The organism is Saccharopolyspora sp. NPDC003752 (genome assembly GCF_053605825.1).
The window spans coordinates 115344-227765 of record NZ_JBSGJZ010000011.1 but is presented as its reverse complement, the minus strand read 5'-3'; the positions used below and the strand labels follow the sequence as shown (position 1 = coordinate 227765).

At 71.1% G+C, this 112422-nt stretch carries 109 protein-coding genes (2 of these 109 running past the window's edge); 56 read left to right on the top strand and 53 right to left on the bottom strand.

Annotation, left to right across the window (positions count from 1 at the left end; genetic code table 11):
- Together ACWEV3_RS17270 and tatB are read left to right on the top strand one after the other, a co-directional pair.
- A protein-coding gene (locus ACWEV3_RS17270; protein WP_452614807.1) for a trypsin-like peptidase domain-containing protein crosses the window boundary here: on the top strand, nt 1–1431 show its 3' portion. The gene continues 231 nt to the left of window position 1, outside the view; 1431 of the gene's 1662 nt are visible here — the last part of the coding sequence; the start codon falls outside the window, past its left edge; it ends in the stop codon at nt 1429–1431.
- 371 nt (nt 1432–1802) lie between these two features.
- Nucleotides 1803–2198, top strand: a complete 396-nt coding sequence (gene tatB, locus ACWEV3_RS17265) for a Sec-independent protein translocase protein TatB (protein WP_132483196.1) — start codon at nt 1803–1805, stop codon at nt 2196–2198.
- On the opposite strand, the gene ACWEV3_RS17260 is transcribed toward tatB, so the two are convergent.
- Nucleotides 2199–3395: an MFS transporter gene (locus ACWEV3_RS17260; RefSeq protein ID WP_452614806.1), complete on the bottom strand. Its 1197-nt coding sequence runs from the start codon at nt 3393–3395 to the stop codon at nt 2199–2201.
- Nucleotides 3396–3461: 66 nt separating this feature from the next.
- On the opposite strand from ACWEV3_RS17260, the gene ACWEV3_RS17255 reads away from it, so the two are divergent.
- Complete coding sequence (locus ACWEV3_RS17255; RefSeq protein WP_452614844.1) at nt 3462–4406, top strand: LysR substrate-binding domain-containing protein; 945 nt, start codon at nt 3462–3464, stop codon at nt 4404–4406.
- A 182-nt stretch (nt 4407–4588) separates the two neighbouring features.
- On the opposite strand, the gene ACWEV3_RS17250 is transcribed toward ACWEV3_RS17255, so the two are convergent.
- Together ACWEV3_RS17250 and ACWEV3_RS17245 are read right to left on the bottom strand one after the other, a co-directional pair.
- The gene (locus ACWEV3_RS17250) at nt 4589–6169 is read right to left on the bottom strand and encodes a leucyl aminopeptidase (protein ID WP_452614805.1); all 1581 of its coding nucleotides are present in this window, start codon (nt 6167–6169) and stop codon (nt 4589–4591) included.
- Between the two features lie 315 nt (nt 6170–6484).
- Nucleotides 6485–6652, bottom strand: coding sequence for a DUF3117 domain-containing protein (locus ACWEV3_RS17245; protein WP_009949794.1), 168 nt, complete (start codon nt 6650–6652; stop codon nt 6485–6487).
- Between the two features lie 382 nt (nt 6653–7034).
- Here ACWEV3_RS17245 and ACWEV3_RS17240 point away from each other — a divergent pair, with 382 nt between their 5' ends.
- Entirely contained in the window at nt 7035–7823 is a 789-nt protein-coding gene (locus ACWEV3_RS17240) for an enoyl-CoA hydratase (protein WP_452614804.1), read from the top strand.
- Between the two features lie 147 nt (nt 7824–7970).
- On the opposite strand, the gene ACWEV3_RS17235 is transcribed toward ACWEV3_RS17240, so the two are convergent.
- The 3 genes from ACWEV3_RS17235 to ACWEV3_RS17225 are packed head-to-tail and all read right to left on the bottom strand — an operon-like array spanning nt 7971 to nt 9159.
- Complete coding sequence (locus ACWEV3_RS17235; protein WP_358575056.1) at nt 7971–8429, bottom strand: SRPBCC family protein; 459 nt, start codon at nt 8427–8429, stop codon at nt 7971–7973.
- A 3-nt stretch (nt 8430–8432) separates the two neighbouring features.
- A complete protein-coding gene (locus ACWEV3_RS17230) occupies nt 8433–8783 on the bottom strand; it encodes a DivIVA domain-containing protein (protein WP_358575057.1) in 351 nt (116 codons plus the stop codon).
- A gap of 43 nt (nt 8784–8826) precedes the next feature.
- Nucleotides 8827–9159 (bottom strand): PadR family transcriptional regulator, encoded by a 333-nt coding sequence (locus ACWEV3_RS17225; RefSeq protein WP_093273407.1) that lies wholly within the window; start codon nt 9157–9159, stop codon nt 8827–8829.
- A gap of 204 nt (nt 9160–9363) precedes the next feature.
- Between ACWEV3_RS17225 and ACWEV3_RS17220 the strand changes: the two genes are divergently transcribed.
- The gene (locus ACWEV3_RS17220) at nt 9364–9696 is read left to right on the top strand and encodes a hypothetical protein (protein WP_452614803.1); all 333 of its coding nucleotides are present in this window, start codon (nt 9364–9366) and stop codon (nt 9694–9696) included.
- A 56-nt stretch (nt 9697–9752) separates the two neighbouring features.
- On the opposite strand, the gene folP is transcribed toward ACWEV3_RS17220, so the two are convergent.
- From folP to ACWEV3_RS17205, 3 genes are all read right to left on the bottom strand, one after another.
- Nucleotides 9753–10592 carry a dihydropteroate synthase gene (gene folP, locus ACWEV3_RS17215; protein WP_452614843.1) on the bottom strand — a complete coding sequence of 280 codons (840 nt, stop codon included), beginning with the start codon at nt 10590–10592 and terminating at the stop codon, nt 9753–9755.
- A 106-nt stretch (nt 10593–10698) separates the two neighbouring features.
- Nucleotides 10699–11283 (bottom strand): LOG family protein, encoded by a 585-nt coding sequence (locus tag ACWEV3_RS17210; protein ID WP_452614802.1) that lies wholly within the window; start codon nt 11281–11283, stop codon nt 10699–10701.
- A complete protein-coding gene (locus tag ACWEV3_RS17205; RefSeq protein ID WP_452614801.1) occupies nt 11280–12065 on the bottom strand; it encodes an LOG family protein in 786 nt (261 codons plus the stop codon). The genes ACWEV3_RS17210 and ACWEV3_RS17205 overlap by 4 nt, the downstream gene beginning before the upstream one ends.
- Nucleotides 12066–12300: 235 nt before the next feature.
- Here ACWEV3_RS17205 and ACWEV3_RS17200 point away from each other — a divergent pair, with 235 nt between their 5' ends.
- On the top strand, nt 12301–13278 hold the full coding sequence (locus tag ACWEV3_RS17200) for an SPFH domain-containing protein (protein ID WP_452614800.1): 978 nt from the start codon (nt 12301–12303) through the stop codon (nt 13276–13278).
- A gap of 18 nt (nt 13279–13296) precedes the next feature.
- Here the strand turns inward: ACWEV3_RS17200 and dapE are convergent, their stop codons facing one another.
- The gene (dapE, locus tag ACWEV3_RS17195; protein WP_452614799.1) at nt 13297–14373 is read right to left on the bottom strand and encodes a succinyl-diaminopimelate desuccinylase; all 1077 of its coding nucleotides are present in this window, start codon (nt 14371–14373) and stop codon (nt 13297–13299) included.
- 135 nt (nt 14374–14508) lie between these two features.
- Here dapE and ACWEV3_RS17190 point away from each other — a divergent pair, with 135 nt between their 5' ends.
- From ACWEV3_RS17190 to ACWEV3_RS17160, 7 genes are all read left to right on the top strand, one after another.
- A complete protein-coding gene (locus ACWEV3_RS17190) occupies nt 14509–14814 on the top strand; it encodes a hypothetical protein (RefSeq protein ID WP_452614798.1) in 306 nt (101 codons plus the stop codon).
- An 8-nt stretch (nt 14815–14822) separates the two neighbouring features.
- Nucleotides 14823–16598 carry an alpha/beta hydrolase gene (locus tag ACWEV3_RS17185; RefSeq protein WP_452614797.1) on the top strand — a complete coding sequence of 592 codons (1776 nt, stop codon included), beginning with the start codon at nt 14823–14825 and terminating at the stop codon, nt 16596–16598.
- Nucleotides 16595–17125 carry an LppA family lipoprotein gene (locus tag ACWEV3_RS17180; protein ID WP_452614796.1) on the top strand — a complete coding sequence of 177 codons (531 nt, stop codon included), beginning with the start codon at nt 16595–16597 and terminating at the stop codon, nt 17123–17125. The genes ACWEV3_RS17185 and ACWEV3_RS17180 overlap by 4 nt, the downstream gene beginning before the upstream one ends.
- Before the next feature lie 47 nt (nt 17126–17172).
- Nucleotides 17173–18792 carry an alpha/beta hydrolase gene (locus tag ACWEV3_RS17175; protein WP_452614795.1) on the top strand — a complete coding sequence of 540 codons (1620 nt, stop codon included), beginning with the start codon at nt 17173–17175 and terminating at the stop codon, nt 18790–18792.
- Between the two features lie 37 nt (nt 18793–18829).
- The gene (locus ACWEV3_RS17170) at nt 18830–19267 is read left to right on the top strand and encodes an LppA family lipoprotein (RefSeq protein ID WP_452614794.1); all 438 of its coding nucleotides are present in this window, start codon (nt 18830–18832) and stop codon (nt 19265–19267) included.
- Between the two features lie 99 nt (nt 19268–19366).
- Nucleotides 19367–20353, top strand: a complete 987-nt coding sequence (gene dapD, locus ACWEV3_RS17165; protein WP_452614793.1) for a 2,3,4,5-tetrahydropyridine-2,6-dicarboxylate N-succinyltransferase — start codon at nt 19367–19369, stop codon at nt 20351–20353.
- Between the two features lie 112 nt (nt 20354–20465).
- A complete protein-coding gene (locus ACWEV3_RS17160; RefSeq protein WP_452614792.1) occupies nt 20466–21407 on the top strand; it encodes a CHAD domain-containing protein in 942 nt (313 codons plus the stop codon).
- A 96-nt stretch (nt 21408–21503) separates the two neighbouring features.
- Here ACWEV3_RS17160 and dapC read toward each other — a convergent pair whose 3' ends face one another.
- From dapC to typA, 8 genes are all read right to left on the bottom strand, one after another.
- Nucleotides 21504–22628, bottom strand: a complete 1125-nt coding sequence (gene dapC, locus ACWEV3_RS17155; protein WP_452614791.1) for a succinyldiaminopimelate transaminase — start codon at nt 22626–22628, stop codon at nt 21504–21506.
- Complete coding sequence (gene fdxA, locus ACWEV3_RS17150; RefSeq protein ID WP_358490581.1) at nt 22625–22945, bottom strand: ferredoxin; 321 nt, start codon at nt 22943–22945, stop codon at nt 22625–22627. The genes dapC and fdxA overlap by 4 nt, the downstream gene beginning before the upstream one ends.
- 141 nt (nt 22946–23086) lie before the next feature.
- Entirely contained in the window at nt 23087–23845 is a 759-nt protein-coding gene (locus ACWEV3_RS17145) for a hypothetical protein (protein WP_452614790.1), read from the bottom strand.
- Complete coding sequence (locus tag ACWEV3_RS17140; RefSeq protein ID WP_452614789.1) at nt 23838–24206, bottom strand: hypothetical protein; 369 nt, start codon at nt 24204–24206, stop codon at nt 23838–23840. The genes ACWEV3_RS17145 and ACWEV3_RS17140 overlap by 8 nt, the downstream gene beginning before the upstream one ends.
- Nucleotides 24203–25114 carry an N-acetyl-1-D-myo-inositol-2-amino-2-deoxy-alpha-D-glucopyranoside deacetylase gene (gene mshB, locus ACWEV3_RS17135; RefSeq protein ID WP_132483154.1) on the bottom strand — a complete coding sequence of 304 codons (912 nt, stop codon included), beginning with the start codon at nt 25112–25114 and terminating at the stop codon, nt 24203–24205. The genes ACWEV3_RS17140 and mshB overlap by 4 nt, the downstream gene beginning before the upstream one ends.
- 9 nt (nt 25115–25123) lie before the next feature.
- Nucleotides 25124–25282 carry a hypothetical protein gene (locus ACWEV3_RS17130; RefSeq protein ID WP_452614788.1) on the bottom strand — a complete coding sequence of 53 codons (159 nt, stop codon included), beginning with the start codon at nt 25280–25282 and terminating at the stop codon, nt 25124–25126.
- 24 nt (nt 25283–25306) lie between these two features.
- The gene (locus ACWEV3_RS17125; RefSeq protein ID WP_452614787.1) at nt 25307–27058 is read right to left on the bottom strand and encodes an ABC transporter family substrate-binding protein; all 1752 of its coding nucleotides are present in this window, start codon (nt 27056–27058) and stop codon (nt 25307–25309) included.
- A gap of 442 nt (nt 27059–27500) precedes the next feature.
- Nucleotides 27501–29420 (bottom strand): translational GTPase TypA, encoded by a 1920-nt coding sequence (gene typA / locus ACWEV3_RS17120; RefSeq protein ID WP_452614786.1) that lies wholly within the window; start codon nt 29418–29420, stop codon nt 27501–27503.
- Between the two features lie 278 nt (nt 29421–29698).
- On the opposite strand from typA, the gene ACWEV3_RS17115 reads away from it, so the two are divergent.
- The gene (locus tag ACWEV3_RS17115; RefSeq protein WP_452614785.1) at nt 29699–29896 is read left to right on the top strand and encodes a hypothetical protein; all 198 of its coding nucleotides are present in this window, start codon (nt 29699–29701) and stop codon (nt 29894–29896) included.
- 52 nt (nt 29897–29948) lie between these two features.
- Here the strand turns inward: ACWEV3_RS17115 and ACWEV3_RS17110 are convergent, their stop codons facing one another.
- A complete protein-coding gene (locus ACWEV3_RS17110) occupies nt 29949–30260 on the bottom strand; it encodes a YciI family protein (protein WP_452614784.1) in 312 nt (103 codons plus the stop codon).
- A gap of 209 nt (nt 30261–30469) precedes the next feature.
- On the opposite strand from ACWEV3_RS17110, the gene trpS reads away from it, so the two are divergent.
- Together trpS and ACWEV3_RS17100 are read left to right on the top strand one after the other, a co-directional pair.
- A complete protein-coding gene (gene trpS / locus ACWEV3_RS17105) occupies nt 30470–31435 on the top strand; it encodes a tryptophan--tRNA ligase (RefSeq protein ID WP_452614783.1) in 966 nt (321 codons plus the stop codon).
- Nucleotides 31436–31564: 129 nt separating this feature from the next.
- Entirely contained in the window at nt 31565–32224 is a 660-nt protein-coding gene (locus tag ACWEV3_RS17100; RefSeq protein ID WP_452614782.1) for a Uma2 family endonuclease, read from the top strand.
- Here ACWEV3_RS17100 and ACWEV3_RS17095 read toward each other — a convergent pair whose 3' ends face one another.
- The 3 genes from ACWEV3_RS17095 to ACWEV3_RS17085 form a co-directional block, all read right to left on the bottom strand.
- The gene (locus tag ACWEV3_RS17095) at nt 32225–33073 is read right to left on the bottom strand and encodes an NUDIX domain-containing protein (RefSeq protein WP_452614781.1); all 849 of its coding nucleotides are present in this window, start codon (nt 33071–33073) and stop codon (nt 32225–32227) included.
- A gap of 150 nt (nt 33074–33223) precedes the next feature.
- On the bottom strand, nt 33224–34600 hold the full coding sequence (locus ACWEV3_RS17090; protein ID WP_452614780.1) for a sensor histidine kinase: 1377 nt from the start codon (nt 34598–34600) through the stop codon (nt 33224–33226).
- The gene (locus tag ACWEV3_RS17085) at nt 34597–35283 is read right to left on the bottom strand and encodes a response regulator transcription factor (protein ID WP_452614779.1); all 687 of its coding nucleotides are present in this window, start codon (nt 35281–35283) and stop codon (nt 34597–34599) included. Before ACWEV3_RS17085 ends, ACWEV3_RS17090 begins: the two co-directional genes overlap by 4 nt.
- Before the next feature lie 686 nt (nt 35284–35969).
- Between ACWEV3_RS17085 and ACWEV3_RS17080 the strand changes: the two genes are divergently transcribed.
- The 7 genes from ACWEV3_RS17080 (at nt 35970) to ACWEV3_RS17050 (ending at nt 43272) form a co-directional block, all read left to right on the top strand.
- The gene (locus ACWEV3_RS17080; RefSeq protein WP_452614778.1) at nt 35970–37559 is read left to right on the top strand and encodes an ABC transporter substrate-binding protein; all 1590 of its coding nucleotides are present in this window, start codon (nt 35970–35972) and stop codon (nt 37557–37559) included.
- A gap of 10 nt (nt 37560–37569) precedes the next feature.
- Nucleotides 37570–38523 (top strand): ABC transporter permease, encoded by a 954-nt coding sequence (locus ACWEV3_RS17075; protein ID WP_452614777.1) that lies wholly within the window; start codon nt 37570–37572, stop codon nt 38521–38523.
- The gene (locus ACWEV3_RS17070; RefSeq protein WP_452614776.1) at nt 38520–39422 is read left to right on the top strand and encodes an ABC transporter permease; all 903 of its coding nucleotides are present in this window, start codon (nt 38520–38522) and stop codon (nt 39420–39422) included. Before ACWEV3_RS17075 ends, ACWEV3_RS17070 begins: the two co-directional genes overlap by 4 nt.
- A gap of 112 nt (nt 39423–39534) precedes the next feature.
- The gene (locus tag ACWEV3_RS17065; protein ID WP_452614775.1) at nt 39535–41304 is read left to right on the top strand and encodes an ABC transporter ATP-binding protein; all 1770 of its coding nucleotides are present in this window, start codon (nt 39535–39537) and stop codon (nt 41302–41304) included.
- Nucleotides 41304–42413, top strand: a complete 1110-nt coding sequence (locus ACWEV3_RS17060) for a serine hydrolase domain-containing protein (RefSeq protein ID WP_452614774.1) — start codon at nt 41304–41306, stop codon at nt 42411–42413. The genes ACWEV3_RS17065 and ACWEV3_RS17060 overlap by 1 nt, the downstream gene beginning before the upstream one ends.
- Before the next feature lie 102 nt (nt 42414–42515).
- Nucleotides 42516–42929 (top strand): GNAT family N-acetyltransferase, encoded by a 414-nt coding sequence (locus ACWEV3_RS17055; protein WP_452614773.1) that lies wholly within the window; start codon nt 42516–42518, stop codon nt 42927–42929.
- Between the two features lie 46 nt (nt 42930–42975).
- Nucleotides 42976–43272, top strand: coding sequence for a 4a-hydroxytetrahydrobiopterin dehydratase (locus tag ACWEV3_RS17050; RefSeq protein ID WP_452614772.1), 297 nt, complete (start codon nt 42976–42978; stop codon nt 43270–43272).
- 5 nt (nt 43273–43277) lie between these two features.
- Here the strand turns inward: ACWEV3_RS17050 and ACWEV3_RS17045 are convergent, their stop codons facing one another.
- Nucleotides 43278–44237, bottom strand: coding sequence for an FAD-dependent oxidoreductase (locus tag ACWEV3_RS17045; RefSeq protein WP_452614771.1), 960 nt, complete (start codon nt 44235–44237; stop codon nt 43278–43280).
- Nucleotides 44238–44438: 201 nt separating this feature from the next.
- Nucleotides 44439–44834 (bottom strand): winged helix-turn-helix transcriptional regulator, encoded by a 396-nt coding sequence (locus ACWEV3_RS17040; RefSeq protein ID WP_452614770.1) that lies wholly within the window; start codon nt 44832–44834, stop codon nt 44439–44441.
- Nucleotides 44835–44940: 106 nt separating this feature from the next.
- Here ACWEV3_RS17040 and ACWEV3_RS17035 point away from each other — a divergent pair, with 106 nt between their 5' ends.
- The 3 genes from ACWEV3_RS17035 (at nt 44941) to ACWEV3_RS17025 (ending at nt 47012) form a co-directional block, all read left to right on the top strand.
- Nucleotides 44941–45876: an NADP-dependent oxidoreductase gene (locus ACWEV3_RS17035; protein ID WP_452614769.1), complete on the top strand. Its 936-nt coding sequence runs from the start codon at nt 44941–44943 to the stop codon at nt 45874–45876.
- A 43-nt stretch (nt 45877–45919) separates the two neighbouring features.
- Complete coding sequence (locus ACWEV3_RS17030; RefSeq protein ID WP_452614768.1) at nt 45920–46255, top strand: hypothetical protein; 336 nt, start codon at nt 45920–45922, stop codon at nt 46253–46255.
- Nucleotides 46256–46364: 109 nt separating this feature from the next.
- Nucleotides 46365–47012, top strand: a complete 648-nt coding sequence (locus ACWEV3_RS17025; protein WP_452614767.1) for a DUF6461 domain-containing protein — start codon at nt 46365–46367, stop codon at nt 47010–47012.
- 45 nt (nt 47013–47057) lie between these two features.
- Here the strand turns inward: ACWEV3_RS17025 and ACWEV3_RS17020 are convergent, their stop codons facing one another.
- Nucleotides 47058–47807 (bottom strand): alpha/beta fold hydrolase, encoded by a 750-nt coding sequence (locus ACWEV3_RS17020; RefSeq protein WP_452614766.1) that lies wholly within the window; start codon nt 47805–47807, stop codon nt 47058–47060.
- Nucleotides 47791–48972, bottom strand: coding sequence for an MFS transporter (locus ACWEV3_RS17015; protein ID WP_452614765.1), 1182 nt, complete (start codon nt 48970–48972; stop codon nt 47791–47793). Before ACWEV3_RS17015 ends, ACWEV3_RS17020 begins: the two co-directional genes overlap by 17 nt.
- Before the next feature lie 59 nt (nt 48973–49031).
- Here ACWEV3_RS17015 and ACWEV3_RS17010 point away from each other — a divergent pair, with 59 nt between their 5' ends.
- Nucleotides 49032–49382, top strand: coding sequence for a MerR family transcriptional regulator (locus tag ACWEV3_RS17010; protein WP_093273491.1), 351 nt, complete (start codon nt 49032–49034; stop codon nt 49380–49382).
- A 187-nt stretch (nt 49383–49569) separates the two neighbouring features.
- Here ACWEV3_RS17010 and ACWEV3_RS17005 read toward each other — a convergent pair whose 3' ends face one another.
- The 3 genes from ACWEV3_RS17005 to ACWEV3_RS16995 all read right to left on the bottom strand — a co-directional run bounded on the left by ACWEV3_RS17005 (nt 49570) and on the right by ACWEV3_RS16995 (nt 51527).
- The gene (locus tag ACWEV3_RS17005; RefSeq protein ID WP_452614764.1) at nt 49570–49923 is read right to left on the bottom strand and encodes a VOC family protein; all 354 of its coding nucleotides are present in this window, start codon (nt 49921–49923) and stop codon (nt 49570–49572) included.
- 236 nt (nt 49924–50159) lie between these two features.
- On the bottom strand, nt 50160–51239 hold the full coding sequence (gene ychF, locus ACWEV3_RS17000; RefSeq protein ID WP_452614763.1) for a redox-regulated ATPase YchF: 1080 nt from the start codon (nt 51237–51239) through the stop codon (nt 50160–50162).
- An 87-nt stretch (nt 51240–51326) separates the two neighbouring features.
- A complete protein-coding gene (locus tag ACWEV3_RS16995) occupies nt 51327–51527 on the bottom strand; it encodes a hypothetical protein (protein WP_452614762.1) in 201 nt (66 codons plus the stop codon).
- Between the two features lie 151 nt (nt 51528–51678).
- Between ACWEV3_RS16995 and ACWEV3_RS16990 the strand changes: the two genes are divergently transcribed.
- The 5 genes from ACWEV3_RS16990 to ACWEV3_RS16970 are packed head-to-tail and all read left to right on the top strand — an operon-like array spanning nt 51679 to nt 56562.
- On the top strand, nt 51679–52605 hold the full coding sequence (locus ACWEV3_RS16990) for a hypothetical protein (protein WP_452614761.1): 927 nt from the start codon (nt 51679–51681) through the stop codon (nt 52603–52605).
- A gap of 7 nt (nt 52606–52612) precedes the next feature.
- On the top strand, nt 52613–53812 hold the full coding sequence (locus ACWEV3_RS16985) for a histidine kinase (protein ID WP_452614760.1): 1200 nt from the start codon (nt 52613–52615) through the stop codon (nt 53810–53812).
- Nucleotides 53813–53870: 58 nt separating this feature from the next.
- Nucleotides 53871–54521 carry a response regulator gene (locus ACWEV3_RS16980; protein WP_452614759.1) on the top strand — a complete coding sequence of 217 codons (651 nt, stop codon included), beginning with the start codon at nt 53871–53873 and terminating at the stop codon, nt 54519–54521.
- A 33-nt stretch (nt 54522–54554) separates the two neighbouring features.
- Nucleotides 54555–56033, top strand: a complete 1479-nt coding sequence (locus ACWEV3_RS16975) for an AlkA N-terminal domain-containing protein (RefSeq protein WP_452614758.1) — start codon at nt 54555–54557, stop codon at nt 56031–56033.
- 31 nt (nt 56034–56064) lie between these two features.
- Nucleotides 56065–56562 (top strand): methylated-DNA--[protein]-cysteine S-methyltransferase, encoded by a 498-nt coding sequence (locus ACWEV3_RS16970; protein WP_358575119.1) that lies wholly within the window; start codon nt 56065–56067, stop codon nt 56560–56562.
- Between the two features lie 275 nt (nt 56563–56837).
- On the opposite strand, the gene ACWEV3_RS16965 is transcribed toward ACWEV3_RS16970, so the two are convergent.
- Both ACWEV3_RS16965 and ACWEV3_RS16960 read right to left on the bottom strand, forming a co-directional pair.
- Nucleotides 56838–59789, bottom strand: a complete 2952-nt coding sequence (locus ACWEV3_RS16965; protein WP_452614757.1) for an AAA family ATPase — start codon at nt 59787–59789, stop codon at nt 56838–56840.
- Entirely contained in the window at nt 59786–60970 is a 1185-nt protein-coding gene (locus ACWEV3_RS16960) for an exonuclease SbcCD subunit D (RefSeq protein WP_452614756.1), read from the bottom strand. The genes ACWEV3_RS16965 and ACWEV3_RS16960 overlap by 4 nt, the downstream gene beginning before the upstream one ends.
- Nucleotides 60971–61296: 326 nt before the next feature.
- Here ACWEV3_RS16960 and ACWEV3_RS16955 point away from each other — a divergent pair, with 326 nt between their 5' ends.
- A complete protein-coding gene (locus tag ACWEV3_RS16955; protein WP_452614842.1) occupies nt 61297–62217 on the top strand; it encodes a DNA recombination protein RmuC in 921 nt (306 codons plus the stop codon).
- A 275-nt stretch (nt 62218–62492) separates the two neighbouring features.
- On the opposite strand, the gene ACWEV3_RS16950 is transcribed toward ACWEV3_RS16955, so the two are convergent.
- The 3 genes from ACWEV3_RS16950 to ACWEV3_RS16940 all read right to left on the bottom strand — a co-directional run bounded on the left by ACWEV3_RS16950 (nt 62493) and on the right by ACWEV3_RS16940 (nt 66649).
- Nucleotides 62493–63431, bottom strand: coding sequence for an alpha/beta hydrolase fold domain-containing protein (locus tag ACWEV3_RS16950; protein WP_452614755.1), 939 nt, complete (start codon nt 63429–63431; stop codon nt 62493–62495).
- A gap of 80 nt (nt 63432–63511) precedes the next feature.
- Nucleotides 63512–65011 carry an FGGY-family carbohydrate kinase gene (locus ACWEV3_RS16945; RefSeq protein WP_452614841.1) on the bottom strand — a complete coding sequence of 500 codons (1500 nt, stop codon included), beginning with the start codon at nt 65009–65011 and terminating at the stop codon, nt 63512–63514.
- A 222-nt stretch (nt 65012–65233) separates the two neighbouring features.
- The gene (locus tag ACWEV3_RS16940; protein ID WP_452614754.1) at nt 65234–66649 is read right to left on the bottom strand and encodes an L-fucose/L-arabinose isomerase family protein; all 1416 of its coding nucleotides are present in this window, start codon (nt 66647–66649) and stop codon (nt 65234–65236) included.
- Between the two features lie 238 nt (nt 66650–66887).
- Between ACWEV3_RS16940 and ACWEV3_RS16935 the strand changes: the two genes are divergently transcribed.
- On the top strand, nt 66888–67883 hold the full coding sequence (locus ACWEV3_RS16935) for a LacI family DNA-binding transcriptional regulator (protein ID WP_452614753.1): 996 nt from the start codon (nt 66888–66890) through the stop codon (nt 67881–67883).
- Between the two features lie 64 nt (nt 67884–67947).
- Here the strand turns inward: ACWEV3_RS16935 and ACWEV3_RS16930 are convergent, their stop codons facing one another.
- From ACWEV3_RS16930 to ACWEV3_RS16915, 4 genes are all read right to left on the bottom strand, one after another.
- Complete coding sequence (locus tag ACWEV3_RS16930) at nt 67948–70296, bottom strand: glycoside hydrolase family 172 protein (RefSeq protein ID WP_452614752.1); 2349 nt, start codon at nt 70294–70296, stop codon at nt 67948–67950.
- Nucleotides 70297–70697: 401 nt separating this feature from the next.
- Entirely contained in the window at nt 70698–71702 is a 1005-nt protein-coding gene (locus tag ACWEV3_RS16925) for a substrate-binding domain-containing protein (RefSeq protein ID WP_452614751.1), read from the bottom strand.
- Nucleotides 71703–71727: 25 nt separating this feature from the next.
- A complete protein-coding gene (locus ACWEV3_RS16920; RefSeq protein ID WP_358575130.1) occupies nt 71728–72756 on the bottom strand; it encodes an ABC transporter permease in 1029 nt (342 codons plus the stop codon).
- On the bottom strand, nt 72753–74345 hold the full coding sequence (locus ACWEV3_RS16915; protein WP_452614750.1) for a sugar ABC transporter ATP-binding protein: 1593 nt from the start codon (nt 74343–74345) through the stop codon (nt 72753–72755). Before ACWEV3_RS16915 ends, ACWEV3_RS16920 begins: the two co-directional genes overlap by 4 nt.
- A 239-nt stretch (nt 74346–74584) precedes the next feature.
- Here ACWEV3_RS16915 and ACWEV3_RS16910 point away from each other — a divergent pair, with 239 nt between their 5' ends.
- A complete protein-coding gene (locus ACWEV3_RS16910) occupies nt 74585–75460 on the top strand; it encodes a DUF6542 domain-containing protein (RefSeq protein WP_452614749.1) in 876 nt (291 codons plus the stop codon).
- A gap of 59 nt (nt 75461–75519) precedes the next feature.
- Here ACWEV3_RS16910 and ACWEV3_RS16905 read toward each other — a convergent pair whose 3' ends face one another.
- On the bottom strand, nt 75520–76539 hold the full coding sequence (locus ACWEV3_RS16905) for a 4-hydroxy-3-methylbut-2-enyl diphosphate reductase (RefSeq protein WP_397526151.1): 1020 nt from the start codon (nt 76537–76539) through the stop codon (nt 75520–75522).
- 283 nt (nt 76540–76822) lie between these two features.
- On the opposite strand from ACWEV3_RS16905, the gene ACWEV3_RS16900 reads away from it, so the two are divergent.
- The 4 genes from ACWEV3_RS16900 (at nt 76823) to ACWEV3_RS16885 (ending at nt 79255) form a co-directional block, all read left to right on the top strand.
- Nucleotides 76823–77269, top strand: a complete 447-nt coding sequence (locus ACWEV3_RS16900; protein WP_452614748.1) for a lipid droplet-associated protein — start codon at nt 76823–76825, stop codon at nt 77267–77269.
- A 74-nt stretch (nt 77270–77343) separates the two neighbouring features.
- Nucleotides 77344–78570 carry an exodeoxyribonuclease VII large subunit gene (gene xseA / locus ACWEV3_RS16895; RefSeq protein WP_132483306.1) on the top strand — a complete coding sequence of 409 codons (1227 nt, stop codon included), beginning with the start codon at nt 77344–77346 and terminating at the stop codon, nt 78568–78570.
- Nucleotides 78571–78584: 14 nt separating this feature from the next.
- Entirely contained in the window at nt 78585–79004 is a 420-nt protein-coding gene (locus ACWEV3_RS16890) for a hypothetical protein (RefSeq protein WP_452614747.1), read from the top strand.
- 35 nt (nt 79005–79039) lie between these two features.
- Nucleotides 79040–79255: an exodeoxyribonuclease VII small subunit gene (locus ACWEV3_RS16885; RefSeq protein ID WP_452614840.1), complete on the top strand. Its 216-nt coding sequence runs from the start codon at nt 79040–79042 to the stop codon at nt 79253–79255.
- A 165-nt stretch (nt 79256–79420) separates the two neighbouring features.
- Here ACWEV3_RS16885 and ACWEV3_RS16880 read toward each other — a convergent pair whose 3' ends face one another.
- Nucleotides 79421–80014 (bottom strand): DUF4245 domain-containing protein, encoded by a 594-nt coding sequence (locus ACWEV3_RS16880; protein WP_452614746.1) that lies wholly within the window; start codon nt 80012–80014, stop codon nt 79421–79423.
- Nucleotides 80015–80193: 179 nt separating this feature from the next.
- Between ACWEV3_RS16880 and glpX the strand changes: the two genes are divergently transcribed.
- Together glpX and ACWEV3_RS16870 are read left to right on the top strand one after the other, a co-directional pair.
- Nucleotides 80194–81228, top strand: a complete 1035-nt coding sequence (gene glpX / locus ACWEV3_RS16875) for a class II fructose-bisphosphatase (RefSeq protein WP_397526148.1) — start codon at nt 80194–80196, stop codon at nt 81226–81228.
- Between the two features lie 211 nt (nt 81229–81439).
- Complete coding sequence (locus tag ACWEV3_RS16870) at nt 81440–82186, top strand: S1 family peptidase (RefSeq protein ID WP_452614745.1); 747 nt, start codon at nt 81440–81442, stop codon at nt 82184–82186.
- A 76-nt stretch (nt 82187–82262) separates the two neighbouring features.
- On the opposite strand, the gene ACWEV3_RS16865 is transcribed toward ACWEV3_RS16870, so the two are convergent.
- Nucleotides 82263–83246: an NAD(P)/FAD-dependent oxidoreductase gene (locus ACWEV3_RS16865; protein ID WP_452614744.1), complete on the bottom strand. Its 984-nt coding sequence runs from the start codon at nt 83244–83246 to the stop codon at nt 82263–82265.
- 197 nt (nt 83247–83443) lie between these two features.
- Between ACWEV3_RS16865 and ACWEV3_RS16860 the strand changes: the two genes are divergently transcribed.
- Together ACWEV3_RS16860 and ACWEV3_RS16855 are read left to right on the top strand one after the other, a co-directional pair.
- Nucleotides 83444–84205, top strand: coding sequence for a S1 family peptidase (locus tag ACWEV3_RS16860; RefSeq protein WP_452614839.1), 762 nt, complete (start codon nt 83444–83446; stop codon nt 84203–84205).
- 178 nt (nt 84206–84383) lie between these two features.
- A complete protein-coding gene (locus ACWEV3_RS16855; protein ID WP_452614743.1) occupies nt 84384–85778 on the top strand; it encodes a class II fumarate hydratase in 1395 nt (464 codons plus the stop codon).
- A gap of 79 nt (nt 85779–85857) precedes the next feature.
- On the opposite strand, the gene ACWEV3_RS16850 is transcribed toward ACWEV3_RS16855, so the two are convergent.
- On the bottom strand, nt 85858–85968 hold the full coding sequence (locus ACWEV3_RS16850) for a DUF397 domain-containing protein (RefSeq protein WP_452614742.1): 111 nt from the start codon (nt 85966–85968) through the stop codon (nt 85858–85860).
- Nucleotides 85969–86057: 89 nt separating this feature from the next.
- Here ACWEV3_RS16850 and ACWEV3_RS16845 point away from each other — a divergent pair, with 89 nt between their 5' ends.
- From ACWEV3_RS16845 to ACWEV3_RS16830, 4 genes are all read left to right on the top strand, one after another.
- A complete protein-coding gene (locus ACWEV3_RS16845) occupies nt 86058–87572 on the top strand; it encodes an ATP-dependent DNA ligase (protein WP_452614741.1) in 1515 nt (504 codons plus the stop codon).
- 12 nt (nt 87573–87584) lie between these two features.
- Complete coding sequence (locus ACWEV3_RS16840; RefSeq protein ID WP_452614740.1) at nt 87585–87998, top strand: DUF4288 domain-containing protein; 414 nt, start codon at nt 87585–87587, stop codon at nt 87996–87998.
- 159 nt (nt 87999–88157) lie between these two features.
- Complete coding sequence (locus tag ACWEV3_RS16835) at nt 88158–88712, top strand: DUF3800 domain-containing protein (protein ID WP_452614739.1); 555 nt, start codon at nt 88158–88160, stop codon at nt 88710–88712.
- A 271-nt stretch (nt 88713–88983) separates the two neighbouring features.
- Complete coding sequence (locus tag ACWEV3_RS16830) at nt 88984–90423, top strand: GuaB1 family IMP dehydrogenase-related protein (protein ID WP_452614738.1); 1440 nt, start codon at nt 88984–88986, stop codon at nt 90421–90423.
- A 42-nt stretch (nt 90424–90465) separates the two neighbouring features.
- Here ACWEV3_RS16830 and ACWEV3_RS16825 read toward each other — a convergent pair whose 3' ends face one another.
- Both ACWEV3_RS16825 and ACWEV3_RS16820 read right to left on the bottom strand, forming a co-directional pair.
- Nucleotides 90466–91809, bottom strand: coding sequence for a PhoH family protein (locus ACWEV3_RS16825; protein WP_452614838.1), 1344 nt, complete (start codon nt 91807–91809; stop codon nt 90466–90468).
- 493 nt (nt 91810–92302) lie between these two features.
- Entirely contained in the window at nt 92303–93517 is a 1215-nt protein-coding gene (locus tag ACWEV3_RS16820; protein WP_452614737.1) for a DUF885 domain-containing protein, read from the bottom strand.
- Nucleotides 93518–93776: 259 nt separating this feature from the next.
- On the opposite strand from ACWEV3_RS16820, the gene ACWEV3_RS16815 reads away from it, so the two are divergent.
- Both ACWEV3_RS16815 and ACWEV3_RS16810 read left to right on the top strand, forming a co-directional pair.
- Nucleotides 93777–94022 (top strand): hypothetical protein, encoded by a 246-nt coding sequence (locus ACWEV3_RS16815; RefSeq protein ID WP_452614736.1) that lies wholly within the window; start codon nt 93777–93779, stop codon nt 94020–94022.
- A gap of 311 nt (nt 94023–94333) precedes the next feature.
- Complete coding sequence (locus ACWEV3_RS16810) at nt 94334–94579, top strand: hypothetical protein (protein ID WP_452614735.1); 246 nt, start codon at nt 94334–94336, stop codon at nt 94577–94579.
- A 64-nt stretch (nt 94580–94643) separates the two neighbouring features.
- On the opposite strand, the gene ACWEV3_RS16805 is transcribed toward ACWEV3_RS16810, so the two are convergent.
- Nucleotides 94644–95420, bottom strand: coding sequence for an isoprenyl transferase (locus ACWEV3_RS16805; protein WP_132483056.1), 777 nt, complete (start codon nt 95418–95420; stop codon nt 94644–94646).
- A gap of 176 nt (nt 95421–95596) precedes the next feature.
- Here ACWEV3_RS16805 and trhA point away from each other — a divergent pair, with 176 nt between their 5' ends.
- Nucleotides 95597–96274: a PAQR family membrane homeostasis protein TrhA gene (trhA, locus tag ACWEV3_RS16800; RefSeq protein ID WP_452614734.1), complete on the top strand. Its 678-nt coding sequence runs from the start codon at nt 95597–95599 to the stop codon at nt 96272–96274.
- A 60-nt stretch (nt 96275–96334) separates the two neighbouring features.
- On the opposite strand, the gene ACWEV3_RS16795 is transcribed toward trhA, so the two are convergent.
- Complete coding sequence (locus ACWEV3_RS16795; RefSeq protein ID WP_452614733.1) at nt 96335–96928, bottom strand: hypothetical protein; 594 nt, start codon at nt 96926–96928, stop codon at nt 96335–96337.
- Between the two features lie 246 nt (nt 96929–97174).
- Nucleotides 97175–99199, bottom strand: a complete 2025-nt coding sequence (locus ACWEV3_RS16790; RefSeq protein ID WP_452614732.1) for a thioredoxin domain-containing protein — start codon at nt 99197–99199, stop codon at nt 97175–97177.
- A gap of 451 nt (nt 99200–99650) precedes the next feature.
- On the opposite strand from ACWEV3_RS16790, the gene xylB reads away from it, so the two are divergent.
- Both xylB and eccCb read left to right on the top strand, forming a co-directional pair.
- Nucleotides 99651–101036 (top strand): xylulokinase, encoded by a 1386-nt coding sequence (gene xylB / locus ACWEV3_RS16785; protein ID WP_452614731.1) that lies wholly within the window; start codon nt 99651–99653, stop codon nt 101034–101036.
- A gap of 265 nt (nt 101037–101301) precedes the next feature.
- Complete coding sequence (eccCb, locus tag ACWEV3_RS16780; protein WP_452614730.1) at nt 101302–103869, top strand: type VII secretion protein EccCb; 2568 nt, start codon at nt 101302–101304, stop codon at nt 103867–103869.
- A 59-nt stretch (nt 103870–103928) separates the two neighbouring features.
- Here the strand turns inward: eccCb and ACWEV3_RS16775 are convergent, their stop codons facing one another.
- Both ACWEV3_RS16775 and mca read right to left on the bottom strand, forming a co-directional pair.
- Entirely contained in the window at nt 103929–104243 is a 315-nt protein-coding gene (locus ACWEV3_RS16775; protein ID WP_093266082.1) for a hypothetical protein, read from the bottom strand.
- Nucleotides 104240–105121, bottom strand: coding sequence for a mycothiol conjugate amidase Mca (mca, locus tag ACWEV3_RS16770; protein WP_452614729.1), 882 nt, complete (start codon nt 105119–105121; stop codon nt 104240–104242). Before mca ends, ACWEV3_RS16775 begins: the two co-directional genes overlap by 4 nt.
- A gap of 200 nt (nt 105122–105321) precedes the next feature.
- Between mca and ACWEV3_RS16765 the strand changes: the two genes are divergently transcribed.
- Together ACWEV3_RS16765 and greA are read left to right on the top strand one after the other, a co-directional pair.
- Nucleotides 105322–105759 (top strand): DUF4307 domain-containing protein, encoded by a 438-nt coding sequence (locus tag ACWEV3_RS16765; RefSeq protein ID WP_452614728.1) that lies wholly within the window; start codon nt 105322–105324, stop codon nt 105757–105759.
- A 194-nt stretch (nt 105760–105953) separates the two neighbouring features.
- Nucleotides 105954–106442, top strand: a complete 489-nt coding sequence (gene greA, locus ACWEV3_RS16760) for a transcription elongation factor GreA (RefSeq protein WP_207954845.1) — start codon at nt 105954–105956, stop codon at nt 106440–106442.
- 159 nt (nt 106443–106601) lie between these two features.
- Here greA and ACWEV3_RS16755 read toward each other — a convergent pair whose 3' ends face one another.
- Nucleotides 106602–107102 carry an Lrp/AsnC family transcriptional regulator gene (locus tag ACWEV3_RS16755; RefSeq protein WP_358575165.1) on the bottom strand — a complete coding sequence of 167 codons (501 nt, stop codon included), beginning with the start codon at nt 107100–107102 and terminating at the stop codon, nt 106602–106604.
- Between the two features lie 216 nt (nt 107103–107318).
- On the opposite strand from ACWEV3_RS16755, the gene hppD reads away from it, so the two are divergent.
- A complete protein-coding gene (gene hppD, locus ACWEV3_RS16750) occupies nt 107319–108464 on the top strand; it encodes a 4-hydroxyphenylpyruvate dioxygenase (protein ID WP_452614837.1) in 1146 nt (381 codons plus the stop codon).
- 155 nt (nt 108465–108619) lie between these two features.
- On the opposite strand, the gene ilvA is transcribed toward hppD, so the two are convergent.
- Nucleotides 108620–109831: a threonine ammonia-lyase gene (gene ilvA, locus ACWEV3_RS16745; RefSeq protein ID WP_452614727.1), complete on the bottom strand. Its 1212-nt coding sequence runs from the start codon at nt 109829–109831 to the stop codon at nt 108620–108622.
- Between the two features lie 236 nt (nt 109832–110067).
- Between ilvA and ACWEV3_RS16740 the strand changes: the two genes are divergently transcribed.
- A complete protein-coding gene (locus ACWEV3_RS16740) occupies nt 110068–110307 on the top strand; it encodes a hypothetical protein (protein WP_358575170.1) in 240 nt (79 codons plus the stop codon).
- A gap of 55 nt (nt 110308–110362) precedes the next feature.
- Here the strand turns inward: ACWEV3_RS16740 and ACWEV3_RS16735 are convergent, their stop codons facing one another.
- Together ACWEV3_RS16735 and ACWEV3_RS16730 are read right to left on the bottom strand one after the other, a co-directional pair.
- Complete coding sequence (locus ACWEV3_RS16735; protein ID WP_358575171.1) at nt 110363–111502, bottom strand: cystathionine gamma-synthase; 1140 nt, start codon at nt 111500–111502, stop codon at nt 110363–110365.
- Between the two features lie 103 nt (nt 111503–111605).
- Nucleotides 111606–112422, bottom strand: the 3' portion of a protein-coding gene (locus tag ACWEV3_RS16730; protein WP_452614726.1) for a hypothetical protein. The gene runs 239 nt beyond the window's last position; the window shows 817 of its 1056 coding nt (coding positions 240–1056); the start codon falls outside the window, past its right edge — the gene reads right to left on this strand; its stop codon occupies nt 111606–111608.

The window sequence follows — 112422 nt, the reverse complement described above, 5'->3', positions numbered from 1 at the left end:
GTCGACCCGTCGCAGAGCTCGACGTTCGGCCGCCCGAGGGGCGTGACCGGCAGCTTCGACCCGAACCGGCGCGACGTCCCGACGCGCGGCATCGAACAGGGTCCGCCCCCGCCGGAAGCGCTGTCCAAGGCGTTCGGCCGACCGCGCGCCAGCAGCGAGAAGCTCCAGCGCGCGCCCGGCGAGCAGCCGATGGCGCCCGAGCCGGGCGAGGAGCCGGCACTGTGGAACTCCGGCGAGAGCGACCCGTGGCGCAACCCCGCCGCAGGCGCGGTGATCGGTCCACCTGCACTCGGCGAGGAGCAGGAGGAGAAGCCCGAGAACACCGAAACCGGCCCGCTGCTCAGCGCCCGCGAAGTCCTGTTCGGCCGCCGGGTGCACCCGCGCGCGCTCGTGATCCTCGCCGTGGTCGCCCTGCTCATCGGGCTGGCCGGCGGGCTGCTCGGCCGGATCACCGCCGAGGAGGGCAATCCGCTCACCAATCCCGACGTCACCCTGGCCGAGGTGGAGCAGGGCAAGGACCGGCCGAAGGGCACCGTCGCCGCGGTTGCGCAGCGCGTGGTCCCCGCCGTCGTGTCGATCGAGGTGCGCGTCGGCGCGCAGGGCGGCAGCGGCTCCGGGGTCGTCATCGACGGCAACGGCTACGTGGTCACGAACAACCACGTCATCTCGATGGCCGCCGACACCCCGGGCGCGCTGGTCTCCACGGTCTTCCACGACGGCACCCGGGTGCCCGCCCGGATCGTCGGCCGCGACGTCAAGACCGACCTGGCGGTGATCAAGGTCGAGGTGTCCAACCCGACGGTCGCCCAGCTCGGCCGCTCCGACGAGCTGGCGGTCGGCGACGAGGTGATCGCCATCGGCTCGCCGCTGGGCCTGGCGGGCACCGTGACCACCGGCATCGTCAGCTCGGTGCACCGCCCGATGCGGCTGGCCGGCGAGGGCACCGACACCAACGCGGTCATCGACGCGATCCAGACCGACGCCGCGATCAACCCCGGCAACTCCGGCGGCGCCCTGGTCGACGGCAACGGCGCGGTGGTCGGCATCAACAGCGCGATCCGGACGCTCGGGGCCGGCGGCGAAGGCGGCTCGATCGGGCTGGGCTTCGCGATCCCGATCGACGACGTCCGGCGCATCGCCGAGGAGCTGATCCGCACCGGCAACGTGCAGCACGCCGATCTCGGCGTCAACGCCAAATCGGTCAGCGATGGGCTCGCCGACGGCGCCCAGGTGCAGAACGTGCAGGACGGCAGCGCCGCGGCGGCGGCCGGGATCGCCGAGGGCGATGTGATCATCCGGGTCGGCGAGCGCAAGGTGGCCGGCGCCGACGAGCTGATCGTGGCCGTCGACCGGCACCAGGTCGGCGAGCGGGTGCCGGTCACCGTGGTGCGGCAGGGCCGCGAGCTGGTGCTCGACGTGACCCTGCGGTGAACGGCGGGTTCCGCCTGGTCCGGCCGGGCGGGAAGTTTCGCGGTTTTGCCAGCGGCACGACGGCCCCCGGGTACAGGCTTCGCCAGGCATCGTGGTCGTGAGCACTTTTGGCTGCTATCGCACCCCAAAGCACTCACGACCTCGGTGACCAGTGGAAACCGCGAACCGCGCAACCCCGGGAATGCCATCCCGCCGCAAGGGCCGCACCGCTTGCGGTGCGGCGAGCCGAACGAGCAGCTAACAGTTCGTGAAGGCGGCGTGCTGGGCCAGTTCGCCCTCCTACCCGGATCACCCTGTCGGTACCCTGGGGATGCGTTGGCAGCGCGCGGTGCTGGTCCGCGAGCCGTGGAGGACCCGGAGGTAGTCGAGAGGTGTTCGAAAGCGTCGGCTGGCTCGAGATCCTGGTCCTCGTCGTGGCCGGGCTGTTCATCCTCGGCCCGGAGCGGCTGCCGCAAGGCGCGGCGTGGCTGGGCCGGACCGTCCGCCAGGTCAAGGAGTACGCGACCGGAGCCCGCGAGCAGATCAAGTCCGAGCTGGGCCCGGAGTTCGACGAGCTGCGCAAACCGCTGGAAGACCTGCGCGGCATCCGCAACTTCAACCCGCGCACGGCCGTGACCAAGCACCTCTTCGACGGGGAGAACCCGCTCGACGGCCTCAACGGCAACGGCAGCAACGGGCACCAGGCGAAGCCGGCCGACCCGCCCAAGCCCGAGCAGCGGCCGCTCGCGCCGGGTGAGCGCCCGCCGTACGACTCCGACGCGACCTGATCAGACCTCGACCGCGACGCGCTTGGGCGCCGTGCGGACGAGCCACGCCCCGGCCGCCGCCACCGCCAGCCAGCAGCACAGCAGGACCGTCATCCCGGACCAGCCCCACGAGCCGTAGGCCGCGCCGCCCAGCACGCCGCCCACGCTGCTGCCGCCGTAGTAGGCGAACTGGTACAGCGCGGACGCCTGACCGCGGGCCGATGCCGATGCCCGCGCCCCGACCCATCCGCTCGCCACCGAGTGCGCGGCGAAGAATCCGCCGGTGAACACGACCAGGCCCACCACGATCACGGGCAGGCTGTCGGCGAGCATCAGCAGCAGACCCAGCGCCGTCACCGCCAGGCCGGCGAGCAGCACCTGGATGCGCCCCCAGCGATCGGCGGCGCGCCCGGCGAGTGTGGAGGTGACCGTTCCCGCGGCGTAGGCGAGGAACGCGAGCGCTGCGAGCGCCGGCGACACCAGCAGCGGCGGTGCGGCGAGGCGGAAGCCGAGCACGTTGTAGACGGTGACGAAGGCGCCCATGCCGAGCGCGGCGACCAGGTACGGCGCGTAGAGCACCGGGTCGCTGAGCGCGGCGCGCAAGCCGCCGAGGAGCGGGCTCCAGCGCAGCGGTTGCCGCTGATGATTGCGTTCGGCCGGCAGCAGCACCACGAACAGCACCGTGCACACCCCGGCGAGCACGGCCACCGCCAGCAATCCGCCGTGCCAGCCGGCGAAGTCGCCGACCACGCCGCCCAGCAGCCGGCCACCCATGCCGCCGATGGTGGTGCCCGCGACGTAGAGCCCCATCGTCGTGCCCAGCTGCTCACCGCCGGTCTCGTCGGCCAGGTATGCGGCCGCGACCGCGGCCAGGCCGGCGATCGCCGCACCCTGCACCAGGCGAACGGCCACGAGCACCGGGAAGAACGGCACCCACGGCAGCAGCAAGCCCAGGACCTCGGCGGTCAGCAAGGCCGCGATCATCGTGCGGCGACGGCCGACCGCTTCCGACAGCGTGCCGAGCGGGATCGCCGCGACGGCCAGCCCGAGCGTGCTCGCCGAGATGAGCAGCGCCGCCGTGCCCGGGTTCAGCGCGAAGACCTCGGCAAGCTGCGGCAGCACCGGCTGCGGCGCGTAGAGCAGCGCGAACATCGCCAGCGCGCCGAGCAGCAGGGCGATGCGGATCTTGCGGATGCGGGCCGGGTCGACTGCGTTCACGTGCTCGAACGTAAGTAGCCCCGACTGATGCGTCCAATGCTGGAATGCCGCATGATTGATGCGGTGATGAATGAATCAGCCGAGCCGGACGACTCGTCGCAGCTAGCGGCCCACCTCGCCCCGTCGCTCGCCCTGCTGCGCGCGGTCGCGGCCGAGGGCCATCTCACACGAGCAGCGGAGTCCCTGGGCGTCCCGCAGCCGACGGTCAGCCGCGCGCTGGCCAAGCTGGGCGATCGACTCGGCACGCCGGTGATCGTGCGGCAGGGTCGCGGCATCCACCTGACCCGCGCCGGAGCCCTGCTCGCGGCGGCCGCCGAAGACGCGATGCGCGGGCTGGAGGCCGGCTGCCGGGCCGTGATCGAGGAGATCGACCCCGACCGGGGCCAGGTGACGTTCGGGTTCCAGCACACGATGGGCAGCACGCTGGTGCCGCCGCTGCTGCGCGAGTTCCGCGACGTGCACCCGCACGTGCGGTTCGGGCTCGTGCAGGGGCCGCGCAACAGCATGCTCGCGCGCGCCTGGTCTGGCGAGATCGACCTCTGCGTCGTCTCGCCGCTGCCGGAGCACGATCCGCACTGGGAAACCGCGTCGCTCCGGGAAGAGCCGCTGGTCGCAGTGCTGTTCGCGCGGCACCGGCTGGCCCGGCGCCGCAGGCTGCGGCTGGCCGAGCTCGCCGGGGACGACTTCGTGGCGACCCGCCCCGGCTACGGACTCCGGCAGATCTTCGCGGGCCTGGCCGAGCGCGCGGGTTTCGAACCGCGGCTGGCCTTCGAGAGCGAGGAGGTCGACACGGTGCGCGGACTGGTCGCCGCCGGGCTCGGCGTGGCTCTGCTGCCGCCGGGCGACAACGGCCCGGCGCCGGGCACGGTCGAGGTGCCGCTGGATCCACCCGCGCACCGCACGATCGGCCTGGCCTGGCCGGCGGGCCGGGCGCTTCCGCCGGCGGTCCGCACCTTCCGCGACTTCACCCTCCGCAATTTCAATGGAAATCGAAGGTCCGATTTCCATTGAAATTGCGGAAGTAGTCCACAGCCGTCGGTGTGTCGTGGCCCCGACACGCCGTGGTTCCGCAGTTTCAATTGAAACTGCGGAACCACTCACCGCACCGAGCGATCACTCCGTAGAGATCACTCTGAGGAGATCTTCTGGGGAGATCGGTTCGAGGGCGTTGTTCGAGGGATCAGTTCGAGGGGTCAGTTCGAGAAGCTTGCGGCGAGGGCGACGAGGCTTCGGGCCGCGAAGCCCGTGCCTCCCGACACCACCTCCGCGTAGTCCTTGTCCGCCCGGGCCGGGCCCGCGATGTCCAGGTGCGCCCACGGCAGGCCGCCCGTGAACTCGCGCAGGAACAGCGCCGCCGTGATGCCGCCGGGCCCCGGCGGCGTCTGCTTCACGTCCGCGAGCCGGCCCTTCACGTCTTCCGCGTGGTCCTCCAGCAGCGGCATCCGCCACCAGGCCTCGCCGACCCGCTGCCCGGCCTCCCGGACGCGATCGGCCAGCTCGCCGTCGGTGGCGAACAGCCCGCCGGTGCGCAGGCCCAGGGCGACCTTCATCGCGCCGGTCAGCGTCGCGACGTCCACCAGCAGGTCCGGCTCCAGCCGGTCCACCGCGTAGGCGAGGGCGTCGGCGAGCACCATGCGGCCCTCGGCGTCGGTGTTGCCGACCTCCGTCGTGGTGCCGCTGTAGTGCCGGACGATGTCGCCGGGCCGGTACGCGCTGCCGGACACGTGGTTCTCCGCCGACGGCACCAGGCCGGTCACCCGGACCGGCAGCTCCAGCCGGGCGATGGTCAGCAGCGCGCCGATCACCGCCGCGCCGCCGGACATGTCGGTGCGCATCAGGTGCATGCCCTCGGCGGGCTTGATCGAGATGCCGCCGGTGTCGAAGGTGATGCCCTTGCCGACCAGCACCAGGTGCGGGCCCTCGACGTCCTTCGGCCGGTAGGTCAGCTCCAGCAGCCGGGGCGGCCTCGACGAACCGCCGCCGACCGCGAGGATCCCGCCGAAACCGTTGTCGGCCAGCCACTTCTCGTCCCGCACCACGGCGGTCAGGTCCGGCACGTCGGCGGCCAGCTCGGCGGCGACGCCGGTGAACCAGGCCGGGTCCTTGATGTTCGAGGGAGCGTTGGCGAGATCGCGGGCCAGCGCGGTGGCCGCCGCCAGCTCGCGGGTGCGCCGGACCTGTTCGTCCAGCGCCGCCACGTCGGCGCCTTCCGGCGCCACCAGCAAGACCTTCCGCAGGCGCGGCGGGGTCGGCTTGGCGGTCACCCGGAACCGGTAGCCGCCCAGCGCCAAGCCCAGCGTCAGCGCCGAAACCGCTTCGCCGTCGACGTCGTCGGGCAGCCGGATCTGGAGGTAGTCCGCGTCGGAGGCGTCCCCGAGGTCGCCGACCTCGTCGTCGGACTCCGCCGCCTGGTCCAGCCTCGCGCGCAGCGCGCGTGCGAGCGCGGCGCCGGCGCTGCGCCACTTCACCGGCTCGCCCGAGCCGACACCCACGACCCAACCGACGCCACCCGACGGCAGAGGCAGCGCGCGGACGTCACCGGCCGACGAGGAAGCGCCTACGGCCTGCAGCACCGCGATGTCCACATCGAACGGTTCGGCTGCCGTCGCCAGGTCCGGGCCCGACTCGCCGTCGAAGACCGCGACCGCGCCCGGCACGCCATCCCGCCACTGCCGCACGACGTCCACTTCGACCAGTGACGTCGGGATGGCGGGCAGCGCCGGGTCCGCGTCGCGGACCGGCTGGGCGGAGCGGAACACTGAAGAACCGGACACGAGAAGACCTTCCTGCACGGCTGGCCGCGCGCATTCGACTGCCTGCCCTCGAAACGGCTGAACCGGAACGAGTTCAACGACAGCTGTAGAAGTTACCGTCCTCGCACGTCCGGTCACGATGCGCGCCCGAACGAAGGCCCCCGACGATCACGGGGAGGGGCGAGGACTTGCCTGCCATCGACGACGGCCCCGGTGCCACCCATGGCACCGGGGCCCGACCGCGGCGAAGAAGCTCGCCACTCGTCGTCGACTCGATTGCGTTGTCGCCTCGGGCGTTGGGGGCAGCGCCGCTACCCCGACCGCCGGCCGGCGGCCTCAGCCGGTGGCCGACTCCAGGGCGTCGCCCAGGTTCTTGGCCTCCTCGACCGACATCTCGACGACGAGCCGCCCACCACCCTCAAGCGGGACGCGCATCACGATGCCGCGTCCCTCCTTAGTCACCTCGAGGGGACCGTCACCGGTCCGGGGCTTCATGGCCGCCATAGCGTGCTCCCTCCGTGAACTCTTCCCCCGCTGGTCGCCACAACCAGCTCGGGTCCTCCCCCATTCTCCCCCATCCCGAGGCGGGGACGAAACCGAACCGATCAACTCGTGTCGCCCGTGCGCTGGTCGAATGCCCGCGGGGGCTGGCAGACTCACGTCCCGTGCGGGCTGTTCCGGTGCATTCCGGCGCGACCGTCGGCGCTTCCGGGCCGACGGTCCGCGCCCGGCGCCGGACCGGCCCCCGCGGCGCTCGACCACTACCCGGGCGACCAGCCACAACACTGTCTACTCGGGACTTCGCGCGACCCCCGGAGTCCACTTTGGAAAGTCGAGCGGCGATCTCGCGACCCGACACAACGGACCGCAGGAAGAGGAGTGCGAAGTGACCGACGTGCTGCTGACCGAGGACACCGCAGGTGTGCGCCTGCTCACGCTGAACCGCCCCGAGTCGTTCAACTCGCTCGACGTCGAGCTCAAGCAGGCCCTGATCACCGCGCTGCGGGAGGCCGCCGCCGACGACTCGGTGCGCGCGCTGGTGATCACCGGCGCGGGGAAGGCGTTCTGCGCGGGCCAGGACCTCAAGGAGCACGTCGCGCTGCTGAACTCCGGCGACCCGGCACCGCTGAACACGGTCGAAGAGCACTACAACCCGATCATCCGGGCCGTGACGAGCATGCCGAAGCCGGTGATCGCCGCGGTCAACGGCACCGCCGCCGGGGCGGGCGCGTCGCTGGCCTACGCGTGCGATCTGCGGGTGGCCGCGGCGAACGCGAAGTTCCTGATGGCCTTCGCCAACGTCGGGCTGTCGACGGACTCCGGCGCGTCGTGGACGTTGCCGAGGCTGATCGGCTACGGCCGGGCGATGGAACTGCTGCTGCTGGCCGAGCCGGTGGCAGCCGAGGAGGCGCTGCGGATCGGCATGGTGAACCGGGTCGTCGACGCCGGTGAAGCCGTCGCGGCGGCCACCGAGCTGGCCAAGCGGATGGCGGCCGGACCGACCAGCGCCTACGCCCGGATCAAGGAGGCGATGCTGGCGGCGGCCGCCGAAGGCCTGGCCGAGGCGCTCGCCGTGGAGGCGGGAGCGCAGGCGGAGGCCGGGGCGACGGCCGACCACCGGGAGGCCGTCGCGGCGTTCGTCGAGAAGCGAACCCCCCACTTCACCGGTCACTGAGGCACCCCCGGGTCGTGAGTGGTTTGGGCTGCTATGGCGCTCCAAAACGCTCACGACCCGTGACCAGCGGAAACGTCGGGCTGCGCGCCGACAGGTGGTGCCCAGCGCGTCGTGGGGCCGAGGTATGCGACGGCCGCGGCACCGGGATCAGCCGGTTTCCCCGCCGCCCGAATAGCCGCGGCAGAACGCCGCGAAAGCAGTCAGCGACCGGCGCATGCCCCAGACGAAGGCCGGCCGCACCACCGGCCAGACCAGCGCGCCGCCGGGCGGCAGCACCAGCCGTTCCCACCACAGGAACGTCGACGCCGCATTGCCGCACCGGACCACGTCGAACCCGCCGTCGCCGACGATCAGCCGTCCGTGGTGGCGCACCCGGCAGGTCTGCGGCGGCCGCCATTCGACGATCTCCATCCGGTCCACGACGCCGAACCCGCGGAAGCCGGTGACCGCCACCAGCTGCGCGCCGGGCCCGTCGGGGCCGCCGAGCGCGTGCACCTCGGTGCCCAGCATCCACTCGCCCTGCCGCGCCCAGTCCGTCGCCGCCGCCCACACCACCTCGGGCGGCGCCTCGACCGGCACGCTCAGCCGCAGCTCGACCGGGCGCACCGGTCAGCCCTCCGGCTCGTCGGGACGCCCGGCCCGGGCCTCCTGCAGCTGCTCGCCCGCGGCGTCGAGCTGCCGCTCCAGGACTGCGATCCGGCCGTGCAGTTCGTCGAGTTCCCCGGCGAGGCGCTCCAGCGCCCAGTCCACCTCCGACGCCTTGTAGCCGCGGAGGACCTGCTGGAACCGCAACGCGCGCACGTCGGCACCCTCGATGTCGGCCGGGGGCAGGCGGGTCGGGGTCGAGCCCGGCGGCAGCGGCGCGAGCTGCTCGCCGCGGCCGAAGACCAGCGAAGCCAGCAGGTAGGCCACCGCAGCGACCGCGAGCACCACGAACAGGTAGATGAGCGCACTAGCCACGGTCGTCAATCGTGGCACGAACGGCGAACCGCCGCGGCCACGGTCAGGTCTTGGCGGGTGCGGCCTCTAGCACGCCCTCGATGGCGGAGGTGAACTCGCGCCAGGCGCGGCGCTCGTTCTGCAGCGTCTGCACGCCGGTCTGGGTCAGGCGGTAGGTGCGGCGCTGCCGCCCGCCGACGGTGCTCCAGGTGCTCTGCACGTAGCCGGCGCGCTCCAGTCTGCGCAGCGCCGGGTATACCGTCCCGGTGGGCAGATCAAGGGCGCCGCCACTGCGTTCCTGCAGCGCCTCGATGATCGCGTAACCATGCAAGGCCCTGCCGTCGAGCGTGGCCAGCAGCAGGGCGTCCAGGTGGCCGCGGAGCGCATCAGCCTTCACAAGTAGCGACTCTACGGTCATTTGCGACCACTGTCACCGGCCTTCCGCAAGAGGACCTAGGTCCTTTCGCGATCCGGACTCCGAATGACGTCCATCACAGTGCGCCGTTCGGGTGGCGCAAACCCGAAAATCCGTTGACAGCACTCGATTCCCGCCACACTGCGATGTCGGATGTACCGGGCGAGCGATCAGGAGCCGATTGCCGTGTCCAACGACAGCGCCCAGGAAACCACCGGTGCTTCGCGACTCGACGCCGAGACGACCTTCGCCCCGCGACAGCAGGCCCTCGACCAACTCCGCTCGTACCTCGCGATGCTCGTCGACGTGATCGACCAGCACCCGGAGGCGAGCATGGAGCGGGACGAGGCGCAGTGGCGGCTGGAGGAGCTCGTCGACGAGCTGACCAGGACGCCGCCGAGCCCGCCGCGCGTCCAGTCCCGGTGGCTGCGGCTGGCCCCGGTGCTCCGGGAGGTCCGCCCGGACGTGCCGATTGCGATCCTCACCCAGCTGCTCAATCGGGCCGTCGGCGACCTCTGAACCACCGCCTCGCGAGCGCTGATGCCGGTTCTACCGGATCGAGTGCTCACGAAGCCTCAGGCGAGGGCGCGGAGGACCTGGTCCGGCGGATGGGTGCCCGCGATGGCCGCGACCATCTCGACCGTCCGGCGGGTCTCCAGCACGTGGTGCGCGCGGAAGATCCGGGCGCCGCCCCAGGCCGCGATCGCGGTGGCCGCCAGCGTGCCCTCCAGGCGCTCCGTCACCTCCGCGCCCAGCGTCTCGCCGATGAAGTCCTTGTTGGACAACGCCATCAGCACCGGCCAACCGGTGGCCACCAGCTCGCCGACCCGCCGCAGCAGCGCCAGGCCGTGCCAGGTGTTCTTGCCGAAGTCGTGGGTCGGGTCGATCAGCACGCCGTGCGCGGGCACCCCGAGCCGCACCATCCGCTCCGCCCGCTCGACGAGTTCGGCCGTCACCTCGGCGACCGCGTCGGCGTAGCGGGGCCGGTACGGGTCGGTGCGCGGCGGCAGGCCGCCGGTGTGCGAGCACACCACGCCGACGCCGAACTCGGCCGCCACCTCGGCGAGCAGCGGATCGGCGCCCGCCCAGGTGTCGTTGAGCAGGTCCGCCCCGGCCTCGCACACCTGCCGGGCCACGTCGTGCCGCCAGGTGTCGACGCTGATCACCAGGTCCGGGTGGCGTTCCCGGACCGCGGCGACGAACGGCACCACCCGATCGATCTCCTCGGCGGCGTCCACCGTCTCGCCCTGCGCCCCGGCGCGGACCCCGCCGATGTCGATGATGTCCGCGCCGTCGGCGACGGCCCGGTCCACGGCGGCGGTGGCCGCATCGGCGGCGAAGGTCCGCCCCCGGTCGAAGAACGAGTCGCGGGTGCGGTTGACGATCGCCATCACCAGCGGTCGGTCTTGGGGCATGTCCTTGTCGCGGAACCGGAGAGCCTGCACAACTCCAGATCCTGGCACGTCATCGGCCATTGGAGGTACACGGATCGACTTGCGTCGTGGTGCGGGTGGCGGAACCTCAGGCACCCGGTTCCCGGCTTGCGACGCAGGCGTCGAGCGCCTCGTCGACGTCGGTGGCCACCGTGAGCGCGTCCAGCGAGTGCCGGGTGGCGAATCCGGTGTCCACCAGGCCGTGCAGCCAGTCCAGCAAGCCGCGGTAGTGGCCGTCCGGGTCGAGCAGCACGACCGGCTTGGCGTGCATGCCGATGTAGCGGGCGGTCCAGATCTCGAACAGCTCCTCGCAGGTGCCGATGCCGCCGGGCAGCGCGAGGAACGCCGTCGCGTGCGCGTCCATCAGGCCCTTGCGCTCCCGCATCGTGTCCACGACCAGCAGCTCGTCGGCATCGGTGTCGGCGACCTCGAGGTCCACCAGGGCGCGCGGGATGACGCCGATGGTCCGGCCGCCGCCGGCCCGCGTCGCCCGGGCGACCTCGCCCATCATCGACACGCGCCCGCCACCGGAGACCAGCGACCAGCCGCGCTTGGCGATCTTGGTGCCCACCTCCGCCGCCAGGTCCAGGTGTTGCTGCGGCACCGGGCGCGACGCGCAGTAGACGCAGACGGCGATGTCCACAGTGGTCTCCTCGGGCTCAACGCTGCTCAATGAGTGGCCTCCCACGCCTCGTACGCCTCCTGCACGATGCTGACCGCGTCGTCGATGTCGTCGGTGAGGTGCAGCAGCGCGAGGTCCTTGTCGCCGATCTTGCCCGCGGCGTGCATGCTGTCGCGGATCCAGTCGTACAGACCCTGCCAGTAGGACTTGCCGAACAGCACCACCGGGAACTTGGTGACCTTCTTGGTCTGCACCAGGGTCAACGACTCGAACAGCTCGTCCATGGTGCCGAAGCCACCGGGCAGGCAGACGAACGCCTGCGCGTACTTGATGAACATCGTCTTGCGGACGAAGAAGTAGCGGAAGTTGACGCCGAGGTCCACCCACGGGTTGAGGCCCTGCTCGAACGGCAGCTCGATGCCGAGCCCGATGGACAGCCCGCCGGCCTCCGACGCGCCGCGGTTGACGGCCTCCATCGCGCCCGGGCCGCCGCCGGTGATCACCGCGCAACCGATCTTCGCCAGCGCGGCGCCGAGCTCGACGCCGGTGGCGTACTCCGGGTGCTCCCGCGGCGTCCGCGCCGAACCGAACACGGTCACCGCGCGCGGCACCTCGGCGAGCGCGCCGAAGCCCTCCACGAACTCGGACTGGATGCGCATCACCCGCCACGGATCGGTGTGCACCCAGTCCGACGGGCCGCGCGAGTCCAGCAGCCGCTGGTCGGTGGTGGTGGGTTCGCGCAACCTCGACCGGCGCAGCACCACGGGTCCGCGTTGCTTCTCCTGGGGGCGCTCCGCGCCGTTCGGCTCACCCCACGGGCCTTCGATCGTCATGTGGTCGAGAGTACGCACGGGCCTTCGGCCGCCGACGCCTGCCCGGCCACCGCGCCGAGCGGCGAAATGCCTGTTCACGAGGGATTCACACGAGCGTGCGGCGGCGTACGATACGAAGAAAAGATCTAGTGGTGCCGGCGATGCCGGCCGTGCACACCACGCAGATCACCCGATCTACGCAGGCGCCGGAGACGGGTCGCCGGGCAAGGCCAGAAGTCGAGCCCGGGAGCCAGCCATGCTCATCGAACTGCTGATCCTCATCATCGCCCTGGGTGTTGTCTACGTCGCCGCGAGCGTCAAGGTCATCAAGCAGTACGAGCGCGGCGTGGTGTTCCGCTTCGGCCGCCTGCAGGAGCTCACCCGCGGGCCCGGGCTGACCACGATCGTCCCGGTGATGGACCGGATGCGGAAGGTCAACCTGCAGATCGTCACCATGCCGGTGCCCGCCCAGGAGGGCATCACCCGCGACAACGTGACCGTCCGGGTGGACGCGGTCGTGTACTTCAAGGTCGAGGACCCGGCGCGCGCGATCGTCAACGTCGAGGACTACCTGTTCGCCATGGGGCAGGTCGCGCAGACCTCGCTGCGTTCGATCATCGGCAAGAGCGACCTGGACGACCTGCTGTCCAACCGCGAACGGCTCAACCAGGGCCTGGAGCTGATGATCGACAGCCCGGCGCTGGGCTGGGGCGTGCACATCGACCGGGTGGAGATCAAGGACGTCTCGCTGCCGGAATCCATGAAGCGCTCGATCGCCCGCCAGGCCGAAGCGGAACGCGAGCGGCGTTCGCGAGTCATCTCGGCGGACGGCGAGTTCCAGGCGTCCCGCAAGCTCGCCGACGCGGCCCACGTCATGGCCGACACCCCGGCCGCGCTCCAGCTCCGCCTGCTGGAAACGGTCGTCGAGGTGGCGGCGGAGAAGAACTCGACCCTGGTGCTGCCGTTCCCGGTCGAACTCCTCCAGTTCGTCGACACCGCGAAGCGCATCGGCGCGATGGGCGAAGCCCCGAGCGAAAAGCCGGCGCAGCTCCCCGACGCGGAGCGCGGACCAGCGCAACTCGCCGACGCGGAGCGCGAAGCAGCGAAGCTCCCCGCATCGGAGCCGGCGGCGGAGCTGCCGCGGCAACGCGAGGGCACGGCCGCCGACGGCAGGAGGCCGCGCGACGCGGAGAGCGCGGACAGCGACGAGGAGTCGATGCTGGGCATCGCCTGAGCGCGCGCAGCGCGGGCGTCAGGCGAAGAAGCGGCGGAGGACGTCAGCGCAGTGGCGGATCTCCGCGGTCGCCACGTGCTCCTGCTTCGTGTGCGCGAGGGTCGGCGAGCCCGGGCCGAAGTTCACCGCCGGGAGTCCCCGGGCCGCGAACCGCGCCACGTCTGTCCAGCCGAGCTTCGCGACCGGCTCCGACCCCGACGCCTCGACCAGCTGCGCCGCCGCCGGCGAGGTCAGGCCGGGCAGGGCGCCCTGGGCGCCGTCGGTCACCGCGACCTCGAAGCCGTCGAAGACCTCGCGCAGGTGCGCTTCGGCCTCCGCCAGCGACTTGTCCGGGGCGAACCGGTGGTTGACCGTCACCACGCACGAGTCCGGCACCACGTTGCCCGCGACGCCGCCCTCGATCCGCACCGCCTGCAGACCCTCGCGGAACTGCAGGCCGTCGATCACCGGGTTGCGCGGCGTGTACTCGACCAGCCGCTGCAGCACCGGCTGCGCGGCGTGGATCGCGTTGACGCCCATCCACGCGCGGGCCGTGTGCGCGCGGGCGCCGGTGGTGCGCACCTCCACCCGCATCGTGCCCTGGCAGCCCGCCTCGATCGCGGCGTTCGACGGCTCGCACACCACCGCCAGATCGCCGGCCAGCCACTCCGGCAGCTCCCGCTCGATCCGGTTCAGGCCGTTGCGCTCGGCTTCCACCTCTTCGCAGTCGTAGAACACGAACGTCAGGTCGTGCCGCGGTTCCGGGAGCGTCGCGGCGAGGTGCAGCATGACCGCGTCGCCGCCCTTCATGTCGACCGTGCCGCAGCCGTGCAGGACCTCCTCGGCGCCCGAACCGGTGCGCCGCACCGGGAGGTTGTCGTTGATCGGCACGGTGTCCAGGTGCCCGGCGAGCACCACTCGCGAGTCCCGGCCGAGGTTCGTGCGCGCCAGCACGGCGTCGCCGTTGCGCACCACTTCGAGGTGCGGCGCCTGGTCGCGCAGCGCCTGCTCCACCGCATCGGCGATGGCCTTCTCCCCGCCGGAGACGCTGGGGATGTCCACCAGCGCGGCGGTGAGTTCGACGGGGTCAGCGGTGAGATCCAACGACGCAGTCACGCCCGGGAGGTTACCCGGACGCCCGGATGGCGTCGGGACCAGCGGTTCGTGCTTGTGAACAGGTGGGAACCGGATCCGCGCAACCGCCATCCAAGCCATGATCACCACGCTAGGCTTCCGCCGCTGGAGGTGGGCATGGACTACACGGTCAATCCCGATGCGCTCAGGAAGGCCGGCGCGAGCGCGAAGTCGGCGGGCGAGCAGGCCGGACAGGTGAAGCTGGGGCCGCCGGCCGAGGACATCGCCGAGGCGATGCCCGGCGGCAAGTCCGCGGGGGCGTCGAAGCAGGTCGCGCAGAGCTGGGACAAGGCGATCAAGTCCTGGAGCCGGGCCACCGCGCAGCACGGCGAATCGCTGACCGCGAGCGCCGACGGGTACCAGCAGTCCGACGAGTCGAGCGCGGCGGACATCGACCGCGTCGGCACGCAGGCCGGGAGGTAGGCAGCTACATGGTGTCCTTCGCCGACGTGCGCCGCTGGAAGCCGGAGGGCCTCGACGCCGTCCACAACGACCTCGGAAAACGCCGCGACGACCTCGTCGACCTGCAGGACGAGCTGGACGGCGCGAAGAATCCGGAGGGCTGGAGCGGCGAAGCCGCCGACGGCTCCGCGAAGCAGCACGAGAAGTTGGTGTCGGACATGCGCTCGCTGGTGGCCGAGGTCGCCACCGTGCGGGTCGCGGTGGCCGCGGCGGCCGACGACGTCGCCAGGATCAAGCAGCAGATCCAGCAGGCCGACCACGAGGCGCAGGCCAACGGCTTCGAGATCACCGAGGAAGGCGGCGTCCGCGACGTCAAGCCGCCCCAGGACGTACCGGAAGACCAGCTGGAGCAGGTCAAGCAGCAGCGCATCCAGGTTCGCGACAAGCTCGTCGAGACGATCGAGAAGATCCTCGACGACGCCGAGCAGGCCGACGCCGAACTCGCCAAGGCGCTGACCTCCGCGGAGCAGGACAAGATCGAGCCCGGCAAGGGCGACTCCCTGGCCGACGCCGCGAACACCGACGACATCCAGGCCCTCGCCGCCTCCGCCGGGAAGCCGAAGGACGATTCGCCGAAGGCGGCGGCGGAATGGTGGAAGTCGCTGTCCGACGAGCAGCGCGCGGCGCTGCGGGAGAACCCGCCCGAATGGCTGGGCAACCGCGACGGCATCCCCGCCGAGGTCCGCGACGAGGCCAACCGCGGCCGCATCGACGACGTGCGCAACGACCTCGAACAGCAGAAGAGGCAGCTGGAACAGGGCGGCGTTTCCGAGGACGAGAAGGAAAAGCTCCAGCAGGTCAACGACAAGATCAAATCGCTGGACGAGGTCGAGAAGACCATCGCCAAGGAGGACCCGCCGCGCCAGCTGCTGGTCCTCGACAGCAGCGGCGAGCGGATGAAGGCCGCCGTCGGGGTGGGCAACGTCGACACCGCCGACCACGTCTCGGTGTACACGCCCGGCTACGGGACCACCGTCCAGGGCAGCCTCGGCAACTACGACTCGAAGATGCAGGAACTGGTCAAGGAGTCGAAGGCCGAGCTCCTCCGCAACGGCAAGGACGACAGCGTCGCCGCGGTCGCCTGGCTCGGCTACGAAGCCCCGCAGAAGTCCGAGGACACGGACGTGTTCGGCGACTCGGTGATCAGCTCCAACTCCGCCCAGGAAGGCGGCGAGAAGCTGAACAACTTCTACAAGGGCATCAACGAGTCCCGGGACACCGACCCGCACCTGACCGCGATCGGCCACTCCTACGGCTCCACCACCACCGGCTACGCCCTGCAGGGCGGCGGCCACGGCGTCGACGACGCGATCATCTTCGGCTCCCCCGGCGTCGGCACCAACGACATCGAGGACCTGCACGTCCCCGAGGGCCACGCCTACCGGTTGGAGGCCAAGAACGACCAGGTCGCGGACTTCGCCCGGTTCGGCGGCGACCCGTCCCACATGGACGGCTTCAAGGACCTGTCCACCGAGAAGTCGAACGAGGGCAAGGGCGTCGAGGGCCACAGCGACTACCTGGACACCGAGACCACCAGCCAGCACAACATGGCCTCGGTGGTCGCGGGCCTCCCGGACAACACCGTGGAGGGCAAGACAAACGGCGTCGGGGATGTGATCTCCTACGTCCCGCACCAGGCTCAGGAAGCCGGCTCCGCGATCTACGACTTCGGCGAGAAGACGGTGTCCGGCGCCAAGGACCTGGGCGAGAAAACGGTGTCCGGCATCAAGGACTTCTTCTCATGAGAAAGCTCGTCCTGTTCGTCCTCTGCGGTCTGCTCGCCGCCGGTTGCGCGAGCGGACCCGAACCGTCCGACGGGGGAAACGTGGCAGACCCGCTCAGCATGTTGCGGCAGCGACCGTCCATGGAGGAGATCACCGCCCGCTACGAGGAGATGCAGCAGAAGCTGCGGGACCGGCTCTCCGCCGACCTCGGCCTGGCGACGCCGTGGATCAACAAGGGCGACCCCGGCCAGGCCGCCTGCCAGGGCGAGGAGCTCTCGCACGTCGACGGCGCCGAGGAGCACAGCCTGGACACCTGGGCCTACGAGGGCAACATCCCGGACGCCCAGTGGGAGCGGGCGCAGCAGATCGGGATCGACGTGACCAAGGAGTACGGCTTCAAGGAGCTGGAAATCGTGGTCAACCGGCCCGGCGACCACAAGGTCGAGATGCGCGACGAGTTCGGCGCGCAGCTGCAGTTCGGCACCAAGGTGAACACGATCCTGAGCCTGCGCACCGGCTGCCACCTCCTCCAGTCCGCCAAGGGCTGATCCCGCCCGCGGCGTGATCTCTCGCTTCGAAAGGCAAAGACCGCTCCATGGTGTCGTTCGCCGACGTGCGTCGCTGGAAACCCGATGCGCTGGAGGAGGTTTTCCGCACCCTCGGCAAGCGCCGCGACGAGCTGGTCGGGCTCGACGACGACCTGCACGCCGCGCGCAACCCGGAGGGCTGGACGGGCGAGGCGGCGGAGAACTCCGCCAAGCGGCACGCCGAGCTCGGCAAGGACCTGCACCGGCTGGTCGCCGAGGTCGACGGCGTCCGCGACGCCGTCGGCAAGGCCGCCGAAGTGGTGGAGCAGATCAAGAAGCGGCTCGACGCGACGGAGCACCAGGCTCGCGCGAACGGCTTCGAGATCACCGAGGACGGCGGCATCCGCGACGCGGCACCACCGCAGGACGTGCCCGCCGAGGAGATCGAGCGGGTCAAGCAGCAGCGGCTGCGCGCCCGGGACGAGCTGGCCGCGGCGGTCGAATCGATCCTCGACGACGCCGAGCGCACCGACGCCGAACTGGCCAAGACGCTGACCGCGGCGGAACAGGACGAGATCCAGCCCGGCGCCGCCCCTGCGCAGACCATGGCCGCCAAGGCCCCCGAGGACGGTGGCCCGGCGGAGAACGCCAAGTGGTGGAAGTCGTTGTCGGACGCCGAACGCGAGGCCTACACCAAGAATCCGCCTGCCTGGCTCGGCAACCGCGACGGCATCCCGGGCGAAGTCCGCGACAAGGCCAACCGCGCCCGCATCGCCGGCGAGCGATCCACGCTGCAGGCCCGCAAGGACGAGCTGCGCGAGGGCGGCGTTTCCGGCGACGAGGAAGAGGAGCTCGCGAAGGTCGACGCCAAGCTCAAGTCCATCGACGCGGTGGAGCAGATGCTGGCGCGCGGCGACCGCCAGCTGCTGCTGCTCGACACCGGCGGCGAACGGGCGAAGGCGGCGGTCGCGGTGGGCGATGTGGACACCGCCGACCACGTTTCGGTGTTCACACCGGGCATGAACACCACCGTCGACGGCTCGCTCAACGCCGACAAGCAGATGGACCAGCTGCGCAGGCAGGCCCAGTTCGAGAGCGACCGGCACGGCGACGGCGGCAAGGTCGCCGCGGTCACCTGGGTGGGCACCGAGTTCCCGCAGCGGAGCGAGGTCACCGACCCGGACCGGTCGGTGGCCACCGCCAAGCTGGCGGAGGACGGCGGCAAGAAGCTCGCCTCCTTCTGCGAAGGCATCAACGCCTCGCGGGACGACGATCCGCACCTGACCGCGATCGGCCACTCCTACGGCTCCACGATCACCGGCTACGCGATGCAGGAGCAGGGCCACGGCGTCGACGACGCGGTGTTCTCCGGCTCGCCGGGCGTGGGCACCGACGACGTCGAGGACCTCAACGTGCCGGCCGGGCACTCGTACCGGATCGAGGCGAAGAACGACTGGGTGGCCGACCTGGGTCGCTTCGGCGGCGACCCCAGCCACCTGGACGGGATGACCGGCCTGTCCGCGAAGGAATCCGGGCACGGCAAGGGTGTCGAGGGCCACAGCAGCTACTTCGCGCCGGACAGCACCAGCCAGTACAACATGAGCACGGTGGTCGCCGGATTGCCGGATCGGGCGGTCAAGGACGACGGTCGCGGGATCGGCGACGTGATCTCCGGCATGATCTCCTGAGGCGACCGCCGCCAGCACCCGACCGTACGGGGGAATCGTGGACGACCCGCGCAACCTGCTCCGCCAGCGTCCCAGCATCGAGGAGATCAGCGAGCGCTACGAACAGATGCAGCAGCGGCTGCTGGACCGGCTCAACATCGAGGTCGGGCCGCTGAAGTGGGCGGTGTCTGACCCGGTCAGCCGGGCCGGCTGCACTGAGTTCCCGGACGTCCACGAGGCGGAGAGCCGGGTGCTGGAGTCGTGGCGGGCGCCGGGCAACCTGCCCGACTCGGAGTGGTCGCTCGCGGTGGAGATCGTCCAGGAGATCACCGCCGAGTACGGCTTCGGCGAGCCCGAGATCATCGTGAACCGCAGCGGCGACCACGAGATCATCGGCAACGACCAGTACGGCGCGGTCTACCAGTTCGGCACCGCCGCCAACACGGTCCTGATGATCACCACCGGCTGCCACCTGCTGGCCGCCGCCAAGGGCTGACGCCGGTTTCGCGCGAAAACGGCGCGGCAGCCGGTCGGCGCCACCCGTGGCGGCCACCCCTGCGGGCCGCCGCCACCTGCGCCGATTACCGTTTCGGGTATGAGTGCACAGTCTCCCGACCCGCAGACCACGGGCGCCCACGGCGTCGGCCTGGCCACCGTGACCGACGACGGCACGGTGCTGGACACCTGGTTCCCGACCGTCAAGCTCGGCGAGCCGGGGCGGTCCGGCAGCACGCGGCTGTCCGCCGAGGAGGCGGCCGAGTCCCTCGGCGAGGCCGGGGCCGCCCTGCTCGGGCGGGACGAGGCCCGTGGCGTCGAGGTCGTCGCGGTGCGCACCGAGATCGGCCACCTCTCCGACGAAGCGGTCGACGCGCACGACATCTACCTGCGCCTGCACCTGCTGTCGCACCGCCTGGTCCGCCCGCACGGCCAGAACCTGGACGGCATGTTCGGCCTGCTCGCCAACGTCGTGTGGACCAACCACGGCCCGTGCCCGGTGGAGGGCTTCGAGGCGACCCGGCTGCGGCTGCGGGCGCGCGGCCCGGTCACCGTCTACAGCGTCGACAAGTTCCCGCGCATGGTCGACTACGTCGTGCCGTCCGGGGTCCGCATCGGCGACGCCGACCGGGTCCGGTTGGGCGCGCACCTCGCCAGCGGCACCACCGTGATGCACGAGGGCTTCGTCAACTTCAACGCCGGCACGCTGGGCGCGTCGATGGTGGAGGGCCGGATCTCGGCGGGCGTCGTCGTCGGCGACGGCTCGGACGTCGGGGGCGGCGGCTCGATCATGGGCACCCTCTCCGGCGGCGGCAAGGAGGTCATCTCCATCGGCGAGCGCTGCCTGATCGGCGCCAACGGCGGGGTGGGCATCTCGCTGGGCGACGACTGCGTCGTGGAGGCGGGCCTGTACATCACGGCGGGCACGAAGGTGACGCTGCCGGACGGCACCATCACCAAGGCGCTGGAGCTGTCCGGCTCGGACGGCCTGCTGTACCGCCGCAACTCCACCACCGGCACGATCGAGGTCACCGCCCGGACCGGCGGCAAGGTCGAGCTGAACGCGGCGCTGCACGCCAACGACTGACCCGAGGCATGGCGAAGGGCACCTCCGGCCGGGGTGCCCTTCGCGCTTCCCGCGGGCGGGATCCGCTGGATGGACGAGGCGGCGGCCGGGACGGCCGGTTTTATCATGGGCAATGGCCATCAGCTGGCAACGACGAGACCTCATGGGCGTCGTCGACCTGCCCGCCGAGCCCCGCACGGCTGACCGGCGGGCGCCGCTCGCCGAGCACATCAGGGCCGGGCTGGACGCCCGGCTGCGCGCCCTGATCTCGCACGACCCCGGCACCCGGCAGGGCGAAGATCCCGAGGAACTGCACCAGATGCGGGTCTCGGTGCGCCGGATGCGGGCGATGCTGCGGTCCGGCCGGCGGTTCCTGGACCGGGACTGGTCGGAGCCGTTGCGCGCGGAGCTGGGCTGGCTGGGCAGGGCCCTCGGCCCGGTTCGCGATCTCGACGTGCTGCTGGAGCGGCTGCGCGCGGAGAGCGCCGATCTCCCGGCCGACGAACACGCCGCGGCGGCCCGGCTGATCTCCGGTCTGGAGGTCGAGCACGGCCTGGCCCGGGTGGAGATGCTCGCGGCGCTGGACAGCGACCGCTACCTCACCCTGCTCCGCTCGATCTCGGACTCGCTCCGCGCCGGACTGCCGACGCCGGAGTCCGATGTGGACACCGAACGCGAGTTGCGCGGGCTGGTCCTCGGCCAGTTCCGCAAGGTCCGGAAATCCGTTGCGCGGCTGCCAGAAGCGCCCGCCGACGACGAGCTGCACGCGCTGCGCATCCGGGGCAAGCGAGTGCGCTACACGGCGGAACTGGCGCAACCGGTGTTCGGCAAACCGATGCAGCAGCTGATCAAGGCGGCGAAGCAGTTCCAGGACGTGCTCGGAGAGCACCAGGACGCCTGCGTGGCGGAAGACCGCGTTCGCGTCCTCCTCCGCGACTTCGGCGAAAACGTCGACGCCGCGGTCGCATTCGTGGCGGGCCGCTTGGTGGAGCGCGAGCAGGCGCGCAAAGCGGAGCGCCGCACCCAGTGGTGGCCGGCGTGGGAAGCGCTCGACGCCGCAGCCACTGAGATCTGACGGTCTTCCAGGCAAAAGCCCGTGAGTGGTTCGGGGCGTTATAGCACCCCAAACCGCTCACGGGCTTCTACCAGCGATAGCGGTCCGGCGGCCGGATCACTCGCTCAGGCGCTTGGCGGCCGCGGCGATGCGCTCGTCCGACGCGGTCAGGGCGATGCGGACGTGGCGCTCCCCCGCCGGGCCGTAGAAGGTGCCGGGCGCCACGAGAATTCCCCGCTGCGCCAACCAATCCACCGTCTGCCAAGCATCGTCGCCGCGGGTCGCCCACAGGTACAGGCCCGCCTGCGAGTGCTCGATGCGGAACCCCGCCGCCTCCAGCGCGGGCCGCAACACCGCCCGCCGCGCCGCGTAGAGCTCGCGCTGCACGCCCACGTGCGCGTCGTCGCTCAGCGCTGCGGTAATCGCCTCCTGCACCGGCCGCGGGACGATCATCCCCGCGTGCTTGCGCAGCTCCAGCAGGCCCCGCACCAGGTCCGGATCACCGGTGAAGAACCCGGCGCGGTACCCCGCCAGGTTCGAGGACTTCGAAAGCGAGTGCACGGCGAGCACGCCGCGGAAGTCGGAGCTCACCGAGGGGTGCAGCACCGAAACCGGCTCGGCGTCCCACCCGAGCGCGAGGTAGCACTCGTCCGAGGCGACGACCGCGCCGAGCTCCCGCGCCGCCCGCACCGAGTCGGCGAGCTGCTGGGCGTCCAGCACCCGGCCGGTCGGATTGGACGGGGAGTTCAGCCACAGCAGCCGGGTACCGGCCGGCGGCAGCTCGCCGGGCGCAAGCCGGACCACCTCGGCGCCGGCGATCTTCGCGCCGACCTCGTAGGTCGGGTACGCCAACTCCGGGATCGCGACGAGGTCGCCGGGCCGGACGCCGAGCAGCGTCGGCAACCAGGCCACCAGTTCCTTCGAACCGATGGTCGGCACCACCGCGTCCGGCTCCAGGCCGGAAACGCCGTAGCGCCGCTCCATCGAGGCGACGGCGGCCTCCCGGAGCTCCGGGGTTCCGTGCGTGGCCGGGTAGCCCGGCTGATCGGCCACCGCCGACAGGGCCCGCCGCAGGTTCTCCGGCACCGGGTCGACCGGCGTGCCGACCGACAGGTTGACGATGCCGTCCGGGTGCGACCGGGCCGTCTCGGTCTGGGACGCCAGCGAATCCCACGGGAAGTCCGGCAGCTGCGGGCCCCGAAGCCCGGGCGCCGCAGCACCCGGGCCGGTCGCGGAACTCATTCGCCCTGCGGGGGCAGGCTGGTGATGGGCTCGACGTCCTTGTTGACCTTGCCCACCTTCGCCGCACCACCCGGCGAGCCGAGCTCGTCGAAGAAGTCCACGTTCGCCTTGGTGTAAGCGGCCCACTCCTCCGGCACGTCGTCCTCGTAGTAGATGGCCTCCACCGGGCAGACCGGTTCGCAGGCACCGCAGTCGACGCACTCATCGGGGTGGATGTAGAGCATCCGCCCGCCCTCGTAGATGCAATCGACAGGGCATTCCTCGATGCATGCCTTGTCGAGCACGTCGACGCAGGGCTCGGCGATCACGTAGGTCACGGTTGCTCTCCTGCTCGAAGCGTTGTCCTACTCGCGCTCAGGAACCTCCTGAGGCGACTGCTGACAGTATCTCTCGTACCCACCTCGGACACGTAACTGGTCCCACAGCGCGAGAGCCGGACCGACTCTACGACGCCGGGGTTAACGCCGTAAACCATTGCGCCGCAACCATTGCGCACCGAGCCGCCCCACCTTGCGCAGGGCGGATCTTTCTCCCAGGTAGCCGCCCACGACGCCGACGACCGGGACGCTGCCGATCAACTCGTGGTAGAAGCGGCCCTGCGGCCGCTTGTCGAGTTCCGAATCGATCTCCCACAGCGCACGTGCCATTCGCCACACCGTGCGCACGACGGCCTTCGGCGTCGCCCGGCCGTGCTCGCGCCGAGCGGCGTCGAGGTCCTCGGTGAGCTCCGAGACTCGCTCGTCGTCCTCGGCGCGCCCGGCCGCCAGCTCGTCCGGCAACTCGCGCCCGAGCAGCACCTCGGCGATCAGCTGCACCTTGACGGCCCGATCGGTCACGCCGTGCTCGGCGGCGATGGCGCACAGCACCAGGCCCTGGCCGGTGATGCCCAGCGCGTTGCGGATCGGCAGCCGCGAGGTGATGACGCCGCCGAACCGGGGCAGCCCGGCGATCAGCGCGAGGAACCGCCCGACCCGCGAGGCCCACCAGTCGCAGCGCTGCTCGACGGACATCGCGTCCCACGCGGAACTCCCCGGCACTTGCATCCCGTCCAGCTGCCGCAGGACCTTCCGCAACGCCCCGTCGGCGTCGAGATCGCCGGACCGACCGCGCAGCCGCAGCGGATCGGACTCCCGCAGCGCGTCCAGCACCGGAGCGGTCGCCCGCACGAACGGCCGCAGCACCGCCGCGATCCGCTCGTCGGTCAGCACCTCAGCCATGTCGCTTCGCGTTCTTGCCCAGCACGATTCCGAGCATCATCGCGCTGGGCAGGGCGCCGCCACCGATCAGCAGCAGGGCGCGCCAGTCGTTGAGCAGCACGATGTCGCCGCCCGGCCCGAACAGGCCGAACACGAAAACCGTCGCGAACCACACCAGCAACGGGGCCCCGGCGATCCGGCGCCGCGGCGAGATCCGCGCGGCCTCGGCCACCAGCAGCGGCGTGGTCACCGCCGCCAGCGCGGCGGTGACCGGGAACTGCACGGAGCCGATGTAGGACGGGAGGAACAACAGCTCGATCAACGCCAGCAGAACGGCATTGAGCAGCAGAAAACCGAGCAGCACGCGGTCGCGAGCCGTCAACGGTCGCCCACCGGCTCGGTTCCGCTCACCCCGAGCCCGCCGAAGAGATCGGCCTGGCAGCCCTGCGGATCACCCGTCGCCAGCACGTAGTGCTCGGTCGTCACGATCGGCTGAGCGACGCCGTTGGACAGCGCGTACGCCGCCACGCCCTCGCCGTTGTGCCACTGATCCAGCCACACCTTCACCTGCGTGCCGTGCGCGCGCAGGGCGCTGATCTTCGCCGGCAGGTGCTCGGAGACGTCGACGACCGTGGTGATCGATTCGTCCTCGACGCTGGCCAGCTCGTGCGGTTCGGGCAGCTCGAAGGGCATGTCCGCGGCCTCCGCCAGACCGGCGAGCCCCTTCGCGAGCTCGTCGCGGGAGGGGACCGCGTAGAACACCCGCTGGACGTCGGGAACCTTCGCGGCCGCCGCGACGGTCACCTCGTGGGCGCGAACGTGGTCCGGATGGCCGTAGCCACCGTCGGCCGCGTAGCTCACGACGACCTGCGGCTTCACCTCCCGCAGCACGGCTTCCAGCGCATCGGTCTGCTCCTGCAGGTCGCCGACGGCGAAGGCGCGCGGGTGCGCGTCGGGCAGCGCGCCCGCCTGACCGGGCTGCTCCCAGAGCATCCCCGAGTCGCGCCAGCGGCCGATGCCGCCGAGGAACCGGTGATCGGCCACCCGCAGCGCGGCGCAGGCCGAGCGCAGCTCGCCGACGCGGTAGCCGCCGAGCTGGTCGGCCTGGTCCGAAGCCAGGCCGCGCAGGCTCTCGGGGATGACCTCGCCCTCCTCGCCGAGGGTGCAGGTCACCACCACCACCTGCACGCCGCGGGCGGCGTAGCGGGCGATCGTCCCGCCGGTCCAGAGGGTTTCGTCGTCTGGGTGCGCGTGTACCAGCAGCAACCTCGGTGGGGCCGTCAGCGTCACCGGTCCAGCCTAATCTGCGGCGCACACCACACTGCGCACGGTAGCCGCATTACCCCGAACGCCCGAATCGGCGCGCCGCGAACGGCGCACCCCGATCGAGGCAACCACCCGGATCCGATCCACCTGCGAGCCGAACGGATCGACGTTCTCGCAGCTCAGCGACAGCATGTCCGCTGGGTGGCCAGGCGGTAATTAATAGCCGTCGTTATCGGCTGGCGTTCCGATCCACTTGGCAGCGGTCGAGAACGGCCCGGCCAGGCCGTTGCCCGCCTCGACCCCGGTGGCCTCCCGGCGCAGCGCCATCACCTGGGCCTGCTGGTACAGCGGGAGCGCGACCGCGTCGCGCCACAGCACCGGCTCGACGACCGCCGAGGCCTCCGGGAACGGCACCTGACCGGTCAGCGCCGCATCGATCGTCGGCTGCAGCAGCTCGTCGCAGAAGCCGGCGTCGTTGTACGGGAACGGCTGCTCGCTGTCCGCGGCCACGCCCGGGCAGCCGTACGAGGAGGCCATCATCGCCGCCGGATCGCCGCCGGCCGGACGAGGCGCGATCGCCATGTCCACCGAACCCGCACCGCCGGATTCCCCGGACCGCGGATTGGCCGACAGCATCTCGCCGAACAGCTGATCGCCGGTCGGCGTCACCACGGTCGCCTGGATCCCCTGCTCCCGCAGCTGCTGCGCGGTCGCCTCGGCGATCCGGATGTAGGACTCGTGCTCGAACGGCGCCGCGATGACGAGGTTCAGCGGTCGACCGTCCCGCAGCCACGCCCCGCCGCTGCGGTGGTAACCGGCCTCGCCGAGCAGCCGCTCGACCTGCGCGGGATCGGGCCGGTTCGGCAACCCCTGTTCGGTCGGCGTGTAACCGCGCTCGGACGGCGCGAGCACCTGGGCGTGCGCCTGCAGCTGATCCGCCGGCCCGCCACCGGGGCCCGCCTCGACCAGCGCGGGCCGGTCGAGGGCCGCGAGAACCGCCCGGCGCACCCTGACGTCCGCCAGCTCGCGGCTGTCGTGCCGCAGCAGCACCTCCATGGTGGCGGGGCGAGGCACGGTGATCAGCTGCACCGCGTCGCCGAGGTCCCGCAGCGACTGCATGGTGCCCCGGTCCGCGCCGAACACGGCGAGGTGGCTGTCTCCGCTGCGCAACGCCTCGACCTGGCGCGCCCTGTCGAGCGCGCGCAGCACGATCCGGTCCGACTGCGCGGGCGGACCCCAGTAGCGGTCGTTGCGCTCCAGGATGATCTCGCCGCGGTCCAGGTCGATCTGCCGGATCGCGAACGGGCCGCCGGAGGCCGGGTAGCCGTCGTCGAGCACCGTCGCCCAGCCGCGCGGCGCGTCCCTGAGCAGGTGCGCGGGCAGCAGGTTGTTGAACAGCGTCTGCCAGCCGGGGAACGGCTTGGCGAAGGTCACGTCGACCGTCTTGCCGCCCTGCCGCGACGCGACGTCGTCGATCAGCTGGTAGCCGGCCGGATCGGACACACCGGGCTGGGAACGCAGCTGTTCCCACAGGTAGACGAAGTCCTCGGCGGCGATCGGCGCGCCGTCGGACCAGTTGGCCTCCCGCCGGATCCGGTAGCGGACGGTGAACTTCTCCGCGTCCGGCACCAGCTCGGCCGATTCCATCAGCGTGCCGTCCAGCTGCAGGTTGCCGTCGGCCCCCGGGCGGAACACCGACGGCAGCATCAGGCTGGCCAGCGCCGAACTCGTCGGCGACAGGTCGGCGAGGGTGTGCGGGTTGAACCCGCCCTCCAGCTCGTCGACACCGACGACGACCTCCACCGGCATCGGCTGCGTCGGCGGCGCGCTGGTCGGCGGGGCCTGCGTCGGGGTTTGCGGTTGCGGCACCAGCGGCGGCGGGGGCGCATTCGTGCAGGCAGCCACCACGCTGACGGTGGTCAGCAGCAGGGAGACCACTGCCAGTGGGCGGCGTCGACCCTGGGACACGCCGGACCTCCCCTCACGTCTGCTCCCCCGAACACCCCGGCCCACCCGGGGCGGCTCGCACGTGCGGAAGACGCGCGAGAGCCCTCCATGGTTCCTGCCGCCGCCGAAATGATCGACACCGGGGTCATGGCCCAGTGTCCTAGCCGACGGCCCGCGCTGCGCGCGATTCGGCGAAATCCCCGGTCACGCCGAGGACGAGCGCGAGCGGACTCGGCGGCGGCCGACGTTCGAGCCGCCACCGAAACCACCGCACGTGTCGGAAATCCCACAACGAGCCCAGACCGGGCGCCCAGTGGTCTTCGAAACGGCGCAGCCGCGTCGCCCACCCCCGAAACCGGCGCCGCCGCGGGTACTCAGACGCCTTCTCGCGAGGACACCCCCGACATCGTGAATTCGCCATTCATGATGTCTGGGCTCCCACCGCGAGAAGGCGTCTTCGAACTCAGTTGACGCCGTTGTCGCGGGCCTTGGCGCGGGAGCGCTCGCGGGCGCGAGTCGTGCTGTCCAGGACCATCTTGCGCACCCGGATCGCCGACGGGCCGACCTCGACGCACTCGTCGCCGGAGCAGAACTCCAGCGCCTCCTCCAGCGCGAGGGTCCGCGGCTTGGCCAGCCGCTCCAGCTCGTCCGCGGTGGAGGACCGCATGTTGGTGAGCTTCTTCTCCTTGGTGATGTTCACGTCGAGGTCCTCGGCGCGCGGGTTCTCCCCGACCACCATGCCCTCGTAGACCTCGCTGCCCGGCTCCACGAAGAAGCTGCCGCGGTCGGCCAGCTGGATCAGCGCGTAGGTCGTCGCCGAGCCCGCCCGGTCGGCCACCAGCGAGCCGGTGTGCCGGGTGCGCAGCTCGCCCACCCACGGGAAGTAGCCCTCGAAGACGTGGTTGGCGATGCCGGTGCCGCGGGTCTCGGTGAGGAACTCGGTGCGGAACCCGATCAGGCCGCGGGCCGGGACCACGTACTCCAGCTTGATGCGGCCGGTGCCGTGCCCGTCCATGGTCTCCATCCGGCCCTTGCGCCCGGCCAGCAGCTGGGTGACCGCGCCGAGGTGCTCCTCGGGGGAGTCGATGGTCAGCCGCTCGAACGGCTCGCACAGCTGGCCGTCGATGGTCCGGGTGACCACCTGCGGCTTGCCGACGGTGAGCTCGAAACCTTCCCGGCGCATGGTCTCCACCAGGATGGCCAGCGCCAGCTCGCCGCGGCCCTGCACCTCCCAGGCGTCCGGCCGCTCGGTGGGCAGCACCTTCATGCTGACGTTGCCGATCAGCTCGGCGTCCAGCCGGCTCTTGACCTGCCGCGCGGTGACCTTGGTGCCGCCGTTGCGGCCGGTCAGCGGCGAGGTGTTGACGCCGATGGTCATCGAGATCGCCGGGTCGTCGACGGTGATCCGGGGCAGCGGCTCCGGGGCGTCGGGGTCGGCGAGGGTGTCGCCGATGGTGATGTCCGGGATACCGGCGATGGCGACCAGGTCGCCCGCGGACGCCTCGCTGCACGGCACCCGGTCGAGGTTCTCGGTGATCAGCAGCTCGGTCAGCCGGACCTTCTCGACGGTGCCGTCGGCGCGGCACCAGCCGACGGTCTGGCCCTTGCGCAAGGTGCCGGAGTGGATCCGGCACAGCGCGATCCGGCCGAGGAAGGAGGACGCGTCGAGGTTCGTCACCAGCGCGCGCAGCGGGGCCTCGGTGTCCGCGGTCGGCGCGGGCACGTGCTTGAGCAGCACGTCGAACAGCGCGGTGAGGTCTTCCTCGTCGGGCAGCCCGCCGTCCACCGGCTGGGCCAGCGAAGCCCGGCCGGCGCGCGCGGAGGCGTAGACGACCGGCAGGTCCAGGATCGCCTCCATGTCGAGCTCGACCTCGCCGTCGAGCTCGCTGGCCAGTTCCAGCAGCAGGTCGTGGGCCTCCTCGACGACCTCGGCGCAGCGGGCGTCCGGGCGGTCGACCTTGTTCACGACCAGGATCACCGGCAGCCCGGCGGCCAGCGTCTTGCGCAGCACGAACCGGGTCTGCGGCAGCGGGCCCTCGCTGGCGTCCACCAGCAGCAGCACCCCGTCCACCATCGACAGGGCGCGCTCGACCTCGCCGCCGAAGTCGGCGTGGCCGGGGGTGTCCACCACGTTGATGGTCACCGGGCCGGCGTCGGTCTCCCGACGGACCGCGGTGTTCTTCGCGAGGATCGTGATGCCCTTCTCGCGCTCCAGGTCGTTGGAGTCCATCACGCGGTCGACGAGCTCGGCGCGCTCGGAAAAAGCGCCGGACTGCCGCAGCATGGCATCCACCAGGGTGGTCTTGCCGTGGTCGACGTGGGCAACGATGGCGACGTTGCGCAGATCACTGCGAATGGGGGCGGCGACGCTGGTGGCGGACACGCGGGTACTCCTGGATCGGCGCAGATGGGCGCGGCGGGGTTCGTCGACTTGGTCCGGGTGCGGGACGATCCGCAAGGCACCGTGCCGCGGCTCCACTGCGCCGCAGCTGCGGAGCTGATCGGGCGCCACCACCCCGGGGCGGAGGCGCGCACGTCGACGCGCGGCTCCTCCCAGGGTAGTGCAACCTCGTGCGGGACCGGCCGCCGCGTGCTCAGCGCAACACCCGGGGCCGGCGCCCAACATCAAGTTCGCCATTTCAGGTTAGGTTCGCCTAGCCTGTGCCCAACCCCGTCTCGGCACCGAAAGAACAAACCGTGGGCAAAGGCACCATCAAGGTCAAGAAGAAATGCTGTCGGTCGCAGCCGCCCTGCAAGAGCTGCCCCATCGTGGTACTGCGCGACCTGCTGCGCGAGGCCAAGGCGGAAGAGGTCAAGAAAGCGCAAAAGAAGGTCAAGAAAGCGGCAAAGAAGAAATAGCGCGAATTGATCTGACCGCGGCACCCGCCGCGGTTGCGAGGCGTCCTCCGGGCTACTTTCGGGCGGCCGTGGACAACGGGTCGGCGTACTTCGCCAACTCGGGGATCGTCCGCAGCGCGGTGAACTCGATGACCTCGTAACGAGCCAGCTTGTGCAGCGCGAACGGGTCCGTCGCGAGGATCGCGTCGAGCCTGCCGCGGGACATCGCCCTGGCGATGATCACTCCGCCGCTGCGCGGGTGACGATGGCCGGCGGCGATGAAGTCACCGGCATCGTAATGCTGGGTTACCCATTCGTAGTGATCTACCAGTTGGCCGTCGATATCCGATTCTGGCGCGGTGTATTGCAGCAGCACTACAAACATTCTTTCACGGTAGCCCTTCCACTTGACCGCTGCCGATCACCAAGCGGTAACATTGCCGCGTGCGCGTGATGTCGAACATGTGGTGGGCCGTCCGAGGGCGGCCCAGCATCGTCGTGCACTGACACGCAGACCATCGGCCGCCCCTCCGGGCGGCCGAGCGGTGCGAGGTCGATCCCGGGGGCAGCGGCCCAGGACCCCAGGAGAGACCAATGACCCGCCTGTCCGGGATCACCCCGTCCGGCCACGTCCAGCTGGGCAACTACCTCGGCGCCGTGCGGCGGTGGGCCGCCGAGCGCGAACCTGCGGACCTGTTCTTCGTCTCCGACCTGCACGCCATGACCACGTCGCACCGGCCGCAGCGGCTGCGCGCGCTCACCCGCGAGCAGTTCGCGGTGCTGCTCGCGGCGGGCATCGACCCGGATTCGCTGTTCGTGCAGTCGGATCTGGCGGGCGAGCTGGGGACGCTGAACTGGATCTTGGAATGCACCTGCTCCTACGGCGAAGCCGCCCGGATGGTCCAGTTCAAGGAGCGGGGCGCCGGACAGGAGTCGGTGCGGGTGGGTCTGCTGACCTACCCGGTGCTGATGGCCGCCGACATCCTGCTGCAGGGCGCCACCCAGGTGCCGGTCGGCAGCGACCAGGACCAGCACGTCGAGCTGGCGCGCACGCTCGCCCGCCGGTTCAACGCCAACTACGGCGACGTGTTCGCCGTCCCGGAAGCCGTGGTGCCCAAGACGGCGGCGCGGATCCGGGACCTCGCCGACCCGGCGCGCAAGATGGAGAAGTCCAACCAGCAGTCCCCCGGCGTGGTCTTCGTGCTCGACGAGCCCGACGTCATCCGCCGCAAGTTCCGCCGGGCGGTCACCGACGGCCTCGACGAGGTGCGGTACGACCCGGACGGCCGGCCGGGGGTGGCGAACCTCCTGGAGATCCTCGCCGCCTGCAACGACACGAGCCCTTACGCCGCAACGGAATCGGCGAGCACCTACGCGGAGCTCAAGGAGGCGGTGGCCGACGCCGTGATCGAGGAGCTGCGACCGGTGCGCGAACGCGCCCGGGAACTGCTGGAGGACGCGGCGGAGCTGGACCGCATCCGAGCGCACGGGGCGAAGCGGGCGAGCGAGCGGGCGCAGCCGCGGCTGCAGGCCGCGTTGCGCGTGACCGGCCTGCGCTGATCTGCCGGAGCACGGGGCACCCGCGACCAGGCCGCACGGCCGCGGGCGCCCTGTACTACCTGCGCATTCGTTCACTAGTTCGAGTGGATCACCTGGCGAACAGCCGATCAGTATCGGCAGCCTGGACCCATGGGTACTGTGATGGAAGGCAACACCGCGTTCTTGGTCGAGAGGAGTGCCGCCGTGGCTGCACCATCGTTCGACCCGCACGCCCCGTTCGATCCGCTCGTCGACCTGGACGGCCTGTGGACGCCCGAGCTTGCCGAAAGGTACCTACCGATCCCGGGAATGCCCCCGGTCAAGTACGAGTGCCTGGACGGAAAGCTGATCATGAGCCCGCGCGAGGGAACGGCCAACATGTTCGCCGTGTGGACACTGGGGAAATACCTGGAGCCCACAGCGGCCAAGAGTGGGAACCGCTTCTACCTGACGGTCAACGTTCTGCTCGACGTGAAGAAGTGGATCGAACCGGACTTCGTCGTGCTGAAGCAGTCCGGCCAGGGTCGTGTCTGGATCCCTCACGAGGACGTGCTGCTCGCCGGCGAATGCGTGTCGCCTTCAAGCAAGGAGAACGACCGCGTCAACAAGCCCGCCAGGTGCGCTGAGGTCGGCATCCCCTACTTCATGCGTGTTGAAGTGAACTACTCGGACGGCCGCGTGAATGTTGAGCTGCTGCGGCTACAGGACGGCAGGTACCGACCACAGGCCAGAGGATCCGAAGTCGAAATCTTCGAAACGGAGCTGCCGTTCCCGCTGTCGTTCGACCCAGCCGAGCTGCTGGAACCCTGACTAGGTTCCGGCCAGCAGGTTTCGGAGGGAGTGGACGAGGACCCGGTCGGCGTCGAGCCAGTCGAGTCCGGCCAGTTCGTCCGCCTCCACCCAGCGGACTTCGCTGTGCTCCACGGCTTTCGGGGTCGCCATCGGGTCGGCGAGTTCGGCCGCGTGGATACGCAGGAGCATGCCGTTGCTGAGCGGGACGTCCGTGCCGACGCGGCCGGTCGGGCGGACTTCGACGGCGAGCTCTTCCTGGCATTCCCGGACGACCGCGGCGGATTCGTCCTCGCCCGGCTCGACCCGGCCGCCGGGCAGCTCCCAGCGGCCCGCGTCCGGGGCGGGGTAGCTGCGCTGCTGCGCCAGCAATCGTCCCTTGTGGACGATCGCGGTGCCGACGACGATCGGGCGGGTCGCCCAGGATTCGGCGAGTTCCCGCGCGCCGGCGATGCGCGCGGCCAGCACGTCCAGCGCGAACCGGCGGACTACGGCGACGTCGACGAGCCGCCCCAGCGGACCGAACGGCGTCGTCCAGTGCAGCGAGTCGGTGAGCAGCGTCCGGGGGCCGACCTCGGCGAGCACCGACTCGTGGCGCAACTCCGGCAGCGGGCCGGAGATCAGCACGGAACTCATCGCGTCGGCATCGGCGCGCACGACTCGAGTGGTCAGATCGACGGGAAGGCAGGCGATCTTGGTGTGGAAGACGATCTCATCGCCGGGCACGAGCAACGCGGCCGGACGGGTGGCGGCGCGGCCGCTGACGCCCAGGGCCGCGAGTCCGACCTCGGCGGTCCGGGTGTGCCGCAGGGCGGCGCCCACCGTGGCCACCGGCGCCTCGATCAGTCCCGTGCTCCGCAAAACCGACACGTGCAGACATCTTGCCCCACCCGGTCGGGTCAACCACCACCGCATGGCCGGAGGCGGTGCCGACAGGGAGCGCGACGAGCACGTCCGCGTCGCGGCGGCGTCCGCGCGCCGACGGTTTCCGCAATCGGCACCGCCGCGGGGTGCGTCCGTTCAGCTGTCGGCCGCGTACCGCGGCCAGCGCGCCACGACGCGAGCGCCACCGTCCGGCGAATCCGCGGCGCGGACCGTTCCGCCGCGACGGCGCACCGCCTCGGCCGCGAGGGCGAGTCCGAGCCCGGCTCCGCCGGTGCTGCGCGCCCGGTCCGATTCGACCCGGTGGAACCGGTCGAACACCCGCTCGCGGTGCTCGACCGGAATCCCGGGGCCGTCGTCGTCCACCACCAACCGCACCCAACCGACCCCGGAGGAGCCCATGCCATCAGCGAAAACGGAGACCCGCACCAGGGTGCGCGTGTAGCGCAGCGCGTTGCCGACGATGTTGTCCAGCACCGTCGACAGCTCCGCCGGATCGGCGAGGACCAGCACCGGCCGGGCCGGGACCTCGACCTCGATCCGCGGTCCGAGGCCGGGTGAGCCCGGCAGTTCGAGCCGGTTGGCGGCGGCCCGCACCGCCGTGCCGATGTCGACCGGCTGCCCCGGGGCGACCGTGCCGCGCTCGGCCCTCGCCAACGCGAGCAGGCTCTCCACCAGCACCGACAGGCGCTGCGCCTCGTGCGCGATGTCCTGCAGGGTCTCGTGGGCGAGCTCCGGGTCCGGGTGCATCACGGCGACCTCGGCCTGAGCGCGGATCGACGCGACCGGGTTGCGCAGCTCGTGCGCGGCGTCGCCGGTGAACCGCCGCAGCCGTTCCGTGTCCGCGTCGCGGCGGGCGAGCATCGTGTTGAGCTCCTCGGCGAGGGCGCGGATCTCGTCGACGGCCGCGGGCACCGGCAGCCGCTCGCCCTCGGGCAGCCCGGCGGCGGCGATCCGCATCCGTTCGACCGGGCGCAGCGAGCGGCGCACCACGAGCCAGGTGGCGAGCCCGACGAGCGCGGCGGCGAGGATCGAGCCGAAGCCGAGCAGTCGGCCGGTCTTGCCCGCGGTGTCGGTGAACCCGACCAGTCGCGCCCCGGTCGCGACGAGCAGCGGGCGGCCGGTCGGATCGGGCACGACGACGCCGCGCCACCGGTGCAGTTCGGCGGGCGGCTCGAAGTCGATCACGCCGTCGCCGGCGCGCAGCTCGTCGATCTGCCAGCCGTGCAGGCTCGACTCGGGCAGCCCGTCCAGCGGAGCGCCCGAGGTGTCCAGCACCCGGATGTCGGGGGCGGCGACGGCGGCGGGCGAGGCGCCGGCGGCGAGCCGGTTCGCGGTCGCGGTGGCGGTGCGTTGCAGGTCCGCATCGACGGAGTCGATCAGCAGCCAGCTGACGACGCCGGTGCTCACGTGCGCGACCACGCCGAGTCCGATCAACGCCACGACGGCGGCCACCACGCTGGTGCGGAACTGGATGGTGCGGCGGTGCCACCACCTGCGCAGGCGCGTCATCATGCCGGTTCGGCGCAGACCCGGTAGCCCTGACCGCGCACGGTCTGCACCAGTTCCCCGGCGCCGGCCGCGGCGAGCTTGCGGCGCAGGTAACCGACGTAGACCTCGACGACGTTGCGGGTGACGAACTGCTCTTCGCCCCAGACCATGCGCAGCAGGTCGTCCTTGGGCACCACGGCCTCCGGGTGGCTGGCCAGCGCGACCAGCAGTCCGTACTCCCTCGGCGAGAGGGCGATCGTCTCTCCTGCCCAGCGCACCTCGCGGGCGGCGCGGTCGATCTCCAGATCGCCGACCCGCAGGCTCACCTGCCGCCCGGCGGTTTCGCGCCGCCGCAGCAACGCGCGCACCTGCGCGACCAGCACCAGGAAGGAGAAGGGTTTGACCAGGTAACCGTCCGCACCGAGATCCAGCCCATCGGCCTGGTCGACCTCGCCGTTCTTCGCCGAGATCAACAACACCGGGGTGGTCACGTCGTCGGCGCGCATCCGCTCCAGCACCCGGTAACCGGACAGGCCGGGCAGCATCACGTCCAGCACCACGACGTCGAAGGCACCGGTCAGGGCCAGGCGCAGGGCATCGATGCCGTCGGCCGCGATGGTCACGTCCATGCCCTCGGCGGACAGCCCGCGGCGCAGCGCGGCACGAACTCCCGGCTCATCGTCCACCACCAACACCCGCGGCACCATGGCCCAAGCATGCCGATCCGCCGACCGCGGCGGCAGGGAAATCTCAGTCGGTTCTCAGCTGAGAGCTTCTTTCTCAGGTGGATCTCAGCCTCGGACCGGCTCGGGGCGCCGCTGCCGGTCGTCCGCGCGGTCGGCGGCGCGTCGAAGCGGACAAAACGAACCGATCGCGGAAGTCGAATCGACGGGAATGGCCGGAAAGACCGATTGCTGCGATCACCGTCCGGACCCGGTCGGCCACACCGGGCGATGGACCGGACCCGGCGAATTGTGATGCTGGTCGCCATCCGATCGGACGGCTAACGCCGGGAGAACCACCTGCGAAAAACCTCGCCCCCGGCGTCTCCGAGGCGCTCTCCGGGGCCGCCCGGGACCGGCGAAACCCATGGCCAAACGCGGTTCGACGACATGATCAAGCGTTGCGAAAGTAGCAAGAGCCGGCAACGTTTGGACCGTCACCGACGACCCGGGTCTTGACATATCGACCCAGTACATGGCGGCTTGACAGCCTCCACCGCGTCGGTAAAGGTCGATGCGATCGATTGACTGATCAATCAGTAATGGGTCGAAACGCAACGCCAGCGGGGCGCTGTCGAGAGGCTCCAGCGCCGCCCCAGCGGCCGCATCACCGGCGCCAGTCCGCGCCGACGGGTGCCGCGCGCCCCGCGAGACACAGGAGGTTCCGCCGGATGCCGAGCAGAGGACAGTCGAACGCCGGCCCCAGTCGTCGCGACTTCCTCCGGTACGTCGCAGTGGGCGCCGGCGCAGTGGGCGCGGGCGCCGTCGTCAGCGGGTGCGCGGGCGGCGCGGTGCGAAAGGCACCGATCCCCTCCGGTCCGCCGCAGTACGGCGGTCGGCTGCGGGTCGGCATCGTCGGCGGGTCCAGCAAGGACACCCTGGACGCGCACGCCACCGTGACCCACCCGGACCAGGCACGCATCTTCCAGCTCTACGACACGCTGCTTCGGTTCGACTCCGACTACCAGATCCAGCCCGCGCTGGCCGAATCCGTCGAGTCCGATCCGCAGGCGATGACCTGGACCATCCGGCTGCGCGAGGGCGTCGAGTTCCACAACGGCAAGACCCTCGCCGCCGAGGACGTGATCCACACCCTCCGCCGGATCGCCGACCCGGCGGACCCGAAGAACGGCGCAGTGGGGCTGAGCGCGCTTGACCTCAACGCCATGCAGGCGCTGGACCAACGCACCGTCCGGCTGACGCTGTCCCGCCCGGACGTCACGCTGCCCGACCAGTTCGCCGAGTACGCCAACGGAATCGTCCCGGTCGGCTACGACCCGAACCGGCCGGTGGGCTGCGGCCCGTTCGCCTTCGACTCCTTCGAACCCGGCCAGCAGAGCCTGTTCACCAAGAACCGCAACTACTGGCGCGACGGCGAGCCGTACGTGGACGAGGTCGTGATCATCGACTTCCCGGACGACACGGCACGGATCAACGCGCTGCTCGGCGGCCAGGTCGACGCCATCGACCAGGTGCCGCTGGGGCTGCTGCGGGTGCTGGACGCCGACCCGAACCTCCGGCTGCTGGAATCCCAGACCGGCTCGTGGGTGCCGTTCACCATGCGGGTGGACCGGCCGCCGTTCGACGACGTCCGGGTGCGGCAGGCGTTCCGGCTCGTCGTGGACCGCGAGCAGATGATCAAGCAAGTGCTCGGCGGCCACGGCACGATCGGCAACGACATCTACTCGCCGGCGGATCCGCTGTACAACTCGGCGCTGCCGCAACGCGGCCGCGACGTGGCCAAGGCCCGCCAGCTGCTGCGCGAGGCGGGCCGGGAGAACCTGACCGTGGAGCTGGTGACGTCGCCGGTCGCGGCCGGTGTGGTGGAGGCGGCGCAGGTGTTCGCCCAGCAGGCCGCCGACGCCGGGATCACCGTCAACATCCACCGGGTCGATTCCGGCGAGTTCTTCGGCGACATGTACCTGTCCTGGGACTTCGCGCAGGACTACTGGTTCACCCGGAACTTCCTGGCGCAGGCGGGTTCCGGCAGCCTGCCCGACTCGCCGTACAACGAGACCCACTGGAACCACCCGGAATTCAACGATCTGGTGTACCAGGCGCGGGCCACCACCGATCCGGCGCGCCGCAAGGAGCTCGTCGCGCGCGCCCAGCAGATCGAGTGGGAGAGCGGCGGATACATCATCTGGGGCTTCCCGAACCAGCTGGACGCGCACAGCGTCCGGGTCGTCGGGCTCGAACCGGACAAGAGCGGCGCACCGTTGAGCTCCTACGGTTTCCGCCACGCGTGGCTGGCGAAGTGAGGGCGGACCGATGAATCGAATGCTGGTCAAGCGAATCCTGCTCGGCGTGGTCATCCTGTGGGCCGTGTCGGTGGTGGTCTTCCTCGCCACCCAGGCGCTGCCCGGGGACGCCGCCCGCGCCATCCTGGGCCGCGAGGCGACTCCGGAGCGGCTGGCCGCGCTGCGCGAGCAGCTGCACCTCGACGAGCCGATGTGGGTGCAGTACTTCTCGTGGCTGGGCAACATCTTCCGGCTCGACCTCGGCACGTCCTACGCCAACGGCATGCCGGTGGCCGAGCTGCTGGGCTCCCGGCTGAACAACTCGCTGGCGCTGATGCTGTGCGCCACGGCGATCAGCGTGCCGCTGTCCATCCTGGTCGGCACCTACAGCGCGCTGCGCCGCGACAAGGCCTTCGACCACGCGACCTCGGTGGTCAGCCTGGTGCTGGCCTCGCTGCCGGAGTTCGTGGTCGGCATCGTGCTGGTGCTGGTCTTCTCCACCGGGATGCTCAACCTGCTGCCCGCCGTGTACGTCATGACCGGCACGGGTTCGGCCTGGAGCGATCCGACGCAGCTGGTGCTGCCGACGCTGACGATGGTGCTCGCGGTTTCGCCGTACATCGTGCGCATCATGCGGGCGACCATGATCGAGGTGCTGGAGAGCGAGTTCGTGCAGCAGGCCCGGTTGAAGGGGCTGCCGGAGCGCACGGTGATCCTGCGGCACGCGCTGCCGAACTCGATCGGCCCGGTGGCCCAGGTGATCGCGCTGCAGCTGGCGTGGCTGGCCGGTGGCGTGGTCATCGTCGAGTTCCTGTTCCGCTTCCCCGGTATCGGGTTCGCGCTGGTGGACGCGGTGAACAACCGCGACCTGCCGGTGGTGCAGACGCTGACCCTGGCCATCGCCGCCGTGTACATCGTCGTGAACCTGCTGGCCGATGTGGTGAGTCTGGCCGCCAATCCGAAGGTGAGGTCCGCCGCGCGATGACCACGACTGCGCAGATCGAGGAAACCCGAGCGACTCCCGCCCCGCCCGTGCCGCGCGCGGTCGGCGCGTGGCGGGCGGCGCTGCGCCTGCCGCGCACCAAGATCGGCCTGGCGCTGTCGATCCTGGTGGTGCTGACCGCGATCGTCGGGCCGCTGCTCGCGCCGCACGGTGCCACCGAGTTCGTGGACACCCCGTTCTCCGATCCGACGGCGAGCTCGTGGTTCGGCACCGACAACCTGGGCCGCGACGTGCTCACCCGGTTCCTCCACGGTGGACAGACGCTGCTGGTGCTGGCGGTGCTGGCCACGCTGCTCGGCGTCGGGCTCGGCTCGCTGCTGGGCATGTACGCCGGCTACCGGCGCGGCTGGTTGGACGAGGTGCTGATGCGCTTCGGCGACATCGCGCTGGCCTTCCCGCAGGTGGTGCTGGCGCTGCTGTTCGTCAGCGTCGTCGGCCCGGAGCTGTGGCTGCTGGTGCTGGTCGTCGGCGGCAGCCACCTGCCGCGGGTGATGCGCGTGGTGCGGGCGGCGACGCTCTCGGTCGCCGAGCGCGACTTCGTCAAGTCGGCGGAGGCGATCGGGCTGTCCCGGGTCCGCATCCTGCTCGGCGAGATCCTGCCGAACGTCACCGGCACCGTGCTGGTGGAGCTCGGGCTGCGGCTGAACTACTCGATCGGCCTGGTCGCCGGGCTGAGCTTCCTCGGCCTGGGCCTGCAGCCGCCCACGGCGGACTGGGGCCTGATGATCAACGAGAACCGGATCGCGCTGACGGTGCAGCCGTGGGCGGTGGCGCTGCCGGTGATCGCCATCGCGGTGCTGACGATCGGCACCAACCTGGTGGCGGACGGCCTGGCGCGCTCGGTCGCGGGCGTCGACCGGGGAATCGAGAAGGCCCGCTGATGCCACCGCCGACCTGTGATCCGCAATTTCCATTGAAATCGAAGGTCCGATTTCCATTGAAATTGCGGGAGATCCCGGACCACGACCTGTCGCCGACCCGTTGGGGGTGCCGATGACCGCCGCTGCTCTGGACGCCACCGGACTGGAGATCCGGGGCGTGCCCTCGGAAGCCGCCATCGTCGCCGACGTGAGCTTCACCTTGGCGCCGGGTGAGATCCTCGGCCTGATCGGTGAATCCGGCTCCGGCAAGACCACGCTCGGCCTGGCGATGCTGCGCTACTGCAAGCGCGGCACCCGGATCGCCGATGGCCGCATCCTCGTCGGCGACACCGACCTCACCGCGCTGCCGCCGAAGCGGGCCGCCGCGCTGCGCGGCCGCCGGGTCGCGTACATCCCGCAGTCGCCGGGCTCGGCGCTGAACCCGGCGCTGCGCCTGCACACGCAGCTCGCGGAGGGCGTGCACGACGTCTCCGGTGAAGCGGCGAAGCGGCGGATCAAACAGGTCCTGACCGAGGTCGCGCTGCCCGATGACGACGAGTTCCTGGGCCGGTACCCGCACCAGCTCTCCGGCGGTCAGCAGCAGCGCATCGCGATCGCGATGGCCTTCGTCGGCCGCCCGGAGGTCGTGGTGCTGGACGAGCCGACCACGGGCCTGGACGTGACCACCCAGAAGCGGGTGCTGACCACGATCCGCGAGATGTGCGAGCGGCACGGGACGGCGGGCGTGTACATCTCGCACGACATGGCGGTGGTCGCGGAGCTGGCCGACCGCATCGCGGTGATGTACTCGGGCCGGATCGTGGAGACCGGCCCGACCGCCGAGGTGCTGAACGAGCCGCGCCACCACTACACGGCGGGCCTGGTCCTCGCGGTGCCGGACCTGGACGGCGAGCGGGCGATGCAGGCCATCGACGGCCAAGCGCCGTCGCCGTTGAGCCGCCCGGACGGCTGCGCGTTCGCGCCGCGCTGCGCTGCCGCGACCGACGAGTGCCGCGCCGAGGTTCCGCCGGTGCAGGAGGTCTCCCCCGGCCACGAAATCCGCTGCCTGCAGCCGCGTTCCGGGCGTCTCGTAGCACCGGCTCGCACGTCGGATTCCGTTCCGGCCGAGGCGGAACCGGTTCTCGAAATCCGCAACATCCGGGCCTGGTACACCGATTCCCCGGTGCTGCAAGACGTTTCGCTGAGCGTGTCGCCGGGTTCCTGCCTCGCGCTGCTGGGCGAGTCGGGCAGCGGCAAGACCACGCTCTCGCGCTGCCTGGCCGGTCTGCACCCGAAGCACGAGGGCTCGGTGCTGCTGCACGGCGAGGAGCTGGCGGCCGGCAGCGGCAAGCGCACCCGCGAGCAGCGGCGGCAGGTGCAGTACGTGTTCCAGAACCCCTACGAGTCGCTGAACCCGCGACGCCGGGTCCGCGACCTGGTGGCGCAGCCGATCTCGGTGCTCGGCGGGGAGTCCGGCGGCAAGAGCACGTCGGAGCGGGTCATCGAGGCGCTGGAGCTCGCCGCGCTGCGGCCGGACATCGCCGAGCGCTACCCCGACCAGCTCAGCGGTGGCGAGCGGCAGCGGGTGGCGATCGCGCGCGCCCTGGTCACCCGGCCCGAGGTGCTGATCTGCGACGAGATCACCTCCGCGCTGGACGTCTCGGTGCAGTCGGCGATCGTCGACCTGCTCCGGGACCTGCGGGAGAAGATGGGGCTGGCGCTGGTGTTCGTCACGCACAACATCGCGCTGGTGCGCAACATCGCGCAGCGGGTCGCGATCCTGCAGAACGGGCGCATCGTGGAGCAGGCGCCGGCCGAGGAGCTGTTCACCGCGCCGCAGCACGACTACACCCGGTCGCTGTTGAGCGACGCGCCCAACTTCCAGCTGGAGGCGAAGAACTGATGTCGGTCGCAGCGGGTTTCGAGCGGGTTGCCGAGGAGTTCGCCGAGGTGGTGGCGGCCGATGCGGCGGGTGCGGCGTTCGCCGTCTTCCGCGACGGCGAGCAGATCCTCGACCTGCAGGCCGGGCACCGCGACCAGGCCGCCACCGAGCCGATGACGACCGACACCCTGATGCCGGTGTTCTCCGGCACCAAGGGCATCGTCGCCACCGGCGTCGCCCTGCTGGTCGACGCCGGCGCGCTCGACCCGGACGCGCCGGTGGTCCGGTACTGGCCGGAGTTCGGCGCGGCGGGCAAGCAGGACGTCCTGGTCAGGCAGCTGCTCTCGCACTCGGCGGGGTTGCCGTACCCGGCGAAGCCGGTCACCCGCGAGGCGGCGATGGACAACCGGGCGATGGCCGAGCTGCTGGCCGCGCAGGCTCCACTGTGGCCGGTCGGGACGACCACCGCTTACCACGCGCTGACCTTCGGCTGGCTGGCGGCGGAGCTGATCCGGCGGGTCGACGGGCGGGAGGTCGGCGAGTACCTGCGCGCCGAGGTCGCGGAGCGGGTTCCGGCCGACTTCTGGCTGGGGCTGCCCGAGTCCGAGTGGCCGCGCACCGGGCGGCGCTGGCGGGCGGCCGACTACCAGGTGGCGAACCGGCTGAACACGCCGGAGGCCCTGGCCTACCGCGACAAGGTCTACGGGAATCCGCCCACGTTGCTGGGCGATGACGCGCCCTGGAACACCCCGGCGTGGTGGGTCGGCGGCAGCCCGGGCGGCGGTGCGATGGCCTCCGCTCGCGGCATGGCCGCGGTGTACTCGGCGCTGGTGACCGGCGAGCTCGTCGGCGGCCGGACGCTCGACCGGATCCGCCGCGAGGAGAGCCGGGGCACCGATCCGGGCACCGGCCGGCCGCTGGCCTTCGGCCTGGGCTACGAGCTGCAGGACTCGATCGAGACCTACGGCCCGGAGGCCGCGGGGTTCGGCCACAGCGGGGCGGGCGGTTCGCTGTTCGGCTGCTGGCCGCGCCTGGGCGTGGCGTTCGCCTTCAGCCCGTGCCTGATGCGAACGGAGGGTTCCGACGACCGTTCGCACCGCCTCCTGACCGCGCTGCACGCCTGCCTGTAGGGCTCGGTCGCGCGCGAAACGCCACCCCACGGGGCCGCCAAGCGGCTCGGCCCCCACACCTCGTCCGGCTAAATCGGTTGGCCGGGTCGATACGCTCGGGGCATGGAGTTCGAGGTGGACGATTCGCGGGCCAGGGTCGATCGCGACGCGGTGTGGGAATTCCTTTCCACGCAGGCGTATTGGGGCAAGTGGCGCAAGCGGGCAGATCTCGACAAGCAGATCGACCTGGCCTGGCGCGTCGTCGGCGCCTACCGGAAGCCGGACGGCGGGCTGATCGGCTTCGCACGAGCCTTCTCCGACGGGGTGGGCACGGCGTACCTGGCCGACGTGTTCGTCCTCCCGGAGGCGCGCGGCCACGGCATCGGCAAGGCCCTGGTGCAGGGCATGATCGAGGACGGACCCGGCCGCGATTTCCGCTGGATGCTGCACACCGACGACGCGCACGGCCTCTACCGCGGCTACGGCTTCACCGATCCGGACAGCACCTACTTGGAGCGTCCGCGACGCGTCTCGTGAGCGGTGCCGGGTGGAGGTCGGCGCGCCGAACCTCCACCATGTCGGTATGACGGAACTGCTCACCGATAACCAGGTCACCGAAGCGCTCCAGCACCTGCCGGAGTGGACCCAGTCCGGCGTCAAGCTGACCCGCACCGTCGAGTTCGGCAACTTCCCGCAGGCGATCCAGGCGGTGAACCGGATCGCCGAGATCGCCGAGAGCGAGAACCACCACCCGGACATGGACATCCGCTGGCGCACCGTGACGTTCTACTGCACCACGCACTCGAAGGGCGGCATCACGGCCAACGACACGTCGCTCGCCCAGGAGATCGACAACGTCGTGGAGCAGCTCAGGTCCTGAGCGGCTCAGCCGATCTCTTCGGCGAGGTCGGCTGCCTCGAAGGCGCATCCCCAGGACAGCGCGACGCCGCAGCCGCCGTGGCCGTAGTTGTGGATGATCCGCGCGCCTTCGTAGTGCTCGACCTCAACCCGCACCGATTCCCGGCCGGGCCGCAGCCCGACCAGTTCCGCGAGCACTTCGGCGTCGGCCAGTCGCGGCTCCACCGCGGCGCACCGGCGCCGGATGCCCTCGCTGTCCTCACGGCGGGGCGTGCAGTTCCAGTCCTGTTCGCCTGCGACGCCGCCGAGCACGACGCGGTCGCCGTGCGGCATGTACGAGGTGAACTCGCCGGAGTCGCTGAGCTCGATGAAGTACTCGTCGATCCCCGGGTTGCGCACCACGACGTGCTGGCCGCGCACCGGGTGAACGCCGGGGTCGCCGACGAGTTCCCGCGCGCCGACGCCGGTGCAGTTGACCACCGTCGAGGATTCGGCGACCGCCTCGGCCAGCGTCGGGACGGGGCTGAGCTGCAGGTCACCGCCGGCGTCGCGGAACCGGGCGACCAGGTGGTCGAGGTAGCGCGGCATGTCGATCAGCGGCACGGTCGCGCGGTAGCCGCTGACGAACCCGTCCGGCAGTTCCTCGGGCGTGCAGGGGCGCAGGTCGGGGATCAGCCTCGCCTCGGGCGGGACCGAGTCGCCGAGGTCGAACCGCGCCGCCATCCGCCCCGCGGCCAGGTGCACGCCGGAGTCCTCGTCGCGGGCGAGCGCGGTGAACTCGGCGTGGGACCTGGTCACCCAGTACAACACCCGGTCGGCGGGCCGCAGCATCGCCGGGCCCCACATCGCGCCCGCGACCGCGGAAGTGGTGTCCTGCGGCCGGTCGGCGGTGCGGATGCGCACGCGCCGGCCCGCCTCGGCGAGGACGACCCCGGTCGTCAGGCCCTGCACGCCCGCGCCGATCACCAGCACCGGATCTGCGGTCATCTTCGACACGCTAGCAGTCAACCGGCCAATTCGACGGGCTCGAACGCGCCGCCCGGCTCAGGCGTCAGCGGCCGGACCGCATCGCGAGCTGGAAGGAGGGCTCACCGATCGAACCGGCATGACGCCGACTCGCTCCACAGAGGACTTCCCGGGACCGGAGGGCACGTCGAGCCCCCGGTTCGCGCTGGTCAACGGGGTTGTTCAGCGGCCGTCGTAGGCGGTGCGGGCCGCGTGGATCTCGTCGATGTGGGATTCCGCCCAGGTCTTGGCCGCCTGCACCACCGGCAGCAGGCTCTCCCCCAGGCCGGTGAGCGCGTAGTCGACGCGAACCGGGACCGAGGGCGTCACGGCGCGGGACACGAGTCCGTCCCGTTCGAGGTTCCGCAGGGTCTGGGTGAGCATCTTCTGGCTGACGCCGGCGATCGTGCGCGACAGGTCGCTGTAGCGCTGCGGGCCGCCCGCGAGCGCGTTGAGCACGAGGCTCACCCACTTGTCGCTGATCCGGTCGAGCAGCTGCCGGGCCGGGCACTCGGCGAGGTACGCGTCGTACGCGGTTCGGGCTTCTGCGCGCCTCTGCGCGGCGGTCTGCGTGGCCACAGCACTCCCGTCTGCGTGCGATACGCACCTTGAAGTGCGTACTTCCGGATGGAGAGTAGCTCTCCCTAAGTTCGTCATCAAGATGCGATGGAACCAGGAGAAGCCCATGCGAGCAGTCGTCATCCGTGCGTTCGGCGGAACCGGAGTGCTGGAGATCGCGGATGTGGCTGTGCCCGAGGCCGGGCCGCGGCAGGTCCTGATCCGGGTGGCGGCGGCCACGGTCAACCCGGTCGACCTGGCCACCCGAACCGGCGCGCTCACCGATGCGGGCCTGCTCCCGGCGCGCGAGGTCATCGGGATCGGCTGGGATGCCGCCGGAGTCGTCGAGGCCACCGGCGACGAGGTCACCCGATTCCGGCCAGGAGACCGCGTGATCGGCATGTCGGACCGGCTGGACGTGCCGCTGGGCACCCAGGCCGACCACGTCGTGCTCGATGCGGACGCGCTCGCACACGCGCCCGCGGGCATCGACCTGGTGGAAGCCGCAACGCTGCCGCTCAGCGGGCTCACCGCCGCCCAAGCCCTCGACGCGCTCGCCCTGGATCCGGGCCAGACCCTGCTGGTCACCGGGGCTGCCGGAGCGGTCGGCGGCTTCGCCGTGGAGCTCGCGGCGGCACGCGGCCTGCGAGTGGTCGCAACGGCCTCGGCGCAGGACGAGTCGCTGGTCCGGAAGCTGGGTGCGGAGGTGTTCGTGCCACGTGGCGCCCGCCTGGGCGAGGCCGTTCGCCGCCTGGTGCCCGGCGGCGCGGATGCGGCGATCGACGCCGCAGCCCTCGGCGCAGAAGCACTCGACGCCGTCCGCTCGGGCGGAGCGTTCGCGGCGCTCGTCGGTGGCGCGGAGCCGCGCCCGCTGCGCGGCACTCACGTCTTCAACCACTGGATCCGGGCCGATGGGACGGGTCTCGCGGAGCTGGTCGCGCTGGCGGAGTCCGGCACGATCACCTTGCGGGTCGCCGAGGCCATGCCGTTGGACCGGGTCGCCGAAGCCCACGAGCGGCTCGCGCGCGGCGGTCTCCGCGGCCGCCTCGTGCTGGTGCCGTGAGCAGTCCGGAGGGAGTGCCTTCCTGCTCCCTACTGTGCAGACCGTGATCATCCCCGGCGAACAGGAGTTCCTCGATCAGTTCGGCGAAGCGCCCGAAGCCTTGGAAGAGCCGTGGATTCAGGGGATCGAGTTCGAGACCGAGAACGGAACCCTCAGGCTCAGCTTCGATCAGCACGAGAACTCCATCCGGTTCGAGTGGCGCCGAGGTGACGACGTCCTGTGGCGCTTCTTCCGCGAAGGCGCAACCGCTCTGAGCATCCGAGCGGAGAACCGAGAAACACACCTCATCGCGGAGTTCGAGTCCGGAGAGCTGTCCGGAGAAGTGGATGTCAGGGTTTACCCGAGGATCGCGGTCAAAGATTCCTCGCTCCGCAGTTGAAGGGGAGTCGCCTGGCCATCCGACTCTGCCCCTTCGTCTCTTGGTGGCTCCGGCGGCGCGCACGAGAATACCTGGCGGTACCACGCACGAGGCCAGGAAACGAGGTCACATGCCAACGCCCGGATTTCCGCCGGACACGCTCGACGGAGAGGGAGTACCCATCTGGATCACCGAGTTGGCCAGCGAAAACCCGAACCACGCCGTGCACGTGGTCCGCGACCTCGAACCCGCGGACGCGCTGGAAGTGCTGGGCGCCAAACCCCGGTTGTTCCGGCCGTGCGAGCTGCCCGGAAGCAAGCCGGACGAGTGGACTTCCCTCCCGGCCGCGGCCCTCGCCGCCGAACCCGGCGCCGGTGCGACGCTGCTGGCAGGACGCATCGGTGCGTGGACATTCGTGTACGACGACGCGGGGTACACCGTCGGCGACGACGACACAACCGCCCTGTCCGCCAACGGTCGCGTAGCGGCCACGAGCACGTTCTCCATCAACGCTGACGCCAGCCTCACCTACGCCGTCGACGGGAAGCAGCTCGCCTGGATCAACGTCGACGACCTCGACCTGGAGGAGGATCTGCCCGGCATGCCGGCCGAACTGCGCGCAGCGTTCGAAGCGGCCGGCACCGTCGAACACGACTACCTCGATCCCGGCGAACCCGACTACGACATCTGCATGCGCGCTATCTGCGCTCTTGCCGGCCTGCGCTGCACGGTCGAAGACCTGCGCCGAATCCCGCTGCTGGCCACACCGTTCGGCTGACCCCGCGCAAGTGGCCGGGGTCCCGAACTGCGGTCAGAGCGAGGCTCAGCCCAGGAAGTCCTGGATCGCCGCGAGCCACGGTTTCGGGTTCTCCGCGCCGATGAGGTGCCCGGAGTCGACCTCGACCAGCCGCGCGCCGGGGATCTTCGCGGCGAGCTCGCGGGAGTTGTGCGGCGGCACCAGGGTGTCCCGGGTGGTCGCGACGACCAGCGTCGGCACGGAGATCTTCGGCAGGTCGGCGCGGACGTCGACGGTGCGCAGCAGGTCGAGGTGGTCGCCGGTGCCGACCGGCACGCCGTCGGCGGTGCCCCGGAACACTTCGTCCCAGTCGTCGATGGAGTTCAGCGCCGCCGGGCTGAAGCAGTTCAGCAGCACGAATCGCGCGAGCGCGTCCCGGTCCGGGCCGTCGAGCAGCTGCTGCCAGAGGTCCACGGTGAGCCGGAAGTGCCGGTCGGCGGCGGCGAATCCGGCAGTGAGCACCAGCGACGTGACGCGCTCCGGGTATCGCACGGCCGCCCGGACGGCGACTGTGGTGCCCATCGAATAGCCCAGCACGCCAAAGGTTTCCACGCCCGCGTCGACCGCCGACGCGACGACCTCGTCGACGAGCCGGTCCAGTTCGAGCGGCTGCTCGGCCTTCGGCGTGCCGCCCGAGCCGGGGTAGTCCGGCGCGACGACCGTGCGCTTCCCGGCGAGCTCGTCGATGAACGGGAAGTTCGCCGCAGCCGACCCACCCGCGCCGTGGGCCAGCAACAGCCCGGGCCCGGAACCACGCAACTCAACGGACAGAGACATCGATTTTTCCTTTCACATCAACCGTTCGCCGAACGCCGGTGACCGACAACGCGGCCAGCGCGGCGAGAATGCCGATCCCGATGAGCCAGTACGGCCCGGCACCGCCGTCGAGCACCCGGCCACCGATCCACGCACCGCCGGCGTTGCCGAGGTTGAACGCCGAGGTGTTCACGGCGACCGTCAGGGTCGGCGCGCCCGCTGCCGCAGCGAACGCCCGGGCCTGCAACGCCGGGATCAGCGCGCAGCTCACCGCCCCGAGCACGAACACTCCCACCGCCGCGGCCACCGGATCCCGCACGACCAGGCCGAAAACCCCGAGCACGACGGCCATTCCGGCGAGCAGCCCGCGAACCGAACCCCACGGCCGCAGGTCCGCCAACCGGCCGCCCACCAGGTTCCCCAGCAGCCCGCCCACGCCGAACACCATCAGCAGCCAGGCCACCGCCCCGGCCCCGAAACCGGAGACGCCGGTGAGGATCGTGGCGATGTAGGTGTACGGCGTGAAGAGGGCGATCTGCGTGAGCACGGTGACCACGACGACCACGAGCACCTCGCGACTGCCCAGCGCCCTGATCTCCGCCCGCCCCGAAGAGGCCCCGGCCGCCCGCGACGACGGCACGGCGACCGCGACGACCACCGTAGCGACCAGGCTCAACGCGGCGATCGCCCAGAACGTGGCGCGCCAACCGAGCTCGTGGCCGAGGAACGTGCCCAGCGGCGCGCCGAGCACGGTCGCCAGGTTGAGCCCGGCGCTCACCACCGCAATCGCCCAACCGCGGCGCTCCTCGCCCACCACCGACACGGCCTGCACCAGACCGACGGCGAAGAAGGTCGAGTGCACGAGCGCCGCGAGCACCCGAGCGATCATCACCAGCCCGAAGGCGCCGGAGACCGCAGCCAGCACGTTGCCCGCGGTGAACACGACGATCAGGCCGACGAGCAGCGCTTTCCGCGGCAGCCGCGTGGTCACGGCGGTGACCACCGGCCCGGCCAGCGCGACCGTCAGCGCGTAGCCGGTGACGAGCAGGCCCGTCGTACCGACCGACACGCGCAGGTCCGCCGCGATGTCCGGCAGGACGCCGATCACCGCGTACTCGGCGGATCCCACGGCGAACACGCAGGCCATCAGCGCCACCAGGGCCCACCCACTCCGCTGACTTCGCATGCCACCGACGCTAGAGTTTGACAGTGATGTCAGAGTCAACGACGCGTGAGCCGGATCTCATGAAGATCGGCGAGCTGTCCCGCCGGAGCGGTGTCAGCCAGCGCCGGCTGCGCTACTACGAACAACAGGGCCTGCTCACCTCGGAACGAGCGCCGAGCGGCTACCGCTACTACCGCGAGGAAGCGCTGACGGTCGTCGCGCAGATCCGGAACCTGCTGGCGGCGGGCCTGAACACGGAGATGATCCGCACCGTCCTGCCCTGCGCGAGGGGCGAGCTACCGGTCCTCGAACCGTGCCCGGACCTCGTGGCCACCCTCCGAACCCAACTGGCGGCGATAGACGACCGCCTGACGTGCCTCCAACAAACCAGAACGGCCCTCGCCACCTACCTCGTAGCCACCGACCGGTAGGCAAGCTCCTGGCGTAGCGCGGGGCCGCACCGCGCCGACTCGCTACGGTCGAGGTCGAGCGGGGGATGACGATCCGGCTCGACACGCGTAACAGGCCTGAGCCCGACCGCTGGTCACCACGGCACCGTTCGCCCCGGACCGAACCTGGTACGAGCCGCAGGACGTGCCGCAGATGGATACCGCCGGGTCAGGGCAGGTGCGCGAGCACGTTGACCACCGTGCCGCTGGGGTCCTCCACGAAGAAGCGACGCACGCCCCACGGCTCGTCGGTGAGCGGATAGACGACGCGCAGACCGCGGCGGACCGCCTCGATGTGTGCTGCATCAACTGCCGCCGGTTCTCCAACGTCGATCCCGAAGCGCGGCGCGGGATCCTCCATTCCGCGTGGCGGGACGAGGACTTGAGCCATGGGGTTGTCCGGCGACCGCAGACCGAGGACGGGATCTTCCATCGCGACCTCGAATCCGAGCACCTCGACGTAGAAGTCGCGCGACGCGGCGAGATCGCCTCCGTCGGCGTAGGGAAGGATTCTCCTGATCATCACCACAGCATCGTTGCCACGCTCGCCGTCTGGCTTGGACGAATGGAAAGCCCCACCACCAGTGGGCCGGCACAGCTTGGTGGGGCAGAGGACCCCCAGGTCGAAGCGCAGAAGGGCCGGGCTCGGGACTCCTGTGCGGAGACCAAGCCCGGCCCTTCGCGGCTTCGCGGGCCGGCGTTCGACCGCTGCCGAACGCCGACCTACCGTGAGTCGATTACCAGCGGAAACGTCGCTGATCAGACGTTGAAGCGGAACTCCACGACGTCGCCGTCGGTCATGATGTAGTCCTTGCCCTCCATGCGGACCTTGCCCGCCGATTTGGCCTCCGCCATCGTGCCCGCCGCGATCAGGTCGCCGAAGGAGACGATCTCCGCCTTGATGAAGCCGCGCTCGAAGTCGGTGTGGATCACCCCGGCCGCCTGCGGTGCCGTCCAGCCCTGGCGGATCGTCCAGGCCCGCGCCTCCTTCGGCCCGGCCGTCAGGTAGGTCTGCAGGCCCAGCGTGTGGAAGCCCGCGCGGGCCAGCGCGTTCAGGCCCGGCTCCGCCTGGCCGATCGATTCCAGCAGCTCGCGCTGGGATTCCTCGTCCAGCTCCTTGAGCTCCGCCTCGACCTTGGCGTCCAGGAACACCGCGTCGCCGGGCGCGACCAGGTCGCGCAGTTCCTTCTGCTTCGCCTCGTCGGCCAGCACGCCCTCGTCCGCGTTGAACACGTAGAGGAACGGCTTGGTGGTCAGCAGGTTCAGCTCGCGCAGGTCCGGCGTGTCCTTGCCCAGGCCCGCGGCGAACAGGGTCTGGCCGGAGTCGAGGATCTCCTTGGCCTGCTGCGCGATCTCCAGGGCCGGCCGCTTCTCCTTGTGGGTGCGGGCTTCCTTCTCCAGCCGCGGCAGCGCCTTCTCCAGGGTCTGCAGGTCGGCCAGGATCAGCTCGGTGTTGATCGTCTCGATGTCGCTGGACGGGTCCACCCGGCCGTCGACGTGCACCACATCGGGGTCGTCGAAGACGCGGATGACCTGGCAGATCGCGTCCGCCTCGCGGATGTTGGCGAGGAACTTGTTGCCCAGCCCCTGCCCCTCGGAGGCGCCCTTGACCAGGCCCGCGATGTCGACGAACGACACCGTGGCGGGCACCGTCTTCGCCGAGCCGAAGACCTCGGCGAGCTTGTCCAGCCGCTCGTCCGGCAGCGGCACCACACCGACGTTCGGCTCGATGGTGGCGAACGGGTAGTTCGCCGCGAGGGCGTCGTTGCTGGTCAGCGCGTTGAACAGGGTGGACTTGCCGACGTTGGGCAGCCCGACGATTCCGAGGGTGAGACTCACACCCCGAAGTCTAGGTGCTCGCTCGCGGCGGCATCGGGGCCGGTCGCGCGGGGGTGCGCGGACGCACAGCCCCCGCGCCCCGCGTCGTCAGTCGTCGTCCTGCTCGCCGCCCTGCTGGTCGTCACCGCCCTGCTGCTGGTCGTCGCCGTCCTGCTGCTGCTCCTGCTGCTGCTCCGGGGCGGGCGCCGGGTCGTTGCACCCGGCCGTGACCACGAGGGCGAACGCGGCGCCCGCAGCGGCGCCGAGGATCTTGAAGCCACGCCTGGTGCTGATCTTCGATTGAGCCATGCCGCGACAATAGGGATGAAACGCGCAAAATGCACCCGCCTCGATCGAAATCCCCCGCGCGAGGGAGGCCTCCCCAGCCCGGGCGGGAGGTTCGCGGGCCGCGAGATCCCGAGCATTGCCGGTGAGTTCACCCGAGCCACCAGGAGCGCAGATGCTCAAATCGAGCCAGGCGGCGCTGATCGCGTCGGCCTTGACCTTCCTCTCCTTCGAATCACGGCACTTCCTGCCGCGCGGTTTCGTCATCGTCGACCTCCCGGACTGGGCGACGCCGCTGGCCGCAGCGGCCGGCGTGCTCGGTGCGGCGCTGCTGCTTTCGCCGCTGCGAGCCCGCCGCGCGCTCGTCGCGATCAACGGCGCTGCCGCGTTGCTGCTGCTCTGGGCCGCCGGCGGCATCCTGTTCGACCTGTTGAGGCTGTTCGGCCTGATGAGCCTGCCGCCGGACTGGCCGATGTTCGCCACTCGCGCCTTCGCGTTGACCAGCGCGATCCTGGTGTTCCGGGCGACGGTCCTGCGGGTCCGGGCACTCGCCGGGGTTTGTGGTCGCTGCGGCGGCCCGGCCGCGCCACCGCCGCCGTGGCTCGGATACCTCGGCGTCCTGTTCGCACTGCCCTATCCGGTGATCAAGACCAACTGGGCGCTGGGCGGCACGATCGGGCTGGACTACCCGGACCCCGCCAGGGACGGGTTCACCAGCGGCTGGTTGGTCGTGCCCGCCGCGCTGATCGGCATCGTGCTCTCGCTGGCCCTCGTGCACCGGTGGGGCCGGATCTGGCCGCGCTGGGTCCCCGGCCTGGCCGGACGCCCGACTCCGCGAGGCCTGCTGCTCGTCGGCGGCTGGTTCGGCACCGGGCTGCTCTTCACGATGGGGCCGGCCGGTTTCGCCACCGCCGTCGCCGACCTGATCTCCGGCTCGTCGGCGAACGCGATCCCCGGGATGCACTACTGGCCCGGGGCGCTGTTCTACGTGAGCTGGATGTGCTGGGCGCTGGTGCTCGGGCCGTCCGTCTACCTGTACCAGCGGGCGACGCGCCGCAAGCCGTGCGGAACCTGCGCTCGCGTGCCGGTCGCGCGGGGATGATGTGGCCATGCCGTCCCGCCTGATCAGACCGTTCACCGCGCGAACCACGTACCGCCGGTGGGTGCACCTGATCCTCGGGGCCGTCCTGGCCGTCCCGTACCTGGCGGTGGCCTGGCTGGTGCTCGGGCCGCTGCTGGGCCCCGGCATCGGACCCGGCCTGCCGCCTGTCGTGGTGGGGATCGCGCAGGGCGCGTTCGTCGTGCTCGCCGTGGTCGCCACCGGGTTGCTGCCGGCGACGCGGTCGCTGTCGGGAGCCGCCGCGAAGGCGCTGCTCGGGCTGCCGGAGACGAGCACCGCCGTCACCTGGCCGGACCGGTGGCGGACCGTCTGCTGGCTCGTCGTCCACTTGGTGCTCGGCTGCGGTGTCGGCCTGCTGACGCTGATCGTGCCGCCGTTCATCCTGATCCTGCTCGCCGATCCGCTGCTGAACCTGCCGCCCGAGCTCGCCGGCATCCCGCTGTACCGGGCGCTCGGCGTTGGGCAGTGGTGGGCACCGCTGGTCGGCGCGGGCCTGATCGTCGCGGGCTTCCACCTGGTCGCGGCGGTCGGCGCGGCGCTGACCCGGCTCGCTCCGGCATTGCTGGGCCCGTCCGAGCACGAGCGGTTGCGACGGCAGGTCGAGGAGCTGTCCGAGCGGAACCGGATCGCGTCCGAGCTGCACGACTCGGTCGGACACGTGCTGAACGTCGTTGCGCTGCAAGCGAGTGCGGCGAACCGGGTGCTGGACAGCGACCCCGCCTTCGCCCGGGAGGCGCTCGCGGTGATCGCGGATTCGACGCGAACCGCCCTCGCCGACCTGGATCGCGCGCTGGGCAGCCTGCGATCCTCCACTTCGGACGCCCCAGACCTGGCCGATCTCGACGACCTGGTCCGCTCCACCGAGCTCGCCGGTCTGGCGGTGCGCCTCGAAGTCCGGGGCGACCCGAGCCAGGTCCCGCCGCAGGTGGGCCGCGAGACCTACCGCGCGGTGCGCGAGGGCCTCTCCAACGCCTTGCGCCACGCGGGCCGGGCGGAGGCCGCGGTGCGGATCACCATCGACGCCGGCACACTGGAGCTGGAGATCACCAACCCCTTGGGCCCGGCGTCGACTCCCGGCCACGGCTTGGGCCTGAGCGGCATCAAGCGCCGCGCGAAGGCTCTCGGCGGTCGTGCCGAAGGCGCCGCGCACGGCGACGACTGGCGGCTCCGAGTCCGTCTCCCCTGGTAAACCACTGTCCGCGCTGGGACGCACCCGTGGCGGGCCGCGGCGCAATACGCTCGGCGGCGTGAGCGAAGCCACGACCGTGCTGGTCGTCGACGACGAGCCGCTGATCCGTTCCGGGCTGCGGGCCCTCATCGATGCCGAGCCCGACCTGACCGTCGTCGGGGAGGCCGCCGACGGCGCCGAGGTCGTCCCGCTGGTGCGTCGGCTGCGGCCGGACGTCGTGCTGATGGACGTCCGGATGCCCGGGGTCGACGGGATCCAGGCCACCACCGCGATCCTGGATTCGGTGCCGGAGCCGCCGCGCATCGTCGTGATCACCACCTTCGAGCACGACGACCACGTCTACGGCGCGCTGCGCGCCGGCGCGACCGGGTTCCTGCTCAAGCGCTGCCAGCCCGAGGACCTCGCGCAGGCCATCCGGATCGCGGCACGCGGCGAATCGCTGCTGTTCCCGGCCGCGATCCGCCGGCTTGCCGCACCGCACCGCGCGAGCCGCCCGCAGGTCGAGCTCACCGAGCGGGAAGCCGAGGTCCTCCGCCTGGTGGCGCGCGGGATGTCCAACGGCGAGATCGCCGCCGAGCTGTTCATCGGCGTGCAGACCGTCAAGACCCACGTCGGCAACGTGCTGGCGAAACTCGGCGCCCGGGACCGCACGCAAGCGGTCGTGTTCGCCTACGAATCGGGCTTCATCAGCGTGTCCGATTCCCGCTAGTACCGGCTCCGGTCCGCTGGCACCATCGAAGACATGCTGGTGGGAACAGAGGACGCACTCCGGGCCGTCGCCTCGCGCGATGCGCGCTTCGACGGCTGCTTCATCCACGCCGTGCGCACCACGGGCATCTACTGCCGCCCGTCGTGCCCGGCACGCACGCCCAAGCCCGACAACAGCCTGTTCTTCCCGACGGCCGCCGCCGCGCAGGCCGCCGGCTTCCGGGCCTGCCGCCGATGCCTGCCGGACGCCGTGCCGGGGTCGCCGGAGTGGAACCTGCGCGCCGATCTCGCCGGCCGCGCCATGCGGCTGATCAGCGACGGCGTCGTGGACCGCTGCGGCGTGCGCGGGCTCGCCGACCAGCTCGGCTACTCGGAACGCCACCTGACCAGGGTGCTCACCGCCGAACTCGGCGCCGGGCCGCTCGGGTTGGCGCGGGCGCACCGCGCGCACTCGGCACGGATCCTGATCGAGACCACCACGATCCCGTTCGGCGACGTGGCGTTCGCGGCGGGTTTCTCCAGCCTGCGCCAGTTCAACGACACGCTGCGCGAGGTCTTCGGAGTGACCCCGACGGAGATGCGCGGCCGCGCCCAGCGGCGCGGCGCGGTCCGCGGCAGCGCCGGTGCCGTCCAGCTGCGCCTGCCGTTCCGGGCCCCCTGCGATGTGGCGGGCGTGCTGCGGTTCCTCGGCGAACGAGCGCTGTCCGGCCTGGAAGATGCCGGGCCGGACCACTACACGCGTGCGCTGCGCCTGCCGTACGGCACCGGGATCGCCACGCTCCGACCGCACGAGAAGTACGTCGCCTGCACGCTGCGGCTCACGGACCTGCGCGATCTCGGCAGCGCGGTGTCCCGGCTGCGGCGCCTGCTCGACCTCGACGCCGATCCGGCCGCGATAGGCGAAGCGCTCGGCGCCGACCCGGCGCTGCGGCTGGCCGTCGCGCAGACTCCCGGGGTTCGGGTGCCGGGCAGCGTTGACGGGCTGGAGGTCCTGGTCCGCGCCGTGATCGGCCAGCAGATCTCGGTCGCGGCGGCGCGCAAGACGACGGAGCGGCTCGTCACCGCGCTGGGCGAGCCGCTGGCCCACCCGGAAGGTGCGGTGACGACGCTCTTCCCGACGCCGGAGGTTCTGGCGGACCGAGCGCTGGAGGTCCTGCCCGGGCCGCGGCGACGGGCGGAAACCGTCCGCGCCGTCGCGGCGGCCGTCGCCGACGGAAGCCTTGCGTTGCACACCGGACGCGACGAAGCCGAGCTGCGGGAAGACCTGGAGAGCATCTGCGGCATCGGCCCCTGGACGTCGAGCTACGTCGCCATGCGCGTGCTGGGCTCGCCCGACGTGCTGCTGACCGGTGATCTCGCGCTGCGACGAGGCGCGGGGATCCTCGGGCTGTCCGAAGACCCGGCGGCGATCGAGGCGCATGCGCGGCGCTGGAGCCCGTGGCGTTCCTACGCCGGAGTGCTCCTGTGGGAGGCGGCGGCCAGCGGCACGCCGCAGTTGCAGCTCGCTTCGTGACCCGGCCGCCGCAGGAACATAGGAGAGAAGCATGATCACATGGTCCACTGAGGACACTCCGGCCGGTCCGTTCACCGCCGTGGTCGACGCCGACGGTGCCGTCCTCGCATCCGGCTGGACGGCCCGCCTGGACGAGCTCGTGCCGCTGGTGTCCCGCGAGCTCCTGCCCGAAGCACCGCGCGAAGCAGCGGATCTCGGCGCGGTCACCCGCGCGATCCGCGACTACCACGCCGGCGACCTGCGCGCGGTCGACGCGATTCCGGTGCGGCAGCGCTCCGGGGAGTTCCTCGAACACGCCTGGCAGGTGCTGCGGAAGGTCCCGGCCGGTGAACCCGTGAGCTACTCGGAACTAGCCGCGCTGGCGGGCCGCCCCCAAGCGTTCCGAGCGGCGGCAGCGGCCTGCGCCCGCAACGCGGCGGCGCTGTTCGTGCCGTGCCACCGGGTGCTGCGCAGCGACGGCTCCCTGGGCGGCTTCCGCTGGGGTCTCCCGGCCAAGCGCTGGCTCCTCGCCCACGAAACCACCGCCTGACCGGCCCGACGGGTTCCCGATTTCGCCCTGAAACCGGGAACCCACGTCCAGCAGGCACCGGAGGTACCCGGCTCTGACTGTCGGAGCCCCACCACGGAGCGCGGCGGGGTCGTTTCAGCATGGCGTGCGGGCACGTGCGGCACTACGTCGTCAGTGCGTCGATTTCGCGCGAAATCAACGCTCCGCATGGGGGCGGGATGGCGATTTCGCGCGAAATCGCCAAAGACACCGGGCGCCTTCGGGTGCGCCGGGCGGAGGCGCGGTGCCCGGGACGGTCAGGTCTGGAGTTCCAGGGTGGAGCCGTCGCGGGACTTGCGGACGCGGAGGCGCACCGAGATCCGTTGGCGCATCTCCTCGACGTGGGACACGAGGCCGACGACCCGGCCGCCGGCCCGCAGGTCGTCGAGGGTGTCCATCACCAGGTCGAGGGTGTCGGCGTCGAGCGTTCCGAAACCCTCGTCGATGAACAACGTGTCCAGCAGCGCGCCGCCGGTCTCGGCGGCGACCACATCGGCCAGCCCGAGTGCCAGCGAAAGCGAGGCGAGGAACGACTCGCCGCCGGAGAGCGTCTTCGCGGGCCGGACCTTCCCGGAGTAGTCGTCGAGCACGTCCAGTCCGAGCCCGCCACGGGTGCCCCGCGCCCCGGCCGCGTCGGAATGCACGAACGAGTACCGGCCGCCGCTCATCCGCTGCAGCCGCCGGGTGGCCGCGATGGCCACCTCCTCCAACCGCGCGGCCAGCACGTACGCGCGCAGCGACATCTTCCGCGCGTTCTGCCCGCGTCCGTTGACCACGTCCGCCAACGCCTCCAGCTCGGCGTGCTCCGCCAACGCCGGCCCGAGCTCCGCCCACGCTCCGCGCAGCCGCTCCGCGAGCTGCGCGATGTCGCGCTGCCGCTGCTCGGCGCGATGCGCCAACGCAGCCGAGCGCTCCGCCGCTTCGCGGGCTACGACGGCGGCCTCGGTGGCCTCTTCGAGGCCGACCTCGGCGTCCGCGTCCACGCCGAACAGCTCCGCGCTGGCCAGCGCTGCGCGGGCGCCTGCGGCGCGTTCTTCGACCTCGGCGAGCGCCTCGGCGAGCTGGGCGATCCGGTCGTCGCCGCGTTCGGCGGCCAGCGCGGCTGCCGCGTTGTCGAAGCCCGCCGCGGTGGCGGCTTCGGCCAGGGCGGTTTCCTGTTCGGCGAGGCGCTGTTCGGCGTCGTCCCTGCTCGTCCTGGCCGCTGCGAGTTGTTCGAGGCGGGCGGCGATGTCCAGCAGGTGCGTTCGCCGGTCGGCGATGCTCGGGAAGTCGGCGCGCCCTTCGCGCAGCCTGGACTCGCGTTCGTCCACTGTGGTCGCAAGCGATGCCTGTTCGCTGCGCGCCGCCGCGACGCGGGTTCGCACCTTCGACAACTGCTCGTTCAGGCGCTCGGTGGATTCTTCCAGCTCAGCCAGCTTCTTGGTGCGTTGCGGTAGTTCCGCGGCGGTTTTCTGGAGCGCGTCGCGCTCGGCTCTGAGCTCGGCGATTTCGGCGGCGAGGTCCGCCTCGGTGTGATCGCCGAGGCGTTCTGCCAGGTTGTCGAGGTGCTGTTGGGCTCGTTGCGCTTCTGCCGTGGCCTTTTCCCGCCGGGCTGCGGCGCGCTGCTCCTCGGTTTGGGCGTTGTCCTCGTCCTCGGCTCGCACCGGGGCGTCGACCGGTTCGCCGGGCGCGGGGTGTTCCGCCGATCCGCAGACCGGGCACGGCTCGCCGGGCGAGAGCCGGGCCGCGAGTTCGGCGGCCATCCCGGCGAGCCTGCGGGCCCGGAGATCTTGCAGCAGGTCGCGCGCCTGCTGGTGGGCATCGATGGCCTGCTGCGCGCGGGCCGTCGCCGACGCGAGTTCCTTTTGCGCGCCGGGCAGTTCCCGCGCGGTCCGCAGCAGCGCGGCGACCTCGGTGCCGCGCGCCTGCACGGTTTCCAGTCGCAGCTCCGCGTGCTTCGCGTCTTCGACCTGCTGCCGCGCGATGCCGATGCGGTCGGGCAGGGTGGCCTGCTGCCCGGCGAGCTCGGTTTCCAGGGTCTCGTCCGCTGCCAGCCGATCGGCCAGGGAGGCGAGCTTCTGCCGGTCGATTTCCTGTTGCTGCGCCTCGGGGATCAGGTGCGCGAGACCACCCGCTTCCTCCCGCCTGGTACCCGCGAGCGAACGCAGTTCGGCCAGCGGTGTTTCGGCGTCCAGCTCGCAGCTCGCGGCCGCAGCGGCTACCGCAGCCCGTGCTTTGTCGCGCTCCTGCACCGCCCGCAGCACGGCATTCCGGGCCGTGAGCACCGGGACGGCGCGTTGCGCCGCCTCCCGCTCCGCGCGCCAAGCGTCGTGCTGGTCCTGCTGTTCGCCGATCGCGGCGAGGGTCGCGTTGGCCTGCCGCACCCGGCGGACCTTCTCGGCCAGCTCGCGGCGCTCGGTCAGCTTCGCGTCGGCCACCTCCCGCTCGCGCCGCAGGCGGGAGTGCTCGGCCCGCGTGCCCTCCATCTCGCGGAGGGACCGCTTTTCGATGTCCTCCAACCAGTTCTGCTCGTCCACATCGGCATCCGGTTCCGCGCCCGAGACCTGCGAGACGCGCGCGAGCAGCTCGCGAACCCGCTGCGTCTGCTCCTCGACGCCGCGCCCGCGCTCCCGGCGGCGTTCGACGAACCAGCGCTCGACCTCGCCGAACCGCTGGGTGCCGAACAGCTTCTCCAGCAGCTTCTCGCGCTCGGCGGTGTCCGAGCGCAGGAACTTGGCGAACTCGCCCTGCGGCAGCATCACGACCTGGAAGAACTGGTCGACCGTCATGCCCAGCAGGCGTTGCACCGTGCGCCCGACCTCGTCGATGCGCGTCAGTCCCTCCGGCGGCTGCTCGGTGGGCGCGCCGTCGACCCAGGTCAGCGAGGCCTTCGCCTGCTGCGTGGTGTAGCCGTCACCGCGCTTCTTCGGCCGCTGGTACTCCGGGCTGCGCTCCAGCCGCAGCCGCTGCCCCTGCACCGTCAGCTCCAGCACGACCTTGGTGATGGTGTCGGGTTTCGCGGTGTCGCAGCGCAGCCGCTTGACCTCGCCGCGCGCGCCCGGCACCGAACCGTAGAGCGCGAAGGCGACCGCATCCAGCAGCGTCGTCTTGCCCGCACCGGTGTCGCCGTGCAGCAAGAACAGACCGTCGCCGCCGAGCCGGTCGAAGTCCACCTCCTGGTGGTCGCGGTACGGGCCGAACGCGGTGACTTCCAGGCTGTGCAGCCTCATTTCGCCCCCTCCGCCGCGGCGACCGCGCGCAGTGCCTCGTTGAGCAGCGCGCGTTCGGAGTCGTTGGGGTCGCTGCCCCGGCAGTCGGCCACGAACCTGGCGGCGAGCTCGTGGTCGTCGCGACCGCGCACGATCTCGGCGTAGTGCAACGGCGCTGTCGCGCGGCCGGTCGCCGGCTTCCACTCCAGGTGCACGGCGTGCGGAAAGCGCTGTTGCAGCCGCCGCATCGCCTCCAGCGGGCGCACTTCGTCGGTGAGCGTCGCCGAGAGGTAGCACTCCTCCAACTCGGCGTGCTCCGGCTCGGCGAGCAGGTCCTCCAGCAGTCCCTGGACCGTCGCCAGCCGCCGGGGCACCGGCAGTTCGCGCCGCTCCACGCCGGCCAGGCCGTCCGCGTCCAGGTCGACCAGCCACACCGACTTGCGGTGCGCCGCTTCGGAGAACGAGTAGGCCAGCGGGCTGCCCGAATAGCGCAGGTGCTCGGCGAGCCGCTGCGGGCCGTGCAGGTGCCCCAGCGCGACGTAGTCGACGCCGTCGAACACCGAGCCCGGCACCTGCTCGACGCCACCGACCGCGATGGTGCGCTCGGAATCGCTGCTGTCGCCGCCGGTGACGAAGGCGTGCGCCAGCACCACCGAACGAGTCCCCTGTGGACGTTCGGCCAGTTCGGCGCGCACCCGGTTCATCGCTTCGGTGAGCACCGCCGTGTGGCCGCGCGACTCGATCTCAGCGCTGGCCCCGGGCACGTCGGCGCGGGCCTGCAGGGCGTGGCGCGCCGGGTCCGGTTCGAGGTAGGGAATGCCGTAGAAGGCGACCGGGCCGTGCCGGTCGTCGATCACCACCGGCTCGTGCAGCCGGGCGATCTGGGTGCGCAGGTGCAGGCCGCCGGCCGCGGCGAACTCGGCGAACGCGCCGACCCGGGCGGCGGAGTCGTGGTTGCCCGAGGTGACCACCAGCTGGGCGCCCGCTTCGCGGATCCTGCCGAGCACCCGGACGCAGGTCTGCACCGCCTCCCCCGACGGCACCGCGCGGTCGTAGAGATCGCCTGCGACCACCACGACGTCGACCTGTTCCTCGACGACCAGGTCGGCCAGCCCGCCCAGGACGGCCTCCTGATCTCCGAGCAGGTCTCGGCCGTGGAACGTCCGTCCCACGTGCCAGTCGGAGGTGTGCAGCACTCGCATGAGCCCCAAGCTATCGACGCCCCCGCCTGACTTCGCAGACCCCCCACGCCGCTTCGGCGTGTCGTGCACCCTGTGGCCGCTTTCCGCAGGTCAACGCCCGTGCACATTTTGTGCTGCTATGGCGACGCAAAACGCTCACGGCACCTGACCAGCAGAAACGGAGCCGACGGCCGGAAGCGCGTTCACAGCGTGGCTGTGCGTGATGTTGTCGGGCGGGTCCGCCATCATTTGAGCTGCCACTGCCACTACCGGACGGAGCTCATGTGGGTACCGGCGTCCTGATCACCATCGTCGTCGTGCTGACGCTGTTGGTCGCGGCAGCGCTGATGCTGATCTGGCGGCTGTACACGGACAGCGCACGCCGAGCCGACGAGGCGCTGCGCATGGTCGAGGCCGAGCGCGCCCGCACCGCCGAGCAGCAGGCCGCGCTGCGGCGCTACGAAGTCGCGTTCGCCTCCATCACCGGCCGCGGTGAGCTCGGCGAGCAGGTGCTCGTGGAGACCGCGCGGTCGCTGGGGCTGCGCGAAGGAGTCCACTTCACGCTGCAGACCGACCTCGCCGGCGGCGGCTCCGCGCGCCCCGACATGGTGCTGTCCGTGGGCGGCGGGCGCCAGGTCCCGGTGGACGCCAAGGCGAGCCTCGCGGTGTGGGCCGAGGCGATGGAGACCGACGACCCCGAAGAACGCACCGACGCCCTGCGGGTGCACGTCCGCAACATCCGCTCCCGCGCCACCGAACTCGCGGGCAAGGGCTACCAGAAGTGGGCCGACGCGATCTACGGCTCGATCATGTTCGTGCCGTCCGACGCCGCTGTGATCGCCGCCCTCGACACCGACCCGCAGCTGCTCACCTGGCTGCTGGGCAAGCGGGTCTTCCTTTGCGGGCCAACGGGTTTCGCGGTGCTGGCGTCGGCGTCGATGTTCGCCGCGACGGAGCGCACGATCGCCGAGGACATCGAGCAGGTGCGCGCCCACTCGGTCCGCGCCCAGCGCGCGGCGTCCAACGCGGTGGAAGCGGTGAACCTCTCCAGCACGCACCTGCAGCGCTTCGTCTCGGCCCGCCGCCGCGAGCTCGACGCGCTGGAGTCGTTCCGCAGCACGGTCCAGCCGCTGGCCGAAGCCGCGGGCTCCGGCGGCGTCGGAACCATCCGCCACGACGAAGACGGCCTGGTCAACGGTTCGCTCCCGACGCGGGAAGGGCTCGATGCGCAGCCGCTCGTCCGGGATCGGGAGACCGAGCGCTTCTGACCGAGCACCCCGGCGCATCTGCGGCCTGAAGCTGGATCGAACTCCCGAAGCAGGTGCGGGCACACGAACCCCGGGAGGAGCCGTCCGACTCCAGGGCTCGTTCCAGAAGGGCTCCGCCCGGCTGATCCCGCAGGTGCCCGGCGCCCGACACCGATGGCGATTTCGCGCGAAATCAGCGCCCTGCGTCCCACCACATGCCCGCGCACCATCCTGAAACGGCCCTCGGGCAGAACCGGGCTCGCCGGAACGGGCGCTCCGCGGTGCGGAAGGGCCGGTCAGACGTGGGTCTCGACGAAGGCCGCGACCGTGTCGACGATCAGCGTGTTGTGCGGGCCGCGGCCGAAGCCGTGGTCCAGGCCCTCGTACGGGTGCATCTCCGCCGTGACGCCCAGCTTGCGCAGGTCCCGCGCGAAGTCGAGGCTCTGGTCGAGCGGGACCAGCGAATCCGCCGTGCCCTGCTGGATCAGGAACGGCGGCTCGTCCCCGGAGATGTTCTTGATCGGGCTCGCCGACTCCGCCTGCGCCGGGCACTCCACCGGCATGCAGCCGAGCAGCTGCTTGATCACCCGCCGCGCGTACTCCTGCATCTGCGGATGCGCCGCCTCGGCCTCGGCGCTCATGTCGGTCGGCCCGAACCAGTCCACCACCGCCCGGACGCCGGTCAGCCCGCCGCCCGGCTTGTCCGGGGCCCCGGTCAGCGCGCCCAGCTGCGACACCAGGTGGCCGCCGGCCGAGGAGCCCCACAGCCCGACGCGGTCGGCGTCCAGCTGCCACTCCCCGGCCCGCCCCTGCAGCCAGCGCACGGCATCCGCCACGTCGACCACCTGCGCCGGGTACTGCGCCGCCCCGGTCAATCGGTAGTCCACTGTGGCCACCGCGTAGCCGTGTTCCAGCAGGCGCTGCGCCGTCAGCGCCTCCGGCGCGGCGGGATCGGCGTCCAGCGCGCGAACCCCGGCGTCCCAGCCGCCGCCGTGCACGTACACGATCAGCGGGGTCGGCGTCTCGCGCTTCGCGGGCAGGAACAGGTCCAGCTTCAGCGCGCCGGTGTCGCGCTGCGCGTACACCTGGTCGCGCTGCACGCTGGCCGCGCCGAGGTCGCGGCCGGCGGTGTCGATCCGTGGCGCTTCGTCGGCGTCCGACTCCCGGGAGCAACCGGCCGCGACCAACGTCACCAAGGCGAAACAGGCCGCGAGGACACGCCGAGTCACCGCCATCCGCCCCGCGCCTCCCCGATCTCGTGACAGCTCACCCGAATGCCTGAGCTTAACAAGATCAGTGGCGCGTCATTCGGTGATCAGTCGCGCTCGTCTGCGGCGCGCTGTTCACCTGCCAGGAAGTGCGCGATCCGCACCGTGGAGTCGTAGAGGTCCCGGTAGTGCCCGAAGAACGCGTCGTAGCGCTCGGTGTGCTCCGGGTTCGGCCGGACGGTGCGCGTCACCGGGTTCCAGTCGTCCGGGGCGACGGCGGTCCCGGTGCCGACCCCTGCGAGCAGCGCGTCGCCGTACGCCGCGCCGACCGTCTCGGCCGGGACCTGCTGCTCCTGGCCGGTGATGTCGGAAACGATCTGCGTCCACAGCCCGCCCTGGGTGCCGCCGCCGACGGCGACCAGACGCCGGGCGGTGCCGCCCGCCTCGCCCATCGCGGCCAGGTTGTGGCGGACCCCGAAACCGATGCCCTCCAGCGCGGCCCGGTACAGCTCGGCGCGGCCGTGGCTGGTGGTCAGCCCGGCCAGGATGCCGCGCGCGTCCGGGTCGAAGATCGGCGTCCGCTCACCGGCGAAGTACGGCAGCAGCAACAACCCGCGGCTGCCCGCGGGCACCTTGCTCGCTTCCTCCACGAGCTGGGCGAAATCGCCGTCGACGAGGCCGCGCAGCCATTGCGTCACCGCGCCCGACGTCGCCATCCCGGCGGCCAGCGTGTACGTGTCCGGGAACGCCCCGCAGGTGCCCCAAAGCGCCTGGTGCGGCTGCAGATCGGTGAGCACCTGGACGAAGAACATCGTGGTGCCGTACATCAGCATCACGTCGCCCGGCTCCCGCACGCCGACGCTGGTGGCCTCGGCCCAGGCGTCCACGGTGCCCGCGGTGACCGGCAGCCCTTCCGGCAGCCCGGTCTCGGCCGCCGCCTGCGCGGTGACCCGCCCGACGACCTCGGTCGGCCACGCCAGCTCCGGCAGCGGCAGCCCCGGCGCGACCCGCTGAGCCCAGTCCGCCGACCAGTCGCGGGCCCGCAGGTCGTAGAGCGGATCGCACTGGCTGGCCGAGTGGTGGTCGAGCACGTACCGGCCGGTCAGCCGGTGCATCAGGTAGGAGCTGCACATCAGCAGCATCTCGGTGCGCTCGTAGACCTCCGGCTCGTGCCTGGCCAGCCAGCGGATCTTCGGCCCGACGGCCTGGCTGGACAGCGCCGAGCCGCCCCGGCGCAGGATCTCGTCCGCCCCGAACTCCTCGGTGAGCTCCGCGATCTCCTCGGTCGCGCGGGTGTCCACGCCGTAGAGGATGGCCGGCCGCAGGGGTTTCCCGTCGCCGTCGGCGGGCAGCAGGACGGGGCCGATGCCGCTGACGCCGAGACCGGCGATCTCCCGGCCTTCGGCGGCGGGCACCAGCTCCCGGGCCAGTTCCAGGAAGTCCGCCCACCACACCGATTCCGCGTCGTGCTCCACCCAGCCCGGATGCGGGTGGGAGGTCTCGTGCGGCCGGCTGGCGCGGGCGATGATGCGCCCGTCGGTGGCGACCAGCACCCCCTTGGAACTCGCCGTGCCGATGTCGATCCCGAGCAACACCTTCTCGGCCACCTGCGCGATCCTCCTCGTCAACTCGCACACCTGGAACACCGGAGACCCCCGACCGCACCACCCCAGGGCTGCCCCACCCGGGTGCGGTACGCAATTTCAATGGAAATCGAACCTCCGATTTCCATTGAAATTGCGGGAGTTGTCCACAACCTCCGGCGTGTCGTGGTCCGACACCCCGGAGGCCCGCGGTTTCAATTGAAACTGCACCGGAAGAGGATGTTGTCAGCCCCGGGTCCACTCGTCGAGGCGGACGTCCAGCTGATCCGCCACGGCGCGCAGGGCCGCCCGGTGGTCGCCGGGCACCGCGTGGATGTGGTTCGCGCCGAACTTCGACAGGAACACCTCGCCCGGCGCGTCCAGCCGCGCGAACGCGTGCGGCCACTCCGGCGTCGACTGGTTCACCAGCGCCTGGTTGGTCTCGTCGTCGTACACCTCGAACTCGCCGAGCATCAGCTGCAGGCGGTACTCGCCGTCCTCGCGAGTCAACCGGCCCAGCGTCATCTGCCCCGGGGCCGCGATGTGCTGAACCGACGCGCCACCCGCCGGGAAGAAGAACACCTCCGGGTAGAAGTTGACCTTCGCCAGGTTCTCCGCCGGGTCGTCGCTGCGGGCGGCGTACCAGGTGGCGTGCTGGCCGGAGTTGCACAGGTCCCAGATGTCCCGGTCGGCGTGGTAGTGCCGCACGTCGGCGAACAGCACCGGGGTGCCCGCCAAGGCCTTGAACAGCTGCATGGTCAGCGCGCCGTCCATGTCCGCCTCGGTGGCGCACACGTGCGGCTCCTTCGGCCCGTTCCAGTCGTACGGGTCGTTCAGGAACGCCTCGGTGACGTCCATGGTCGCGAAGTTCTCGGTCAGCTCCGGCTGCGCCTTGATGCCGGAGAAGTCCAGGTTGCGCTCCGCGATGATGTCCCGGATCGCCTGGTAGGAGCGGATCTGCCGCTCCAGCAGCTCCGGCGTCAGCTTCTTGCCGTCGTAGTGCACGCCCGCCGCGTGCTGCTCGATCCACTCGCGCGCCTTCTTCGCCTCGGCGGCGTCCGCCTTGTCCGCGCGCAGGACCAGCTCGTACTGGTCGATCTCCTCCACGTCGATGCCGAACTTGCGCATCCACTGGTCGGTGTTGGCCACCGCGGTGTTCATGCCCATCGGACGCCCGCCGAACCGGCCGAAGGTCGACCCGCGCAGCGACCGCACCGCCGCGGACGCCTTGGCGTGCACGCCGATCTTCTCGACCAGCTCGGCGTCGTCCGGCGCTCCCCAGGCGCGGGTGTGTCGGCGGCCGATCTGGTCCAGCGCGCCGCCCGCGGCGAGCATGCCGACGAGGCCCGGTTCGGTCGGATCGGTGCTGGCCACCAGCACCAGCGGGCTTCGGGTGGCGTCCGCGGCGAGCATGGTGAAGTGCGGGAACGTCCACACCGAGTAGTAGAAGACGGTGACGTCGACGTCGGCCGCGGCCACCTTGCGGGCCACCGAGGTGGCGAGCGCGTTGGTGGCGACCAGGTCGTCGCCCACCACCACGTCGTGTCCGGCGGCTTGCAGCGACCGGACCAGGGAATCCTGTTTGGACCGGATGAAATCCGCGATGCGGGCGTGGACGTGGTCACGACCGTCGGAAATGCTGACGACGCCGATGCGAGCCACAGTTCCTCCCAAGTTCACTGACAGGCGACGTTGACTGCTGGAGAACCGGCGGCGAGGAGCACGTCGGTGGGCGCCACCGGTGAACTCCCTGCGGATCGCCTGACCGGGAAAGCCCGCCGCTGGAATTGCCGAGAAGACCGGCGAGCAATCGTTTTCTCGGACGCTATTCTGGCATGACACGGGCTGTCAAGGCAGGTAGCCCGCCATCACTCGGCTAGCGGGCACACGAGGAGGAGTCGTGGCGACGATCAGTGATGTGGCAACCCGCGCCGGGGTGTCCACTGCGACCGTTTCACGTGCGCTCAACGGCAAGAGCACCGTCGATCCGGCGCTGGCCGCGCGGGTGCTCGCGGCCGCCGCGGAGCTGGGCTACCGGCCCAACGGCCCGGCCCGCAACCTGCGCAAGCAGGAGACCGCGGTGCTGGCCCTGATCATCTCCGACGTGGAGAACCCGTTCTTCACCGCGATCGCCCGCGGCGCCGAGGACGTGGCGCACGCCGCCGGCTACTCGGTGGTGCTGTGCAACTCCGACGACGAGCCGGAGAAGGAGCGCGAGTACGTCGACGTCGCCCTGCAGGAGCGGGTGGCTGGGGTGCTGCTGTCGCCGACCGGGCGCGGCGACAGCGCCGAGCTGCTCAGCCGCAACAACACGCCGGTGGTGGCGGTGGACCGGCCGCTGCCGAACTCGGCGGGCGACACGGTGCTGGTCGACAGCAGGCTCGCCGCCAAGGAGGCGACCCTGCACCTGGCGGAGCAGGGCTACCGGCGGATCGCCTGCCTCACCGGCCCCAGCGGCGTGCTGACCGCGGACGACCGGCTCGCCGGCTACCGGGACGGGCTGCGCGCAGCGAAGCTGCCGGCCCCTGCGGCGCTGGTGCGACGCTCGGAGTTCAAGGCGCCCGGGGCGAAGCAGGCGGCGCGACCGCTGCTGACCCAGGACGATCCGCCGGACGCGGTCCTCGTGGCGAACAGCATGATGGCGGTCGGCGTGCTGGAGACGTGCGCCGAACTGGGCCTGCGCCCCGGCCGGGACATCGGTGTGGTCGCCTTCGACGACGCGCCGTGGGCGACGCTGATCGACCCGCCGCTGACGGTCGTCGCCCAGCCCGCCTACGACATGGGCGCGATCGCCGCCCAGCTGCTGCTGGACCGGATCAGCGGGGAACGCACCGACATGACCACCACCACCCTGTCCGCGCACCTGGTCACCCGGGGCAGCAGCACCCGCCCGTGACAAGAGCGAACGGACCATTCACCTCGCCAGGCGGCGTGAATGGTCCGTTCGCTCGGTCCGGGGCTCAGCCGTTGCGCTGGTGCTGGCGGATGGCCTCGTCCACCACCTGCTGGACGTCCGCCGGCCGTTCGCCGTCGTCCTGGCCGGTGGTCTCCGGGGTGCCCTCCTCCGGAGTCCCCGGTTCCGGCGGGGCGGTCGACGACGGCGGGGTGCTGGTCTCCGGTGGCGCAGACGGGGCAGCCGGCGGCGTCTCCGGCGGCCGGGCGGGCGCCGGCGGCGCGATCGGCAGCTGGCGACCCGACACGCGGCCGCCGTACCAGTACGTCGTCGAGCTGTAGTCGCCCGGCTCGTCGTTGACCGGCCCGTGCTCGATCCCCGCCCGCAGGCCGGTTCGGAACGGCACCGCGTCGTTGACCATGATCCGGTAGGCCCCGGTGCAGTCGAACTGGCAGCCGTCGGCGCCGATCTCGTGCGACGGGTTGCCGACCTGCGGCATCGAGAACGTGGTGCCGTCCCGGAAGTACCAGCCGGACTCGTAGAAGTCCTCGGTCCCGGTGCCGTGCCACGCCGGCTCGGCGGAGCCGTCGACGTAGAACCGCTCGTCGCCCTCCAGGTAGTTGCGCTGGTTCACGGCGGCGCTCGTGCCGAGGGAGTGCGGTTGGTCGCTGCGCACCGCCGCGCCCGGCGGGATCAGCCCGCGCATGGTGTGCGTGACGCCGTAGAAGGTGCCCGCTCCGCTGGTGTTCAGGAACGTCCAGTCCCTCCCGGGCACGGTGTTCCCCCGCAGGTGGGTGGCGTGGAAGTACCCGGTGTTGCCGCCCACCTCCGCCGGCGCGCTGATGACCTCGGCGGTCGCGCCGGTGATCGGGATCCCGCCGCCGTTGACCACCTCGACCACCGCGTTCTGCGCGAACGGCATCGGCCACCAGGACGTGTACCAGCCGTCCAGGCCCGGGTCGACCGAGGTCATCAGGCTGCGCACGTCGTACTCGCCGAGGCCGGTGCCGAAGAACTCGCCGATCGGCGCGTCCACAGTGGTCTGCCCGTCGAAGGTGATGCGGATCCGGGCGGTGGACAGCACCTCGTCGGAGGCCGCGACCTGGCCGGGATCGTTGGGGTAGCGGGCGATGAGCTTGGACCGGGCGAAGACCTCGTTGTCGATGCGGTAGCCGTGCGCGCTCTGCTCGCCGGGGTGGTCCGGCCCGAGGTCGAGCACGTCGGTGCGCACCCACTCGCCACCCACCTTGCTGTGCACGTCGTAGCGGAACTCGTTGACGTCCAGGGAGGACGAGACGAAGCGGCTGGAGACCTGCACCTCGGACTTGCCCGCGGTCAGCTCGGCGGGCACCTCGAGGAACTCCACACCCCACTGGCCGGGCCGCGCCGGGCCGCCGCGCCACTGCCCGACCGGCCGGCCGTCCACGAAGACGTCCGCGACCTGGTCGGCGATCTGCGCGTCGTACCGCCGGATCAGCCGGATGCCCTGGTTGTTCGGGTTTACGCGCATGGTGAACCGGCTGCCGCCGGCCTGCCCGAAGGCGTAGCCGTCGTCGACCGCCTGCGGGCTGCCCACCACCTGCGGCAGCCGCACGCGGAGCTGGGAGATCTGCTGCGGCCCGGCCAGCCGGGCGATCGTGGTCGAGGAACCCGGCGCCAGGTCGAAGTCCTTGCGGGTCGGGGTGGCGCCGGAGGCGGCGGGCTTCGGGTCGGCGACGCCGAAGCGGCGCAACCGGTCGAGCACGTCCCCGGCGGGATCGTGCGGGTTGAAGGTCTGCACGCCGTCCGCGTTGGGGAACGCCCGGTAGGAGACGTGGTAGAAGTACGGGTTGTGCTGCACGGTCACCCGCATCGAATTGCGGTACGGCATCGGCACCTTGATGGAGACGCCACCCGCGGCGTCTCCGGCGCCGGCCACCAGCGGCCACGCGAACGGCGCGCCCACCCGCCCGTTGACCACGTCGACCAACGGCGCGTTCAGGATCACCCGGCCGTCGAGTTCGATCATGATGTTGCCGGTCGCCGTGACGTCGCCCCAGGGTTCGCGGGTGGACCAGATCGAGGTGATCTCCCCCGCGCCGTCGTGCTCGGCGATCACGCACCCGCGGTCGGTGATCCGCAGGCAGGAGTAGGTACCCCGGAATCCGTCGTTGTTCCCACCGGTGCGGTCGAAGCTGGAGGCCTGGAACGACTTCTCGTCGCCGCGCAGCTGGGCCGTCGCACCGAGGTTCCGGTACGTGTCCCAGCCGACCGGTCCCCTGGCCGGCGCCGCCGGCTGCGCGTCCGCGCGGACCGGGCCGAATCCGGCGTCCGCGACCATGGCGGCCGCGGCCAGCGAAGCGATTCCGAGGTAGGCGCCGAGCCGGCGGGCGCGCCGACGACCATTTCCCGGCGGCGTTGCTGAGCGGTCTCTCATAGTGCTCGCCCCTCCCCGCGCGCCACTATCCACTGCGGACGGTGGCGGACGCTGTTTTCCGATGGTGGTGCGCGACTGAATGGATTTTCGTCCGGCTCCGGGGGTTGAAAGATCACTCGCGCATTGAGCGCAGCGTAAGAAGGAGATCTCCGCGAAGCCAACCGATACGGGCGGTGTCGAAGAATCCGCGAAGCGAATTCACTCAATAAGATGGTTGCCGGAACCGAGGGCTCCGACAACCACCATCCAGGTGTATTGGGATTTTCACGAGAAAAGTCTTACCGGCAATGTAATTATTCGGAAATCGCGATCATTCGCAATAGCGCCTGGCATTGCCTCGAGCGCGCAGTCGTGAGTGGTCGTGGCCGCCCCGGCGACCACGACCACTCACGACGCGGGTGTCAGCTCTGGTTCAGCCGGGCGTAGACCTCGGCGGCGTTCTCCTTGGTGACCAGCTCGGTCTGCAGGGTCTGCGCCTTCTCCACCGGCTGGCAGTCGATCAGCAGCTTCTTGGCCGCTTCCACGGCTTCCGCGCCGCCGGTCGGGTACAGGTTGGTCGCCTGCAGCCGGCCGTCCTCGACGGCCTTGATGCCGCCGGACGGGATGGGCAGCCCGTCGATGCCGACGAACTTCAGGTCGTTGCGGCCCGCTGCCTGGGCCGCCAGGTACGCGCCCTCGGCCATCGGGTCGTTCTGCGCGTAGACCGCCTTGATGTCGGGGTTCGCCTTGAGCAGCGCGTCCATCTTCTGCTGCCCGACCGACCGCTCCCACTCACCGTCGGCGGTGGCCACGATCTCGATCTGCGAGCCCTGGATGCCTTCCTTGAAGCCCTTTTCCCGCTCCGCCGCCGGAGTCGACCCGGACAGCCCCTTGATCTGCACGATCTTGCCGCCCTCCGGCAGCAGCGTGCTCTTGAAGTACTCGCCCGCCTGCCGGCCGATCTGGACGTTGTCCGCGCCGATGTAGGTGGTGTAGGCGTCGCCGTCGACCTTCCGGTCCAGCACCACGACCGGAATTCCCTTGTTGTAGGCCTTCTTCACCACGTCGGTCAGCGGTGCGGCCTCGTTCGGCGAGATCATCAGCAGGTCGACCTGCTTGGTGAGGAAGTTCTCCACGTCGCTGATCTGCTTGGAGTTGTCCTTGGCCGCGTCGGAGAACTGCACCTCGAACTGCGGCACCTTCTCGGCCGCCTTGCGGATGTCGTCGTCCATCCGGACCCGGTACGGCTCGGCGAGGTTGGCCTGGCTCATGCCGATGGTGTACTTCTCGTTCGGCCCCTTGCAGTGCTGGGTCGGGTCCTGCGCCTGCACCTTCCCGGTGTTCTCGCTGGTCGTCCCGCAACCGGCGGCGGCGAGCGCGGCCGCGGCGCACGTGACTGCGATCAAGGACTTCGTTGTCTTGCGCATCGTGCTTCCTCCCGGACGAGGGGTTTCAGGACGTCGGTCGCAGGCGCTGCAACGCCGCCGCCGCGACGATCACCAGGCCCTTGATCAGCAGTTGCAGGTCGGTGTTGACGCTGTTGAGGCTGAGGATGTTGTTCAGGATGCCGAGCAGCAGCGCACCGGCGATGGTGCCGATCACCGAGCCCCGGCCACCGGCCAGGCTGGTGCCGCCGACCACCACGGCGGCGATTCCGTCGAGTTCGTATGCGATTCCGTCGTTCGGGCTGCCCGCGTTCAGCTGGCCGGCGTGCACGATCCCGGCCAGCGCGGCGCAGAACCCGGCGATGCCGAAGGCGATGATCTTGACCCGGTTCACCGGCACGCCGGAAAGCCGGGCGGCCTTCTCGTTGCCGCCGATGGCGTAGAGGTGGCGGGAATAGGCGCTGCCGCGCAGGAACAGGATCGCGACGATGGCGACCACCGCGAAGATCAGCGCCGGGATCGGCACCACGCCGCCGAAGGTGCGCTCCCCGAGCAGGGAGAACAGCATCGGCGCCTGGCCCGGCCCGTCGCCGTAGGAGATCTGCACCGTCTCGCCGCCGGACCACATCCGCGCCAGGCCGCGCGCGATCTGCAGGCCGGCCAGGGTGACGATGAAGGCCTGCACGCCGAGCAACGCGACGGCGGTGCCCTGCAGCAGGCCGAAGACGATGCCCGCGAGCAGCACCAGCGCGACGGTGGCCCAGACGCCGTAGCCGTCCTCGACCATCAGCACGGCCGAACCCACCGCCGCCAACCCGAGCACCGAGCCGACCGACAGGTCGATGCCGCCGATCAGGATCACGAAGGTCAGCCCGATCGCGATGATCCCGATCTCGGACACCGCGCGCACGATGTTGAACAGGTTGTCACTGGTCAGGAACAGGATCTGCCCGTCGTTGCGGGGCGAGAAGACCACCGCCGCCAGGAACACCGCGACCAGGCCGAAGAAGCTCTGGAACCGGAAAAGCGTGGCCACGACGCTCGTCCGCCGCGGCGCGACGGATTCCGCGGGCCGTTCCTCCGTCTGGTTGCTCACCGCGCTCCTCCCCCAGTGCTCTGCCGCCCGGTGCCGACGACCGGCCCGGCCCCGCCGGCCGCCACGCCCTCGCCCATGGCGGCCGCCAGCAATTCCGCTTCGCCGACGTCGGCGGTGTCGAACTCGGCCACGCTGCGGCCGGCGCGCAGCACCACCACCCGGTGGCACACGCCGACCAGCTCCGGCAGCTCCGAGGACGCCAGCAGCACCCCGATGCCGCGTCCGGCGATCTCGCCGAGCAGCTGGTAGATCTCCGACTTCGCGCCGATGTCCACGCCGCGGGTCGGATCGTCCAGCAGCAGCAACCGCGGCTCGGTCAGCAACATCCGGCCGAAGACGACCTTCTGCTGATTCCCGCCGGAAAGGGTGCCGACCGGGTCGAGGATCCGGCCGAGCTTGATCTTGAGCTGCTGCACGCTGCGCTCGGTGGCGGACACCTCGGCGCGGCGGCGCACCAGCCCGGCCACGCCGAGCCGGTCCAGCACCGAGAGGACCGTGTTGGCCAGCACCGAATGCTCCAGCACCAGCCCGGAACTCCTGCGGTCCTCCGGCACGAAGGCGATGCCCTCGCGCAACGCGCGGTGCGGACCCCTCGGCCGCACCGGGCGCCCGTCGAGGGACACCTCCCCCTCCCACGTGCCGGAGGACCCCGCCCCGAACAGCGATTCCAGCAGTTCGGTGCGACCTGAGCCGAGCAACCCGCACAGCCCGACGATCTCCCCGCGACGCACGGTCAGATCGATGCCGTCGGGTTCCCGGCGACCCACCCGCGGCCGGCGCGGGCGGACGGCGAACCCGGACACCGACAGCAGCTCTTCGCCGACGGCGCCGCTCTCGGCGCGGAACATCGTCTGCACCGAACGGCCCACCATCGCCTCGGCGGCCTGCTCCGCGGTCAGCTTCCGGGCGTCGAACTCCGCGACCTTGCGGCCGTTGCGCAACACGGTGGCGCGGTCGGCGACGCGGCCGATCTCGTCCATCCGGTGCGAGATGTAGACGATGCCGGTGCCGCCGCGGCGCAGCTCGGCGATCACCGCGAACAGCCGCTCGACCTCCGTGCTGGACAGCGCCGACGTCGGCTCGTCCATGATCAGCACCTTCGCGTCCAGCGACAGGGCGCGGGCGATGGTCACCAGCTGCTGCTCGCCGACGCGCAGCTCGCCGACCGGCCGCAGCGGGTCCAGGTCGATGCCGGTGCGGCGCAGCAGCTCGCGGGTGCGCACGGCCATCTTCCGGCGGTCCACCACGCCGAAGCGGTTGCGCAGCTCGCGGCCGAGGTAGAGGTTCTCGGCGACGCTCAGCCCGGGCACCAGGTCGAGCTCCTGGTGGATCATCGCGACCCCGGCGTGCTGCGCGTCGGCCGGCTTGCCGAACTGCACCGCCCGGCCTTCGATCGAGATCGACCCAGCGTGATCGACGACGTCGCCGGAGAGCACCTTCATCAGCGTGCTCTTGCCCGCGCCGTTCTCGCCCAGCAGCGCGTGCACCTCGCCGGCGCGGACTTCCAGGTCCACGCCGTCACACGCGAGCACACCCCCATAGCGCTTGGTTATGCCGGTCATCTCGACCAGCGGTGGCGCCGTGCTCATCGCACCCCCGTCACGCCGCTCGCGAATCGTGAGAAAACGATTGCCCGGACGCTAAAATGGTCACGCTACCTGTGTCAAGGTTCACACACCCGCCCAAGTGACAGGGCATCCATTCGGCTGCACCGACATCACATGGCGGTCACGTCGGCGGGGGCCGCAGGTAACCCAACGTGCATTAACGCGCAAGTTCCGGAAGAGGGCTCTCGGCCCGGGGTACTGGACCGTTACCGTTGGGACTCGTGACCGCGATCCGCGATAGCCAGAGCGCCCCACCCCCCAGCAGCGGCGCCTCCCAGTGGTCGACGCGCTCCGCATTCGGGGCGAAGGGCGTGCCGCTCTGGGGAGCCGTGCTGCTGGCTGCCGTCCCGACCGCGGTCGGAACAATCCTCGACATCCTGCTCTGGTCGCAGCCCGACATCCTGTTCAAGGCGTGCTTCTTCGTCGGCTGCGTGCTGGCCGTGCTGCTGGTCAAACGCCGCAGCGTGTTCGGACCGATGGTCCAACCGCCGCTCGTGCTCACCATCGTCATGCCGCTGCTGGTGCTGATCACCGGCAGCGGGATCACCGCGGGCGCCGGCATGACCGCCAAGGCGCTCGCCATCGCGCGCCCGCTGATCAGCAGCTTCCCGATCATGGCGGGCGCCACCATCGTCTCCCTTGGCATCGGCCTCGTCCGCATGTTCGTTACCCAGCGGACCCGGCCCCGCCCCGAGATCGCGGACAGCGACGCGGCGACCAAGAAGCGCCGCCCCGTCGCGTCGCCGCGCAAGAAGCCGGCCGAGGACGTCAAGAAGCGGCGGCCCGAAGAGCGCGAACGCACCAGGAAACCGCGCGCCGACGACGCAGCGCGCCCGCAGCGATCCCAAGCGGAGCGCGGGCGGGCCCAAGCCCCCGGGCGACCGCGCAGCGGCGATGCGCCCGGCCGGGCACGAGGCGACGCGCCCGGCAGGGCGCGCGGAGCCGAGCCGCGGCCGGAGCGCGACGGGCGCGCGGTGCCGCCGCGGCGGGGCGCAGCCCCGCGGCAGGCGCCCGGGCGGCCGCGAGCGGCGGAGCCGCCGCAGGGGGAGCCGCCCCGGCGACCCCGGCGGCCGCGACGGGACGAGCAGTTCGGGTGAGCCGGGACTGAAAAGGGGGCATCCGCGCAGCGCGGATGCCCCCTTTTTTCGCTACTCGGTCAGCGGACGCCCTTGGGCTTGTCCGGGTTCTCGTCGAGGTCCTTGCGGAGCTCCCGCGGCAACGCGAAGCTGATCTTCTCGTTGGCCGTGGTGACCTCGTCCACCTGGTTCCAGCCGCGCTCGGCCAGGTGGTCCAGCACCTGCAGCACCAGCACGTCCGGCACCGACGCACCGCTGGTCACGCCGACGGTGGTGACGCCGTCCAGCCAGGCCTCGTCGATCTGGTTCGCGAAGTCCACGAGGTGCGCGTCGGACGCGCCCGCCTGCAGCGCCACCTCGACCAGGCGCTTGGAGTTCGAGGAGTTCTGCGAGCCGACGACGATCACCAGGTCGCACTCCGGCGCCATCGCCTTCACCGCGTACTGCCGGTTGGAGGTCGCGTAGCAGATGTCGTCGCTCGGCGGCGCCTGCAGACCCGGGAACCGCTCCTTGAGCTGGTCGACCCGCTCCATCGTCTCGTCCACGCTGAGCGTGGTCTGCGACAGCCACACGACCTTGCTCGGGTCGCGGACCTCGACCTTGTCGACGTCCTCCGGCTTGTCGACCAGCTGCACGCGGTCCGGGGCCTCGCCCGCGGTGCCCTCGACCTCCTCGTGGCCCTCGTGGCCGATCAGCAGGATGTCGTAGTCCTCGCGGGCGAACCGGTTGACTTCCTTGTGCACCTTGGTGACCAGCGGGCAGGTCGCGTCGATGGTGCGCAGGTTGCGCTGCGCGGCTTCCGCGTGCACCGCCGGGGACACGCCGTGCGCGGAGAACACCACGAGCGCGCCTTCCGGCACCTCGTCGGTCTCGTCCACGAAGATCACGCCGCGCTCGGACAGCGTGTCCACCACGTGCCGGTTGTGCACGATCTCCTTGCGCACGTAGATCGGCGCGCCATAGGTCTCCAGTGCCTTCTCGACGGTGATCACCGCGCGGTCGACACCTGCGCAGTACCCGCGCGGCTTGGCCAGCAGGACCCGCTTGGCCGGCCGGGCGTCCTGGTCAACGAGGTCAGTGGCCTCGGGCGAGGTCGTCATACCGCCAAGGGTACGGACCGCGCCCAATGAGCTCAGCCCCGCAGTGGCCCGCCTGCTCCAGATCACAGTCGTGCGGCGGTCCCCGACTGGAGTTCCACCCGCCGCCTCACCACGGCCGTCCGCAACTTCAATGGAAATCAGAGGTTCGATTTCAATGGAAATTGCGGCGAGACCCGGTGCCGAGCCGAGTCCGCGGTCGAGCGGCGGCCCTGCAGCCTGCTCCAGATCACAGTCGTGCGACGAGGCGATGGCTTCGCGGGCCCGAGTGCGGCAGGCTGGGCGCATGTCATCGTTCCCCCTGCCGGTGCGGATCGCCGCCGGGCTCGCCGCCACCGCAGTCGAGCAGGCCCGCCAGCTGCCGGCCACCCTGATCGGCCTGCCGGTCACCGTGGCCAGCCAGGCGCTGCAGGCGTCGATGCGGATCCAGCAGCAGATCACCGAGCTGGCGATCAAGGGCGATGAGGCCCTCGCCGGGCTGCGCACCCCTGAGGAGCAGCCCGCCTGGGCGACCTTCGACGAGGACGAACCGACCGAGCCGGCCGTGCTGTCCGAAGACCTGTCGGTGCTGCCCGACTACGATCACCTGACGCTGCCGCAGCTGCGGGGCCGGCTCCGCTCGTTCTCCGAGGCGGAGCTGGCCGAACTGCTGGCCTACGAGCAGCGGCACGGTCAGCGGCCGGAGTTCGTCCGCATGCTCCAGAACCGCCTCGACCGCCTGCGCAACCAGTGACCCGAGAAGACCCCGGCAGTCTCGCCTGAGACTGCCGCCCCGGCCTCGCGGCCGGGAAGCACCGAGGAGTGACGCTGAGTTCTCCGACCAGCCCCGAGGAGCCGTGGCCGGTACGGACCGTGGCGCGCAAGATCGCCGACTGGATCAACCGGCTCGGCACGATCTGGGTGGAAGGGCAGATCACCCAGATCTCGCTGCGCCCCGGCGCGGCCACCGCGTTCCTGACGCTGCGCGACCCGTCCGCCGACGTCTCGCTGACGCTCACCTGCGCCGCCGCGATGCTGCGCAAGATGGAGCCGCCGCTGACCGACGGCAGCCGGGTCGTGGTGCACGGCAAGCCGACGTTCTTCGTCGGCCGGGGCACGCTGAGCCTGCGGGTCGACGAGATCCGCGCGGTCGGCATCGGCGAACTGCTGGCCCGCATCGAACGGCTCCGCCAGCTGCTGAAGGCCGAGGGCCTGTTCGACCCGGCGCGCAAGCGGCCGCTGCCGTTCCTGCCGAACCGGGTGGGGCTGATCACCGGCCGCGCCTCGGCCGCGGAGCACGACGTGCTGACCAACGCGCAGCTGCGCTGGCCCGCGGTGCAGTTCGAGGTGCGCAACGTCGCCGTGCAGGGTTCGACCGCGGTGCCGCAGATCCTGACGGCGCTGCAGGAGCTGGACCGGATGCCGGAGGTCGACGTGATCGTGCTGGCGCGCGGCGGCGGCAGCGTCGAAGACCTGCTGCCGTTCTCCGACGAAGCGCTGTGCCGCGCGGTGTCCGCCTGCCGCACGCCGGTGGTCAGCGCCATCGGGCACGAGCCGGACTCGCCGCTGGTGGACCACGTCGCCGACGTGCGCTGCTCGACGCCGACCGGCGCGGGCAAGCGGGTGGTGCCGGACGTCGCCGAGGAGACGCAGCGGATCCACCAGCTGCGCGACCGCGCCCGCCGCGCGCTGCACGGCTGGGTCGACCGGGAGCGCCGGCTGCTCGACGCGCTGCGCAGCCGCCCGGTGCTGGCCGACCCGATCGGGCCGCTGGAACGGCGCGCCGAACAGGTCGAGCTGATGCGCGACCGCACCCGCCGCGCGATGACCACCGCGCTGAACACCGAGCGACACGCGCTGACCGCGACTCGATCTCGCTTGACGACCTTGGGTCCGGCGGCCACGCTGGCTCGTGGATACGCAATCGTGCAGCGCGTCGAGGACGGCGTGGACGGCGTCCTCCGGTCGGTCGAGGAGGCGCCACCGGGAACTCGACTGCGGGTGCGGGTCGTTGACGGAGCGATCCAGGCAGTCGTACCGGACCGAGCAGGCTGAACAGGACTGAGAACGTGCACCCGAAGCAGGAACCATCGTTCCTCCCCCTGACCATCGGCGTCGCGAGGTCGGCGACCGACGGCTCGGCGCTGCTGCGGAACGGGGCCGGCGAGGTGCGCCGCTGCGCCGAGGCGGCGGACGCCGCGGCCGTCGGCTGCTGGGCCGCGCTGCTGGGCGGCTGCCAGTCCGCCGAGCGCAAGGACCTGCCGTCGCGCCTGCGCGCGCTCGCCGAGGCCACCTCCGGGTACGTGGGGGCCGGGTGGTGGGCCGCTTCGGCGCACCGACGTAGGGTCGCGGAGGCGCAGTTGCGCATCAACGACGCGGTGCGCGAGGGCGACGGCGCCGAGTTCGCGGAGGCGTTCGTCGGCTACGACCAGGCGATCGCCACCGCGGTGGTGTCCGTGCAGAACAACGTGGAGAGTCCGACCCCGTGACGGCGAACGATCAGCAGGACGAGCACTTCGACCCGGTGGCCGAGCACCCCGAGGTCGCCGAGCTCGGCTACGAGCAGGCCCGCGACCAGCTTGCCGAGGTGGTCAAGCAGCTGGAGGCCGGCGGCCTCTCGCTGGAGGACTCGCTATCGCTGTGGGAGCGGGGCGAAGCCCTGGCGGCGGTCTGCGAACGCCACCTGGCGGGAGCCCGCGAGCGCGTGGAGCGAGCCCTGGCGGCCGTCGAACAGGACTGACCAAGGCCTTCGCCGCACCTCCCGGCACGCAGTTTCAATTGAAACTGCGCACTTCAGGGCACTTCCCCCACTGGATACCACCACGGGGTGCAACAGTTTCAATTGAAACTGCGCTCGGGACCGGGCACGTGCCCGACTGCAGTTTCAATTGAAACTGCGGGCCGGTCAGGCTCCGGGTGGGGCGTTGATGGCCGCTTCGGCGAGGGCTCGGAACTCCGCCTCGTCGGCGTTGCCGGTGATCAGCAGCCGGACTCCGTCCCGCTCCGCCACCCAGGCCTGCTCGCCGCGCACGCTGTCGTAGACCACCCACTGCCGCCCCGCGGCGTCGACCGTGCCCCTGGCGTGCGGCGCCTGCCGCGTCTCGCTCTCGACCAGTTCGTCCTCGGCGGCCGTCGACTGCGCCAGGCGCAGGTACCGGCCGCCGCCGGTCAGCCACCCGACCCGCACGACCTGCGCGTGGGAGGCGAGCGTGGTCACGTTCGCCGCGTTGGCCCGCCAGTTCGCGGGCAGGTTCGGTTCGAGGACCGGGAAGTCCACCCGCCCCGCCGCGCGCCGCAGCTCGGCGGGCACGTCGACCGTCGGCACCGGGCCGCCCTGGATCGACGGGCCGCCCGGGTTGAACGAGCACTGCCCCGCCAGCCCGGCGATCCCGAAGGCCACCAGCACCATCGGCAGCAGGGCGAACACCATCGCCGACACGGTCCGGGGCGGACGGGATGCGGGCGGTTGCTGGTTGCGGGGTTCGGCCACGACTCTCATGCTCTCACCGGCCGACCAGCGGCCCGCCAGGCGGCCGAGCAGGAGTGGGCTGCCCCACGAGGGAGCTCCGACGGGCCCGCCGATCTGCGAAGATCGGAGGCAACGAGCCTGAGCGCGGGCCTGGATCCCGCCGTCCTCGGGCAGTGGAACCTGAAAACCGCTCACCACCGGGAGGCGCGATGAGCACCGAACGACACCGCGAAGCACCGGACCGCAATCTGGCGATGGAACTGGTCCGCGTGACCGAGGCCGCGGCGATGGCCGCGGGGCGCTGGGTCGGCCGCGGCGACAAGAACGCCGGCGACGGCGCCGCGGTGGACGCGATGCGCAAGCTCATCGGGACCGTGTCCATGCGGGGCGTCGTGGTCATCGGCGAGGGCGAGAAGGACGAAGCCCCGATGCTCTACAACGGCGAGCAGGTCGGCAACGGCGAAGGCCCGGACTGCGACGTCGCGGTCGACCCGATCGACGGGACGACGCTGCTCAGCAAGGGCATGCCGAACGCGCTGGCGGTGCTCGCGGTGTCCGAGCGCGGCACCATGTTCGACCCGTCCGCCGTGTTCTACATGGAGAAGATGGCGGTCGGGCCGGAGGCCGCCGGGGTCGTGGACCTGACCGCCCCGATCGCGGAGAACATCCGCCGGGTCGCCAAGGCCAAGCACATCGACGTCTCCGACGTCACGGTGTGCATCCTGGACCGCCCGCGGCACGAGCAGATCGTCAAGGACGTCCGCGAGGCCGGCGCGCGCATCCAGTTCATCTCCGACGGCGACGTGGCGGGCGCGATCGCGGCCGCGCGGCCGGGCAGCGGCGTCGACATGCTGCTGGGCATCGGCGGCACCCCGGAGGGCATCATCGCCGCCTGCGCGCTGAAGTGCCTCGGCGGCGAGATCCAGACGCGGCTGTGGCCGCGGGACGACGCCGAGCGGGCGAAGCTCCGCGACGCCGGGCACGACGTGAACCAGGTGCTGACCACTTCGGACCTGGTCCGCGGCGACAACATGTTCTTCTGCGCCACCGGCATCACCGACGGCGCGCTGCTCAAGGGCGTGCACTACCGCGCCAACCGGTGCACGACGCAGTCGATCGTGATGCGCTCCAAGTCCGGCACGGTCCGGGTGATCGAGGGCCAGCACAAGCTGTCCAAGCTGCGCGAATACGCCGACGTCGACCTCGGCGAGAGCGACACCCCTCTGCACGGGCTGCTGCCCTGAGCGGGTGACACCACCGGGAAATTGGCAAAAACTCGCCGATTGCCCGGAATGACGCCGTTTTCCGAGCGGTGACCTGCGGTTTCGACCGCGGGTCACCGCTTTCGACGTTGTCGACCTCATCCCTTCGTGGGTACGCCGATGGGATGGCTCCGCTTACCGTCTGTGCCCAGCCCGGCCAGTGGTGCCGGACACACGGGAGGATTCGACGGACATGCGGAAGCGTTCGGTTCTGATCGGAGCCATCGCCGCGGTCGGCGCGATCGGTGCACTCGGTCTGCCCGCGGTGGCGGCACCCAGCGACGTCAACCCGTACATCGTCGGCGGCCACGACGCCACCGAGGAGTACTCGTTCATGGTGTCGCTGCAGCAGCAGGGCCAGCACGGTTGTGGCGGCTCGCTGATCAAGCCCGACTGGGTGGTCACCGCCGCGCACTGCGTGCAGGGCGGCGGCCAGTTCAGCGTCCGGGTCGGCAGCAACGACCACACCAGCGGTGGCGAAGAGGCCAACGTGACCAACGTGCAGACGCACCCCTCCGGCGACATCGCCGTGCTGCAGCTCGACCGCCAGCTGCAGGCCACCCCGATCAAGATCGCCGCCGACTCGGGCGCGGCGGGCACCGCGACCCGGATCATCGGCTGGGGCCAGACCTGCGCCGAGCCCGGCTGCGGCCCGGCTCCGCAGACGCTGCAGGAGCTGGACACCCAGATCGTCGACGACGGCACCTGCAGCGGCATCGACGGCCAGGGCGAGATCTGCACGGACAACCCGAACGGCAACTCGGGCGCCTGCTACGGCGACTCGGGTGGCCCGCAGATCAAGGGCACGCCGGGCAACTGGGAGCTGATCGGCGCGACCAGCCGGTCCGGCAACGGCGACTCGACCTGCGCCACCGGCCCGTCGATCTACACCGACGTGGTCGCGTACGCGGACTGGGTCAACCAGAACACCGGCGGCTGATACCGCTCCGGGTGGCTCCGCTCCACCCGAGAACTCACCCGGGCACGGCGCGATTCCGCGCCGTGCCCGGCGTTCGTCAGCCCATGTTCGAGGAGTGGCCGGGGAACAGGTGGGCGTCCGGGTTGAGCTCCACGGCGATGTTGTTGACCGCCGTGGCCGCCTCGCCGAAGCCGGTGGCGATCAGCTTGACCTTGCCCTGGTACGCCGCGACGTCGCCCGCCGCGTACACCCGCGACCGGCTGGTCCGCATCGCGCTGTCGACCAGGATCGCGCGCTTCTCCAGCGCCAGGCCCCACTCCTCGATCGGCCCCAGGTCGGCGGTGAAGCCCAGCGCGGCCACCACCGTCTGCGCCGGCAGCACCCGGCGCTGCCCGTCGCCGAGCTCGATCTCCACCTCGCGCACGCCGGTGTCGTCGCCGCGGACCTCCGCGACCTCCGCCGGGGTGATGAGCGGGACGCCCAGGTCCTCGACCTTGCCGACCAGGCCCGAATGCGCGCGGAACCGGGTGCGGCGGTGCACCAGGGTCACGCTGCGGGCCACCGGGTGCAGGGCCAGCGCCCAGTCGAACGCGGAATCGCCGCCGCCGACCACCACCACGTCGTGTCCACTGTGCACGGACAGCTCCGGGATGAAGTGCACGACGCCACGACCGACCCAGTCGCCGCCGGCGGGCAGCGGGCGCGGGGTGAACTCGCCGATCCCGGCGGTGACCAGCACCGCGCCGGCGCGCACCGCCTCTCCCCCGCCGACCCCGACGAGCAGCCCACCATCCACATCGGACATCTCGGTCGCGGGCCTGCCGAGCAGGTACTCCGGGTCGTACTGACCGGCCTGCTTCACCAGCGCGGCAACCAGATCGCGGCCGCGCACCTCGGGGAACCCGGCCACGTCGAAGATCATCTTCTCCGGGTACATCGCGGTCACCTGGCCACCTGGCTCGGGCAGCGCGTCGACCACCGCCACCGACAACCCGCGGAATCCCGCGTAGTAGGCGGCGAACAAACCGGTCGGACCCGCGCCCACGATCAGCAGATCGACCTCATGCGACACCGCGGTCATGCCCACCACCTCGTCGTCGACCGTGTGGACACACCCAGGCTAGCCGGATCTCCGCCGTGATGTCCGCATCACGGCGAGCGCTGCACCAGAACGCCGAACTCGCTTCCGCAGTTGGCGGTACCCGTTCGGCGAACCCGCCCTTACGTTCACCGAAAAGGGGATCACGTCGGGGAGGACTGCCCGTGAAGAGGAAATCCATGCTGCTCGCCGGCCTCGCGGCCGTCGCGCTGGGCACCGGGCTGCTGCCCGCCACCGCGAGCGCCGCGGACGATCCGGGCGCGCTGATCGTCGGCGGCCACGACGCGACCGAGCAGTACGACTGGATGGCGTCGCTGCAGCGCGCCGGGAACCACAGCTGCGGGGCTTCCCTGATCGACCAGCAGTGGGTGCTCACCGCGGCGCACTGCGTGCAGGACGTCACCCCCGCCGACCTCGGTCTGCGGATCGGCAGCCCGGACCACACCACCGGCGGCACCGAGGCCGGCGTCGCCGAGATCGTGGTGCACCCGGACTACGCCACCAAGAACCCCAACGGCGACATCGCGCTGCTGAAGCTGGACCGCGCGGTGTCGCAGACGCCGGTCGAGATCGCCGACGCCTCGGGCCCGGACGGCACCGCGTCGCGCATCATCGGCTGGGGCGTGACCTGCCCGGTCCGCGGCTGCGGCCAGCCGCCCGCGCAGCTGCAGGAGCTGGAGACCAAGGTCGTCCCCGACGGCCAGTGCTCGCTGAGCGGGGTCGACGGCGCGACCGAGATCTGCACCGGCAGCAACGAGCTGCTGGCCAACGCCTGCTTCGGCGACTCCGGCGGCCCGCAGCTCGAAGGCCAGCCCGGCGACTGGAAGCTGACCGGCGTCACCAGCCGCCTCGGCAGCCTGATCCCGGTGTGCGGCACGGCCCCGTCGATCTACACCGACGCGACGGCCTACAAGGACTGGATCGCCGCCACCATCGGCTGATCTTCTCCGACGCGAAGGGCACCTTCCTCGAAGGTGCCCTTCGTGCTTTCCCGGCGCTGCGAGATGCGGCACCTTCATCGGTCCAGTGAGGACGTTGGGGTGCTCCGGGCCACAGATCGGCCGCCGAGTGGGGCGGGCCACGCTGACCGGGAGGCCCTTCCAGCGGGACACTTTCGGTATGGCTGAACAGGATTACCGGATCGAGCACGACACGATGGGCGAGGTGCGGGTTCCCGTCGACGCCCTGTACCGCGCGCAGACGCAGCGAGCCGTCGAGAACTTCCCGATCTCCGGCCGGGGCCTGGAACGGTCCCAGATCCGCGCGCTCGGCCTGCTGAAAGCCGCCGCGGCCCGCGTCAACGGCCGGCTCGGGGTGCTGGACGCCGACGTGGCCGAGGCGATCGCGGCCGCGGCCGACGAGGTCGCCGAGGGCGCCCACGACGCGCACTTCCCGATCGACGTGTTCCAGACCGGATCCGGCACGTCGTCGAACATGAACGCCAACGAGGTCATCGCCACCCTGGCGTCCCGGCGGCTCGGCCGCGACGTGCACCCCAACGACCACGTCAACGCCTCGCAGTCGTCCAACGACACCTTCCCGACGACCATCCACGTCGCGGCCACCGAAGCGGTGCTCACCGACGTCATCCCGGCGCTGGACCACCTCGCCGCGACCATCGAGGGCCGCGCCGCGGAGTGGACCGAGGTCGTCAAGTCCGGCCGCACCCACCTGATGGACGCGGTGCCGATCACGCTGGCCCGGGAGGCCGGCGCGTGGGCCTCGCAGGTGCGCTACGGGATCGAGCGGCTGCGGGGCGGCCTGCCGCGGCTCGGCGAGCTGGCGATCGGCGGCACCGCCGTCGGGTCGGGCCTCAACGCCCCGGTCGGGTTCGGCGCCGCGGTCGCCGCGGAGCTCGCGGAGGTCACCGGGCTGCCGCTGACCGAGGCCCGCGACCACTTCGAGGCGCAGGCCGCGCAGGACTCGGTGGTGGAGATCTCCGGCGACCTGCGCACCGTCGCGGTCAGCCTCACCAAGATCGCCAACGACCTGCGCTGGCTGGGCTCCGGCCCGCGCACCGGGCTGGCCGAGCTGGCGCTGCCGGACCTGCAGCCGGGCTCGTCGATCATGCCGGGCAAGGTCAACCCGGTGATCCCGGAGGCCACCCTGCAGGTGGTGGCGCAGGTGATCGGCAACGACGCGGCGGTGGCGTTCGCCGGTTCGCAGGGCAACTTCCAGCTCAACGTGATGCTGCCGGTGATCGCGCGAAACGTGCTGGAGTCGGCGCGGCTGCTGGCCGCGGTGTCGCGACTGCTGGCCGACAAGGTGTTCGCGGGCGTGCAGGTCAACGTCGAGCAGGCCCGGGCCTACGCCGAGGGTTCGCCGTCGATCGTCACGCCGCTGAACCGCTACATCGGTTACGAGGAGGCGGCCGCGGTCGCCAAGCAGGCGCTCAAGGAGCGCAAGACGATCCGCGAGGTGGTCCTGGAACGCGGCCACGTCGACGCGGGCAAGCTCACCCTGGAGCAGCTGGACGAGGCCCTCGACGTCCTCCGCATGGCCAACGGCGGCTGACGCGGCCGAGCGGACGGGCGCCTTCGACCGAGCAGGAAGCCAGTCGAAGGCGCCCTTCGCGCATCACCGGACCAGGTAGTCACCCGCCGAGCCGATCGGCCTCGACGGCAGTTGAGCAGCTCGACCACGACGCCGGTTCGACAACGAACACAGGTCCGCTCGGATCCTTCGAATCGCGGATCGCTGTCACGCCGGGGATGTTCAGCAGTCCCCCAGCTCGGCGAAAACGCCGGAACGCATCGATACCGCTGTGTCAGCCGTCAGGCGCACCATGGGCGCATGGTGCTGCTCGCGGATGTGGTGACGACCTCGCGCGAGGTCTCGGCTACGCGTTCCCGCAAGGCGAAGACCGCCGCGATCGCCGGGCTGCTCGCGCGGCTCGACGCCGAGGAGGTCCGCCCGGCGACGGCGTTGCTGGCCGGTGAGCTACCCGGCGGACGGGTCGGCGTCGGCTGGTCCACGCTGGCCGCGCTCGACGTCGAACCGGCTCCCGAGCCCACCCTGACGATCATCGATGTCGACTCGGCGATCGGCGCGGTGCGGCTGATCAGTGGTGCCGGCTCCGGTCAGCGCCGGACCGAGGCGCTGTCCGGGCTGCTCGGCAAGGCACCCGCCGACGAGCAGGAGTTCCTGGTGCGGCTCCTCGGCGGCGAGCTCCGGCAGGGTGCGCTGGAGGGCGTGATGATCGAGGCCATCGCCGCCGCGGCCGGGGTGCCGACCGAGGCGGTGCGGCGGGCGTTCATGCTCTCCGGCCGGCTTCCCGCGACCGCCGAGGCCGCGCTGCGCGGGGGCGAACCGGCGCTCGCCGAGTTCCGCCTGGAGATGGGGCGGCCCGTCCGGCCGATGCTGGCCTCGCCCGCGGAAACCCTGGACGCCGCGCTCGACGAGCTCGGCGAGGTCAGCGTCGAGTACAAATTGGACGGTGCGCGCATCCAGGTGCACCGCGACGGCGACGACGTGCACGTCTACACCCGGACGCTGCGCGAGATCACCGGCAACGTGCCCGAACTCGTCGAGCTGGTGCGCGGCCTGAACTGCCGGGCGGTGGTGCTGGACGGCGAGACGCTCGCGCTCGACGACGCCGGGCGCCCCAGGCCGTTCCAGGAAACGATGGGCCGGTTCGGCGCCCAGAACTCGCGCGATCTCCTGCTGCACCCGTACTTCTTCGACTGCCTGCACCTCGACGGCGAAGACCTGCTCGACCTGCCGCTGCGACAGCGCCTCGACGCGCTGGAACGGGTCGCGCCGCAGCACCGGATCCCCGCGACCCTGTCGCCGTCGGCGGATCGCGCGGCCGCGCTGTTCGACGAGGCACTGGACGCCGGGCACGAAGGCGTCATGGTCAAGGCGCTGGACTCGGCGTACGCGGCGGGGCGGCGCGGCCGCTCCTGGCGGAAGGTCAAGCCCGAGCACACCCTGGACCTGATCGTGCTCGCCGCCGAATGGGGTCACGGCCGGCGGCGCGGCTTCCTGTCGAACCTGCACCTGGGCGCGCGGGATCCCGACGGCGGCCCGCCGATCATGGTCGGCAAGACGTTCAAGGGCCTCACCGACGAACTGCTGGCCTGGCAGACCGCGGAGTTCCAGCGCCGCGAGTCCCACCGCGACGACTGGACCGTCCACGTCGCGCCGGAACTCGTCGTGGAGATCGAGCTCGACGGCGTGCAGACCAGCACCCGCTACCCCGGCGGCGTCGCGCTGCGCTTCGCCCGCGTGCTGCGCTACCGGCCCGACAAGGACGCGGCGTCGGCCGACAGCATCGAGGCGGTTCGCGCCATGCTGCCGGGCGGGTGAGATCCTGACGGCATGAGCGGCAACGACTTCGACGAGATCGGCTCGATCAACATCGGACCGGGCACCATCAACCCGCGCGACTTCCAGGCGGACGCGGTCGAGCTGGACTACTACGTCGCGGTCCTGGTCCTGGAGGCCACCTCGGACGCGGCGGACCACGAGCCGCTGTACGAGGAATCCTTCGTGCTGCTCAAGGCGGAATCCGAAGAAGAGGCGAAGGAAAAGGCCGTCGAGCACGGCAAGCAGCAGGAGACCAGCTACCAGAACGAGAACCACGAACTGATCACCTGGAAGCTGAAGCAGATCATCGAGGTGAAACCCCTCGAAGACGCCACCTTCGACGACGGCACGGAACTCTACGGCCGATTCTTCCGCAATTACCAGGCATACAGCTCCTTCGAACCCCTAACGGAAGAAGAAGCCTGAAAACGCAGAGGCCGGGGTCCCACCATCCGGCGGGGAGTCCCGGCGTACTTCCACGTACCTCGGTACGCGGCCGAGCGGAATTTAGCAGGGCCGAGCCGGCGATCACCACTGGGTGTATCGATTTGATCTCGAACTGCAGTTCTCGCTTCACTACGGCACGTGTTCGTCCACGCCTACGTCGATGAGTCCTACGACCTGACCATCGGCGTCTACATCCTCACGGCCAGCATCGTCGACCTCGCCGACGCCGAAGACATCCGATGCGCCCTTCGTGACCTTCACGCTGGCTACGGGAAGCTCCATTGGTACAAGTCGGACTCGGAGCATCGTGAGCACCTGGCCAAGGGCGTTGGAGCACTCGATATCCGGCATGTCAGCGTCGTGGGTCACGGGCATGCAATCCGCCCAGAACGAGCGCGCCGCAAGTGCATGGAGGTGCTGCTCGCAAGTCTGGAATCGACCAGTGTCCGCGCCGTCGCATTCGAGGCACGACAGGGGCGCAATGACAGGCATGACATCGACTTGATCGACGCCTGCCGCCGAAAGAAGTTGATCTCGCGCCTTCAAGCGACGTTCGTCGGCGGCAACGACGAACCACTGCTATGGCTGGCAGATATTGCCTGCGGATCAGTGCTCGCCGCCGAGCGCGGAGTGGCTGGATACCTGACGCAGTTTGGCGACACAGCTCGCGTACACCGGATCGAGGTCACATGAAAGGCCCAAGAAACGCAGAGGCCGGGGTCCCACAATACAGCGGGAGGTCCCGGCGTACTTCCATGCCCCAACAGAGCACGGCCAACGCAAGTGTAGCAACGAACCCGGTCAGATCATCAACTCCAGAACGGTCGACCAATCTGGTGATCTTGAATTCCGGCCCGGATAGCCCGGTGTACTCCGCATCCCCGCAGCGCGACGCGGCCGTCAGACTAGACCGTCCGGCTTCGGGAGGCGACTGGGGGCGTCCGACCCCGTATGGTGGTGAAACGTGCAGTTCTTGAACGGGCAGCAGCCCTCCACCGACCTGACCTACGACGACGTCTTCCTGGCGCCCCGGCGCTCCGGTGTCGAGTCCCGCTTCGACGTGGACCTCGCCACCAGCGACGGGACCGGCGCCACCCTGCCGATCGTGGTCGCCAACATGACCGCCGTGGCCGGCCGCCGGATGGCGGAGACCGTCGCCCGGCGCGGCGGCCTGGTCGTTCTGCCGCAGGACGTCGACCCCAGCGCGGTCGCCGAGATCACCGCCTGGGTCAAGGCGCGGCACCCCGTGTGGGACACCCCGCTGGTGTTGCACGCCGATGACGCCGTCGCCGACGCCATCAACCTCCTGCCCAAGCGCGCCCACGGTGCCGTCGTTGTCGTCGACGACGACAACCGGCCGCTCGGGGTCGTCGGCGAGGCGGCCTGCACCGGCGTCGACCGGTTCGCGCGGGTCGGCGAGGTCGCCGACCGGCACCCGGTCGTCCTGCCGCTGGAGACCAAGCCCCGCGAGGTGTTCGAGCAGCTGGACCAGCACGCGCGCAACGTCGCGATCGCGGTCGACGCCGACGGTCGGCTGGCCGGGATCATGACCAGCCGCGGCGCGCTGCGCGCCGAGATCTACACCCCGGCGCTGGACGACGCCGGCCGGCTGCGCGTGGCGGCGGCGGTCGGGGTCAACGGCGACGTCGCGGCGAAGACGTCCGCGCTGCTGGAGGCCGGGGTCGACACGCTGGTCGTGGACACCGCGCACGGCCACCAGGAGAAGATGATCTCCGCGCTGCAGGCGGTCCGCTCGGCCGCCCCGCGGGTTCCGGTGGTGGCCGGGAACGTGGTGACCGCCGAGGGCGTGCGCGATCTCGTCGAGGCGGGTGCCGACGTGATCAAGGTCGGTGTCGGGCCGGGCGCGATGTGCACGACGCGGATGATGACCGGCGTCGGCCGGCCGCAGTTCTCCGCCGTCGCCGAATGCGCCGCCGAGGCGCGGCGGCTGGGCAAGCACGTCTGGGCCGACGGCGGCGTCCGGCACCCGCGCGACGTGGCGTTGGCGCTGGCCGCCGGCGCGGCGTCGGTGATGGTCGGCTCGTGGTTCGCGGGCACCTACGAATCGCCCGGTGACCTGCAGCGCGACGAGCACGGCCGGGCGTACAAGGAGTCCTTCGGCATGGCGTCGAAGCGCGCCGTGTCCGCCCGGACCCGCAGCGACAACGCGTTCGACCAGGCCCGCAAGGCGCTGTTCGAGGAGGGCATCTCCAGCTCGCGGATGCGGCTGGACCCGCAGCGGCCGAGCGTCGAGGACCTGCTGGACCAGATCACCTCCGGCCTGCGCTCGTCCTGCACCTACGCGGGCGCACGCAGCCTGGAGGACTTCTACGACCGCGCGCTGGTCGGCATCCAGTCCGCCGCCGGTTTCGCCGAGGGCAGGCCGCTGCCCGCCGGCTGGTGATCGAGCGGGGCGCCGCTCGGCGAGCGGCGCCCCACCTCGTGATCAGGGCGTGAAGTCCCCTTCCAGGAGTTCGGTGACCAGGGCCGCGATCGGCGAACGCTCCGAGCGGGTCAGGGTCACGTGGGCGAACAAGGGGTGGCCCTTGAGCTTCTCGATCACCGCCGCGATGCCGTCGTGGCGACCCACCCGGAGGTTGTCGCGCTGGGCGACGTCGTGGGTCAGGACCACCCGGGAGTTAGCGCCCAGCCTGGACAGCACCGTGAGCAGCACGTTGCGTTCCAGGGACTGCGCCTCGTCGACGATGACGAACGCGTCGTGCAGCGACCGGCCGCGGATGTGGGTCAGCGGCAGGACCTCCAGCATGCCGCGATCGATCACCTCGTCCAGCACGTTCTCGCTGGCGAGCGCGCCGAGGGTATCGAACACCGCCTGCGCCCACGGCGCCATCTTCTCGTTCTCGGTTCCCGGCAGGTAGCCGAGTTCCTGACCGCCGACCGCGTACACCGGCCGGAACACCACGACCTTGCGGTGCTGCTGCCGCTCCAGCACCGACTCCAGGCCCGCGCACAGCGCGAGCGCGGACTTGCCGGTCCCGGCCCGGCCGCCCAGCGACACGATCCCGACCTCCGGGTCGAGCAGCAGCTCCAGGGCGATCCGCTGCTCCGCGGAGCGGCCGTGCAGGCCGAACACCTCCCGGTCGCCGCGCACCAGCCGGACCTGCTTGTCCGCGGTCACCCGGCCCAGCGCGCTCTGCGAGCCGCAGAGCAGCCGCACCCCGGTGTTCGGCGGCAGGTCCCGGGCCTCGTCGAGATCGGCGATGCCTTCCTTGAACAGGACGTCCACCGAATCCGACGGAGCCTCGACGTCGGCCATCCCGGTCCAACCCGAGGACACCACGTCCTGCGCGCGGTACTCCTCGGCGTCCAGGGCGACCGCCGCCGCCTTGACCCGCAGCGGCATGTCCTTGGTCACCAGCGTGACCCGGTGTCCCTCGGCGGCCAGGTTCAGCGAACAGGCCAGGATCCGGGCGTCGTTGGAGTCCGTGCGGAACCCCGGCGGCAGCACCTGCGGGTCGGAGTGGTTCAACTCGACGTGCAGTCTGCCGCCGGACGCGCCGACCGGAACCGGCTCGTCGAGCCGACCGTGCTGGATTCGCAGGTCGTCGAGGCCGCGGAGGGCTTCTCTGGCGAACCAGCCGAGTTCGGGGTGGTGGCGTTTGCCTTCCAGTTCACCGATCACCACCACCGGGAGCACGACGTTGTGCTCGGCGAAGCGGGACATCGCCCACGGATCGGACAGCAGCACCGAGGTGTCCAGCACGTAGGTGCGGATTTCGGTGTCACCGGGTTGCGTGCTGCTCGCGGACTCGCCGCTACGGGCTGGGATCTCCGCTTGGGGCTGGGAACGTCGTGCGGTCACGGCTACTCCCTCGCGGGCGTGGCATGCACACCCGCTCGTCGGCGGGCCGGGCCTGCCCCCGTCGCGCCCCGGCCGGACCGGTAGTCCGCCGTGGCCGCAGGGGCCGGGCACCGGCCCTTCGCGACCAAGGTGGACGTGGTAACCGTCCGCTCCAGCCATCAGGCACGATCAGGGCCTCCCGGACGGGCCGCGTTCGGACTTGCACTGGGAACGGCCCGTCATCAGCGACGCTACCGGCGGGATTGCATCTCGGCAGGCAGCCACACAGGTGATTCGCCGATTGGTCAACTTTTCTTCACATGGCACGGGATTCGCCCAGGTCACGGATTCGCCGACGGATCAGGGCCAAGGCCGATCCGGGTCCGGCAGCAGGTCAGGACCCCTCCGCGGCCCGGCGCGGATCCGGCACGCCACGTGATCATGACTACGCTATTCGGGTGATCTTCACCGGGTGAACGGCTCAGACGCGGGCCGCCAGCTCGGCCCGGACGGCCTCGGGCACCAGCGGCTCGTCAAGCAACCGGCGATAACGATCGGCGCTCGATGTGCCCGCCGGGCGGTTCTCCAGCCAGCGGCGCAACAGCCGGTAGCCCTCGACGTAGGTGGTGGTGTAGGCGCGCCACAGCGGATCGCGCATGAACCGGACGAGGTGCCGCGCCCGCTGGTCCGACATCAGCAGCCAGCGCTGCAGGTACGCGGAGACCTCCGCCTCGTCCGCGCCGTCGGCGTGCAGCATCAGCAGGGCGTCCTGGCGGACCGTCAGCAGGCGGCTCATCGCGAGCTCCAGCCGCTCCGACAGCTCACCTTCCATCCGGATGCCCAGGTCCGCGAAGATCTCCGCCGCCCACGGCCCCCAGCCCGGCCCCACGACCGCCTGCAGGCCCAGATCGGCGAGGCCTTCGGCCATCAGGCACTGCGGGGTGTTGACCAGGAAGATCGTGTGCTCGGCCTGGGCGTCCCGGATCGCCAGGCCGGCCTCCTTGCGGCAGTGCTCGGTGTGGTGGCCCGGGTAGGACTCGTGCGCGACGAGCTGCGGCAGGTTCGCGGCCCGGTGCCCGACGTCGGCGTTCACGGCCACCCGCGACCGGTAGTCGCCGACGTAGTGGTTGAAGCCGCTCCAGGGCTTGTCGGTCACGATCTGGTACTCGACGACCTCCTGGACCGGCAGGCCGAAGCGGCGGCGCACGCGATCGCGCAGCGCGCTCGAAAGTGCCTGGACGCAGACCTTGAGCCGGTCGGCGGGCACCGCGTCCCGGCTGCGGACGGCGGCCAGGCGCGCGGGCAGCGAGCCCCGGCCGGGCAGCAGCTCGGACAGCAGGCGGTGTGCCTCGCGGTACTCGTCCTGATCACCGAGCGCCGGCGTGACCTGGAAGTACGCCTCCACTTCCGCCGGGAACGGCACCTGCTCGCCGGCCAGCTTGCGCCCGGAGCACTCCAGCGCGGTGAGCTGCGCGGCGAGGAACCGGCGGCGCGGTTCGGCCAGGCCGGATTCCGGCAGCGCGGCGAGCAAGCGGCGCGCGTCGGCGGTCAGCCGCGCCGGGTCGGGGCTCACCTCGTTCTGCACCCGCCGCCGCAGCGCCGGGTCGCCGGTGTAGGAGTCCACGAATCCCTGGACGAGCCGGTCGAATCTGAGCCCGAGGAGCACGTATTCGGCCACGAGCGCTTCGGAGTCCACATCCGGACACTACGCCGCGCGCTCGCGGACGCGGAACGGTGGTCCCCGTTTCCGCACTCGCAGAAACCACGCGCATTTGCCGACGCAACAAAAAGGACGGCCGCGACACCTGAAGATCACACAATGGTGTTAACAAGGTGTCGTTTTTCCACTTTGGCTGGATATCTTTCACGCCGAGCGCATCACCCCGGCTGAACATTGGGGTGCGCAGCCGGGAATTCGATCGCGCTCTTCATCCCATCCAACAAGGAGTTCCCAAGTGCTCAAGAAGGCAGCGATCGTCGCCGGTGCCGCCGCGGGCCTGCTGGCCCTGGCCCCCGTCGCCTACGCCGACAGCGCGGACAACGACGGCATCAACATCCTGAACGACAACAACCTGAGCGTCCTGCCGGTTCAGGCCTGCGGCAACAACGTCGCTGTCCTCGGCGCCGTGGTGCCGATCCTGTCGCCGCAGCTGAACAACTGCGTCAACGCGCCGATCGTCGACCACCCCAAGGGCTACTGAACCCAGCGGGCGGATCACCTGGATCTGGTACGCGGAATTAGGTGACGAAAAGGGCGCCGGGCCTGCCCCGGCGCTCCTTTTTGCGTTCCGGAAAACGGGCCATAAGTCCGCTCGCCGCCGGAATTCCGGGCCGCGACGAGCGGAAACGAGATTGGCGTTCACACAATAGTGTTACTGAGTTTGGGAATCCGGCCCGCGCCGGGTTAGCTTCTCTGCCGGAACGCGCCAGACTCGATGGCCACCTCGCGGGCTTTCCGAAGTCCCCGGTGTGAACTCCGAATACCGCGGTAATCAAAGGAGAGTGAACCCTAGTGCTGAAGAAGGCTGCGATCGTCGCCGGTGCCGCCGCCGGCCTGCTGGCCCTCGCCCCCGTCGCCTACGCCGACAGCGCGGACAACGACGGCATCAACGTCCTGAACGACAACAACGTCAGCGTCCTGCCGATCCAGGCCTGCGGCAACAACGTCGCCGTGGCCGGCGCCGTCGTGCCGATCCTGTCGCCGCAGCTGAACAACTGCGTCAACGCGCCGATCGTCGACCACCCCAAGGGCCACTGACCCAGGGCGAATCGCGTCGGGAGGGCCAGGTCCTGCGGGACCTGGCCCTCCCGCCGTCCCGGGGTCAGCGGCCCAAGCGGCGGTGCCGGACCGCGTAGTCGCGGAGCGCGCGGGTGAAGTCGACGCGGCGGAAGGCGGGCCAGTACGCCTCCGTGAACCAGAACTCGGAGTGCGCGGACTGCCACAGCATGAAGCCCGACAGCCGCTGCTCCCCCGACGTGCGGATCAGCAGGTCGGGGTCGGGTTGTCCGGACGTGTAGAGGTGCTCGGCGATGTGGTCGACGGTGAGCACCTCGGCGAGCTCTTCGATCGTGGTGCCCGCTTCGGCGTGCTGCTGCAGCAGCTTGCGCACGGCGTCGGCGATCTCCCGGCGCCCGCCGTAGCCGACCGCCACGTTGACCTGCATGCCCGTGCGGCCCTTGGTCCGCAGGGCCGCCGCGGACAGCCGGGCGGCGGTCTCGGTGGGCAGCACGTCGAGGGCGCCGACGATCCGCACCCGCCACGGCGTGGCCGGGTCGGTGAGCTCGTCCACCACCCCGGCGATGATCTCCATCAGCGCGTTCAGCTCTTCGGACGTGCGGTTGAGGTTGTCGGTGGACAGCAGCCACAGCGTGACGACCTCGACCTCGGCTTCGTCGCACCAGCCGAGCAGTTCGGCGATCTTGCGGGCGCCGGCGCGGTGTCCGTGGGCGGCGTCCAGGCCGGCTTCCTTGGCCCATCTGCGGTTGCCGTCCAGGATGACGCCGACGTGCCTGGGGTGCTCCACCCCGTCGAGCTTGCGGCGCAGCCGCCGCTCGTAGACGTCGTAGATGAGTTCTTTCAACCGAACCTTGAGCGCCACGCCCGATGAGCCTACGCGGAAGCCGGCGGGCCGTGGCCCCCACCTCAGCTCAGCGTGCCGCGCAGGTCACGGACGGGATGTGCGATACCCCGCCTTCGAGTGCCGTTGGACACTTCCGATCACAGGGGCGGGTGCGAGGTCTCCGCACCGAACCTACGGTCCCGTAACCTCGACGTGTGACTAGCGCCCTCACCGCTCGCCGCCCGACGGCATTCGTCAAGCCGCGGATGCGCGGCTGGATCCACTTCTGGTCGCTGGTGGTGTCCGTCGCCGCCGGTGCCACGCTGATCGCCCTCGCCGCTTCGACCGTGTCGGCCGCCGCCGCGGTGGGCACTTCCATCTACGTCGCGACCGTGCTGGGGTTGTTCGGCGTCAGCGCCCTCTACCACCGCAAGACCTGGAAGACGATCGGCGCGCGCACCTGGATGCGGCGGCTCGACCACTCGATGATCTTCCTGTTCATCGCGGGCACCTACACCCCGTTCGCGATGGTGGCCATGCAGCCCACGACGGGCGCGGTGGTGCTCGCCGTCGTCTGGGGCGGGGCGCTGGGCGGCGTGATCTTGAAGCTCGCCTGGCCCAACGCGCCGCGCTGGGTCGGCGTGCCGGTCTACATCGCGCTCGGCTGGGTCGCCGTGTTCGTGTTCCCCGACCTGCTGCAGAACGCCGGGATGGCGGCGCTGGTGCTGCTGATCGCCGGCGGGCTGATGTACACGGCGGGCGCGATCTTCTACGCGACCCGGTGGCCCGACCCGTGGCCGAAGACCTTCGGCTACCACGAGTTCTTCCACTCGGCGGTGTCGCTGGCGGCGATCTGCCACCACATCGCGATCTGGCTCGCGCTCTACGCCTGACGCGCGTTCCACCAGGTCAGGGCCCGTGCTCACGTTGTGAGCACGGGCCCTTCCGCTTGCTCAGCCGCCCTCGGGGCCGCGGTTGCGCAGTTCGTCGACCTTGGACAGGGCCTCGCGCAATTCGCCCAGCCAGTCCTCGGTGTGCCTGCCGACCAGCCGCACCGCCCAGGCCAGCGCCTCGGACCGGGACCGCGCGACCCCGGCGTCCACCAGCGTGTCCAGCACCATGCGCTCGGGCTGGTGCAGCCTGGTCATCACCGGCACGGACAGCGTGGTGAACAGTTCCTCGGTGCCGCCGAGGCTGGCGCCCCAGGCGACCTTGCGCCCGTAGCGGTGCTCCGCCTGGCGGGCGATCTCGATCCGCTCTTCGCGGGTCTCCTCGCGGAACCGGGCGATCCGCCCGCTCTCCGCTGCGGCGCGCTCGGCGTCGTCGGCGAACTCGCCGTCCACCGGCGGCAGTTCGCCGACCACCAGGATCTCCTCGCGGTCGACGGTGACCGCCGGACCGCTGGCGAACCAGCCCTCGGGCAGCCGCCCGGTGAACCAGGCCGTGGCGTCGGCGGCGGTCGGCGGCTCGCTGCGCCGGCCACCGCCAGCCCACGGCGGCCCGCCCCTGCCTCGGCCGCGCGCCGTTCGTCCGAATCTCGAATGCATGACTCCCACCTCCTGATTACAGGATTACACGCTTACATCGCAGGTGGGTAGGGTTGCCGTTCGGCTCGCGGCGAAACCGGGGCACGCTCCGCTGGCGGGAGCGAACGGACCGCTCACCTCACCTATCGGAACGAACAGGCCGTTCACTCCAGACCAACAGCACGCCGTGGCTCCGGGTAAATGAAGCGAACGGACCACTCACCTCACCTATCGAGGTGAACGGTCCGTTCGCTTCCTGTCGTGAGCTCAGCGGGTGAGCGAATCGACGAGGTCCTCGGTCGTCGTCACCGGGCGGTCGCACACGTAGCCCCGGCACACGTACGCCGCCGCGGCTCCGCCGACCAGCGGCCGCTCCGCCAGCAGCGGCACCCGGGTCGCCTCCGGCTCCCCCGCCAGCGCCACGGCTCCGCCTGGGGCGTGCCGCCGCGCCGCGGCGATCAGCGCCGCGCGGTCGGCGTCGCCGGCTTCGCCGACCACCGCGACCTGCAGCGGGCCGTGTGCGCGGGCCTCGGCGACGCTGAGCCAGTGACCCGCGAAGCGGGGAGCGCGCTGCGCGAGGAGCCCGGCGCGGCCGAGCGCCTGCTCCGCCGCCGCGCGGTAGCGCCCGGCGGCGTCCGGGCCGGCGAGCGCGGCAGCGGCGAGCAGGGCCGAGGCGATCGCCGAGGCCCCGGAGGGGCTGGCGTTGTCGGTGGGATCGGAGGGACGCCGGACGAGGGACTCGGCGTCGGCCGCCGTGTCGTGGAACATGCCCGGGTGGTCGGCGTCGGCGAACTGCTGCAGGGCCGTGTCCAGCAGTCCGCACGCCGCATCGAGCCATCGCGGCTCGGCGGTCGCCTGGTGCAGCGCGAGGAGCCCGTCCGCGAAGCAGCCGTAGTCCTCCAGCACCCCCGCCGCCGTTCCGACCACTCCGTCGCGGGACGTGCGCCGCAACCTGCCGTCGACGAGGTGCCGCTCCAGCAGCAGATCCGCCGCCTGCGCCGCCGCCTCGACCCAGCTCGGCTCGTCGAGCACCGCAGCGGCCTCGGCGAGCGCCGTGATCGCCATGCCGTTCCAGGCGGTGACGACCTTGTCGTCCTTTCCCGGCTGCGGGCGCTGGTCGCGGGCTTCGCGGAGGCTGTCGCGCACCCGGCGCCAGCGGGCGTGGTCGTCCGGGTCCCGCTTGAGCTGCAGCGTCGATGCGCCGTTCTCGAAGGTGCCGGTCTCGGTCACCTCGAACAGCTCCGCCGCCCAGTCGCCGTCCACCGGCCCGAGCACCTCGCGCAGCTGGTCCGGCGTCCACACGTAGGTGAGCCCTTCGACGCCTTCGGTGTCGGCGTCCAGCGATGCCGCGAAGCCGCCTTCCGGCGTTCGCAGGTCGTGCAGCAGGAACTCGGCCGTCTCGCGGGCCACCCGCTCGCCGAGCGGGCTGCCGATCCTGGCGAGGTGCGCGTACACGCGGAGCAGCAAGGCGTTGTCGTACAACATCTTCTCGAAGTGCGGCACCACCCACGCGGCGTCGACGCTGTAGCGCGCGAAGCCGCCCGCCAGCTGGTCGTAGATGCCGCCGCGGGCCATCGCCGAGCAGGTCGCTTCGGCCAGTTCCAGCGCGGCGTTCTCGCCGTCCGGCACGCCGGCCCGTTCGTGGTGGCGCAGCAGGAACTCCAGCACCATCGACGGCGGGAACTTCGGCGCGCCGCCGAATCCGCCGTGGGCCGCGTCGAATTCCGCGTGCAGCCGGGAGACCGAACCGGCCAGCACCTCCTCGTCCAAAATGGACTCCGGCAGCGGGGCGCGCTGCGCGGCCAGCTGCTCCACCACCCGGGCGGCGGCCTTCCGGACCTCTTCGCCGCGGCCTTCCCAGGCCTGCGCCACGGCGTGCAGCAGCTGGCCGAACGAGGGCATGCCGCCCATGGGCGCCGTCGGGTAGTAGGTGCCGCAGTGGAAGGGCTCGCCTCCCGGGGTGAGGAAGCAGGTCATCGGCCAGCCGCCCTGCCCGGTCATCGCCTGGGTGGCCTCCATGTAGACCGCGTCGATGTCCGGCCGTTCCTCGCGGTCCACCTTGATGTTCACGAAGTGCTCGTTCATCACCCGCGCGATCTCCGGGTCCTCGAACGACTCGTGCGCCATCACGTGGCACCAGTGGCAGGCGGCGTAGCCGACGGACAGCAGCACCGGCACGTCCCGCCGCCGCGCCTCGGCGAACGCCTCGGGCGACCACGGCCACCAGTCGACCGGGTTGTCGGCGTGCTGGAGCAAGTAGGGGCTGGTCGCGTTCGCAAGCCGGTTCGCCATGCGCCCAGCCTCCCACTTCGCCGAACCGGGCGCACCCAGCCCCGCCCCTCCGGGCACCCGGCCGCGACCGCGCCGATTTCTCACAGAACGTGTTACAACCGACGGCATCTCTGCTAATACTTACGGCCACTCGCGGATCTTGAGGAGCGGCGGATGACGACCATGCGCCTCGACGCTGTGCGAACGCGCGACGAGACCGCGGTGGATGCCGTCGCGCGCCCGCAGGAGTAGCGATGGGAAGAGGGCGGCCGCCGGGCCGCGCCGTGCTCGATGACGTGTACGTCCTGTGCACCGCGACACCTCGTCGTCACCGACGACGCCACGCCCGAGCACGAACTCGCCACGATCCGCGCCTCCGGCACCGTGGTGCGGGCCCCGCCGTGACGGCAGAACCATCCGAGGAAACGATGCGAGCAAGTAATTCCACTGTGGACAAAATGGGAGCGGCGCGATGAACCTGGTCGCCGGAATCGACTCCTCCACGCAGTCCACCAAGGTCGTGGTCTGCGACGCCGACACCGGAACCGTGCTGCGGGAGGGCCGTGCGCCGCACCCGGACGGCACGGTCGCCGACCCGGAGGACTGGTGGCGGGCGCTGGCCGCGGCTTCCGACGGCCTCCTCGACGACGTGGCGGCCATCGGCATCGCCGCCCAGCAGCACGGCATGGTGGCGCTGGACGAGCAGGGCGTGCCGGTGCGGCCCGCGCTGCTGTGGAACGACAACCGCTCCGCGCAGGCCGCGATCGACCTGGCCGAGGAGCTCGGCGGGCCGCAGGCGTGCGCGGAGGCGATCGGCTCGGTGCCGGTCGCCAGCTTCACCGCCAGCAAGCTGCGGTGGCTGGCCGAGCACGAGCCGCACCTGGCCGACCGGGTGACCGACGTGCTGCTGCCGCACGACTGGCTGACCTGGCGGCTGACCGGCGAGTTCGTCACCGACCGCGGCGACGCGTCGGGCACCGGCTACTGGTCGCCCCGCGAAGGCCGGTACCGGGAGGACGTGCTGACCACCGCGTTCGGCGGCCGGACGCCCCGAACGCCACGGGTCCTCGGCCCGGCGGAAGCAGCCGGGCACACCCGGGACGGCAAGTTGGTGTCGGCCGGAACGGGCGACAACATGGGCGCCGCGCTGGGCCTGGACGTCCGGTCCGGCGACGTCGTGGTGTCGCTGGGCACGAGCGGCACGGTGTTCGCCCGGGCGGATCGGCCGAGCGCGGACCCGGGCGGCCAGATCGCCGGATTCGCCGACGCGACGGGCGCTTTCCTGCCGCTGGTGTGCACCCTCAACGCGGCCCGGGTGCTCACCGCGACGACGGCGATGCTCGGTGTCGAGATGGCCGAGTTCGACGAGCTGGCGCGCCGGGCCGAGCCCGGTGCGGGCGGGCTTGCGCTGCTGCCGTACCTGGACGGCGAGCGCACGCCGTTCCTGCCGGACGCCGCCGGAACCCTCACCGGGCTCCGGCGGGACAACATGACGCCGGAGAACCTCGCGCGGGCCGCGGTGGAGGGGATGCTGTGCGGGCTCGCGGCCGGCGTCGACGCGCTGCGCGCGGAGGGCGTCGAGGTGGGCAAGGTGCTGCTCATCGGCGGCGCGGCGCAGTCGCGGGCGGTGCAGGCGGCGGCGCCGCTGATCTTCGGCGTGCCGGTCACGGTGCCCGCACCGGCGGAGTACGTCGCCCGAGGCGCGGCCCGCCAGGCGGCATGGGCGCTGGCGGGAACGCCGAACCCGCCTGAGTGGCTGCTACCAGGGGCGACGGAACTGCACGTCACCGCCCCGGAAGCGGGAGCCCGCATCCGAGACCAGCACACCGGCGCATTCACCCAGGTCCACGACGCCTGACCGGGAATGCTCACGACGTCATGGCGAACCCGCTCGTCCGGCCGAGGGCGGCCACCCAGTCGGATACGGTGCCTTTGCGCAGGTGATCGATCAGGGGGAGTTTCCTTTGCAGCCAGGGCATCCGCCGTTCCAGCCGCCCCACCGCCCCATGCCGCCGCCGCACCCCGGCATGCCGCCCGGCCCTCCCGCCGGTCGGCCTCCCATGCCGCCTCCGCCGCCCGCTCCGCGACCGGTCGCGCCGCCTCCGAACGCCGAAGCGACGCAGGTGCTTCGCACCCAGGCGCAGCCGGAGGAGCCGATCAACCTGTTCGACCTCGTCGGATTCGGCGATCCGGCCCATGTCGAGCTCGACCGGGCCTGGCGGCCTCGCGGCTCCGAGGAGCGGTACCGGATCGCCATCGGCGTTGACGATCACGGCAGGCCGGTGCACCTCGACTTCAAGGAAACCGGCAGCGCCGTTGGCATTTTCGGTTCCGCGGGGTCCGGGAAGTCCGAGCTGTTGCGCACGATCCTGTACGGGCTGGCCGCGACGCACTCCTCCGCCGCGGTCAACTTCGCCTGCATCAGCCGCGAGCACAACGACCAGGTCTGGCGCTCGCTCCACCCGATCCCGCACACTGCGCTCGCCGAACCGATGCGCTCGAACGACCTCACCGGCCGGCGGTTCGACGAGGCGCTGACCGGCCTGCTCGCCTGGCAAGTCGAGCAGTTCAATCGGTGGGAGGTCAAGAACTTCGCTGATTACCAACGCCTCCAGCCGGAGGCCGATGCCGAGCCGGTGCCGATGCTGCTGGTCGCGATCGACGACCTGCCGGGCGTTCTCCGCGACCGGCCCGGGTTCGCCGCCACCATCGAGCAGCTGATCCGCCACGGGTACGCGGGGATCAAGCCGGTCTACACCGCGACCTCGGCGGAGCAGATCCCGCAGCTCGCGGGCGCAACCGCGACCCGCATCGTGCTGCGGACCAGCGAAGCGGACGCGGTCAAGCTCATCGGCCGCGCTCGCGAACTGCCCGATTCCCCGGGCCACGGGCACCTGGTACGCCCGCGCCAGGAACCGATCCGCTTCCGCGCCGCCTACACCGACCTGCCGCACGGGACGCCCCAGAGCGACTACTTCCAGACGATTCCCCAGATCTTCGCCGAGCGGGTCCGGGGGCAAGGCCCGCCGGCCCGGCAGCTCATCCTGCCGCCGCCGGGCGAACCACCGGCCGGAATCGACCTACCGCTGGAGGCCACCGAGGAACGGGGCTTCAACGCCAAGCCGGAGACCCCGCTGATCGTTCCGATCGGTGTGCTCGACAACCCCTTCCACCACCGGCACGAGCCGCTGCTGCTGGACTTCGCCGGCTCGGATGGCAACGTCGCGATCGTCGGTCGACCGCGCAGCGGGAAGTCGACCGCCGTGCGCACGACCCTGCTGACCTTGGCGCTCACCCACACCCCGGCCGAAGTCCGCTTCCACTGCCTGGACTTCGGCGGCGGCGGGCTGGCCTCGCTGCGCGACCTGCCGCACACCAGGGTGGTGACCGCCAGCCACGACTCGGACTTCGTGGCGCTTGCCGTCGAGGAACTCGAAACGCTGCTCGCCAAGCGGGAGAAGTCCTTCGCGCAGCACGGCATCGACTCGGCCGACGAGTTCCGCCGACGCCGCCGCGAAGATCCGCTCGGCGAGGCCGCGACCGACCACTTCCTCGTCGTCGACGGCTGGCCCGAAGTGCACCAGCACCCCGGCCTCGCCGATCGGATCCTGCGCCTCGCCCGGCGCGGCCTGTCCTACGCCATCCACGTGGTCGTCACCGCCAACCGCTGGGACGACCTGGCCCGCGAGCTGCGCGACCTCGCGGGCGGCCGCATCGAGCTGCGGCTGGCGGACCGGCGGGACTCGTTGATCTCCCCCGAGCACGCCGACTCCGTCCCGCCGGACAAGCCCGGCAGCGGACTCCACAGTGGACTCCGCTGCGCGATCAACGTCCCAGTGCTGGGCGATGACCTACCGGCCTACGCCGACGAGCCCCTTCCAGCGGACCTCGACGCGAAGACCCGCGAGCTCGTCCAGCTCATCAGCAAGTCCTGGCCCGGCGACCGACCTGCCCAACTGCGCCGCCCACCGGAGTTCGTCGGCTACGACGAACTCCCCGAGGCCGAGCCGGACGCCTTCCCCATCGGCATCGACGGCCACGGCAAGCCGGTCATCCTGACGCTGAACGGAGACCGCCACCGCCACGTGCTGATCGCGGGTGGACACGAAGCAGGCAAGAGCACCGTGATCCGCAACGTGCTGCGCGGGATCGCGGCGTACCCGGCGAAGGAAGCGATGGCGCTGGTGGTCGACTACCGGCGCGAGCACCACCACGCCCTGCTGCCCGACAGCCACACCTTGTCGTACGCCCGTGCGGCCGGCCAGGCCAGGAGCGACCTGACGGACTTCACCGCAGCTCTGCGCAAACGGCTTCCGGATGCGGGCGGCGAACCCAAGTCGTGGGTCGGGCCGAAGGCGTTCCTCGTGGTGGACGACTTCGACCTAGTGCGCCGCGAGGAGGGCTTGAACACGCTTTGCGGTCTGGACGAGTTGCTGCCGCACGCCGAGACGATCGGCCTCCACGTGGTCCTCGCCTACAACGCGGACCTCGAACGAAGCCGAGACCAGATCGTCTCAAGGCTCAGCCACGACGCGTACCGGTTGATCTTGAAGGACGCGCCCGGGATCACTTGGGGCGCCAGCGGCCTCGGCGAGCGCCCGCGGGACGCAGGTGAAGCACGCCTGGACCGGAGGATCGGAACCGGCACCAGCCTCCGGGTGGCCTGGCTCCCGCATCCGCTGGAAACCTGACCCGGAAAGCGAGCGGGGCCATCCGGCACTCCGGATGGCCCCGCTCCTGCTTCGCCTCGCTAGGAGGCTTCGCCCTTGCCCGGCTTCGCCTCGCCCTGCTCGGCTTCGGGTTCTTCCGCCGGCTCCGCTTCGGCTCGCTTCACCCTCGCCGGGGCCGCCGCCGCTGCCTTCTGCTCGTCGAAGACCACCGGCACCTTCTTCAGGTGCTTGGTCATCGAGCGGATCAGGAACACCACCGCGATGGCGAACACCACCAGCAGCACCAGCCCCACCGGGGAGGACTTGCCGAAGTCCTCGCCCTGGCCGCCCGGGTCCGGCGTCACGGGGACGGGAGTCTGCGCGAGCACATAGGTGACCGCTTCCGTGGCACTCATGCGCATACCTTCTCCTGCACACCGGAGAACAGGTCGTCCTCCGGCAACGTGGTGTCGACCAGCGAGCGCACCAGTTCGTAGTCCTCGGTCGGCCACAGCTCGCGCTGGATGTCGAGCGGGACCGCGAACCAGCGGCTGGTCGGGTCGATCTGGGTCGCGTGGGCGCGCAGCGCGTCGTCGCGCTGCTCGAAGTACTCCCCGCACTCGACCCGCGTGGTGACCCGCTCGTCCGGATCGGGGCGGGTCGAGTCCCACTTGGCCAGCCACTCGCCGTACGGGGACTCCATGCCCCTGGCCAGCAGCGCCTCGTGGAACAGCTGCATGCGCTTGCGGGAGAAGCCGTGCGAGTAGTACAGCTTCAGCGGCTGCCACGGCTCGCCCGCGTCCTGGTACAGGTCGGGGTCACCGGCCGCGTCGAACGCCGCCACCGAGATCTCGTGGCACCGGATGTGGTCCGGGTGCGGGTAGCCGCCGTTCTCGTCGTAGGTGATCACGACGTGCGGGCGGAACTCCCGCACCACCTTGACCAGCTCGCGGGTCGAGACCTCCATCGGCACGGTCGCGAAGACGCCGTCCGGCAGCGGGGGCAGCGGGTCGCCCTCCGGCAGCCCGGAGTCGACGAAGCCGAGCCACCGGTGCTGCACGCCGAGGATCTTGGCCGCCTCGGCCATCTCCGCGCGGCGGACCTCCGTCAGGTTCTCGACGACCTCCGGCCGGTCCATGGCCGGGTTGAGGATGCTGCCCGCTTCACCGCCGGTGCAGGTGACAACCATCACTTCGTGCCCATCGGCCACGTAACGCGCGGTCGTCGCGGCACCCTTGCTGGACTCGTCATCCGGGTGCGCGTGCACCGTCATCAGCCGCAGCTTGTCCGCCATCGCCGGGTAATCCCCTCCTGCTTTGCAAGCATCTCTCATGAACACGGCCCCGCTGACAGGCCGCGGGACACCCCAGGGATACTTAACGTGGATGTCGGGTCCCATTGTTCCCGGTGGGTCCGACTTGCTCGGCGCCAGCCCCCGCATCACCCGTCCGCGGGCGGTGGCGAAGCCCGAAGTCGAAAGGCCGTCCAGCCCCGGTGACGAACCAGCAGATCCCGCAGGACCGGTACGGATCGCGTGCTCGCACGCGCCCGCGCCCGGCCCTCCGCTGGGCGCTGATCTCGGTCGTGCTGGTCGCCCTGGTGGGCGTGGCGATCGTGGGCTATCGCAACCTCGGCAGCGCCCCGATCAAGGGCGAGCAGATCGCCTTCGAAGCGATCGACGACCACTCCGTGCGCATCGTGCTCGAAGTGCAGCGCGATGAGCCACAGCGGCCCGCCGACTGCGTGGTGCGCGCCCGCGCCAAATCCGGCGTGGAAGTCGGTCGCAAAGAAGTCCTGATCCAACCTGCGGACGGCACCACCAGGCAGGAGACTGTGCTGCGGACCTCCGCCCTGGCGGGCACTGGGGAGGTGTACGGCTGCACTTACAACGTTCCTGAATATTTGTCCACCCACCTACGGCCAACTGGGTGAACACCGGCGTACCACGCCGGGTGCAGGGAAAATCCCGCCCCGGGGTGTGTTGCTTCGTGCTATTGTCGACTTCAGCACGGTCCCGCGCGGGCCGTGTTTTTCCGTTACTTGGCCAATGGCCGAGAAATCAAAGGTGCGGAAATGCAATTCGCCCGTGGGCAAACGCGGGCCGCAGTCGACGAGGAGTGGTGACCGTGAGCGAGACCCAGGTGACCTGGCTGACCCAGGATGCTTACGACCGGCTCAAGGGAGAGCTGGACGAGCTCGTGGCCAACCGCCCGGCGATCGCCGCGAAGATCAACGAGGCCCGCGAGGAAGGCGACCTGCGGGAGAACGGCGGCTACCACGCGGCCCGCGAGGAGCAGGGGCAGATCGAGGCCCGCATCCGCCAGCTGCAGGAACTGCTGCGCACCGCCAAGGTCGGCGACGTGCCCACCGAGTCCGGCATCGCCCGGCCCGGCTCGGTGCTGACGGTCCGCTACGACGGCGAGGACGAGACCGAGAAGTTCCTGCTGGCCACCCGCGAGGAGGGCGCGCACGGCGAGCTGGAGGTCTACTCCCCGAACTCGCCGCTGGGCCGCGCGCTGCTGGACGCCAAGGAGGGCGAGACCCGGGAGTACGAGCTGCCCAACGGCGGCACCATGTCGGTGACCCTGGTCAAGGCCGAGCCCTTCGCCGGCTGAGCTCAAGGGTCCGCTCGGGTCGGCTTGCGTAGCGGCCCCCTGCGAGGGTGGGCTAAGCGGCTGCGCCGCTTTAATGAAAGAACGTGTTCAAGGATTGACACCGAGACCGCGGGCGTCCCCGTTCCAGGGGGCGCCCGCGGTTTTTTCGCCCGCCGGGCGTCAGGCCTCCGGCCGGTCGTCCTCTGCGGCTAGGCGCTCCAGCAGCGGGCGGACGCGCGGCGCGACCGGTGTGGACAGGGCGATCGATGTCGAGGTGCGCCGCACCCCGGCCACCCCGACGATCTCGTCGATGACCCGCTGCAGGTCGGCGTTGGAGCGCGCGACCATCCGCACGAACAAGTCCCCCTGCCCCGTCGTCGCGTGCACCTCGCACACCTCGTCGATCGCCCCCAGCTGATCCGCCACCAGGCCCCGGTGCCCCTGGGCGATCTCCAGCACCGCGAAGGCCGTCAGGCCGTAGCCCATCGCCGCCAGGTCGAGCTCCGGCGGGAAGCCGAGCAGGACGCCGCGCTGCACCAGCCGATCCATCCGCGCCTGCACGGTGCCTCGCGCCACGCCGAGCCGCCGCGAGCACTCCAGCACCCCGAGGCGGGGTTCGTCGGACAGCAACAGCAGCAGCCTGGCGTCCAACGCGTCCAGACCCTCGGCATTGGGAGCCATGTCACACCCCTTGTTCAGGTTGACCAATCCAGCCAGCGGTTCGGCTTGAATACTGAACAGGTTGCGCAGCGAAATCAACGAGTGTTGCTCAGGATGACCTGCCCAGCGCACGCTGAGCCTCGTCACCGCTTCGGCGAACAACGGGAGGACATCGTGACCGGCACCGTCAACCACGGCAGCCAGACCGAGCAGCTCGACGACGTCACGTTCGACCAGATGAAGCGCCTCGTCGGCCTCGTCGAACACGACGAGTCGAAGGACCCGTTCCCGGTCAAGGCACTCGACGCAGTGGTGTTCGTCGTCGGCAACGCCACCCAGAGCGCGCTGTTCTACCAGGTCGCGTTCGGCATGGAGCTGATCGCCTACTCCGGTCCCGAGCACGGCAACCGCGACCACAAGGCCTACGTGCTGAAGTCCGGGTCGGCCCGGTTCGTGCTGAAGGGCGCGGTGGACCCGGACAGCCCGCTCGCCGACCACCACCGCCGGCACGGCGACGGCGTGGTGGACCTGGCGATGGAGGTGCTCGACGTCGACAAGTGCGTGGAGCACGCCCGCGCCCAGGGCGCCACGGTGCTCGAAGAGCCGCACGACGTGTCCGACGAGCACGGCACGATCCGGACGGCGGCCATCGCCACCTACGGCGAGACGCGGCACACGCTGCTCGACCGCAGCCGCTACACCGGCCCCTACCTGCCCGGATACGTCGTTCAGCAGGGCAGCTACGTCAAGCCCGCCGACGCGCCCAAGCGGCTGTTCCAGGCCGTGGACCACTGCGTCGGCAACGTCGAGCTCGGCCAGATGGACAGCTGGGTCGAGTTCTACAACCGGGTCATGGGCTTCGTGAACATGGCCGAGTTCGTCGGCGACGACATCGCCACCGACTACTCGGCGCTGATGAGCAAGGTGGTGGCCAACGGCAACCACCGGGTCAAGTTCCCGCTCAACGAGCCGGCCGTCGGCAAGCGCAAGTCGCAGATCGACGAGTACCTGGAGTTCTACCGGGGCTCCGGCTGCCAGCACATCGCGCTGGCCACCGGCGACATCATCAAGACCGTCACCGCGATGCGGGCCGCCGGCGTGGAGTTCCTGAACACCCCGGACGCCTACTACGACGACCCGGAGCTGCGGGCGCGGATCGGCCAGGTGCGGGTGCCGATCGAGACGCTGAAGGAGCACGGCATCCTGGTCGACCGCGACGAGGACGGCTACCTGCTGCAGATCTTCACGAAGCCGATCGGCGACCGGCCGACGGTGTTCTACGAGCTGATCGAGCGGCACGGTTCGCTGGGCTTCGGGAAGGGCAACTTCAAGGCGCTCTTCGAAGCGATCGAGCGCGAGCAGGAACGCCGCGGCAACCTCTGACCTCCTGGAATTCCAGGATTCGATGTTTCCGCTGGTCACGGTCCTGTGGGTCTTTTGTGCCGCCATCGCGCCCCAGAAGACCCACGGCCTTCGGACCTGCCGGAACGCCGCTCCGGAGGCCGGCCCGGCCAACCCACCGCACCCATGGCCGGGCGTCAGCCTTCGGCGGCGACGGTGAAGCCCGCGGCCCCGAGCTCCTCGACCACGTAGTGGCGGTGCTCGGGGCCGCGGGTTTCCAGCGATATCTCCACGTCCACCTCGCCCAGCGCAAGGGCGCCGGAGATCCGCGAGTGCTCGATGTCGAGCACGTTCGCCGACAGCTCGCCCAGCTTCGCCAGCAGGCCCGCCAGCGAGCCGGGCCGATCCGGCAGCCGCACCCGCAGCGACAGGTAGCGGCCCGCCGAGCCCATGCCGTGCTGGATCAGCTGGAGCAGCAGCAGCGGGTCGATGTTGCCGCCGGAGAGCACCGCCACGGTCGGCGAGCGGACCTGCTCGGGGTGCTCCAGCAGCGCCGCGACCGAGGCGACCCCGGCGGGCTCGGCCACCAGCTTCGCCCGCTCCAGGCACAGCAGCAGGGCCCTGGACAGGGCCTCCTCGCTGACCGTCAGCACCCCGTCGACCAGCTCCGCGACGTGCGCGAACGTCACCGGGCCGGGCTCGCCGACCGCGATCCCGTCGGCCATCGTCTGGGTTTCGGCCAGCCGCACCGGTTTGCCCGCCGCCAGCGAAACCGGCCACGCCGCGGCCTGCTCGGCCTGCACCGCGAGCACCCTGACGTGCGGGTGCTCCGCCTTCACCGCCGCGGCGATGCCCGAGACCAGCCCGCCGCCCCCGGTGGGCACCACGATGCTGCGGACCTCCGGCAACTGCTCCAGGATCTCCAGCCCGACAGTGCCCTGACCGGCGACGATGTCGGGATGGTCGTAGGGGTGGATGAACTCCGCCCCGGTCTGCTGCGCGTGCTCCCGTGCCGCGGCGAGCGTCTCCTCCAGCACCGCGCCGTGCAGCCGGACGTCGGCGCCGTAGGACTTGGTGGCCGCGAGCTTCGGCAGCGGCACGCGCACCGGCATGAACACCGTGGCGTGGATGCCGAGCAACGTTGCCGCGAGCGCAACGCCCTGCGCGTGGTTCCCGGCGCTCGCCGCGACGACCCCGGCGGCCCGGCGCGCCTCGTCCAACGCCAGCAGCCGCACGTAGGCGCCGCGGAGCTTGAACGAGCCGGTGCGCTGGAGGTTTTCGCACTTCAGGAAGACTTCGCCGCCGCAGTGCTCGCCGAGCACCCGGGAGTGTTCCAGCGGCGTGCGCCGCGCGATCCCGGCGAGCTGCTCCCCGGCGTCGCGGATTCGGTCCAGATCGACCAGCCGCATGGGCCAATCGTGCCACCGCGAAACGCAAGCGACCCGGGTAACACGTTCGGTACCCTCGGAGAAGCGGCCGGTCACCCGCAACCGGACGGCACCGCGACGAAGGCTGGTGGGGGCGAGCTGTCGCGGCGGGGATTCGAACGATCAGCGATCATCGGCGTACACCGGCCAGGTGTCGCGAGGTCCGCTGCCCGACGTCGGTGCCGGGGCTGCACACGGGAGGAAGCATGGCGCGGCTGATGCCAACGAATGGCGCGTTCCCGCTGGTCACCGGATTCGTCACGGCCGCGGCCCTGTCCGGCGCGGCGGTGTTCGCGGTGCTCCAGTCCGGCTGCGACGAACCGGGCTCCTACCGATCGCGCGACGGCGTGGTGGAGCTGATCGGCGGCTGCCTGAAACCGGACGACCTCCCGGTCAACCCCCGCCAACCGGCCGACACCCGCCCGCTCGGCAGCGGCGACCCGGCCCTCGAACGCTGAGACCGGGGAGGCCGCGATTCCCGGTGGAATCGCGGCCTCCCCAGGTGGTTCGTCGTCAGCCGAGGGCCGTCAGGAGGTCCTCGACCAGGTCGTCGGCCTCTTCGATGCCGACCGACAGCCGCACCAGGTCGGACGGGACCTGCAGCATCGAGCCGGCCGTGCTCGCGTGCGTCATCCGGCCCGGGTGCTCGATCAGCGACTCCACGCCGCCCAGCGACTCGGCCAGGGTGAACAGCCGGGTCCGCGAGCAGACCTCCAGCGCCGCCTCCTCGCCGTCGGCGTGCAGGAAGGAGATCATCCCGCCGAAGTGGCGCATCTGCTTCGCCGCCACCTCGTGGCCGGGGTGTTCCGGCAGGCCCGGGTAGAGCACCTTCGAGACCTTCGGGTGGCCGGTCAGCGCGGCGACGATGCGCTCGGCGTTGGCGCTGTGCCGCTCCATCCGCACCGCGAGGGTCTTGATGCCGCGCAGCGTCAGGAACACGTCGAACGGCCCGGGCACCGCGCCCGCCCCGTTCTGCAGGAACGCGACCTGCTCGGCGAGCTCGTCGTCGGAGGTGATCACCGCGCCGCCGACCACGTCGGAGTGCCCGCCCAGGTACTTGGTGGTCGAGTGGACCACGACGTTCGCGCCGAGCTCCAGCGGCTGCTGCAGGTACGGCGAGGCGAAGGTGTTGTCCACGACCAGCTTCGTGCCCGCGTCGCGGGAAACCTGCGCCAGGGCGGCGATGTCGCCGATGTTGAGCAGCGGGTTGGTGGGCGTCTCGACCCAGATCACCTTGGTGTTCGGCCGGATCGCCGCCCGCACCGCGTCCACATCGGACACCGGGGCGGGCGTGTACTCGACGCCCCAGGCGGTGAGCACCTTGTCCACCAGCCGGAACGTGCCGCCGTAGGCGTCGTCCGGGATGACCAGGTGATCGCCCGGCTTGAGGGTGGCGCGCAGCACCGCGTCGGTGGCCGCCATGCCCGAGGCGAACGCGCGCCCGTGCCGGCCGCCCTCCAGCGCCGCCAGACATTCCTCCAGCGCGGTGCGGGTCGGATTGCCGGTGCGGGAGTACTCGTAGCCGCCGCGCATGCCGCCCACGCCGTCCTGCGCGTAGGTCGACGTGGCGTGGATCGGCACGATCACCGAACCGGTCGTCGGGTCTGCCTCCTGGCCCGCGTGAATCGCGCGGGTGGCGAAGCCGTCACTCATGTGGAGCAGCGTACGGCCCGGCGGCCGATCCGCCGACTCGGGTCCGCGATGCGAAACGGCCCCCGACCGGGCAGGTCGGGGGCCGCTTCCGTGGATCAGCTCGTCACCACTGCGGGGGCTGCGGCGGCTGCTGCCCGCCGGCGGGCGGGAAGCCACCGGGCTGCTGGCCCGGCTGGCCGAACTGCTGCGGCTGGCCCGGCTGGCCGAAGCCACCCGGCTGACCGGGCTGGCCGAAGCCACCGGCGGCGGCCGGAGCCGGCACGCCGGAACCGGCGGCGACGTACTGCCGGGTGCCCGGCAGGAACGCCAGCACACCGATCCCCGCGGCGATCAGGATGGCCACGATGGTGCCGACGATGGAGATGCCGCTGACGAAGCCGGTGAAGAGGGTCACCAGCTGGCAGATGGCGTACAGACCCGAAGCGGCCACGACCAGGATCGGGCCGATGTTCTTCTTGAGGATGACCATGATCCCGCCGGCCAGCAGCACGAGGCTGGCGATCAGGAACCCGATGTACAGCGTCATCATCAGGCCGTACGGCGGGAGGTTGATCTCGGGCATCTCGATGCCGAGGTCCTTGTACTGCTCGAGGTCAGCGGTGCTCTGCTCCAGCCAGGCGTACGTCGCGCCGAGGCCGAGCAAGCCGATCAGGTTGAAGATGGCGCCGATGCCACCGATGACCGTCGCGACCCAACCGGCGGTCAGGGCCAGGCCCTTGCTGCCCTGGCCCTGGGCCGCGGGCTGGCCGTAGCTGGCCTGCGGCGGCTGGGCGCCGAAGCCGCCCTGGGCCTGCGGGGCCGGGAAGCCACCGCTGGGCGTGCCCTGCGGCTGCGAGGGGAAGCCGCCCGGCTGGCTCTGGGTGCCGGGCTGCTGGTACATCGGCTGCGGGGGCTGCATCGACGGCGGCACCATCGCGGTC

Bases quoted from the DNA above. Each gene is read 5' to 3' on its own strand.
- ACWEV3_RS16930 (WP_452614752.1), bottom strand. From the start codon at position 70,296: ATGAGAGACCGCTCAGCAACGCCGCCGGGAAATGGTCGTCGGCGCGCC.
- ACWEV3_RS16955 (WP_452614842.1), top strand. From the start codon at position 61,297: ATGCTGATCTGGCGGCTGTACACGGACAGCGCACGCCGAGCCGACGAG.
- ACWEV3_RS17015 (WP_452614765.1), bottom strand. From the start codon at position 48,972: ATGCGAAGTCAGCGGAGTGGGTGGGCCCTGGTGGCGCTGATGGCCTGC.
- glpX (WP_397526148.1), top strand. From the start codon at position 80,194: ATGAGCACCGAACGACACCGCGAAGCACCGGACCGCAATCTGGCGATG.
- ACWEV3_RS16970 (WP_358575119.1), top strand. From the start codon at position 56,065: ATGATCACATGGTCCACTGAGGACACTCCGGCCGGTCCGTTCACCGCC.
- ACWEV3_RS16795 (WP_452614733.1), bottom strand. From the start codon at position 96,928: ATGCATTCGAGATTCGGACGAACGGCGCGCGGCCGAGGCAGGGGCGGG.
- ACWEV3_RS17130 (WP_452614788.1), bottom strand. From the start codon at position 25,282: ATGCTGTCGCTGAGCTGCGAGAACGTCGATCCGTTCGGCTCGCAGGTG.
- ACWEV3_RS17005 (WP_452614764.1), bottom strand. From the start codon at position 49,923: ATGATCAGGAGAATCCTTCCCTACGCCGACGGAGGCGATCTCGCCGCG.
- hppD (WP_452614837.1), top strand. From the start codon at position 107,319: ATGAAGCGCCTCGTCGGCCTCGTCGAACACGACGAGTCGAAGGACCCG.
- ACWEV3_RS17055 (WP_452614773.1), top strand. From the start codon at position 42,516: ATGGAGTTCGAGGTGGACGATTCGCGGGCCAGGGTCGATCGCGACGCG.
- ACWEV3_RS17010 (WP_093273491.1), top strand. From the start codon at position 49,032: ATGAAGATCGGCGAGCTGTCCCGCCGGAGCGGTGTCAGCCAGCGCCGG.
- ACWEV3_RS16905 (WP_397526151.1), bottom strand. From the start codon at position 76,539: ATGACGACCTCGCCCGAGGCCACTGACCTCGTTGACCAGGACGCCCGG.
- mca (WP_452614729.1), bottom strand. From the start codon at position 105,121: ATGGCGGACAAGCTGCGGCTGATGACGGTGCACGCGCACCCGGATGAC.
- ACWEV3_RS16950 (WP_452614755.1), bottom strand. From the start codon at position 63,431: ATGGCGGTGACTCGGCGTGTCCTCGCGGCCTGTTTCGCCTTGGTGACG.
- ACWEV3_RS17255 (WP_452614844.1), top strand. From the start codon at position 3,462: ATGAATGAATCAGCCGAGCCGGACGACTCGTCGCAGCTAGCGGCCCAC.
- dapC (WP_452614791.1), bottom strand. From the start codon at position 22,628: ATGAGTTCCGCGACCGGCCCGGGTGCTGCGGCGCCCGGGCTTCGGGGC.
- ACWEV3_RS16740 (WP_358575170.1), top strand. From the start codon at position 110,068: ATGCCAACGAATGGCGCGTTCCCGCTGGTCACCGGATTCGTCACGGCC.
- ACWEV3_RS17085 (WP_452614779.1), bottom strand. From the start codon at position 35,283: ATGGTGCCGCGGGTGTTGGTGGTGGACGATGAGCCGGGAGTTCGTGCC.
- xylB (WP_452614731.1), top strand. From the start codon at position 99,651: ATGAACCTGGTCGCCGGAATCGACTCCTCCACGCAGTCCACCAAGGTC.
- ACWEV3_RS17205 (WP_452614801.1), bottom strand. From the start codon at position 12,065: ATGACGATCGAAGGCCCGTGGGGTGAGCCGAACGGCGCGGAGCGCCCC.
- ACWEV3_RS17175 (WP_452614795.1), top strand. From the start codon at position 17,173: ATGGTGTCGTTCGCCGACGTGCGTCGCTGGAAACCCGATGCGCTGGAG.
- ACWEV3_RS16735 (WP_358575171.1), bottom strand. From the start codon at position 111,502: ATGAGTGACGGCTTCGCCACCCGCGCGATTCACGCGGGCCAGGAGGCA.
- ACWEV3_RS17090 (WP_452614780.1), bottom strand. From the start codon at position 34,600: ATGATGACGCGCCTGCGCAGGTGGTGGCACCGCCGCACCATCCAGTTC.
- ACWEV3_RS17080 (WP_452614778.1), top strand. From the start codon at position 35,970: ATGCCGAGCAGAGGACAGTCGAACGCCGGCCCCAGTCGTCGCGACTTC.
- ACWEV3_RS17070 (WP_452614776.1), top strand. From the start codon at position 38,520: ATGACCACGACTGCGCAGATCGAGGAAACCCGAGCGACTCCCGCCCCG.
- ACWEV3_RS16985 (WP_452614760.1), top strand. From the start codon at position 52,613: ATGCCGTCCCGCCTGATCAGACCGTTCACCGCGCGAACCACGTACCGC.
- ACWEV3_RS16995 (WP_452614762.1), bottom strand. From the start codon at position 51,527: ATGGCTCAATCGAAGATCAGCACCAGGCGTGGCTTCAAGATCCTCGGC.
- ACWEV3_RS16865 (WP_452614744.1), bottom strand. From the start codon at position 83,246: ATGACCGCGGTGTCGCATGAGGTCGATCTGCTGATCGTGGGCGCGGGT.
- ACWEV3_RS16960 (WP_452614756.1), bottom strand. From the start codon at position 60,970: ATGCGAGTGCTGCACACCTCCGACTGGCACGTGGGACGGACGTTCCAC.
- ACWEV3_RS17110 (WP_452614784.1), bottom strand. From the start codon at position 30,260: ATGTTTGTAGTGCTGCTGCAATACACCGCGCCAGAATCGGATATCGAC.
- ACWEV3_RS17190 (WP_452614798.1), top strand. From the start codon at position 14,509: ATGGACTACACGGTCAATCCCGATGCGCTCAGGAAGGCCGGCGCGAGC.
- ACWEV3_RS17035 (WP_452614769.1), top strand. From the start codon at position 44,941: ATGCGAGCAGTCGTCATCCGTGCGTTCGGCGGAACCGGAGTGCTGGAG.
- folP (WP_452614843.1), bottom strand. From the start codon at position 10,592: ATGCCCCAAGACCGACCGCTGGTGATGGCGATCGTCAACCGCACCCGC.
- ACWEV3_RS17200 (WP_452614800.1), top strand. From the start codon at position 12,301: ATGCTCATCGAACTGCTGATCCTCATCATCGCCCTGGGTGTTGTCTAC.
- ACWEV3_RS17180 (WP_452614796.1), top strand. From the start codon at position 16,595: ATGAGAAAGCTCGTCCTGTTCGTCCTCTGCGGTCTGCTCGCCGCCGGT.
- dapD (WP_452614793.1), top strand. From the start codon at position 19,367: ATGAGTGCACAGTCTCCCGACCCGCAGACCACGGGCGCCCACGGCGTC.
- ACWEV3_RS17025 (WP_452614767.1), top strand. From the start codon at position 46,365: ATGCCAACGCCCGGATTTCCGCCGGACACGCTCGACGGAGAGGGAGTA.
- ACWEV3_RS17185 (WP_452614797.1), top strand. From the start codon at position 14,823: ATGGTGTCCTTCGCCGACGTGCGCCGCTGGAAGCCGGAGGGCCTCGAC.
- ACWEV3_RS16965 (WP_452614757.1), bottom strand. From the start codon at position 59,789: ATGAGGCTGCACAGCCTGGAAGTCACCGCGTTCGGCCCGTACCGCGAC.
- ACWEV3_RS16755 (WP_358575165.1), bottom strand. From the start codon at position 107,102: ATGGCTCCCAATGCCGAGGGTCTGGACGCGTTGGACGCCAGGCTGCTG.
- ACWEV3_RS16900 (WP_452614748.1), top strand. From the start codon at position 76,823: ATGTCATCGTTCCCCCTGCCGGTGCGGATCGCCGCCGGGCTCGCCGCC.
- ACWEV3_RS16925 (WP_452614751.1), bottom strand. From the start codon at position 71,702: ATGCGCAAGACAACGAAGTCCTTGATCGCAGTCACGTGCGCCGCGGCC.
- ACWEV3_RS16870 (WP_452614745.1), top strand. From the start codon at position 81,440: ATGCGGAAGCGTTCGGTTCTGATCGGAGCCATCGCCGCGGTCGGCGCG.
- ACWEV3_RS16855 (WP_452614743.1), top strand. From the start codon at position 84,384: ATGGCTGAACAGGATTACCGGATCGAGCACGACACGATGGGCGAGGTG.
- ACWEV3_RS16880 (WP_452614746.1), bottom strand. From the start codon at position 80,014: ATGAGAGTCGTGGCCGAACCCCGCAACCAGCAACCGCCCGCATCCCGT.
- ACWEV3_RS17075 (WP_452614777.1), top strand. From the start codon at position 37,570: ATGAATCGAATGCTGGTCAAGCGAATCCTGCTCGGCGTGGTCATCCTG.
- ACWEV3_RS17020 (WP_452614766.1), bottom strand. From the start codon at position 47,807: ATGTCTCTGTCCGTTGAGTTGCGTGGTTCCGGGCCCGGGCTGTTGCTG.
- ACWEV3_RS17160 (WP_452614792.1), top strand. From the start codon at position 20,466: ATGGCCATCAGCTGGCAACGACGAGACCTCATGGGCGTCGTCGACCTG.
- ACWEV3_RS16840 (WP_452614740.1), top strand. From the start codon at position 87,585: ATGAGCGGCAACGACTTCGACGAGATCGGCTCGATCAACATCGGACCG.
- ACWEV3_RS16845 (WP_452614741.1), top strand. From the start codon at position 86,058: ATGGTGCTGCTCGCGGATGTGGTGACGACCTCGCGCGAGGTCTCGGCT.
- ACWEV3_RS17045 (WP_452614771.1), bottom strand. From the start codon at position 44,237: ATGACCGCAGATCCGGTGCTGGTGATCGGCGCGGGCGTGCAGGGCCTG.
- ACWEV3_RS16860 (WP_452614839.1), top strand. From the start codon at position 83,444: ATGCTGCTCGCCGGCCTCGCGGCCGTCGCGCTGGGCACCGGGCTGCTG.
- ACWEV3_RS17245 (WP_009949794.1), bottom strand. From the start codon at position 6,652: ATGGCGGCCATGAAGCCCCGGACCGGTGACGGTCCCCTCGAGGTGACT.
- ACWEV3_RS17065 (WP_452614775.1), top strand. From the start codon at position 39,535: ATGACCGCCGCTGCTCTGGACGCCACCGGACTGGAGATCCGGGGCGTG.
- ACWEV3_RS17145 (WP_452614790.1), bottom strand. From the start codon at position 23,845: ATGGCTGAGGTGCTGACCGACGAGCGGATCGCGGCGGTGCTGCGGCCG.
- ACWEV3_RS16915 (WP_452614750.1), bottom strand. From the start codon at position 74,345: ATGAGCACGGCGCCACCGCTGGTCGAGATGACCGGCATAACCAAGCGC.
- ACWEV3_RS16775 (WP_093266082.1), bottom strand. From the start codon at position 104,243: ATGAGTGCCACGGAAGCGGTCACCTATGTGCTCGCGCAGACTCCCGTC.
- trpS (WP_452614783.1), top strand. From the start codon at position 30,470: ATGACCCGCCTGTCCGGGATCACCCCGTCCGGCCACGTCCAGCTGGGC.
- ACWEV3_RS16975 (WP_452614758.1), top strand. From the start codon at position 54,555: ATGCTGGTGGGAACAGAGGACGCACTCCGGGCCGTCGCCTCGCGCGAT.
- ACWEV3_RS16990 (WP_452614761.1), top strand. From the start codon at position 51,679: ATGCTCAAATCGAGCCAGGCGGCGCTGATCGCGTCGGCCTTGACCTTC.
- ACWEV3_RS17050 (WP_452614772.1), top strand. From the start codon at position 42,976: ATGACGGAACTGCTCACCGATAACCAGGTCACCGAAGCGCTCCAGCAC.
- ACWEV3_RS17060 (WP_452614774.1), top strand. From the start codon at position 41,304: ATGTCGGTCGCAGCGGGTTTCGAGCGGGTTGCCGAGGAGTTCGCCGAG.
- ACWEV3_RS16790 (WP_452614732.1), bottom strand. From the start codon at position 99,199: ATGGCGAACCGGCTTGCGAACGCGACCAGCCCCTACTTGCTCCAGCAC.
- ilvA (WP_452614727.1), bottom strand. From the start codon at position 109,831: ATGCGGCTGGTCGATCTGGACCGAATCCGCGACGCCGGGGAGCAGCTC.
- ACWEV3_RS17100 (WP_452614782.1), top strand. From the start codon at position 31,565: ATGGGTACTGTGATGGAAGGCAACACCGCGTTCTTGGTCGAGAGGAGT.